This window comes from Laedolimicola ammoniilytica (genome assembly GCF_025567165.1).
In the GTDB taxonomy this organism is placed as follows: Bacteria; Bacillota; Clostridia; order Lachnospirales; family Lachnospiraceae; genus Laedolimicola; species Laedolimicola ammoniilytica.
On sequence record NZ_JAOQKC010000005.1, the window covers coordinates 1 to 114950 of the forward strand.

Annotated in this window: 120 protein-coding genes and 1 riboswitch (1 of these 121 running past the window's edge); of the genes, 57 read left to right on the forward strand and 63 right to left on the reverse strand. The window is 48.0% G+C overall.

Going from position 1 to position 114950, the window contains the following annotated elements; all coding sequences use genetic code 11:
* Positions 1-352: 352 nt before the first annotated feature.
* The 9 genes from OCV63_RS04770 to OCV63_RS04810 form a co-directional block, all read right to left on the reverse strand.
* Entirely contained in the window at positions 353-1693 is a 1341-nt protein-coding gene (locus tag OCV63_RS04770; protein ID WP_317245579.1) for a TIGR02452 family protein, read from the reverse strand.
* Positions 1694-1698: 5 nt separating this feature from the next.
* Complete coding sequence (locus OCV63_RS04775; protein ID WP_158362462.1) at positions 1699-2829, reverse strand: cysteine desulfurase family protein; 1131 nt, start codon at positions 2827-2829, stop codon at positions 1699-1701.
* Complete coding sequence (gene dndE / locus OCV63_RS04780) at positions 2813-3220, reverse strand: DNA sulfur modification protein DndE (RefSeq protein WP_158362464.1); 408 nt, start codon at positions 3218-3220, stop codon at positions 2813-2815. Before dndE ends, OCV63_RS04775 begins: the two co-directional genes overlap by 17 nt.
* 2 nt (positions 3221-3222) lie before the next feature.
* Positions 3223-5205 (reverse strand): DNA sulfur modification protein DndD, encoded by a 1983-nt coding sequence (dndD, locus tag OCV63_RS04785; RefSeq protein ID WP_158362466.1) that lies wholly within the window; start codon positions 5203-5205, stop codon positions 3223-3225.
* Positions 5206-5215: 10 nt separating this feature from the next.
* Positions 5216-6679 (reverse strand): DNA phosphorothioation system sulfurtransferase DndC, encoded by a 1464-nt coding sequence (gene dndC, locus OCV63_RS04790; RefSeq protein WP_158362620.1) that lies wholly within the window; start codon positions 6677-6679, stop codon positions 5216-5218.
* Positions 6657-7712 carry a DNA sulfur modification protein DndB gene (gene dndB / locus OCV63_RS04795; RefSeq protein ID WP_158362469.1) on the reverse strand — a complete coding sequence of 352 codons (1056 nt, stop codon included), beginning with the start codon at positions 7710-7712 and terminating at the stop codon, positions 6657-6659. Before dndB ends, dndC begins: the two co-directional genes overlap by 23 nt.
* Before the next feature lie 41 nt (positions 7713-7753).
* Positions 7754-8110 carry a YodL domain-containing protein gene (locus tag OCV63_RS04800; protein ID WP_262670649.1) on the reverse strand — a complete coding sequence of 119 codons (357 nt, stop codon included), beginning with the start codon at positions 8108-8110 and terminating at the stop codon, positions 7754-7756.
* A gap of 192 nt (positions 8111-8302) precedes the next feature.
* Positions 8303-9316, reverse strand: a complete 1014-nt coding sequence (locus tag OCV63_RS04805) for an HNH endonuclease signature motif containing protein (protein WP_158362473.1) — start codon at positions 9314-9316, stop codon at positions 8303-8305.
* 183 nt (positions 9317-9499) lie between these two features.
* Complete coding sequence (locus OCV63_RS04810) at positions 9500-11209, reverse strand: phosphoadenosine phosphosulfate reductase domain-containing protein (protein ID WP_158362475.1); 1710 nt, start codon at positions 11207-11209, stop codon at positions 9500-9502.
* A 366-nt stretch (positions 11210-11575) separates the two neighbouring features.
* On the opposite strand from OCV63_RS04810, the gene OCV63_RS04815 reads away from it, so the two are divergent.
* Positions 11576-13363: a DUF6788 family protein gene (locus OCV63_RS04815; protein WP_158362477.1), complete on the forward strand. Its 1788-nt coding sequence runs from the start codon at positions 11576-11578 to the stop codon at positions 13361-13363.
* Between the two features lie 162 nt (positions 13364-13525).
* Here OCV63_RS04815 and OCV63_RS04820 read toward each other — a convergent pair whose 3' ends face one another.
* The gene (locus OCV63_RS04820; protein WP_262670650.1) at positions 13526-14107 is read right to left on the reverse strand and encodes a hypothetical protein; all 582 of its coding nucleotides are present in this window, start codon (positions 14105-14107) and stop codon (positions 13526-13528) included.
* Between the two features lie 303 nt (positions 14108-14410).
* Between OCV63_RS04820 and OCV63_RS04825 the strand changes: the two genes are divergently transcribed.
* The 12 genes from OCV63_RS04825 (at position 14411) to OCV63_RS04880 (ending at position 29122) form a co-directional block, all read left to right on the forward strand.
* Positions 14411-15571 carry a hypothetical protein gene (locus tag OCV63_RS04825; protein WP_003499594.1) on the forward strand — a complete coding sequence of 387 codons (1161 nt, stop codon included), beginning with the start codon at positions 14411-14413 and terminating at the stop codon, positions 15569-15571.
* Positions 15568-16119 carry a hypothetical protein gene (locus OCV63_RS04830; RefSeq protein WP_003499596.1) on the forward strand — a complete coding sequence of 184 codons (552 nt, stop codon included), beginning with the start codon at positions 15568-15570 and terminating at the stop codon, positions 16117-16119. The genes OCV63_RS04825 and OCV63_RS04830 overlap by 4 nt, the downstream gene beginning before the upstream one ends.
* 250 nt (positions 16120-16369) lie before the next feature.
* The gene (locus tag OCV63_RS04835; protein WP_003499603.1) at positions 16370-16771 is read left to right on the forward strand and encodes a hypothetical protein; all 402 of its coding nucleotides are present in this window, start codon (positions 16370-16372) and stop codon (positions 16769-16771) included.
* A gap of 40 nt (positions 16772-16811) precedes the next feature.
* The gene (locus tag OCV63_RS04840) at positions 16812-17522 is read left to right on the forward strand and encodes a hypothetical protein (RefSeq protein ID WP_003499607.1); all 711 of its coding nucleotides are present in this window, start codon (positions 16812-16814) and stop codon (positions 17520-17522) included.
* Between the two features lie 13 nt (positions 17523-17535).
* Positions 17536-18531: a hypothetical protein gene (locus OCV63_RS04845; protein ID WP_003499609.1), complete on the forward strand. Its 996-nt coding sequence runs from the start codon at positions 17536-17538 to the stop codon at positions 18529-18531.
* Positions 18532-19908: a C39 family peptidase gene (locus tag OCV63_RS04850; RefSeq protein ID WP_003499611.1), complete on the forward strand. Its 1377-nt coding sequence runs from the start codon at positions 18532-18534 to the stop codon at positions 19906-19908.
* A gap of 33 nt (positions 19909-19941) precedes the next feature.
* A complete protein-coding gene (locus OCV63_RS04855) occupies positions 19942-22998 on the forward strand; it encodes a VirB4 family type IV secretion system protein (protein ID WP_003499613.1) in 3057 nt (1018 codons plus the stop codon).
* 193 nt (positions 22999-23191) lie between these two features.
* Positions 23192-23719: a DUF5697 family protein gene (locus OCV63_RS04860; protein WP_262670651.1), complete on the forward strand. Its 528-nt coding sequence runs from the start codon at positions 23192-23194 to the stop codon at positions 23717-23719.
* Positions 23720-24382 carry a DUF6100 family protein gene (locus OCV63_RS04865; protein ID WP_003499617.1) on the forward strand — a complete coding sequence of 221 codons (663 nt, stop codon included), beginning with the start codon at positions 23720-23722 and terminating at the stop codon, positions 24380-24382.
* A gap of 172 nt (positions 24383-24554) precedes the next feature.
* Positions 24555-25640 carry a hypothetical protein gene (locus OCV63_RS04870; protein ID WP_003499619.1) on the forward strand — a complete coding sequence of 362 codons (1086 nt, stop codon included), beginning with the start codon at positions 24555-24557 and terminating at the stop codon, positions 25638-25640.
* An 11-nt stretch (positions 25641-25651) separates the two neighbouring features.
* The gene (locus tag OCV63_RS04875; protein ID WP_465220805.1) at positions 25652-27592 is read left to right on the forward strand and encodes a VirD4-like conjugal transfer protein, CD1115 family; all 1941 of its coding nucleotides are present in this window, start codon (positions 25652-25654) and stop codon (positions 27590-27592) included.
* A 33-nt stretch (positions 27593-27625) separates the two neighbouring features.
* Positions 27626-29122 carry a S1 RNA-binding domain-containing protein gene (locus tag OCV63_RS04880; RefSeq protein WP_003499623.1) on the forward strand — a complete coding sequence of 499 codons (1497 nt, stop codon included), beginning with the start codon at positions 27626-27628 and terminating at the stop codon, positions 29120-29122.
* A gap of 88 nt (positions 29123-29210) precedes the next feature.
* Here the strand turns inward: OCV63_RS04880 and OCV63_RS04885 are convergent, their stop codons facing one another.
* Entirely contained in the window at positions 29211-30164 is a 954-nt protein-coding gene (locus tag OCV63_RS04885) for a nucleotidyl transferase AbiEii/AbiGii toxin family protein (RefSeq protein WP_003499625.1), read from the reverse strand.
* Complete coding sequence (locus tag OCV63_RS04890) at positions 30145-30813, reverse strand: DUF6088 family protein (protein ID WP_003499627.1); 669 nt, start codon at positions 30811-30813, stop codon at positions 30145-30147. The genes OCV63_RS04885 and OCV63_RS04890 overlap by 20 nt, the downstream gene beginning before the upstream one ends.
* Between OCV63_RS04890 and OCV63_RS04895 the strand changes: the two genes are divergently transcribed.
* From OCV63_RS04895 to OCV63_RS05095, 41 genes are all read left to right on the forward strand, one after another.
* Positions 30751-31362: an AAA family ATPase gene (locus OCV63_RS04895; protein WP_049941638.1), complete on the forward strand. Its 612-nt coding sequence runs from the start codon at positions 30751-30753 to the stop codon at positions 31360-31362. The two genes, OCV63_RS04890 and OCV63_RS04895, sit on opposite strands and share 63 nt — an antisense overlap.
* Positions 31363-31533: 171 nt before the next feature.
* On the forward strand, positions 31534-31959 hold the full coding sequence (locus tag OCV63_RS04900; protein ID WP_044911222.1) for a DUF4320 family protein: 426 nt from the start codon (positions 31534-31536) through the stop codon (positions 31957-31959).
* Positions 31960-31967: 8 nt separating this feature from the next.
* A complete protein-coding gene (locus OCV63_RS04905) occupies positions 31968-32468 on the forward strand; it encodes a hypothetical protein (protein WP_003499630.1) in 501 nt (166 codons plus the stop codon).
* A 74-nt stretch (positions 32469-32542) separates the two neighbouring features.
* The gene (locus tag OCV63_RS04910; RefSeq protein ID WP_003499631.1) at positions 32543-33112 is read left to right on the forward strand and encodes a DUF6550 family protein; all 570 of its coding nucleotides are present in this window, start codon (positions 32543-32545) and stop codon (positions 33110-33112) included.
* An 80-nt stretch (positions 33113-33192) separates the two neighbouring features.
* A complete protein-coding gene (locus OCV63_RS04915) occupies positions 33193-34890 on the forward strand; it encodes a DUF8193 domain-containing protein (RefSeq protein WP_044911223.1) in 1698 nt (565 codons plus the stop codon).
* Entirely contained in the window at positions 34865-35374 is a 510-nt protein-coding gene (locus tag OCV63_RS04920) for a prepilin peptidase (RefSeq protein WP_227589410.1), read from the forward strand. Before OCV63_RS04915 ends, OCV63_RS04920 begins: the two co-directional genes overlap by 26 nt.
* Before the next feature lie 12 nt (positions 35375-35386).
* Complete coding sequence (gene cpaB, locus OCV63_RS04925; protein WP_003499634.1) at positions 35387-36226, forward strand: Flp pilus assembly protein CpaB; 840 nt, start codon at positions 35387-35389, stop codon at positions 36224-36226.
* Between the two features lie 27 nt (positions 36227-36253).
* Complete coding sequence (locus OCV63_RS04930) at positions 36254-37048, forward strand: CpaE/TadZ family protein (RefSeq protein WP_003499635.1); 795 nt, start codon at positions 36254-36256, stop codon at positions 37046-37048.
* Positions 37041-38417, forward strand: coding sequence for a CpaF/VirB11 family protein (locus OCV63_RS04935; RefSeq protein WP_003499636.1), 1377 nt, complete (start codon positions 37041-37043; stop codon positions 38415-38417). The genes OCV63_RS04930 and OCV63_RS04935 overlap by 8 nt, the downstream gene beginning before the upstream one ends.
* Complete coding sequence (locus OCV63_RS04940; protein WP_003499637.1) at positions 38418-39350, forward strand: type II secretion system F family protein; 933 nt, start codon at positions 38418-38420, stop codon at positions 39348-39350.
* Positions 39347-40225, forward strand: a complete 879-nt coding sequence (locus tag OCV63_RS04945; RefSeq protein WP_050624192.1) for a hypothetical protein — start codon at positions 39347-39349, stop codon at positions 40223-40225. Before OCV63_RS04940 ends, OCV63_RS04945 begins: the two co-directional genes overlap by 4 nt.
* A gap of 185 nt (positions 40226-40410) precedes the next feature.
* Complete coding sequence (locus OCV63_RS04950; protein WP_006873413.1) at positions 40411-40557, forward strand: hypothetical protein; 147 nt, start codon at positions 40411-40413, stop codon at positions 40555-40557.
* Between the two features lie 61 nt (positions 40558-40618).
* Positions 40619-40840, forward strand: a complete 222-nt coding sequence (locus OCV63_RS04955) for a DUF6133 family protein (protein WP_003499639.1) — start codon at positions 40619-40621, stop codon at positions 40838-40840.
* Positions 40841-40923: 83 nt separating this feature from the next.
* Positions 40924-41271, forward strand: a complete 348-nt coding sequence (locus OCV63_RS04960; protein ID WP_003499640.1) for a hypothetical protein — start codon at positions 40924-40926, stop codon at positions 41269-41271.
* 56 nt (positions 41272-41327) lie between these two features.
* Positions 41328-41735 carry a zinc-finger-containing protein gene (locus tag OCV63_RS04965; RefSeq protein ID WP_243139228.1) on the forward strand — a complete coding sequence of 136 codons (408 nt, stop codon included), beginning with the start codon at positions 41328-41330 and terminating at the stop codon, positions 41733-41735.
* 16 nt (positions 41736-41751) lie between these two features.
* Positions 41752-42333, forward strand: a complete 582-nt coding sequence (locus OCV63_RS04970) for a sigma-70 family RNA polymerase sigma factor (RefSeq protein ID WP_050624190.1) — start codon at positions 41752-41754, stop codon at positions 42331-42333.
* Positions 42334-42393: 60 nt separating this feature from the next.
* Positions 42394-43089, forward strand: a complete 696-nt coding sequence (locus tag OCV63_RS04975) for a hypothetical protein (RefSeq protein ID WP_003499643.1) — start codon at positions 42394-42396, stop codon at positions 43087-43089.
* Positions 43090-43091: 2 nt separating this feature from the next.
* Positions 43092-43550: a hypothetical protein gene (locus OCV63_RS04980; RefSeq protein ID WP_308459193.1), complete on the forward strand. Its 459-nt coding sequence runs from the start codon at positions 43092-43094 to the stop codon at positions 43548-43550.
* 172 nt (positions 43551-43722) lie between these two features.
* The gene (locus tag OCV63_RS04985; RefSeq protein ID WP_158362481.1) at positions 43723-44331 is read left to right on the forward strand and encodes a hypothetical protein; all 609 of its coding nucleotides are present in this window, start codon (positions 43723-43725) and stop codon (positions 44329-44331) included.
* 293 nt (positions 44332-44624) lie between these two features.
* Positions 44625-45026: a single-stranded DNA-binding protein gene (locus OCV63_RS04990; protein WP_003499646.1), complete on the forward strand. Its 402-nt coding sequence runs from the start codon at positions 44625-44627 to the stop codon at positions 45024-45026.
* 116 nt (positions 45027-45142) lie between these two features.
* Positions 45143-45958, forward strand: a complete 816-nt coding sequence (locus OCV63_RS04995; protein WP_003499647.1) for a hypothetical protein — start codon at positions 45143-45145, stop codon at positions 45956-45958.
* Between the two features lie 45 nt (positions 45959-46003).
* Positions 46004-47077, forward strand: a complete 1074-nt coding sequence (locus tag OCV63_RS05000) for a DUF932 domain-containing protein (RefSeq protein WP_003499648.1) — start codon at positions 46004-46006, stop codon at positions 47075-47077.
* 37 nt (positions 47078-47114) lie between these two features.
* Entirely contained in the window at positions 47115-47948 is an 834-nt protein-coding gene (locus tag OCV63_RS05005; RefSeq protein ID WP_003499649.1) for a hypothetical protein, read from the forward strand.
* 103 nt (positions 47949-48051) lie between these two features.
* Positions 48052-48591 carry a hypothetical protein gene (locus OCV63_RS05010; RefSeq protein WP_003502011.1) on the forward strand — a complete coding sequence of 180 codons (540 nt, stop codon included), beginning with the start codon at positions 48052-48054 and terminating at the stop codon, positions 48589-48591.
* Between the two features lie 63 nt (positions 48592-48654).
* A complete protein-coding gene (locus tag OCV63_RS05015; protein WP_003502009.1) occupies positions 48655-48900 on the forward strand; it encodes a hypothetical protein in 246 nt (81 codons plus the stop codon).
* A gap of 104 nt (positions 48901-49004) precedes the next feature.
* Positions 49005-49688, forward strand: a complete 684-nt coding sequence (locus OCV63_RS05020; RefSeq protein WP_003502007.1) for a YkgJ family cysteine cluster protein — start codon at positions 49005-49007, stop codon at positions 49686-49688.
* Between the two features lie 35 nt (positions 49689-49723).
* Complete coding sequence (locus OCV63_RS05025) at positions 49724-50152, forward strand: DUF6809 family protein (protein WP_003502005.1); 429 nt, start codon at positions 49724-49726, stop codon at positions 50150-50152.
* Positions 50145-50630 (forward strand): hypothetical protein, encoded by a 486-nt coding sequence (locus OCV63_RS05030; RefSeq protein ID WP_118638062.1) that lies wholly within the window; start codon positions 50145-50147, stop codon positions 50628-50630. Before OCV63_RS05025 ends, OCV63_RS05030 begins: the two co-directional genes overlap by 8 nt.
* A gap of 175 nt (positions 50631-50805) precedes the next feature.
* A complete protein-coding gene (locus OCV63_RS05035; protein WP_003502000.1) occupies positions 50806-51345 on the forward strand; it encodes a hypothetical protein in 540 nt (179 codons plus the stop codon).
* The gene (locus OCV63_RS05040; protein ID WP_003501997.1) at positions 51342-51887 is read left to right on the forward strand and encodes a hypothetical protein; all 546 of its coding nucleotides are present in this window, start codon (positions 51342-51344) and stop codon (positions 51885-51887) included. Before OCV63_RS05035 ends, OCV63_RS05040 begins: the two co-directional genes overlap by 4 nt.
* On the forward strand, positions 51884-52984 hold the full coding sequence (locus OCV63_RS05045; RefSeq protein ID WP_003501995.1) for a DUF4313 domain-containing protein: 1101 nt from the start codon (positions 51884-51886) through the stop codon (positions 52982-52984). Before OCV63_RS05040 ends, OCV63_RS05045 begins: the two co-directional genes overlap by 4 nt.
* On the forward strand, positions 52981-53304 hold the full coding sequence (locus tag OCV63_RS05050) for a hypothetical protein (protein WP_003501992.1): 324 nt from the start codon (positions 52981-52983) through the stop codon (positions 53302-53304). The genes OCV63_RS05045 and OCV63_RS05050 overlap by 4 nt, the downstream gene beginning before the upstream one ends.
* 128 nt (positions 53305-53432) lie before the next feature.
* Positions 53433-54140, forward strand: coding sequence for a DUF4313 domain-containing protein (locus tag OCV63_RS05055; RefSeq protein ID WP_158362483.1), 708 nt, complete (start codon positions 53433-53435; stop codon positions 54138-54140).
* Positions 54141-54166: 26 nt separating this feature from the next.
* Positions 54167-54436, forward strand: coding sequence for a hypothetical protein (locus OCV63_RS05060; protein ID WP_262670652.1), 270 nt, complete (start codon positions 54167-54169; stop codon positions 54434-54436).
* A gap of 18 nt (positions 54437-54454) precedes the next feature.
* Entirely contained in the window at positions 54455-54823 is a 369-nt protein-coding gene (locus tag OCV63_RS05065; RefSeq protein ID WP_262670653.1) for a hypothetical protein, read from the forward strand.
* A gap of 386 nt (positions 54824-55209) precedes the next feature.
* Positions 55210-55309: riboswitch (TPP riboswitch) on the forward strand.
* A gap of 224 nt (positions 55310-55533) precedes the next feature.
* The gene (locus OCV63_RS05070) at positions 55534-56208 is read left to right on the forward strand and encodes a TenA family protein (RefSeq protein ID WP_003501986.1); all 675 of its coding nucleotides are present in this window, start codon (positions 55534-55536) and stop codon (positions 56206-56208) included.
* Complete coding sequence (thiD, locus tag OCV63_RS05075; RefSeq protein WP_003501984.1) at positions 56205-57008, forward strand: bifunctional hydroxymethylpyrimidine kinase/phosphomethylpyrimidine kinase; 804 nt, start codon at positions 56205-56207, stop codon at positions 57006-57008. Before OCV63_RS05070 ends, thiD begins: the two co-directional genes overlap by 4 nt.
* A gap of 11 nt (positions 57009-57019) precedes the next feature.
* Entirely contained in the window at positions 57020-57661 is a 642-nt protein-coding gene (gene thiE / locus OCV63_RS05080) for a thiamine phosphate synthase (protein WP_003501982.1), read from the forward strand.
* Positions 57651-58307: an HAD family hydrolase gene (locus OCV63_RS05085; RefSeq protein ID WP_003501979.1), complete on the forward strand. Its 657-nt coding sequence runs from the start codon at positions 57651-57653 to the stop codon at positions 58305-58307. Before thiE ends, OCV63_RS05085 begins: the two co-directional genes overlap by 11 nt.
* Before the next feature lie 2 nt (positions 58308-58309).
* Positions 58310-58795 (forward strand): NUDIX hydrolase, encoded by a 486-nt coding sequence (locus OCV63_RS05090; RefSeq protein ID WP_003501977.1) that lies wholly within the window; start codon positions 58310-58312, stop codon positions 58793-58795.
* A 209-nt stretch (positions 58796-59004) separates the two neighbouring features.
* Positions 59005-59430, forward strand: coding sequence for a winged helix-turn-helix domain-containing protein (locus OCV63_RS05095; protein WP_003501975.1), 426 nt, complete (start codon positions 59005-59007; stop codon positions 59428-59430).
* 53 nt (positions 59431-59483) lie between these two features.
* On the opposite strand, the gene OCV63_RS05100 is transcribed toward OCV63_RS05095, so the two are convergent.
* From OCV63_RS05100 to OCV63_RS05110, 3 genes are all read right to left on the reverse strand, one after another.
* Positions 59484-59666 carry a helix-turn-helix domain-containing protein gene (locus tag OCV63_RS05100; protein ID WP_003501974.1) on the reverse strand — a complete coding sequence of 61 codons (183 nt, stop codon included), beginning with the start codon at positions 59664-59666 and terminating at the stop codon, positions 59484-59486.
* A complete protein-coding gene (locus tag OCV63_RS05105; RefSeq protein WP_118523219.1) occupies positions 59663-60217 on the reverse strand; it encodes a sigma-70 family RNA polymerase sigma factor in 555 nt (184 codons plus the stop codon). The genes OCV63_RS05100 and OCV63_RS05105 overlap by 4 nt, the downstream gene beginning before the upstream one ends.
* Before the next feature lie 615 nt (positions 60218-60832).
* On the reverse strand, positions 60833-61477 hold the full coding sequence (locus OCV63_RS05110; RefSeq protein ID WP_118638064.1) for an SLOG family protein: 645 nt from the start codon (positions 61475-61477) through the stop codon (positions 60833-60835).
* Positions 61478-61513: 36 nt separating this feature from the next.
* Between OCV63_RS05110 and OCV63_RS05115 the strand changes: the two genes are divergently transcribed.
* A complete protein-coding gene (locus OCV63_RS05115; protein WP_118638066.1) occupies positions 61514-61843 on the forward strand; it encodes a helix-turn-helix domain-containing protein in 330 nt (109 codons plus the stop codon).
* Between the two features lie 30 nt (positions 61844-61873).
* Here the strand turns inward: OCV63_RS05115 and OCV63_RS05120 are convergent, their stop codons facing one another.
* The 39 genes from OCV63_RS05120 to OCV63_RS05310 all read right to left on the reverse strand — a co-directional run bounded on the left by OCV63_RS05120 (position 61874) and on the right by OCV63_RS05310 (position 105677).
* On the reverse strand, positions 61874-62326 hold the full coding sequence (locus tag OCV63_RS05120) for a hypothetical protein (RefSeq protein WP_243037021.1): 453 nt from the start codon (positions 62324-62326) through the stop codon (positions 61874-61876).
* Positions 62289-63203, reverse strand: a complete 915-nt coding sequence (locus tag OCV63_RS05125) for a ParM/StbA family protein (protein WP_118638070.1) — start codon at positions 63201-63203, stop codon at positions 62289-62291. The genes OCV63_RS05120 and OCV63_RS05125 overlap by 38 nt, the downstream gene beginning before the upstream one ends.
* 166 nt (positions 63204-63369) lie before the next feature.
* Positions 63370-63804: a winged helix-turn-helix domain-containing protein gene (locus tag OCV63_RS05130; RefSeq protein ID WP_029465871.1), complete on the reverse strand. Its 435-nt coding sequence runs from the start codon at positions 63802-63804 to the stop codon at positions 63370-63372.
* A gap of 55 nt (positions 63805-63859) precedes the next feature.
* Complete coding sequence (locus OCV63_RS05135) at positions 63860-64024, reverse strand: DUF6440 family protein (protein WP_117497604.1); 165 nt, start codon at positions 64022-64024, stop codon at positions 63860-63862.
* Positions 64025-64174: 150 nt separating this feature from the next.
* A complete protein-coding gene (locus OCV63_RS05140; RefSeq protein WP_243102642.1) occupies positions 64175-65857 on the reverse strand; it encodes an FtsX-like permease family protein in 1683 nt (560 codons plus the stop codon).
* Positions 65820-66128: a hypothetical protein gene (locus OCV63_RS05145; RefSeq protein ID WP_227595903.1), complete on the reverse strand. Its 309-nt coding sequence runs from the start codon at positions 66126-66128 to the stop codon at positions 65820-65822. Before OCV63_RS05145 ends, OCV63_RS05140 begins: the two co-directional genes overlap by 38 nt.
* Before the next feature lie 12 nt (positions 66129-66140).
* Complete coding sequence (locus OCV63_RS05150) at positions 66141-68378, reverse strand: FtsX-like permease family protein (protein ID WP_158362625.1); 2238 nt, start codon at positions 68376-68378, stop codon at positions 66141-66143.
* Positions 68368-69135 (reverse strand): ABC transporter ATP-binding protein, encoded by a 768-nt coding sequence (locus OCV63_RS05155; protein WP_118668496.1) that lies wholly within the window; start codon positions 69133-69135, stop codon positions 68368-68370. Before OCV63_RS05155 ends, OCV63_RS05150 begins: the two co-directional genes overlap by 11 nt.
* 101 nt (positions 69136-69236) lie before the next feature.
* Positions 69237-70250 carry a sensor histidine kinase gene (locus tag OCV63_RS05160; RefSeq protein WP_118668495.1) on the reverse strand — a complete coding sequence of 338 codons (1014 nt, stop codon included), beginning with the start codon at positions 70248-70250 and terminating at the stop codon, positions 69237-69239.
* A complete protein-coding gene (locus OCV63_RS05165; protein WP_118668494.1) occupies positions 70247-70915 on the reverse strand; it encodes a response regulator transcription factor in 669 nt (222 codons plus the stop codon). The genes OCV63_RS05160 and OCV63_RS05165 overlap by 4 nt, the downstream gene beginning before the upstream one ends.
* Before the next feature lie 135 nt (positions 70916-71050).
* Complete coding sequence (locus OCV63_RS05170) at positions 71051-71467, reverse strand: 2-thiouracil desulfurase family protein (RefSeq protein ID WP_077138745.1); 417 nt, start codon at positions 71465-71467, stop codon at positions 71051-71053.
* A 121-nt stretch (positions 71468-71588) separates the two neighbouring features.
* Positions 71589-71765, reverse strand: coding sequence for a hypothetical protein (locus OCV63_RS05175; protein ID WP_002578900.1), 177 nt, complete (start codon positions 71763-71765; stop codon positions 71589-71591).
* A gap of 24 nt (positions 71766-71789) precedes the next feature.
* Positions 71790-72209: a nuclear transport factor 2 family protein gene (locus OCV63_RS05180; RefSeq protein ID WP_004841005.1), complete on the reverse strand. Its 420-nt coding sequence runs from the start codon at positions 72207-72209 to the stop codon at positions 71790-71792.
* A 12-nt stretch (positions 72210-72221) separates the two neighbouring features.
* Positions 72222-72809 (reverse strand): DUF2812 domain-containing protein, encoded by a 588-nt coding sequence (locus OCV63_RS05185; protein WP_002578898.1) that lies wholly within the window; start codon positions 72807-72809, stop codon positions 72222-72224.
* Complete coding sequence (locus tag OCV63_RS05190; RefSeq protein WP_002578897.1) at positions 72806-73129, reverse strand: PadR family transcriptional regulator; 324 nt, start codon at positions 73127-73129, stop codon at positions 72806-72808. Before OCV63_RS05190 ends, OCV63_RS05185 begins: the two co-directional genes overlap by 4 nt.
* 132 nt (positions 73130-73261) lie before the next feature.
* Complete coding sequence (locus OCV63_RS05195) at positions 73262-75646, reverse strand: FtsX-like permease family protein (protein ID WP_050624151.1); 2385 nt, start codon at positions 75644-75646, stop codon at positions 73262-73264.
* Positions 75647-75723: 77 nt separating this feature from the next.
* The gene (locus OCV63_RS05200; protein ID WP_158362485.1) at positions 75724-78108 is read right to left on the reverse strand and encodes an ABC transporter permease; all 2385 of its coding nucleotides are present in this window, start codon (positions 78106-78108) and stop codon (positions 75724-75726) included.
* A gap of 14 nt (positions 78109-78122) precedes the next feature.
* Positions 78123-78788 carry an ABC transporter ATP-binding protein gene (locus OCV63_RS05205; protein WP_003501940.1) on the reverse strand — a complete coding sequence of 222 codons (666 nt, stop codon included), beginning with the start codon at positions 78786-78788 and terminating at the stop codon, positions 78123-78125.
* A 293-nt stretch (positions 78789-79081) separates the two neighbouring features.
* Positions 79082-79498, reverse strand: a complete 417-nt coding sequence (locus OCV63_RS05210) for a hypothetical protein (RefSeq protein WP_077138744.1) — start codon at positions 79496-79498, stop codon at positions 79082-79084.
* A 138-nt stretch (positions 79499-79636) separates the two neighbouring features.
* Positions 79637-80425, reverse strand: coding sequence for an ABC transporter permease (locus OCV63_RS05215; protein WP_227595908.1), 789 nt, complete (start codon positions 80423-80425; stop codon positions 79637-79639).
* Complete coding sequence (locus OCV63_RS05220; RefSeq protein ID WP_227595910.1) at positions 80410-82293, reverse strand: ABC transporter permease; 1884 nt, start codon at positions 82291-82293, stop codon at positions 80410-80412. The genes OCV63_RS05215 and OCV63_RS05220 overlap by 16 nt, the downstream gene beginning before the upstream one ends.
* A gap of 109 nt (positions 82294-82402) precedes the next feature.
* Positions 82403-84823 carry an ABC transporter permease gene (locus OCV63_RS05225; protein WP_158362487.1) on the reverse strand — a complete coding sequence of 807 codons (2421 nt, stop codon included), beginning with the start codon at positions 84821-84823 and terminating at the stop codon, positions 82403-82405.
* 101 nt (positions 84824-84924) lie between these two features.
* Positions 84925-85185, reverse strand: coding sequence for a hypothetical protein (locus OCV63_RS05230; protein ID WP_118555899.1), 261 nt, complete (start codon positions 85183-85185; stop codon positions 84925-84927).
* A gap of 130 nt (positions 85186-85315) precedes the next feature.
* Entirely contained in the window at positions 85316-86347 is a 1032-nt protein-coding gene (locus OCV63_RS05235) for a sensor histidine kinase (protein ID WP_118555897.1), read from the reverse strand.
* Entirely contained in the window at positions 86344-87033 is a 690-nt protein-coding gene (locus OCV63_RS05240; RefSeq protein ID WP_039959333.1) for a response regulator transcription factor, read from the reverse strand. The genes OCV63_RS05235 and OCV63_RS05240 overlap by 4 nt, the downstream gene beginning before the upstream one ends.
* Positions 87034-87258: 225 nt before the next feature.
* Positions 87259-87888, reverse strand: coding sequence for a hypothetical protein (locus tag OCV63_RS05245; protein ID WP_118501961.1), 630 nt, complete (start codon positions 87886-87888; stop codon positions 87259-87261).
* Positions 87881-90355, reverse strand: coding sequence for a hypothetical protein (locus tag OCV63_RS05250; protein ID WP_118730672.1), 2475 nt, complete (start codon positions 90353-90355; stop codon positions 87881-87883). Before OCV63_RS05250 ends, OCV63_RS05245 begins: the two co-directional genes overlap by 8 nt.
* Complete coding sequence (locus OCV63_RS05255; protein WP_118730671.1) at positions 90352-92469, reverse strand: hypothetical protein; 2118 nt, start codon at positions 92467-92469, stop codon at positions 90352-90354. Before OCV63_RS05255 ends, OCV63_RS05250 begins: the two co-directional genes overlap by 4 nt.
* A 110-nt stretch (positions 92470-92579) precedes the next feature.
* Complete coding sequence (gene ligA, locus OCV63_RS05260; protein WP_118501956.1) at positions 92580-94604, reverse strand: NAD-dependent DNA ligase LigA; 2025 nt, start codon at positions 94602-94604, stop codon at positions 92580-92582.
* Positions 94604-94927: a hypothetical protein gene (locus OCV63_RS05265; protein ID WP_118501955.1), complete on the reverse strand. Its 324-nt coding sequence runs from the start codon at positions 94925-94927 to the stop codon at positions 94604-94606. Before OCV63_RS05265 ends, ligA begins: the two co-directional genes overlap by 1 nt.
* Positions 94924-95181 carry a hypothetical protein gene (locus tag OCV63_RS05270; protein ID WP_118501954.1) on the reverse strand — a complete coding sequence of 86 codons (258 nt, stop codon included), beginning with the start codon at positions 95179-95181 and terminating at the stop codon, positions 94924-94926. The genes OCV63_RS05265 and OCV63_RS05270 overlap by 4 nt, the downstream gene beginning before the upstream one ends.
* A 64-nt stretch (positions 95182-95245) precedes the next feature.
* Complete coding sequence (locus tag OCV63_RS05275; protein WP_118730669.1) at positions 95246-97432, reverse strand: PcfJ domain-containing protein; 2187 nt, start codon at positions 97430-97432, stop codon at positions 95246-95248.
* Between the two features lies 1 nt (position 97433).
* Positions 97434-97976, reverse strand: a complete 543-nt coding sequence (locus tag OCV63_RS05280) for a DUF7666 domain-containing protein (RefSeq protein WP_003501924.1) — start codon at positions 97974-97976, stop codon at positions 97434-97436.
* A 25-nt stretch (positions 97977-98001) separates the two neighbouring features.
* A complete protein-coding gene (locus OCV63_RS05285) occupies positions 98002-98922 on the reverse strand; it encodes a PcfK-like family protein (protein ID WP_118555887.1) in 921 nt (306 codons plus the stop codon).
* A 71-nt stretch (positions 98923-98993) separates the two neighbouring features.
* A complete protein-coding gene (locus tag OCV63_RS05290; RefSeq protein ID WP_003501922.1) occupies positions 98994-99242 on the reverse strand; it encodes a hypothetical protein in 249 nt (82 codons plus the stop codon).
* 15 nt (positions 99243-99257) lie between these two features.
* Positions 99258-101051: a YodL domain-containing protein gene (locus OCV63_RS05295; protein ID WP_003501921.1), complete on the reverse strand. Its 1794-nt coding sequence runs from the start codon at positions 101049-101051 to the stop codon at positions 99258-99260.
* Between the two features lie 42 nt (positions 101052-101093).
* On the reverse strand, positions 101094-102251 hold the full coding sequence (locus tag OCV63_RS05300; protein WP_003501919.1) for a hypothetical protein: 1158 nt from the start codon (positions 102249-102251) through the stop codon (positions 101094-101096).
* Positions 102252-102320: 69 nt separating this feature from the next.
* Entirely contained in the window at positions 102321-104594 is a 2274-nt protein-coding gene (gene recD2, locus OCV63_RS05305) for an SF1B family DNA helicase RecD2 (RefSeq protein WP_003501918.1), read from the reverse strand.
* A gap of 15 nt (positions 104595-104609) precedes the next feature.
* The gene (locus OCV63_RS05310; RefSeq protein ID WP_003501916.1) at positions 104610-105677 is read right to left on the reverse strand and encodes a YqaJ viral recombinase family nuclease; all 1068 of its coding nucleotides are present in this window, start codon (positions 105675-105677) and stop codon (positions 104610-104612) included.
* Between the two features lie 913 nt (positions 105678-106590).
* On the opposite strand from OCV63_RS05310, the gene OCV63_RS05315 reads away from it, so the two are divergent.
* Positions 106591-106791 (forward strand): hypothetical protein, encoded by a 201-nt coding sequence (locus OCV63_RS05315; RefSeq protein ID WP_003501914.1) that lies wholly within the window; start codon positions 106591-106593, stop codon positions 106789-106791.
* A 52-nt stretch (positions 106792-106843) separates the two neighbouring features.
* Entirely contained in the window at positions 106844-108076 is a 1233-nt protein-coding gene (locus OCV63_RS05320) for a site-specific integrase (RefSeq protein ID WP_006874387.1), read from the forward strand.
* A gap of 128 nt (positions 108077-108204) precedes the next feature.
* Here OCV63_RS05320 and lysS read toward each other — a convergent pair whose 3' ends face one another.
* The 9 genes from lysS to argF all read right to left on the reverse strand — a co-directional run.
* The gene (gene lysS, locus OCV63_RS05325) at positions 108205-110157 is read right to left on the reverse strand and encodes a lysine--tRNA ligase (RefSeq protein WP_158362489.1); all 1953 of its coding nucleotides are present in this window, start codon (positions 110155-110157) and stop codon (positions 108205-108207) included.
* 92 nt (positions 110158-110249) lie between these two features.
* Entirely contained in the window at positions 110250-110732 is a 483-nt protein-coding gene (greA, locus tag OCV63_RS05330) for a transcription elongation factor GreA (RefSeq protein ID WP_158362491.1), read from the reverse strand.
* A gap of 179 nt (positions 110733-110911) precedes the next feature.
* Positions 110912-111871, reverse strand: a complete 960-nt coding sequence (gene dusB, locus OCV63_RS05335; protein WP_158362493.1) for a tRNA dihydrouridine synthase DusB — start codon at positions 111869-111871, stop codon at positions 110912-110914.
* 48 nt (positions 111872-111919) lie between these two features.
* A complete protein-coding gene (locus OCV63_RS05340) occupies positions 111920-112192 on the reverse strand; it encodes a hypothetical protein (protein WP_158362495.1) in 273 nt (90 codons plus the stop codon).
* Positions 112185-112976 carry a prolipoprotein diacylglyceryl transferase gene (locus OCV63_RS05345; RefSeq protein WP_158362497.1) on the reverse strand — a complete coding sequence of 264 codons (792 nt, stop codon included), beginning with the start codon at positions 112974-112976 and terminating at the stop codon, positions 112185-112187. Before OCV63_RS05345 ends, OCV63_RS05340 begins: the two co-directional genes overlap by 8 nt.
* Positions 112969-113307, reverse strand: coding sequence for a DUF6145 family protein (locus OCV63_RS05350; protein ID WP_158362499.1), 339 nt, complete (start codon positions 113305-113307; stop codon positions 112969-112971). The genes OCV63_RS05345 and OCV63_RS05350 overlap by 8 nt, the downstream gene beginning before the upstream one ends.
* Positions 113308-113319: 12 nt before the next feature.
* Positions 113320-114300 (reverse strand): biotin--[acetyl-CoA-carboxylase] ligase, encoded by a 981-nt coding sequence (locus tag OCV63_RS05355; RefSeq protein ID WP_158362627.1) that lies wholly within the window; start codon positions 114298-114300, stop codon positions 113320-113322.
* Positions 114300-114584: a DUF6637 family protein gene (locus OCV63_RS05360; RefSeq protein ID WP_158362501.1), complete on the reverse strand. Its 285-nt coding sequence runs from the start codon at positions 114582-114584 to the stop codon at positions 114300-114302. The genes OCV63_RS05355 and OCV63_RS05360 overlap by 1 nt, the downstream gene beginning before the upstream one ends.
* A gap of 2 nt (positions 114585-114586) precedes the next feature.
* Positions 114587-114950: the 3' end of an ornithine carbamoyltransferase gene (gene argF, locus OCV63_RS05365; RefSeq protein ID WP_158362503.1), read on the reverse strand. The gene runs 626 nt beyond the window's last position; 364 of the gene's 990 nt are visible here — the last part of the coding sequence; the start codon falls outside the window, past its right edge — the gene reads right to left on this strand; its stop codon occupies positions 114587-114589.

Genomic DNA, 114950 nt, shown 5'->3' on the forward strand with positions numbered 1-114950 from the left:
AAATGCCCGTAGAGCCGATAAAATAAGGCTTTGCGGACATTTAGGAAGATATAAAAAGATAGTCAAAAAGACATATATAATTTATTATAACACTCATATCTTGCCTAGAAATACAGTTTTAAATGCGAAATTTCGCATATTATACACTATTATCCGCAATATATCAGGGTACCGAAAAATGAAATTGTGAATTCCACTCCCGTTTGTTCTGCGGCTTCTTTTTCGTACTAGGCGCGGGCTTCAGGGTCTTTTACTTGCAATAAAGTTCTATAATGTGACCACGAAAGTAAAGCGGCTGATTGTCTACACGCTGTGTCGACAATTCCCCCGTGACCATTAAAGTCGGAGCATTTCACCGTTCCATTTTCTTCAAAAGCTCTATCGTCTTTTGATCTCTTTCCCCCATAAAAAATTCATCCAGAATCCGCCCAAATATCGGCTGTTCCGGTTCTGCCTGTTCAAACAGAGTCATACAGGATTTCAACTTCATATCATCCGGCCAGCCGAATATCGCTGCCGCGTCCCGGCTTTCCAGTTCCAGCAATGCCTGACATAATTCCAGCATATGCGCTCCGAGAACCGGATCCTTTAAATAAGCTTTCGCCTCTTCCAGATTCGCGATAGCGTAAAACTGGGAAGTAGGACTCATTCCCAAGCCTGCTATCTGTGGAAAAATATACCACATCCAGTGCGTTCGTTTGTATCCGGCCTTTACTTCCGCAAGGGCCTTCTGATAATTTTTTGCATGCGCTTCGGAAAATCTGGTTAAATCAAAGGTTTTCTTTGAGCTGAATACTTTACTGAAAGTATCATAGTTCGAAGTATCCTGTTTACCGCAAAATACAGCATACTCAATTGTCTCAAAATAACCCTCATACTCACTCTGAATAGTTTTCCACGCTTCCGCCACAATCTCCGGCGGATTGCAAAATGCTCCACACCCAAATGCTCCCAGAATCAATGTGTCTGCCCCATTGGCTGCCGCTATCTTCATAATCCGCTCCATTCTGTGTAAATGAAGCTCATACAACTGCTCTTTTCCGATATCCGCTGCCACGTCGCCAGCATATGGATTCATCGAATTACCGGGAATTGCCCTGAGATTTGGGGCTGCGCAGGTAATTACATCTACCTGATACCAATCCCTTTCCTGCATCATCTCCGGATGAACGGTATCGCTTTTAAACACCACCACACCCGGGGTATAAATACAGTCATCATTATAAAGCGGAGCTTTTGCCCGCCTATGCGGAAGATAAAACCTCCGCCACATATCCTCGGTATCCAGGCACGGATACAGGGTACTGCATCGGCACAATCCCTCTTCCTGTGCCGAACTTCCACGCGTCACCCCACCACCAGGATTTGTCGCCGAGGCAAAATTAAGTACACACGCCTTTTTTCCTTCCCTTGCATAACGGGAAGCGGCTTCAAAGCTTCTTTTTCCGGAAACAAGCGTTTTACAGTTCCTTTTTGGATTGGCCGGTATCGTTATTTCGTCCTTTTCCCAATATAGTTTTTGATTGGCGAGGGCTTTTTCGAGGGCTTTCTTTAGATTTTCGGTTTCTTTTATGAAGGTTATGGAGTCGTTGAATATATCTATATTTATGGTTCTTTTATTTGACATGGATGGTTTCCTCTCCCTTCTTCGTAGTGCCGAATTTCCCTTAATTATTCCCATCATCCCGATCATTTATTTTATAATACAGAATTAACATACTGAACAAGAGATGTAAAATCTGCCTGGACATTTGCGTCCCAGGAAATACGGATTGCTTCGCTGACCCTTTTCTCATCAAGCCCCATAGCCTTTAATACATAGCTCGGAGCATGGCTTCCGGAGTTGCAGGCTGAGCCGTTTGAGAAAGCATATTCCTCTTTCAATGCCACAAAATAGCCTTCCGCATCAACCCCGGGAAAACTGATATTAATTGTCGTGGGAATGCAATACTGCGGATCGCCGTTTATCACATAATGTAAAGAAGCAATCGCAGCCAGAAACGCTTCCTTAATTTCCCCGCATTTTCTCATATGCGCTGCGGCTTCCTCATCACAGAGCTTCGCCGCCAGCCCAAATCCCGCAGCCAGCGCAACCGGCGTTGTTCCCGGCCTGAAACCGCGCTCCTGCTGCCCTCCGAACAGAATCGGCTTTACCGGAGGACGTCGGTATGTTTGATCACGCCTCAGAATCAGTGCGCCAATTCCCTGTGGCCCGCCCAATTTATGTGCCGTTATACTCAGCATATTATATTTTGTATTTCTCAACGTATCGTTTAATTTGCCAAACCCCTGGGTAGCGTCAATATGGAAATACGTTTTTGTTCCGGCCAGAGCCTCTCCCACCTCTTCCACAGGCTGAATAATCCCTGTTTCACTGTTTACATGCATCATGGATACCAGAAGCGTTTTCTCACTGACCCGTTCAAGAATCTGACTTGCTTTCACCCGCCCCGACTCATCCGGATACACAAAATCCACCTGACAGCCTCTGCTCTGCAGATATTTCATTGCTTCCAGAACAGATTTATGCTCTATGGCCGTGGTAATGAAATGGTTTCGACCAGTCTCCAGCGCATATTCCAGCAGCCCTACAATGGCCATATTATTACTTTCCGTCGAACCGCTTGTAAAAATAATGTCGGTACTATCCACCTTCAATATATCCGCAATGGTTTTTCTGGATTCTGCTACAATTTCTTTGGCCCCCGTTCCGAAAATGTGGGTTCGGCTGTCCGCATTGCCATAATGCATGCGATAAACTTCCACCATCCGGTCCAAAACTCTGGGATCCACCGGAGCGGAAGCATTATAATCAAGATATACTGCCATATACTTCCTCCTCTTCCGCTACAGCCGATTTCAGAAGGTCTGCACAATTTTTCAGAACATCCTTCGCACTATAATGATTGATACCTCTGTTTAAATGAAGCCGAAAATACTTTGCCAGTGTTTTTTCATCGTCCCCAAAGCCATCATTGATGCATCTCTGTCGGATAATTGCCTCGTAAATTTCCGAATACTCACCCGCAAAAGTGGACCAATCCATTTCCACATTGCTGTCTGACAAGGGCTCTATTCCACCGGGCGGCGTGGGCTCCGCCAGGGACCAGCAAAGTGCCCAGCGGCAGATGATATTCCAATTCTGGATACCGGTTTTCGCCTTGATCCGAATGAGTCTGTCCTTTTCCGGCTGGGAAAGCTTAAAGTGTTTTACTATCATAATCAAATCTCCTCAAAATATCCCTTCACAATGGAGGTACACTGCTCTTTCTCACTGTAAAGAAGCGTATAATAATCCAAAACGTTTTCCCGCACCATATCCAGGTATCTGCCGTAGATTTCCTCGTCCGTAGAAAGAACCAGGACCTGTGAACTCGCTGCAGGGAGATATTTTGTAACAAAATTCGCTCTATGGGAAGAATCCAGCCTGGCCATGGGCGTATCAATGATAACAGGCGCTTTGTAGCCGGATGACAGGGCCAAAGCCCATACGATAGCTACTGCAAACATCTGCTGCTCTCCTGCAGATAACTGATTTTTCAATACTTCTCTGCCATCCACACCAATAATGGTAACATCCAGCGTCTCCGCATTGATGTCGACTCTCTTTGCCAGCGAATCCTTTTCGACCAGGGCCTGAAAGCATTCTGTAGCCGTATCAGAAAGCCGCTCCACCTTCTCACATTGAAGACGTTTTTTAAACTCGGTAAGTGTCTCGATAGACATCGCTGCATATTGGATAATACGCATATTGTCGTCATTCGCATTTTCCTTCTCCGCCATTCCCTTAATGAGACGAATGCGCTTTCCGACAAGAAGCTCTCTCTGACGCTTCATACTTTCAACCAAATCCAGTTTCTTCTGATATTCCGCATCCGCCACTGCTTTTTCCTGTTCTATGCTTTTCAATGTCTCAAATAACTGCATCGCAAGCGTCTTATCGTCTGCTTCATCAAGATGCGCGTCAAGGCTCATATACTCCGCTTCCTGCGCCTCCGAAGACGTTATCAAATCAGATATTCTCTGAGACAGGGAAGGGAAAAACTCTGAAATAAGCTTCTCATAAAGCATCAGACTGGCCGGAGACATACTGATCCGATTCTCATTTACAGCCTCTTTTACATGAACTATAAATTCATCGCTGATAATTTTTTTAACAATATCCAGTATATCTAACGGTAAATTGCTTGCGTCTAACCTCTTTAAAACCCTCTGATAACTGTCATTTACAATCGTATCTGTATGCCGTCTCACATCATCCTTTAACTGCTCCTGTTCCTCGTTATAAGACTGAAGAACCAGGTCTTTGCAGAGGGCTAACGGTGTGGCCGCACTGGATGTAAGTTGAAGAATTTCCTGCTGAATCTGTTCTGCCAGAGCGGAAATTCGATTCATCTCAGCTTTAATCGAATCGCGGTTTCTGCTCAAATCTCCACCGGAAGACCAGAATTCATTTTCCTTCGTCTCAATCTGAATCGCAAGCTTCTGACACTGTAGCTCCAGTTTATTTATTTCGCGCTGTGCCTCCTCCAGACGTTGATCGATGTCCGCAATTTCTTTTTCAACCGCCTGATACTCCTGGTTTAATTCACTTGTTTCAAATATTTTCAGATCCTCTTTTTTTCTCCGGATTACCTCATCTACGTGCGCAATTGTTTTTTCAATTGTAGAAACACCAATCGCTGATTTAATGGAACTTTTTATCTGTTCAAAAGAACTGTCATCTGCCAGCTGCGTAATTTTTTCGTTGTTAAAAAAGAAAAATCTTGCTATACCGAAAGGCAATATTTCCTCAATATAATAACTCCAATTTTCACCGAGATATTTATCTAACCTTCCGTTTTTTTCAACCTCTGTCTGCTGCTCGATTTTTTTCCCTTTGAGTCTCCAGCTTCTCTTCACGCGAATGACTGTATTATCCTCAAGCACAAGCGTCACTGAGACATAGGTTTCCTCATCTGTGGCCTGTATGTTTATATGATCTGCTAAAAGCTTATCATATGACCTTTCTTTTTCCTGAATATACTTAAGCGCCTGTTTTCCATACAGAGCAATCAGGATCGCATCATGAAAAGTCGTCTTTCCCCGGCCATTGAGTCCTCCAATCAACGTGATATTACGTTCACCGCATTTATCCGTGAGGATCATCTCGTGGGTACCCTTGTAGATACCGAAATTATGTAATCCAACCTTCGTAAAATACACTCCGCTCACCTCACTCTACAAACTCTCTGTCATTCTCTTCCATGGCTTCCGTAAGCCTGTCCGCCCGGGCGGAAGCTATCTCCTGCGCCTCTTCTTCATTTTTATAGAACGCTTTCTTGATCTCTTTTTCCAGGTTATTGATGACGTTTCTCTTATTGGATATGGCGGCTGCTTTTGCTTCCACGTCAAGCAGGGCTTTCAACATCTGCGGCAGCAATTCCTCTTCGCCATACATGTCGTCACATACCTCTTTCAGGATTTTGGCCTCCGCAGCACCAAAATATTTATTTTTTCCTATACTTCCATCCTGATAGGGTTTGCCGGTTTCCTCTTCATAGATTTTGGGTAAATTGTCTTCAAATTCATGAAATTCATCCAGCCATATCTGACGGATAAGTTTTAATTCCTCCATGGTAATCAGCGGAACTTCTTTAATTGAGTCCGGGCCGATCTCATGAACCAGTTTTTCAACCTGAAGTAATCTGCGTAAAAAATCTTCCCGCGTCTCCTGCGTATACGGACCATGCACAAGTCTGTCATTATACCAGGTAAGGTGGCCGTCGCGGCGCCTAAAATCACGGCGTCTGCGATCGGTTTCCCAATCACCCGCTATATAATTTCGGAAATCCAGCATTGGCAGCATCCACGATTTTTCCTCATCGTTTTGAATCATGGCCGCCATGGATTTGTCTTCCGCTACCATCGTGCATACCCAGCAGCCAAAACGGCTGTTTCCACAGGAAGGTGTAGACGTGTCAATTACAAGCGGACACTCTCCGTCTGCGGAAGCTCCACTGTACATAGCCAACAGATCTTTATTTGAGTGCCCCCAGGGATTCTCGTATTGCATTAAAAACTGCCATACATTATCATTCTGCCAGTTCTCAATCGGTGTAAACACGTAGGAATTCGGAAATGAGCCATTGGGACTGAGGTTCTCCCGATAGCGTTTTTTCTCATATCCTTCCATAACGGCTTTACGCGTTGCGCTCTCCGCCTTTCTGGAGCCCAATACTAATATCGCTTCGCTCTCCGCGTCCAGCACCTCTTTGATAAATCGGTTGGAAGCATCAATTTTTAATCTATCTGTACACCAACGAAAATCTCTTCTGGGATATGGGTACCCTCTTCCAATCAAATTTACCCAGAATGTATTCGTGGTAGTGGGTGTAAGCCTGTGCGGAATAATCGGCAATTCTGCCGCCTTGGCCCGTTCTTTCATTTTTCTCAAAGACTCCGTAGCCCAAATCGCCACAACCGGAGATTCCACTAAAGTATCGGTGCTGATTACATGAACTGTCTTTTTCAGTTTATCCGCCGGCAATTCCGAAAGCGCCATCCAGACCAGCTGGACTACCGCCGTGGAATCTTTGCCGCCACTGTATCCGCAGATCCAGGGAATCATATCTTCCAGATATAAGCCCTTTATTGTTTCGATCACTTCTCTGATATCATCTCTGGTCAGATTCGCCATTGTTTTCACCAATCTCTTCCATCATTATTTTTTCTATGTAAGCAGATAATGCCTTTTGGGTCGATCTGTTCGCGGCCACTCTGCCATTTACAAAAACCAGATCGTTCCAAACGGGGTTCTCCTTTTTCCAGTCTACCTTTTCCAGATTCCGGACTTGCTTTTTCCACTCCTGCGGGTAGGTGAGTATGATTTTGTTACCGCCATGTCCGATAGCTGCCAGCGTAATACTCAGGGAACAGATACTGCCGCTTCTGACATCCGACGACTTTTTCTCCTGCCGCATTACCGCAAGCCATTCCGGCATCTGTAGAGCCACTTCATTCCAAAATTCAATAGCCAATTTTGTCTTTTCAGGCGTATCCGATTTTATATTTTTCAACAGTTCAATGGTAGCTGTACTGATAGCGCTTAATGTAAACAGTGCTTTTGACCTGTTCGATACGGTGGTTTTTTCTTTTTCCGTCCATCCTGCAAATACCGCCACTTCTCTGACAACCTCTTTTGCAATGATGGACGACTCTTCCCGGGAATTAAATAATATGTTAATTGACTTTGTGGGCCGGATTGCGTAACGGTTCAGATCAGAAAACATCTGCTGGGAAGCTTTCAGTCCTTTATCATGATAGAACACCACGGAAATGTGTTCATCCTTCAACGCCGGATTTACTTTAATCGCTTCCGCTATGGCCGCCCGCCTGTGTTGGCCGTCGTTTATCAAAAATCTTGCATTCATGGGAATGGATATCTGTCCTATCATAGCATTTCCATCTATCGGCTCAAAAATCATGTCCCCATCAACCGACACGGTTAATGAAGAAAACACATACGAGTCCGGATTATTGATGATATAGTCCCTTATTTCCGGAATACGCGCTTTGTTCAATACCCTCTGAGCTTTTATTTCCGCCGGTAATTCTTCGTCGGAAAACTGAAAAATTTTCGGAATGATTTCCAACGGAACCATCGCTGTAAAATATTCTCTTTTTGCTTGTATGCCTTTCACTGCCGGAAAAACAAAAGACGCATTATTCATTCTTCTTCCTCTCTAGTTTGCTGATATCTATGAAACAACGTTTAAAATGTATCCAGGCATTTCAAGCCAACCGGCTCCACATAATACAGATCTCTTTCATTTCCGCGGTATATTTCGATCACGTCTCCGACAGAAACGCTGTTATTGCGGACTGAATTCTTTCTTTCGATTACCGTCTCAATTCCTGGCTCCAACAAACCGTCTTTTTTCAATACACCACGTTCTTTTAACATATAATCGCTTTTGGCCAGTTGAATGGCATATTCCGAAAGCGTCTCCAGGGAGCAATATCTTTGAATCGCATATATTGGCTCCTCTTTCAACTTATATTGCTTATAAATAGGTTGAATCAGCGCCGAATAGTATGAAAAACAACGTTCTTTAAATTCATCATCCATATGCATCCCTCACATTTCTGCTTAGTGTTTGTATTATACCTCCGTTTGGAAGTCTTGTAAATTATTTTGTTTGTCTTTTAAGTATACATTTCAACAAACTAACTGGGAAACATCTATACATAAAGAAAGCTGCCGTAGAATCACCTGTTTTAATGATTATACAGCAGCCTAAACTCAGCCTCTCCCGCAGCTCTATGTCATTATCTCTTCCCGTTCTCTGATTCCGCTCATCTTAGCATAACTCCACATTCTGTCCAGCAGTCCGTCATAATATCCATCGAATTCAACGCGTATCGACGAACTCAATGTGCTTCTGTTCATAATCGAAGCATTCCTCGAGTCTATTTTTACTACATATTCTCTTCCAACTAAATTACCGCTTTTCTTTAAATTACATTTTGGACAGGCCAGTACGAAATTCCACAAATTATCATTCTTCACAAATGTCCATGGAATAAAATGATCCACATGAACATTTTTATTTAACCGTTTTCCGCAATAAAAGCAGGTATTTTCCTGAAATTCGTTGTATAAAATATCCCTGTACATGGATAAATCTTTGCGTTGAGGCGTAGCCATATCCAGTTTTTCTAACACTCTTATCAGCGCATCATCGTCATTGACTTTTTCCAGAAATCTCGCCCAGGCATAATAGTTAAGCTTTTCAATCTCCATTTTATACTTGGCCATGAAACGACACGCGCCCTCGCTTAAAAAGATACCATCACCACGTAAGCTAAACGCATAGAGCTTTCCTTCAAAATCATTATATAAAGCTCCGACCACACACTTCTTGCACTCCGCCGTAACTTCCTTTATGATTGCACTTCGGTTCTTATCACATAGCGCCTGGAATCCTACATTTTCCGGTATTTCACAATTTTCCACCGCTGCTTTGATTATCAGTTCAATCTTGGAATATTCCGACTTACCATTGTATGACATTTGTTTTAGCTTATATTTATTAACAAGATTCCAGTAATTCTCGGCAAATTTTGAAAATATCTTTTCATAAGACAGGAAAAACTGGTCTCCGTCATCATGCACGTCATATATTTGATCACAGATAGATTTTATAAGGCCAAACTTATATGTATTTGTTTTCCGACAGGCATCTGAAAAAACGAAATTAAATAGCGACCAGTATTCGTCATCGCTAACTTCTAATTCCGTTAAAATACCCTCTTTTAGATTCCATCCTGGCATATTTGTCACCGCCTATGCTTTAGCTGATTTTATTATCTTATAACAGTTAAATATCTACTTTACTAAAATTCTTATTTCTATTCTATGTTAAATCTTTCAATTAATATTCTCGTCTGATTTCATTGCTAACAGTACATTCATGCCCTTTTAATTTATACTTACGTTTTGTCATAATCTCCTCACTCAGCGCTTGATTGTCATTACCTTACGCATATAACATCCACCATCATAATGCGCAATACAATGACCGCATCTTACACATTTATCATCTTTGATTTTATATGAAACCAATCCTGACCTGTCTGTTTTGATCGCAATCGCACTATATTTACATGCACTTTCACATCCCAGGCATCCCATGCACATCTGATATTTTGTAATTTGATTTTTCACCTTATCTTCTACTGCTTTCATGCTCTTGCTATGTCCAGCGGTCTTGCTCAAAATGCTAACTTTTAAAGTAGTCTGTCCTAGTTTTCCCTGAAGCTTTAATTGAAGATTTCCGTTACGATCAACTACAAAAACTTCTCCCAATCTTTCATTTCCAAGACTCTTATTGATATATCCAAACGGCTTGAACAATTCATAAAGTTCTTCACTTATCGGTCGTTGCAATTCAAAGTTTAAAGCATTTTCTTGAAGAGCACACGGTTTAAATGTCAAAACAGAAGTCTGAGAATACTCAAGGCCATTCCCTCCCTGACGTGCCTTCCAATTTCCTTCATCTACATACACTTCCGGATCTGGTTTCCCAATCTTTTTTGCAAACTCCACCAGTAATGTGTGCCATTTTTCATATTGTTCCGGCATATATATTTGGGACAGAAAGCCAGACCAGTCACTGTTATTTGGACAACACCAGCAGCCGACTCTTGTATACCCCAGCCGATATGCGCTGTTAAAATCTATTCCCGTTGTCAATAGATACAACCACACATCAAAATCTGTCCAGTCTATGATCGGAGAAACTGTTTTTTGAGTTGCAATTTTAGGGCTATCCGATTCTCGATCATATTTATTTCGTGAACTAGACTCACTTCTACGTATGCCATAAAAAGTAAGAATTTTCTTTTTTCCTTTAAACAACGTCTGAATTCTTCTCTGGATAGCACCTGTTTTAAAAATAGTACAGCACCATCTCATAACTCTGGATGGCGGTCCAAGTTGTTCGCAAAGCTCCTCAAAATTTTTATCCTTATTTTTCGCTGTATCAACCAGCGTCTTGGGATGTTCCTTTCTGAAACGCTTAACATATTCTTTAGATTCTGGAAATTCCAATGTAGTATCGCCATATAAGTGCAAGATTTCCTGTGTTCCCAACGCTCGCATGACAAGTTCGGAAACCACCGTACTATCTTTACCTCCACTAAAAGATACAAACATTTCTGTCAAAGCTGCATTTTCTGCCTTAGTACGAATATATTCCATTGCTTCCTTTGAAATATAATCGTAACGTTTCTGGTTTGCTGTCACAAATTTTTTGATATTGGCCTCAAACACATCATACGAATTTTCAGAAGATAATTGTGTTAATTGTTTACGGATTTCTTTTGCATCTAGTTTTTTTGTCTGACTAACTGTAAATTTAATTTTTTTACCATCTGCATAATAGTGGTTGCCTGAAGCATTCCAGACAGACGCATCTTTATATTTAAACGGTTCTCCAATCATAATTTCAAGCAGAAGTCGTTCTTCCGGAAATACTGGTCTTAAATCGCCGCCTATTCTATGCGCTTTTTTTGCACAAATTGGGCAGATTTCTTCAAACAATGGGATATTACAGTCATCACACCAATAAATAGTTGAGCTTTCTAATTCTGTGCGTTCCTTGCAAATCGGACATTCTGACCGTTCTGTATTTACATTGCATTTCCTACAAATATACTTTATCATTTTTTCTCTTTCAATAAATGTAATTTTTACTTTTAAGGTGTTCAAATATTACCTTTATTATATCTCATTTCTATATAAGGGGCAAAAGGATCTTGCATTTTACATCAAAAAGGCCAGAGTACTTTTGCATGAAAAGCAGCCAACCTATTTTTCATAGACTAACTGCTTAAATCTCCGGTTCCATATTTAATTTTAATATTCCGAAGCATCTTCTGTCTGACTTAACTGTTTATGATCATCACGCCCACTATACATAATCCACACCACAAATGTCAAAAATGATTACGCCCTATTATACCCTTGATTTCACGGGTATAATAGGGTATAATTCTGTGTAGAATATTATCGATGAATAGGAGGTGCACTATGGAATTATTCGAAATGCAGGAACGGGCAGCGGAGTTGGAGCAACAAATTTCTGCTTTGCCTGCCGGTTCTATTACGAAGAAAACCGTTAATGGGAAGGAATACTTCTACCATCGTTGGACGGAAAACAAGAAGCGGCGGGAGAAGTATATTTCTGCAGATGAATTGGCGGATTTCCGTGCGCAGATCGAGCGGCGGAAGGCGTTAGAGCAGGAGCTGAAGGCACTGAAGAGGCAACTTCCCCAAACAAAAGCCGTAGATACTTCTACCTTTACAACCAACATCCGCATCGGTGATGCGCTGCGTTCCTTTGCGGCACCTGTCCGCGGCTATCGCAAACGCGAGTGCTTCCGGCAGCTGCACGATTTTGTCTACAGTGAGCCACGGGACAAGGTATTTATTCTCTACGGCCTGCGCCGGACGGGAAAAACTACCATGATCCGACAGATTTTTGCGGAGATGAGCGACGCAGAACTAACGAAAGCGGCGTTCATTCAGATTACCGCAAGAGATACGCTGGCAAATGTGAACCGTGACCTCAAAGCGTTGGAAGCGCAAGGTTTTCGTTATGTGTTCCTCGATGAAGTAACGCTGATGGAAGATTTCATTGAGGGCGCAGCGCTGTTCTCTGACGTGTTTGCAGCCTGCGGTATGAAGATCACGCTCTCCGGCACAGACTCGCTGGGCTTCCTCTTTGCCGAGGACGAGCAACTCTATGACCGCTGCATCCTGCTGCACACCACCTTCATCCCTTACAGGGAGTTTGAATCCGTCCTCGGCATCCATGGCATCGACGAGTATATCCGCTACGGCGGCACTATGAGCCTCGGCGGCGTCCACTACAACGAAACCTCCACATTTGCCAGCAAGGAAAGTGCCGACGAATATGTGGACACAGCCATCGCACGCAACATCCAGCATTCACTGCGCTGCTATCAGTATGAGGGACATTTCCGCCATCTGCGAGACTTGTATGATAAAAATGAACTGACCAGTGCCATCAACCGCGTGGTGGAGGATATCAACCACCGCTTCACGCTGGAGGTGCTGACGCAGAATTGGAAGTCTCATGATCTTGGCATTTCCGCCAGCAATTTGCGCCGTGACCGCGAAAATCCCACAGACATCCTTGACCGCATTGACCTTGCAACTGTCACAGATAGTCTGCGAAAGCTACTGGAGATCCGCAACAAGACAGAACAGACCATAAAACTGGACGATGTTCATGCGGCAGAGATCAAAGAGTATCTGGATCTGCTGGATCTGACACAGAAAATTGATGTGCTGCACCTGCCGGATGTCAGCACGGTGTCCAGCCGCACAGTGATTGCACAACCAGGTCTGCGTTATGCGCAGGCGGATGCGCTAATCCGCAGTCTGCTGCTGGATGAGACGTTCAGTGCATTGTCTCTGGCAGAGCGCACCGTCGCGCAGGAGCGCATTTTGACCGAGATCAAAGGTCGGATGCTGGAGGACATCGTCCTGCTGGAAACCAAGCTGTCGAACCCCAAAAAGCAGGTATTTGTCCTGCAATTCCCCGTGGGCGAATTTGATATGGTGGTGTTTGACCCGGAAGCAGGTTCCTGCCGGATTTTCGAGATCAAGCACAGCGAGGAAGCCGTCCCACAGCAGTATCGCCATCTGATCGATGTGGAAAAATGCGCACAGACGGAGCACCGTTATGGCCCGATCACCGGAAAGTTTGTCCTTTATCGTGGAGAAAGCCAAGTGATAGATAGCATTCAGTATCAGAATGTGGAAGAATATCTGCAGAGCCTTGCATCATAACGATGCAATAGGGACTCGTACAGCCTCCGGTTAAAACCAACCGGAGGCTGTCGATTTGCCCCCCTGTTGAGCAACTTTTTTCTCAAAAACAAAGGAGACCAGAACCCTCTCGCTCTAATCTCCTTTAATCTCTATCAATCCTATACTAAATTTTATTGATTCCTAGTACAGCTTCGCTCCCGCCGGAATATGATTATCCACCATCAGCAGATGCAGTTCTTCGTCCTCAGAATTCTTCAGATTATTCACTGCTGAAAGCAGCATTCCGCAGGACTCAATGCCCATCATCTTACGTGGCGGCAGGTTGGTGATCGCAATCAGGGTCTTGCCAACCAGCTCTTCCGGCTCATAGTAAGCGTGGATTCCGCTGAGGATTGTACGGTCTGTCCCTGTTCCGTCATCCAATGTGAACTGAAGAAGCTTCTTGCTCTTCGGTACTGCAATACACTCTTTTACCTTAACGGCACGGAAATCAGACTTGCTGAAGGTGTCGAAGTCTACCTGCTCCTCGAACAGCGGCTCTACCTTTACGTTAGAGAAGTCGATCTTCTCGTTCGGAGTGAAGAAGCCGTTGTTGTCGCCAGCGGGCGCTGCTTCTGAAGTCTCACCGTCTGCGGACTTGGATGCGGCTCCGCCCAGGGTCTTCATGGTCGGGAGCAAAATTCGGCTCCCTTCATCCTGTTCCATGCCGCTCTGTAAGGGTTCAAAACCCGCACAATACTCGATTCGTGAAATTTTTTTCATTCGTCTCGTGTCCTCTTGTGCCATCCTTTTCGCTTCAAAAGTTGTAGAAAAGTTGTAGAAAGTTGTAGTGCGCCTGTTATGGCATATCGCTGGCATAGAAATGGCAAAAATTTGCTGCGTTACTCAGGATGCTATATCTAACATGATCTCTACACAAAGAACGGCTTGATCGTTTAACCGCAGACGCATACATTATTATATAATAACCTTCAATTCAATCTAAGTCAACGATTTTATCGAAACATTTTATTACTTTTATTGCCCCACCTTTAATACATAATACATAATAAAGAGGAGACTGTCATGCCAGAATACCAACTTCAAATTAAACAAGTGGTAGATTACCCACGATGCCGGATTTATCGTGAGTTCATCCACAAACTGATCAACGACCGGAGCATCCGCATAAACGGAGGCTCCGGCCTTTTTCATTTTACTGTACTTTGCAGCTATGCAAACTTCCGCACCTCATATCGCCGTATTGACGGGATCAGTTATACAGTCTCGCCCGGCGAATGGGTGTGCACCGTCAAGGAACTGTCTTGCTGGTTCCGCACCCGCTTTCATCGGCAGGCGCTGTCCATGCTGGATACCCTTCAGAAGCAGCACTTGATTTCCTATACACTGCTGGGCCGTGGCAATGTAGTAAAATATAAAATCCTCCACTGGGCCCGCCACAATTCCGCACTGGAGTACAATGCCCCATGCCAAAAGGATACCGGTTTTTTCTTCCTGCCAGTCTCTGTTGCCCTGGAACTGGTCAGCTCTGCCCGCTGCTCTGAAATGGACATCGTTCTGGATCTGTGGGTATCCGCTGTCTACAACGATACGCAGGTGCAGGGGTCAGAGGTCGGCCCGGTAGCCTACTTTCGCAATGGTACAGGAAACCCGTTGGTCAGTTATACCGAACTCTCCTGCCGCTGGGGGCTGTCACGCGCTACCGTATGCCGGATACTGAAAAAGCTGGACGGTCTTGGGTATATCTCTATCATGTCGTTTCCCGGCCGGCATGGAAGCGTGATCTACCTGCAGAACTACCTATCCACCATGTTTGAGATTTCCGATGTTTTAATCGACAAGGAGGAAGTTGCCATGACCTTAAACATTCATCTGGAGCTTCCGGAAACTGCTGAAACCGAAGAGAGCCATTCCATCTCTGAGCATGAGATCATTGTTTCGGATGCACTTTCCAGCGTTTCAAAATCGCACATTGAAACGATACTCCGCAAGATGGCTGACATCCTATCTACGCAAGGGATTTCCTGCTTTTCTTGCCCGCTCTCCCGCTATAAGTTATATCCCTTATCGGACGACTGCTGGGAAGAGTTGATTCCGCGTGCGCGAGGGAAATCCACAGCCCACTTTGGTCTGACCATCCTCTGCGGCACAAACACTTCAATCGCCACTTTTGAACTTACACTCACTCCCTTTGAGGAGCACGAAAATAGGAGGAACTTGAAATGAGAAAATTTGTTGAACCTGATGTTGCTGATAATCCCCTGTACCATGATACCTGGAAACTGCTGAAAAAATACCGGGATGTTGTGTGGAGTCTGGAGCTTTCTGTCCAGCATGTCCGCACCAAGTTTGAGATCGAGTATGGCACCTCCATCGAGGATTTTCTGGATTCAGTCTATCTGGCCGGCGCCGATCTGGCCGGAAGTGACATTGAGCATCATGCCAAGTGCATTGAACGCAGCCACAAAATGCTTAAGCTGCTGGATTCCGCAGTCGAATTGCTGCGTACCAAGCACAAAAACGGTGAGGCATATTACTGGCTGCTGTACTACTCCTTCCTCTCGCCCCAGCAGCTCAAAAATGTTGAGGAAATCATCGAGACCCTGCGGCCGCACATTCGTGACATCAGTTTCAGAACCTACTACCGCAAACGCCGGGAAGCTATTGAAGCCCTCAGTTCCGTCCTTTGGGGCTATACCTCCAAGGACAGTTTAGACATGCTGGAACAGTTCTTGCCAGAGACAAAATCACCTTCCGGACAATCGGGCAAATAATTGGCACATTTCGGGAACAAAATTGGCATGGTTCTGCTCTTTCAGTGCAAATACCGATGTGTTAAACTGAATATGCTCAAACTTGCACCCAAAACCGAACAGGACAGTAACGGCACCTTTCATCAGGGTGCTTTTTTGCTGCCCAGATGGCCGCCCGACCATTTGAAAGCCCACATTTGTTTTGACAGGTGTGGGTTTTTCTGTTCCCTATTGAGCATCAAAAAATCATTCAGAATTGGAGGATCGCAAATTGAAGAAAACGAAAACCCCTCAAACTCCGCAGCTTCAGGAGCCGGATACCCAGTCCAAGCGCAGGCTTTCGCTGCCCAAAGTGGCTTACAGCGCCTTCCTGTGTGTGATGATGTCCATGATGTTCTGTCAGCCGGCTTATGCGGCAACAGATGTATGGACCAAGGCCAAAGAGATCATGCAGGATGTATACACCCAAATCCTTGCCATCTCCACTATCGCCGCCATCGTCACTGCTTCGGTAGCCTTGCTGCTCATGAACTTCTCCCGTTCCGGACGGACGGTGGATGAAAGCCGCGCCTGGCTCAAACGAATCTGTATCACCTGGGCTATCCTCAATGGCTTGGGCTTTATCATGGCGTATGTGACGCCGCTCTTTAGTGGCGGACAATGGACAGGCTGATTGACCGTCTGATTGCTCGCCGGAAAGGAGGCTTGCATTTATGGGCATTTTAGACGGCATAGTGGAATGGATCGCAGAACAGGTAATGGCCGGTCTTGATCTGGTGACCACATCGGTTTTGGGTGCGCTGGGCTGTGATATGGCTGTATTTCTGCGTTATTTTCCCGCAGCAGAGACTATGTACTCTGTTTTCGTGGCTCTGGCAATCGGGATCATCCTGCTCAACTGGGTCTGGCAGTTATTCAAAAACTTCGGTCTTGGCGCAGGTGTGGAAGCAGAAGACCCGGTAAAGCTGAGTATCCGTTCCGTTATTTTTATCCTGCTGACGCTCTTTTCAGATGAGATCGTCAATATTGTTCTTACCATCGGCGGCACCCCCTACCACTGGATCATGGAGTCCGACCTTCCTGCATTAAGCTTTGCAGACTTCAATTCCGTGATGCTGGTCATCATCGGTGTGTGTGCCAATGGGGCTGTGGCGCTGATTACCTTGATTTTGGTTCTCATCCTGGCCTGGAACTACCTAAAACTTCTATTCGAGGCAGCCGAACGGTATGTGCTGCTCGGTGTACTGGTCTACACGGCTCCTGTGGCTTTTTCTATGGGCGCCAGCCAGACCACAGCAAACATCTGGAAATCCTGGTGCCGGATGCTTGGCGGCCAAATTTTCCTATTGGTCATGAACGCCTGGTGCCTGCGCCTGTTCACAAGCATGGTGGGGTCCTTCCTTGCGAACCCGCTTTCGTTGTAAGGAGGTCTTATCCTTGAAGAAACTCAAAAAATTTTTGTTTGCGGCCTTTACAGTCGCAATTCTCTCCTGCCTGTTCTGCCAGCCGGCTTTTGCCGCTATCTCCGAAAGCGATGTGCAAACTCAGGTAGACGCTGTGGGAAAAGAAGCCGTTTCCGGCAATGTGTTTATCTGGTTTCTCTGTGCTATCGGCTTTCTCAAAGTCGGCCAGAAAATCGATTCCTTCCTCTCCAGTCTTGGTGTCAATGTAGGACATACCGGCGGCAGCATGCTGGCTGAGGCTATGATCGCTGCCAGAGGCATCGGCGGCATCAAGAACTTTTCCAGTCACCACTTTGGCGGCGGGAGAAACAGCAGTTCCACCAATGTCAACGCAAACGGTAGTAAAGGCAGCGGCGGCTTTGGAGCAGGGTTTGCCAGCGGCGGTCTTGCTGGAGTGGTGAGCCGAAAAGTCACAAACAGCGCCATCAAAACAGCCACCACAACTCCCGGCTCCAAGCCTTCCGGTCTTGGCAGTCTTTTAGGCGATGCTGCAGCCGGAGGGATCGGCGGCCATATGTACGCTTCTTCCGTTAGTAAGGGCGGCAATTTTGCCAACAATGTAATCGGCAGCGTAGCCACGGGCAGTATCAGCCAGATGGGTTCCATTTCCGGTGAAAAAGCCGCCGAAGCCCTGCACTCTTACATGGGATATGCGGCACTGGAATCCGGAGCTGAAAATGTTCCGACCTTCCAAAATGTCGAAATTGGCGGCGGCCGCATCACCGGCACAGAAGTGACTGCGGAACATCCCGAAGGCATCTCCTTTGGTATGTACCACGCAGACCAATATGTTGCCCCGGAAGGCCAGTACACCACCATTCATGCCGTGGATGGCACAGCATGGTATAAACAGTACGCTGTGGATGCTGTTGACAAATCGCCCTATATGGCTCCTGACGGTTCTATCGCTTTCAACGAGTCCATTGTCAAAAAGCTGCCTCCATCCCCGAAGAGAAAGGACAAGATATAAATGCCAGAAGATCAAAAAAGCAGTTTTTCCGAAGCTGTGGAGACCGGCGCCTCCGCAGCGCATACCATCTGCGGCGCAATCAAAACCGGAAAAGCTATTTCCTCCGCTGCCAAAGGCGCTGCCGCAGGCGGTCCTTACGGTGCAGTTGCAGGCGCAGTGTGGGCAGGTCGGAAGCATATCGGAAAAATCATTGTGGCAGTCATTGCCCTGCTTATGCTGCCGGTATTATTTGTTCTCATGCTCCCTGGTCTTATTTTCGGTGGACTGACCAATGCCTTTTCGCCATCTGACCCCGAAATTCCGATTTTGAATAGCGAAACAGCGATTATTGAGAACGCCAACGAGATCACCTTTACCCTCAACGGCATCTTGGGTGAGGCACTGGATGATGTACTTGCCCGGATCGAAGCTGACTTTGCGGCATCGGGAGCCGACCATATGGAGGTCAAAAATGCCTATTCCGGCGGTCCTATTTATAACGCCAACCTGTTTATCTCTCAGTATTGTGCGGCCAAAGACAAGGATTTTGAAAGCATTTCTCTGAATGACCTTGCCGCCACCCTGCGGGAAAACAAGCAGCATCTATATTCCTACACCAGCAAGCAAGAGATTCGTGAGAGCACCGTGACTGATCCGGAGACTGGGGAAGAAACAACGGTGTCCGAAACATGGATGGTCTATACTGTCCGTTACAACGGTGAGTCCTATTTTTCTGATGTTGTATTCCAGCTTACCGATGACCAAAAGGAGCTTGCATCTGATTACGCTTCCAACCTAAGCCTGTTCTTGGGCGATGGTCTGCTGCAGAATCTGGAAGCGTGGACCGGAAACAGCATCACCGCTCTGGGCGATGTTACTTTCACCGACGGGATCACACCTGTTGTTTACTACAATCAACTGGATGAACGCTATGCCGGTAAAGCATATGGTACGGACAATATTGGCGGTTATGGCTGCGGCCCTACCGCTATGGCAATCGTGGTGTCCTCTCTGACAGACGATATGGTTGACCCTGTGGAGATGGCCGAGTGGTCTTACAACAACGGCTACTGGTGTAAAAGCAGTGGTTCTTACCATGCGCTGATACCTGCCGCCGCTGGGGAATGGGGGCTTCCGGTTTCCGGCTGTACCACTGCGGAACCACAGCGCATCACAGACGCACTGGCTAATGGTAAACTGGTAGTAGCAATCATGTCTGAAGGCCACTTTACCTCTTCCGGTCACTTCATTGTCCTGCGTGGCGTAAAAGACGGCAAGATCATGGTGGCTGACCCTGCCAGTTACACACGGAGCGAACAGCTCTGGGATCTGTCCATTATCTTAAATGAGGCCAGCCGGCGCGCTGGAGCTGGCGGTCCGTTCTGGATTATCGGCTGATGTGCCCGCCCGGCTTCGGAAACGAGGTTAATCATGAATCATAAAATCGACCGAGATACCTACATAATACCACCGAATTTCATCGAGTCAGGCACCTTCTTTGGTGGTATGTTCAAAGCCCGCAATGTGATTGAAGCCGGCATCCTGGCATTTGCCATTGGTGTGCCGGTTTTTTCATTGCTTCCTCTTGGCCTGACTGCCCGTATCATCGCTTTGTGCCTGACCGCACTGCCAGCAGCATTGGTGGCGCTTATCGGAATTTCCGGTGAGAGCCTTTCCTCTTTTCTGCTGATTTTCATAAAGTACCTGCGAAACCGCCGCATTGTAGGCGGTAACAGCGCAGAAGATGCGGTTCCTGCGGCAGAGCATGGCGGCAAGCATATTAAAAAGAAGGCACACAAGCCCGATAAGGCTCCCAGGCGGTCACGGTGCTCCGGCAGAGAGGGTTTCCCAGCGGAGTTTGATGAAGTTCGTAGCTACGAAATCCGCCAAAAACTCCGTCCTGTGAAAAAGCAGAAGCCTGCCAAGGAGAAGAAAGCCGCCAAGCAAAAAAAGAAGGTCTCCAAGGAGCGCAAAGTAAAACGCCCTATCCGCACTCAGGAGCCGAAGCCCGCCTGCCTTAACCCGGTAGCAGATTATCTGCCGATTTCCAAAATTGAAAACGGCATCATCTACACGAAGGACCACCGCTATGTCAAGGTCGTCGAGGTAGTACCCATCAATTTTATGCTGCGCAGTGCCCAGGAACAGCGGAACATCATCTATTCCTTTGTATCCTACTTGAAAATCAGCCCCATCAAGCTGCAAATCAAGGTACTGACACGCCGGGCAGAGATCAACCGCCATCTGGATACCGTTCGGAAGGAGATGGAACAGGAGACCAATGAACAGTGTCTGCTCATGCAGGAAGACTACCTCCAGTTCGTTCAGCAGATTGGTTCCCGTGAGGCAATTACCCGACGTTTCTTCCTGATTTTTGAATATGAGCCGTGGAGCAACACCAAGCGCTCTGATGAAGAAGGCGAGGCAATCAATGCCCTGCAAAGTGCAGTCCATACTGCTACCAACTACCTCCGTCAGTGCGGTAACGAGGTCATCGTTCCGAAAAACTGGGATGAGTTTACCGTAGATGTCCTCTATAACCTGCTCTGTAGAAATGAAAGTGCTGTAAAGCCACTCTCCGTCCGGGCACAGGAGGTTGTGGCTGAGTACCTTGCCAAAGGGCGCGACAGTGAGATCGACCATATCCCTGCCACCGAATTCTGTGCGCCAAAAAGCATTGACTTCACGCATGGTCACCATATCTGCATTGACGGTCTGTATTATGCTTATTTGCTGGTGCCCTCTGATGGCTACAAAACGCAGGTTCCAGCCGGCTGGCTCAGTCTTATCGTCAATGCCGGTGACGGGATCGATATGGATATGTTCCTCTCCCGTCAGCCCAAAGAAACCATCATCCAGAAAGTCGGACAGCAGCTACGTATCAACCGTTCCAAAATCAAGGACGCCAGCGACACCAACACCGACTTTGATGACATTGATGGTGCTATCCGAAGCGGGTACTTTCTCAAAGAGGGCCTTGCCAACAACGAGGACTTCTACTACTTGAATCTGCTGATTACCATTACTGCCTCCAACGAGGAAGACTTGGAATGGAAGGTCAGCGAAATGAAAAAGCTCCTGCTCTCACAAGACATGAACGCCTGCACCTGCCATTTTCGGGAGGAACAGGCGTTTTTATCTGCCCTGCCATTGGTGGCAATGGAAAAGAAACTGTATGAGCGGGGTAAGCGCAACCTGCTGACAGGCGGTGCGGCAAGCTGTTATCCCTTTACATCCTATGAGATGTGTGATGATAACGGTATCCTGCTGGGTGTCAACAAGTACAACAGTTCCCTTATTATCGTGGACATCTTCAATTCTGCGGTCTATAAGAACGCCAATATGTCGATCCTTGGCACGAGCGGAGCCGGCAAAACCTTTACCATGCAGTTGATGGCGCTGCGAATGAGGCGGAAAAATATCCCCATTTTCATTGTTGCGCCCCTAAAAGGCCATGAATTCCATCGCGCCTGCTCCAATGTGGGCGGCTCCTTTATCCAGATTTCACCGGCCAGTCCCCACTGCATCAATGTCATGGAGATTCGGCGGGTAGACCGCTCGGTGAATGAACTTCTGGACGGTCCAGGCATCCAGTTATCTGAACTTGCAGCAAAGATCCAGCAGCTCCACATATTTTTCAGTCTGCTGATCCCCGATATGTCTCACGAGGAACGACAGCTTTTGGACGAAGCCCTTGTTCGTACCTATAACACAAAAGGCATCACTCATGATAATGCCTCTTTGGAAGACCCTGCAAAGCCCGGCCAGTACCGTGAGATGCCGGTGCTTGGTGACCTGTACGAAATTTTGAAAACCTCCAAGGAAACGATGCGCATGGCCCACATCCTAAATCGTCTGGTAAACGGAAGCGCCAGCACCTTCAATAAGCAGACCAATGTTCGGCTCGACAACAAGTACACTGTTTTGGATATTTCCTCCCTCACCGGAGACCTGCTCACCGTAGGTATGTTTGTGGCGCTGGACTTTGTTTGGGACAGAGCCAAAGCCGACCGTACAGAAGAAAAAGCCATCTTCATCGATGAGTGTTGGCAGCTTCTATCCGGCGCCGGTGCTGCTGGTGTAAGATTGGCCGGCGATTTTCTTTTGGAAATTGCCAAAACCATACGCGGTTACGGCGGCGCCTCGATTTTTGCAAGCCAGGATCTTGCCGATTTCTTTGACCTTGACGGCGGCAGATTTGGTAAGGGCATCATCAACAACTCCAAGACCAAGATCATTCTGAATCTGGAGGACGACGAAGCCCAGCGGGTACAGGAAGCCCTGCACCTGTCCGATGCTGAAACAATGGAGATCACTCACTTTGAAAGAGGTCACGGTCTGATTTCTACCAATAACAACAATATTATGGTGGAGTTCAAAGCCAGCCCTCTGGAAAAGGATCTGATCACTACCGACCGCCGCGAGCTGCGTGAAATCGTAGAGCGAAAACGCCGTGAACAATCCACATCTGCCGAACAGCAGATATAACAATTTGAAAAGCGAGGTGATTCCCATGTGCAACTTTCCTTCCAGACGCCGCTATGCGTCTGCTTTGCGTCTGTATTACGCCTAAAAACCAGTTTTGCCAGCCAGATCATCTTTTTGGCTTACACTGACTGGCTTTCCTTCCTATTTAATGCGTCTTGAATACGCCTATATTACGCCATTGGAGGTGATACCCATGAAGACCAGGGCTGAAATCTATGGAAATGAAGCTGCGGCTCTGCTGCGGATCGTCACGATGTATCCCGGTCTCAATATGCAGCAGCTTCTTTGCTTTCACCCTGACAAAGAAGAAATCATCAAGACCCTGCTCTCCCATCTGCAAAAGCAGGGCCGTATTTTTCAAACTGATACAGGCGGTTACTTTCCGTCTGGTTGGGCAGCAAAATCAGACAACTCTCTGATACGGGCTGCCTGGGTACTCTTGGATTTTATCGGGCAGGTGGAATACCATGCTCCCGGTGATTTTCCGGCCAAGCTTATCTTCTTTGCAAACGGTGAACTATACGAAATCGTCTACGCAGCTTCCGGCCAGGAGGCCCTGATCAACCATGCGCTTCGGGATGACCGCAGCGGTGGACGCCGCATCATTTTGGTCGATAATCCGGAAGACATTCGCCGCATTGACTGCCCTGACATTTCCGGTTTCTGCACCGTGGATGCAGCGGGCCAGGTGCATTACTTTAAGAAAACAGGAGGAACTTGATTGGAACGAAAAATCATCTCACACCGGATTGGAAGCATTCTTGATGATATATCCCGTTTGAGCAATGCTCTTTACGCGATGGATACCACGGATATTCAGCGCTATCCGGACAACTATGAAGTCTTATCCACTGACGCCGCCCTACGGGCAGAGAAAATTGCCTGCAGGCTGCGGCATTTGATATATTCCAGCACCACCATCCACAAAGGCGATTACCTGACATCCGCCGGTATTGTACACGGAATTGAGGTTGTCTATGAGGACGGTGTACTGGAGGTCACCCTGCCCGGGCTGCTCCCAAAACGCAAGCAGAGACAAAACACTGAGTTTCTGCTCGACCCGTTCTACTTCTCATTGGAGCAATACGCCAAAGAGCATCCCATGCCCCACTTCAGCGATTGTGTGGTGTGCTTTACGCAGGTTTATGACCAGTGCCTTCCCACCCGGCGTATCCGTGACTACGACAATCTGGAAGAAAAGCAGCTTCTGGATGTCCTCTCCACCTTCGTCATGGCTGACGATACCGGCCTGCTCTGCGATGCCTACAACACCGCTGCGCTGGGCGAAAAGGACTGTACCAGAATCAGTGTCATGGAAAAAAAGCGGTTTCCCGCCTGGCTTGCTGAGCATGAAAACACCCTAAAATCCATCTCGGATTTTTGAGCATTTTCAGCCATTGCTTGTCCGACCTGCCGCAACATCGTATTTCGCCCCGGATTTCGGGGCTTTTTTCTGTCGTTACACCACGGATTTTTACCGAAGTTCCTTGCAGTCTCGGTAAAAGCCACACACCACAAGGAGGTGATCACTTGGGAAATTCCCACAGCCAGACACGATGGCGTACAGGCTTCTCTCTCTGACTGCCATCTCCGGCGAGTTCCCCACAGACCAGCTTAACAGACTTCCCGGCAGTCCATATTATCTGGAGTCTGTTGTCACTGCACTGAAAAAAGACGGGCTGCTGCGTACCTATTACCGGGATAAACTGCGCGGCTACCGTCTGGGGCCGCGAGCCAAAGCCACTCTGCTGGAAAGCCGGCCGGACAGGTTTGCCAGCTACCTGACAGGAGATACCGACACCAACCGTTTGAAATGCGAAATTGACCGAAGACTCCGGCTACACCGCCTGGCAGAAACCTATGTGACCATGGATAATGCGGGTGTATGTGTGTATCGGGATGAAAAACCGGCAATTTTTGCGCCGGAGGGTTACGCTGGTGGCATGATTGTCTATCCTGCTTTTTTCAGTTCCAGAGAAGTGAAAGAAATGGGGATCGACACCACGAAGATCCGCAGTTCCCGCTCCACCGGAATACTCCTTGCGCCCTCCGGCATCTTCGTGACCTACAACAGCAGTAGCGCCCTGATGAAATGGCGCTACAAATCGGAAATGCGGGTCAAAGCATTGATCTGGAGTGTAATCTGCCAACAACGCCTGTCCTCACAGTTTCGCCATGAGGATGTTCATGGACTGATTCTGGGCAACAGCATGGATCTGGCTTATCAGATTTTGACCAGCACCGGAGGTCGCAAACATGATTTCTTCATGCTGGATGGCAGCTATGAGCATTTTCTTTATCTTACCAACGACCATCAGGGGGAGGTGACACTGGCACTATTGTGCGACCCTGGGAAAACTGCGGAGCTGGACCGTATTCTGCTCCAAGGTCTTACGGCGAGGCAACCCGGGCTGGCTATTGAGCATGACGGCATTTCACCAGATGGCTCACCAGTCCTGTTTGGCTATTTCTGCGATCTGCCCCGTATCGCACGCTTTAACACCTCTCTCGAACTATCCGAGCGCCCGGGCACACTGATCTGCTTTGACTTCCAGGCAGAGGTACTTCGCAGTTACTGCGGTTCCCGAGTGCGCTTCCAGACCATTGACTTCACAAAATTCGAGGGGAGATTGTTCCCATAAACAAGAAAAAACTGATCGTGAGCCTGATTGCAGCGCCCTTTGCCATTCTTGCAATCCTATACGCAGGCGGCTTTCTGGCACAGCTTTTGGGTAACTATGCAACCTGGAAACAGGGCGGCGGCATTCCCGGCGATGGTACTTCACCGCTGGCCGCTTCGCCCGACTTCCTTCTCTGCCTTTCCTCTGTGCTCCGACCGCCTTATGGCGTGTATGGCATTTTGATCTGCATTGGCTTGTTAGCAGTGCTGCTCATCATGGTCATGCGCATGGGATATGGTGATGCCGACGAGTATGATGAAGACCGTAATTTCTCCTACTCCGCCAAAGGCACTTATGGCACCTCCGGCTGGATGTCCCGCAAAGAGATGTCCGGCGTACTGGATCTGGTGCCCGACCTGCGCAAGCACAAGGGTATTGTACTGGGTATGCTGGATGGCAAAGCAGTCTGCATACCGGAAGATACCAGAATCAACGGCAATCTGGCAGTCTACGGCGCCAGTGGCTCCATGAAAACCCGTTCGTTTTGTATGAATCGTATTCTTCAGGCCACTGTCCGAGGCGAAAATGGCGCCGGAGAATCGCTGATCATCTGCGATCCCAAATCGGAATTGTACGAGAAGTCAAGCGAATTTCTCCGCAGCCGGGGCTATTGTGTCAAGGTATTCAACCTCGTTTCGCCTGAAAACTCAGATTCCTGGTGTTGCCTTGCCGAAGTTGAGGGACAGGAACTAATGGCTCAGCTTTTTGTAGATGTCATCATCAAGAACACCACGAACAACGGCAAGAGCGACCATTTCTGGGATGCCTGCGAGATGAATCTGCTCAAGGCCTTGGTACTGTATGTGGATCAAGGCTATGCGGAAGAAAACCGCAACATTGGCGAAGTCTACCGGCTGCTGACCCTCAATGGGGAATCCCAACTTGACACATTGCTCGAAGCGCTTCCTTCCACTCATCCTGCCAAAGCACCCTACAGCCTGTTCAAGCAGGCCAGCGACACAGTGCGAAGCGGCGTGATTATCGGTCTGGGCAGCCGCCTCCAGGTATTCCAGTCTGAACTGATCAAGAAAATTACCGCTAAGAATGAGATCGATCTGGAGCTTCCGGGTCAGCAGCCTTGTGCCTACTTCCTCGTTACCAGCGACCAGGACAGTACCTTTGATTTTCTGGCCTCGCTGTTTCTATCTTTCTGCTTCATCAAACTGGTGCGATATGCAGACCACAACTGCGAGGGTGGCAAACTGCCTGTGCCTGTCCATATCCTTGGGGAAGAACTGACAGCGTGCGGCACGATCCCCGACCTCTCCCGCCGGCTCAGCGTAATACGCTCCCGGAATATCTCCATGTCCTGTGTATTCCAAAATCTCGCAGGATTGCAGAACAGATACCCGCAGAATTTGTGGCAGGAGATCATTGGAAACTGTGACGCGCAGTTGTTTTTGGGCTGTACAGACCAGCTTACTGCCGAATTTATTTCTGCCAGGACAGGGCTTGCCTCCGTAGCAGTATCCAGTAAGTCCAAACAGCTGGGCACCTGGCGTATCTCCAACTATACACCGGAGTTTCGTGAAACCTCCGGTGTTGGAAAACGCCCTGTACTTACTCCTGATGAAGTCCTGCGACTCCCGCTGGATCAGGCACTCATCATCATCCGCGGCAAGAAGGTTCTGCAGGTAGACAAAATGGATTACTCCAAACATCCGGAAGCCAAGTATCTGCGTTCCTGCAAAGCATCTGCCCATGTGCCGGAATGGCGCCGCTTGGAAGAAGAAGCCGCCAAAACACCGCAGCCCGCGCCGAAACCGGCTCCGGCAGCAAAGAAACCGGCAAAGCGCAAAGCCACCAAACCGGCATCCCCCACAGATAAATCACCCAAAGAGGCTCCGGCTCCCAAATCTGCCGGTACGCCGGAAGGCATTATTACCACAGACAAGGATTCCATCCTGTCTTAAACAAAACTATCAAATTCATAGGAGGTTTAATCTATGGCAACCAAGAAAAAAGAACTTCTGGAACAGGACGCTCCTGTTACCGAAACCGTTATGTCGGAAAGCGAAACTCTGCTGGTCGATACCGCTCAACCTGAATCCCTTCCTGCTGACGCTGGCGATGGTCTGGATTTGAACGAACTGCTGGGGCTGATGGATCAGCCCCAGCAGGACACCTCTGGCGAAGATATGAATGAAGATCCCCTTCCTGAACTCACCGAGGAGGAAATGTTCGGGGATGCGCCTGCTGAAACAGACGATCAAAGCGCTGCTCCCACTGATATGCCGGAAGACTCTGATGTGCAGCCGCCTGATGTTTACGAAGATAACGCCGACGCTTTGCAGGAACCCCCTGCATCTCCAAAGCCCAAGCGTACCAGCCGGAAGAAGAAAGAAGCTGCTGCTCCTGAAGAACCTGTCTCAGAGGAAGTTCCTACCGAAACAACAGTGTCGGCGGATACAGCCGAAACCCTTTCTATTGCGGAGGAACCTGCTGTGGAGCCTGACGTTCCTGCTGTGGAAGAAGTTGCCGCTCCTGCACCCATTCCCTCTCCTCCCCGGCGCCAGCCCCGCCCCCAGCGCGGCGAGGCTCCCGTCCTTACCATCCGCAACCGGGATGATGTCGAGACTGCCGAAGACCGAGATGATGTAATCTGGCATGAGATCCATAATGCCTACCGTACCCGCAAGATCATCACCGGCAAGCTGGGCGGCATTGAACAGCTGGACAACCGCAAGACAGTGGCAGTTGTGGATTACAAGGGGTTCCGTGTCATTATCCCTATCAAGGAAATGATGATCAATCTGGGCCGCAGCCCTTCCGGCCAGGAATATACCGACCTTATGCTGCGCCAAAATAAGATCCTTGGCAACATGCTGGGTGCTGACATTGACTTCATCGTGCGTGGTATCGACTCCAAAACTCGCAGCGTAGTTGCCAGCCGCAAGGAGGCCATGCTGCGCAAACGCCAGATTTTCTATCTGGATACGGATGCTGCCGGTATGTACCGTGTCTATGAGGGCCGCATCGTCCAGGCGCGTGTGATTGCAGTGGCTGAAAAGGTTGTGCGCGTGGAAGTTTTCGGCGTTGAAACCTCCATCCTTGCCCGTGACCTTGCCTGGGACTGGATCGGTGACGCCCATGAGCGTTTTTCCGTAGGCGATGAGGTTCTGGTCCGTATTCTCAGCGTGCGGCGCAACAGTCTGGAGGACTTGGGCATCAAGGCTGACATCAAGAGTATTTCCGAGAATACCGACAGGGACAACCTGCAGAAGTGCCGTATCCAGGGCAAGTATGCCGGTCGTGTCACAGATGTCCACAAGGGCGTTGTCTATGTGCGCCTCTCCAACGGTGTCAATGCGGTAGCTCACTCCTGCTATGACTACCGGATGCCCGGCAAAAAGGACGATGTATCTTTTGCCGTCACCCGTCTGGATATGGAGCGGGGTGTGGCCGTAGGTATTATCACCCGGATCATCCGTCAGAACCTGTAAGCAAAGCAATGCCAGAGGAGCAGATAAACCGCTGCTCCCCTGGCTAATTTTTGTCCACAGTTTTTATGACACCAGTGTCATACTGCACTTACTCAAGCGCAAGCAATACCTCTCCAAGTTTCTTCCACTGCTCTACCACAAAACCAAAAGACAATGCATCTTCTTCCGCAAAAACATAGTTGCGCTGCATATTCTGATAGTCCTTACGAAGTGCCTCATTATCAGAAAACCCTCTGAGCAACTGAAAATCAGAAAACTTCTTTTCCGCCAGATCACTGCCTGTTCTTCGGGTCTCTTCCAGTCTTTTATACCCCAGCATCTCAAGGAATGTCTGCTGATTTTGAATCATTTCCTGAATCTGCTCTAAATCAAACATGACGCTGACATCGTAAAGATGTTTTGCCACATCAAAATACATCTTACGCTCATAATAGAATTCAGCAGCAAAAATCTTGTCGGCAAAAATCCTCTCTAACCGAATTGTGTTAATCATGAAAGGGGCAACATTATATTGTGACTGAAGAATATTTCGCTGTTCTTCGGTAGCATAAGTGTAAAGTATCGGTTCAATTTCAAGCGGTGTAAAAGGCTCGCTGACGGTAAAGGATGTACCTTCTACTTTGACATACCCAAACCGTTGGAGCGGATCATCCGAGTCAACGCCTACAAGCGGAGTATAATCATAGACAGTTGTGATACTACCTTTCCGATCATCTTCGAGATCCTTTCTGGATGTGCGTGGTAGGGCCTGATATTTCTTTGTTGCCATCTCCAGCCGTTTCTTAGCCTGGCTGTTACTGCAATTATCGATGCACACCGTCAAGTCAATATCCTCTGAAAACCGGCGGATACTTTTCTGTGCTTTATACAAGGCCGTTCCGCCTTTAAAATAGGCTGGCAGCGTTACCTGTTTCCCTGCTAACTCCCTCAACAGTAGTGTAACATAATAGTCCTTCTCCAAAATATCAGCCCTAATGCTGCTAGCCTCATGGATTAAATTGATAATATTCAAAAAAGCAAATTTATCCTCGTGCAATTTCATAACTACCCTCCAACAAAATGTCTATGGTCCGAAGCAAAGTTTTTTGCCCATAATATTTTCTGGCCATCAGAATCAACATCTCAGTTTTCAATGTGAATTCCTCAACAGTAGCTCTTACCACATCAATCGGCTTTGCAGTATCTACTGGTGCCATATCCAGTTCTCTGATTGCATCCAAAATTTGCAAATACCGAAAATTGTCAGAATTAACTACGATAGGCGGTTTCCGAATCTCAATCTGCATTCCTTCCGGAACTCGTTTTGTATGCAGGTTGGTTGCAATGCATCTCCTTCTTGGCATTTGAGAAACAAGACCAATGCGATTTAATGCCGACAATCCTGTTTCATATCCAATTATCTCGTTTTCTTTCCGAAGTAATTGCTTACAAAAAAGTGTTTCTTTATCCGGAGTATAATATCCAAATGCTGTTTTCACCCTCCTGCAGTAAATCCCTTTGGTTAGACGCATAATCTGCCCCTCTTTTTCAAGCCGGGCCATATTTACATTGACTGTCTTTTTTACCATCGCCGCATCAAGTAAAAGTCGCTCCGCCACATACTGTGCGACCTGTTCGGTTGTAATTGTTTGATCTGGCTCCAGAGCAGTCAGATACTGCATGATCAAATCTCGGTACTTTATCTTTTCCATACAGATCTCCTTTCTGTTGCACTTGTTATTATAATACTCAATTTTTCTTTATTTTATGTATTCATAATAACACTTTTTCTTGTTGCAGTCAATGGGAGAAAAAAACAGATATACTCCAAGTCCAGTTTCTCATTTTCAGTTACATCTTCCTACACACTGAACATGGCAGAGGAATCTGATGGCACCAACAGTTATTTCAAACTGATTGGCATAGTAAAAGAGGTGCTGGATGAAGGAACACCCCTTGTAGTAGACGAACTGGACGCTCATCTGCATCCCCTCCTGACAAAGCATCTAGTCTCACTTTTTAACAGCGTGGAATTCAATCCAAATGGGGCCCAGTTGATTTTCACATCACACAATACCAATCTTCTTGACTTGGATGTGCTGAGGAGAGATCAGATCTGGTTTGCCGAAAAAGATGAACTGACCGCTGCTACCGATCTGTTCTCTCTCCAAGCTTTTTCTATTCGTAAAGATACCAAGCTGGAAAAAGGCTATTTGATTGGACATTATGGTGCGATTCCTTTTATTAAGGGTGGGCTGTAATTGGCAGAAAATTGTCTCTACATTGGCACAGTCCTGCCCTTTCGCCGTAAATCCATATCTGTTATACTTGGTACAGTCAAAACTTTGCATAGCAGCCGCTCCGGTTTGGAGCGGCTGTTTTCAATTTAAGTAAAGGTGGTGGTTTCTATTCTCTTTCAAAAAGCCCGGAAGATGCTGAACAACGAACGGGGCGAGGCCAACTATTTCAGTACGGTGGTCTTTATCTTCATTGCCGTCCTGCTTCTTGCCTTCATTATTGACCTGTTCAGCATCATTTCCACCAAGCAGGAACTTGACCATGCCGCCGATCAGATGGTCAAACAGATCCAGCTTTCCGGCGGCGTCAACGGCGAGACCGATGAGCTGTTTGAATTTTTGAGTTCTCAGATCGAAGGAGCCGAAAATATTTCCTACTCCATTGACGCTACCTACACATCACCCAGGCCATCCGGTATGACAAATGCCATCCAGTTGGGCACCCCCTTCTTCATTACTATCGAGGGAGATGCCAAACTGGGTGGGTTCTGGAATTTTGACCTGGTAAACATCACAGTGGTTGCCCGTGGCAGCGGCGTCAGTGAGCACTACTGGAAGTGAGGTGACCTATGAAACGCATATTCCTGCGGCTGAAACAGTCGCTGCGAAACGAACGGGGCGAGATCACCTTTTTCGCCTGCTTTTTTGTGGTAGGTATCGTGATGCTGATCTCCTTCCTGCTCCTGTACGCTTCCATCCGGATCACCTGCATCAACATCCGCAATGGCGCTAAAATGGAGTTAAATAACCTCAGCGGCACAATTTATGCAGACACCTACCGCTCCCAGCGTGAAACCAACTTTGAAGAGTACCTAAATACCCTTTACTCCAGCAATGATTATACCGACATGCTGGAGGCTACAGTAGCAGGCGGCCTGGACTCCAAGATTCCGCTTTCAACGGAGGATTACAAGGTTTCCGACATCAGCCTGGAGTTCAATGTAGAGGATGGACGGGTTGAGTACATCTTTTACTGTGATGTGGAGTTCTATGTGCAGATGTTCGGTCACAGTTATCCGGCTATCACCCAACGGGTGGAGCTGACAGGCTACCACAACACAAAATTCTAACAATACTGTTGAAAGCCCGGCACATTCTACCGTATAGGCTTTATATAACAGCAAAAAAGGAGTGTATGTAAAATATGAAGAAGTTTTTCCAATCCAAAGGCTTTATTGTTTCCTCGCTGGCTCTCCTCTGCGTCTCTATTCTGGGTGTCTGCTGGTTCGTAAGCCGCGACCGTACCGGAGATTTTAGACCGGATGAATCTCCACCCAGCAGCGTCACCGGCGATTGGTCAGATGGCGGCACACAGACAGATGGTGATAATGGAGCAGATGCTTATGCCCCCGGCCAGTCCACAGACGCCAAAGAAGAATATCCCAAAGTAACCTCCCAAACGGAGGATGAGGTTGTGATCGACTTCACTGACACCGAAAAGCCTAAAGAAACACCTCCTCCGGTGCCGGAAGGTAAGACCGAAATCAAAGATCCTGGTCAGGAGCATACCGTCAATCCTGACCCGTCAGTTCCGGAGGTCACTGCCCCACCCGCCGAGCAAACGCCGCCCAGCAATGACCCGGTTCCCGGCTCCAGCAACGGAAATGGAGCTGTATACGATCCAGTGTTTGGCTGGGTTGTTCCCGGCAATGTACAGCAGTCCACCGGTGACAGCGATGGGGATCTGAACAAACAGGTCGGCAATATGGGCTGATTTACTACAACTGAATATGACACTACTTGGCCGTCACAGGATTGTGGCGGCCTTCCTATTTTCAAAAGGAATGGAGCGTGATGTATTTGAAACGACTTCTCGCCTTCCTATGCTGCTTTACCCTTGTTTTCTGTCTATTCCCCTCCTCTGCCTTTGCATCGGGCGGAAATGGAAACATAGATGGCGGCGGTGGCAGCATGGGTCAGGGCACAAGCAGCAACTTCTGGAACTCAGGCAACGATGGCGTTCGCATTACTGTTGTTGACGCATCCAGTGGAACTGCCGTATCTTCGCCGCTGGACTTTTCAAACCGGACGCAGAAAACCAGTCTTCTCCATTTTGGTAAAGTCAACAAGCTGCAATATCTGGGCGGCACCGGCCTCTCCCTTCAGTCCGGCGTTGCCTATTCCTGCATTAGACCTACACAGTCTATGCCCACCATCGTCAGCAGCAAGGGGCAGAGCAACATCGAAGCCATCAAACGGTATTTCTGTTCTGAATATGCGTGCATGATGGTCGCTCAGGCAGCCGGCGTCGATTATGAACGGATGATTGCCGGCGAGTACAAGCTTCTGATTGAACCCATTGCCTACTTCACTCACAACGGTCAGTATTACTGCATGACAGCTACTGAGGCCGGCCTGTATGATCAGATGTCCGGCGGCAATCTGCGGAAAACCATGACCTCGCTTACCCATAAAAATCTGCCGCTGTCAATGTTCCTGGAATTCAGCGACCTTGGCATCTCCGTCTGGACAGGCAACACCACTGGAAAGCAGAACAATTCCGACATCATCAGCACCCTTGGCGTTGGTATCGTCTGGTTTGATGAAGCTCCGCCGGAAGGAGAAATTGAGGCCCCTGATGTCGAATACCGAGTGGACACGGATGTGATCACCGCCGTCACACTACGGACGGACCAAGATCTGACGCCGGATAATCCGGCATCGGTTACCTTCCATATCCTCGGCACCACCTACCGGGTCAATGATATAGTGATCCCCGCCGGTGACAGTCAGGTAGTCTGGGTCAAATGGCATACTCCCTCCACACCCCAGACCATAACCATTACAGTATCTGTCAGCGGCGCCTATACCGCCCAGGATACCTTTGTCGCAAAGATCGTGGACCTGAATGAACACATTCCGCCTGACCCTGTGGCAACCGACACGAATCCCGGCTACTCTGTGCCGCCCCTGCCCAATGAAACGCAGAAGCTCACTGCCAACTGGGGCGTCTGGAGCTGCTACTGGGTGCCTGTATGGGTATGGTGCGACCACGGTGAAGATGGCGGTCACTGGGTCGATGAAGGATATTGGGAATACGAATATACGGGCTACTCCGCTTCCATCAGCGGCGAGATGTCTCTAATGCCAGATGATATTGTACCCACAGCATCCGGCAAGACGATGAAAAGCGGGTACGGCGTTAAAACCGAAGTGCGGGCAACGCTGTCAACAGATGCCCCGACCAGCCACATTACTTATCCCCAAACTGCCTTTTCCGTATTTCCTGAGTTCCAGTATCAGACCTATCTGCGGCTTCTGCAGCGTTCCGGCGGCCAAAGTGCAAAATTCATCTTTAAGCCCAACGAGTTTTCCACCTATGACCGGACAGTGCATTTCACACCGCTGTGGTTCCCCGATGCCACCGACTACACCATCTATACACAGGTGTGGGATACCTGGACTCCTGACGGTATGTTATCCATCAACCTAAATGACTATGTTTCGATCCAAGGGAGCCTTTATGATGACTGGTATACCAATCGAGAATAACCTCTGGACAGCTTACCTGCTTACCATATTTTTTGTGGTGGCCGGCTTTGCTGTCTACGATGTGCTTTACAGACGGGTGCCTGACCGGGCACTCGTCTTTTTTATCCCCTTAGCTGCCCTGGCGCCGGTCCTTCAAGGGTATTTCCTGTTAAATCATGGACTTCCGCCGCTCTTTCTCTGGCCGGTCGCTACCCATGCTCTGGTAGGTGCCCTGCTCGGCTTTTGTATTCCATTGGCAGCTGCACTGGCAACAAACGGCACTGGTCTGGGCGGCGGGGATATCAAGTTCTGCGGGATATTAGGGCTGGTCTACGGTCCTTCCGGCATGGCGCTGGTCTTTCTGACTGCAGCTGTTACCGCAATGCCTGTGATCTTTCTTCTCAGGCGGCTTTACCGAACCGGGCAGCCCCTTGCTATCCCGTTCCTGCCATTTCTCGCCTGCGGCTGCTGTACAGCGACCTTGGCCCAACTATTTTTAAGATAGGAGACAACGCTTATGAAACTCAATAACCGATTCATCTTCGGTATCCTTTCTCTGCTGCTGGCGGCGGTTATCGCCTTTGTGGCACTTCCAACCATCGCCCGTCAGACCAATGGAAAGGAGGAAATCGTCCGCATTACCCAGCCGGTATTGAAAGGCGAACAAATCTCGTCAGAAAATGCCGAGGTGGTTGAGGTAGGCGGCTATAACCTCCCCTCCAACATCGCCCATCAGCTCTCTGATGTAAATGGTCTTTACGCTACCGCCGACTTGGCTGTGGGTGACTATATCCTTACCAGCAAGATCAGCTCTGTACCGGTTTCGTCCGATGTGGCGCTCAACAGCATCCCTTCCGGTAAGGTCGCTATCTCGCTGACCGTTAAAACACTTGCTTCCGGCCTCTCTGACAAGCTTCAGCCCGGTGACATCATCCGTATTTACCACTTTCTTGATACGGCGGCCGAAGTACCGGAACTGCGTTTTGTCAAAGTATTGTCCGTCACAGACTCAGACGGCATCAATGTGGATAATGCCAAGGAGCCCACGGAGGATGAAGAAAAGCAGCAGTCAGCCACCATCACTGTGCTGGCAAGCCCTGAACAGGCGAAGATCATTACCGGTCTTGAAAATGACGGCGTAGCTCATGTGGCTCTTATCTCCCGCAACAATGACAAACTGGCAGATGAGCTGCTTGCCGAGCAGGATAAGACTCTGCAGGAAATCTACTTCCCCGAAACTTTGATTGAGGAAGAAGCTGCAGATGCGGAAAATTCTGATGTTGAAAGTGAACCCCAGGAAACGGAAACTGCAGAGTCTGCACAATCCACTAATGAAACTGCACCCTCGGCAGAATAATCAAATCAAGGAAGGAGGATCTTCGTTATGGGTAAAGTTATCACCGTCTGGGGAAGCCCCGGCAGCGGCAAATCCATGTTCTGCTGTATTCTGGCCAAAGCCCTGACCCGGGACAAGCGGAAAGCCATCATTATCAATGCCGATATGAATGTCCCTATGCTGCCGGTCTGGCTACCGGAGCAGATCATCCAGACCAATACCTCTATCGGCCAGGTTTTGAGCAGTGTGGAGATTGATACATCTCTGGTCGCCAGTCATGTGACAGTGCTGAAAAACTATCCCTTCATTGGGATGATGGGCTATGCGGCAGGAGAAAACCCGCTGAGCTACCCAGAGGTCAAATATACCATGGTACTGCAGCTCATTCATGCTGCCGCCAAACTGGTAGATTTCGTCATTCTGGACTGCAGCACCAGCATGACCAATGTGTTCACTCCCGCCGCCATTGAAGCCGGCGATGTGGTCATCCGTATCCTCACCCCGGACCTAAAGGGCATCAACTACCTGAAAGCCCATCAACCTCTGCTTGTGGACGAGCGCTTCCGGTTTTCTGAGCATATGACATTCGCCGGTCTGGCCCGTCCCTTCCACGCCTTGGATGAAATGGGCTATATCATTGGCGGGTTTGACGGCCTGCTTCCCTACAGTAAGGAGATCGACCGCTGTGCTACCGAAGGCGGTATGTTCAAGGCTATCACCTACTGTAACCCCAAATACACTGCTTCACTGAACAAGGTACTGGAAATTCTGGAGCAAATGGAACTGGCCGAACAGTCAGAGGATGATGCAGCGTATGAATGTGAGGAGGATGCCGATGAGTAATTTGAATGATATATTCTTCACACCGGCCGCCAATCAGGAGCTGACCTATGACCAGGTACTGGAGGATGTACAGCGGTATTTTGCCGAAAACCATGCCTCCACCATTGCTGAAGCTGGGGAAGGCAATGCAGAGCGTGCCACAAGCCTGCTGAAAGAACTGATGGAACACTACATTGTCAAACGCAAATATGCCCTTGACGGGCTCTCTACAAAAGAACTGTGTTCCAAGCTCTATGAAGACATGGCCGGCTACTCCTTTTTGAAGAAATGGATCTATAAGCCTGGTGTTGAGGAGGTCAACATCAACGCCTACAACGACATTGAAGTGATCGAATCCAGTGGGCGCAGTATCAAGATCTCTGATAAATTCAGTTCGCCCCAGCACGCCATCGATGTGATCCGCCGAATGCTCAACGCCTGCGGCATGGTCATTGATGATACTATGCCCAGCATTGTGGGATTTCTGGACAAAAACATCCGTATTTCAGTGGACAAAACTCCCATTGTGGATGCAGATGTAGGCGTCAATGCCTCCATCCGTATTGTCAACCAGCAGACCGTCAGTGAAGAAAAACTGCTGAACTCCGGCAGTGCCACCGCTGAAATGCTTCACTTTCTGACTGCCTGTATACGATATGGGGTGTCCGTCTGCATTGCCGGCTCCACCGGCTCCGGCAAGACCACGATCATGGCCTGGCTGCTGTCCAATGTGCCCAATAACCGGCGCCTTATTACCATTGAAGAAGGCAGCCGCGAATTTGATCTGGTCAAGCGGGATGCACAGGGCAATATCCTCAATTCCGTGGTACATCTGCTGACCCGCCCCAGCGAGAACCCTGCGCTGAACATCAATCAGGATTTTCTTCTGGAGCGGGTGCTGCGTAAGCATCCGGATGTCATCGGTGTAGGTGAAATGCGGTCAGCGGCAGAAAGCCTGTCCGCAGCCGAAAGTTCCCGCACCGGCCATACCGTATGTACCACCATCCACTCCAATTCCTGCAACAGTACTTACCGCAGGATGATGACCCTTGCCAAACGCAAGTACAACATGGATGACTCCATCCTCATGCAGATCATGGTAGAGGCGTATCCCATCATCGTCTTTACCAAGCAGCTGGAGGACCGTTCCCGTAAGATCATGGAAATCATCGAGGGCGAGGACTACCAGGACGGGCGGTTGATCGCCCATTCCCTATACAAATATGAAGTGGAGGACAATGTAACTGATGACCGTGGTGAAACCCGTGTGGTGGGGCACCATAAAAAAATCGGCTTGATCTCCGATTCCTTGAAGAAAAGGCTGTTGGACAATGGCATTTCCAACAAGGAATTGGAAGAATTCATGCAGCCGCCAAAGGAGGTGGGTTAATTGCAATGGATCTATCTTATCTGTTTTATCCTGCTCAGTGCTGGGCTTTTGGCTCTGTTTGGTGTGAAGCCGGGTGATTTTATTGACGCCCTCTTCCGCTCCCAGCGAAAATCCGCCACCTTGTCTGATGAACTGAATGTTCTTCTGGGCACACCAGCCAAGGGTTTTTTTAATCAGGATTACGAACTGAAACAGATCTTGAAGGGTACCGGACGGGCGGACCGCTATGAGGCAATAAAACGACTGTCCCTGATTCTGTTCGCTGTGGGGGCTGTGCTGGCTCTTTTGATTGGGAATGTGTACATGGTGCCCATTCTGGGTATCGGTTTTTCCCTTATACCGATCTGGTATCTGCGCAGCACTGCCGCCAGCTATAAAAAGCATCTGAATGAAGAACTGGAAACCGCTATTTCCATCATCACGACTTCCTACCTGCGCACCGAGGATCTGATCCGTTCTGTCAAGGAAAACCTGCCCTATATCAATGAGCCGGTAAAAGCCAACTTTGAAGCCTTCGTTTATGAAGCGGAATTGATCAATGCCAACATCACCAGTGCTATCAACAGCCTGAAGATGAAGATTCCCAACCGGGTCTTCCATGAATGGTGCGGTACCCTCATCCAATGCCAGTCCGACCGCAGTATGAAGAATACCCTGCCTACCATCAACCAGAAATTCTCCGATGTGCGTGTGGTGCAGTCGGAACTGGAGGCAATGATGCAAGGACCGCGGCGTGAAGCCATCACCATGATATTTCTGGTTATCGCCAATGTGCCGATGCTCTATTTCTTGAATGAGGATTGGTTCCACACCCTTATCTTCACCACACCGGGCAAAATTGCACTGGCAATCTGTGCAGCCATCATCCTGTTTGCGCTGACCCAGATTATGAAACTGAGCAAGCCCATCGAATATGGAGGTGATAGCGTATGACCTTTCTGGCGCTCATCGCCATCATCTTCTTCGGTTTTGCTGTCTACAACCTGACCTGTGCCTTTGTGGACATCCCGACCAAGAAGACCTCACAAATGATGATGCTCTCCCGCAAACAGCAGGGCACCAAAAATGAAAAGCTGCTTGATGTCTATGTGACAAAAATCGCCGGTTGGATCGCCCCTTATTTGCGGCTGGACCGGCTCAAGCGCAATAAGGTGCAACGCGCTCTGGACATTGCAGGTCTGCAGCTTACCCCGGAGGTCTATACAGCCAGAGCCTGGGTAACTGCAGGGGCAGTTGGCCTGTGTGCCATCCCCATGGCATTTCTTATTCCGCTGCTGGTACCTATTTTGATTGGCCTTGCGGTAGCGCTGTGGTTTTCAACCTACTATGCAGCCTTTGATTTTGTTAAAAAGCGCCGCAAACTGATCGAGGGAGAGATCCCCCGATTTGCTTTGACCGTCGGCCAGAGCCTTGAAAATGACAGGGATGTACTTAAAATTCTGACTTCCTACCGCCGTGTGGCTGGGAAAGACTTCGGCGCCGAGCTGGATCAGACCATTGCTGATATGAAGACCGGCAACTATGAAAATGCCCTCATTCGATTTGAAACCCGCATTGGCAGCCCCATGCTGTCCGATGTGATCCGTGGCCTGATTGGTGTCCTGCGCGGCGATGATCAGCGGATGTACTTCAAAATGATTACTTTCGATATGCGCCAGATCGAGCAGAACAATCTGAAGAAGGAAGCTGCCAAACGTCCCAAAAAGATTCAGCGTTACTCTATGATGATGCTGATTTGCATTATGATTATCTATCTGGTGGTGCTCTGTACCGAGGTTATGAGTTCGCTCGGGGCGTTCTTTGGCTAATTGGTATCCGACCCGGTACTTCCGGGCGTTTTCATACCTGCTCCTCATATGGAAGACAAATACACAGGGAGGTGAGCGTTTGTACCCAAGCGATTTTCCATAGCGACAGGCACATTATTTCCATTGGTCCTAACTGAGCCGGTCTGTTTCATCAGCCCGGCTTCATTTTTTACAGGAGAATGCCTATGCCCAAAAAGAAATTTTATCCGCCGAATGATACCGGCACCAAAAAACGCCGATTTCGTTGCTTGCTGTTCCAGCGGCCTAAAGCATATCCGAACCGGCCCCGTTCCAACAAAAACAATCTGATCAAGCCTATCCGCCGCGCTTAACAGACGGTGGACTTGATATACCTACCCAACCACAAATCAAACACATAACAGGAGGTTAACCATGAGAAAATTCACGACCCGTATCTATACCAAAGCCAACTATCTGCTCAACCGCGGCCGTATGGCATTGTCCAATCAGCGCGGCGATTTTTACATTTCGGATGCCGTCAAGATCATTATCGCCGTAGTTTTGGGTGCGCTGCTCCTGGCGGCTCTGACCCTCATCTTCAACGATACGGTCATCCCCCGCATCACTGAAGAGATTGAAAGTCTGTTCTCCTAAGCACCAAATCAGGGGCCAGTTTGCAGAACTTCTGCAGCTGGCCCCTTTTTTATTTGCAGATAACGACTAATGGAGGTGAAAGCATGAATCAAAAACCGTGTCAGTTCTATTCCTTTCTGCAGGCAGTCCGGGGTAACTGGCGCAACGCCCTGTTCATCCGCTGCAGCGGTTCACTTTGTCCAATGATCCGGCAGGCATCCTGTGAGGGGTTCCTGATGGCAGCAGACGCAGGCTGTCAGCCGATCTTTCTGTCCGTCCAGACAGTGCGGAAGCTGAGTGGAGAAGCAGTGGACCCCGAAGAATGCTCTGCAATTCTGGAGTGCCGCTCGTTCCGGACTGCTTATACCAAGTTTCTGGAATGGCATACCTCTTCGGACCATGTATGTCCGTTTTTACAGCTATGCCCAGACCGGGATACCTACTTCGGATGATTCTGCCTGTTAAGACGCAATGCCGCCGTCATCGGCGCGTAATGGAGGTGATTTTATTGAAACAAAAGCAAATCAAATGTCCTTATTGTCATGCTCACGCTTCTCTTCGGCCTGCAAGCCTTGTGTATGGATCTACTCCACAGACCAGAGGAAAATTCCTGTATGTCTGCGACAGATGGCCGGCCTGCAATGCCTATGTCAGTGCTCATGAGCGCACATTGCTCCCCATGGGGACACTGGCGAATGGCGATCTGCGCCACAAACGCATTCTGGCCCATCGTGCCCTAAAAAAACTGCAGCAGGACTGCCATATGGAAAAATGGGAGGTCTATATCTGGCTGCAAGCCAAACTGGGGCTTGATGCACACCAGACCCACATCGGCCAGTTTTCCGAATATATGTGTGAGCAAGTCATTTCCCTCTGTCAGCAGGCTCCGGCGTACACATCCGGGCGTGCTGCCTGAACGGAGGTGAAGCCTGATGAAGCAAAACTTTAAGCTTACCAAAGACCAGCAGACACTGGTAGAAAAAAACCTATCCATCGTTCACTGGGTCATTGTCAACAACATCCATGTAAATCCCGGCATCTGTGGTCTGGAGTACGGAGATCTGTTTCAGGAAGGATGCCTGTGGCTCTGCAAGGCCGCTTTTACCTACAATGCCGGACAGGCGCAGTTTTCAACCTACGCCAAAAAGGTTGTGAAAAATGGACTCCTCTCCTACTGCCGAAAAATCTGTAGTCAGGGGCGGCACATCAGTCGGCTGATCATCGGAGAACAGGGCGAGCTGGCCGCAGATGGAGAGCAGGTAGACCAGCCGGATGACCATTTTGACTCCCACCTTTCTCGTCTGGAGACCCTTGATCTGCTGGAAGCCAGCAAACAGAACTATCAGGGCGTTGCCAGACTTGGCATCGAAGCACTGGCGCTGAAGGTTCAGGGAATGCGCATTACAGACATCGCCGCCCTCTATCAAGTCCCTCCTTCCCATGTGGGCGCCTGGATCTCCCGCTCCCTGGAAAAACTTCGCAATGACCCTGACTTTTTAACCTGCCTGCTTTGATCTGTTGAAAATCAGCATCAATAACAGTAAGGGATATGTATAAAAAGGAGGTATCGAAATATGGCAATCAAAACCCTATACACTGCGGTCGGCCGGTTTGAACGAAGGACAAACGGCTGCAACCGCAGTTGTCCAATCATCCTGTTAGGCGGTCAGGAGTACATGGCCGATATGCAGGAAATGGTGATTTGGAGCATGCTCAACTGGAGAATCCTGCGCTGGGATGACATCGCACAAGAATACGAAAAGCTAGCCACCGCATCCGGTTACTGTACCGAGCGTTCTTGGGAAGACTGTACAAACCGACTGCTTACCCGCGGTCTTCTGGTATCCGGCAGCGGTGAAACAGAATACGATGCTCTGTATGACCTGCTTGGTTCGCTCAGCATTATCCCAACCAGCGGACCGTTCTTCCTCCGGCTCGCCTCTTTTGTCAAGCTGACGCTGCTGGCACATGTTCCGGTATCCGCTGCGCGGAAACTGTTCCAGAAAGATAAACGCACCAAATACGAAGTTCTGGTCATGCGCCTTGCCGGCCAAGCCCTGCTCTCCACTGCAGAGATCATCAAGTGCATAGATAAAAATATTTCCCGCCTCCCCAATGAATGTGCGCTTTTGGATTCCCTCTACGGAGATGAAACGACCACCAGTGACAACATTGCCAGCATGGTCAAAATCAGCCAGAGCAGCAAGCCAGTGACATTAGCCGTTGCCAATCTTTATCTGCGGCAGCAGATTATCTTTGAGAGGGTATGAGCATGATGAAACAATGGACTCTTTTTCCCACCGTATTGCAGCGAAAGTTTCTGCTCACTCTGCTGGCCGGAATCGCCAGTGCGGGAATCAGCGTCATCATCTGCGTGGCGACTAAAGATCATATCCTGCTGGCATTGGGGATTGTCGTACTCTGCGCCTGTCTTATATCCTGTCGATGGATCTGGGCGACTGCAGCACATAAGAACTACGAGGTAGTGGAAGGCATCTGCGCCGGTATCAGTACACCTATGCTCCGCCACTACCGCAAAGTACATCTGATAGACAGCCATGGTATAGAGATCACACTGCTTCTCAGTAAATCGGCCCGGCTTAAAATAGGCGCACCCTACCGATTTTACTTTCAGAAAGGGGCGCGGCCTGCCGTGGGAAATGACTATCTGGACGCAGCCCTTTCAACGAACAGCTTTTTGGGCTATGAAGCAATCAGCGAGCCGGAGTAACATCCCGATCCGTCCTCTGAATCCTAAAAATGCGAGGTGGTTTTGAGCCACCTCGCTTTCTTAAAGGGCATTTTGCAAATCACAATGACCAACGCCTGATTTCCTTATATTTTGCAGAATACATTCCTTCTGTCCCTATTTATTGGGTAGATCAAGGAAAGGAGGGTTTCCTATGTATAAGCCCCATACCATCGAACAATATAAAGTCTATCGCTTTCTGGAAGAAAACTTTGCGCTGGAGCATTTCCTGCTCGCTCCTTTGTCGCGCTTCGGACTGATGCTGGCGGACAAAACCGGTGAAAAAATCGCGTTTGCCTTTCTCAATGACTGTGTACAGGAAATACCTATACCAGCTCCAGCTGCTCCAGAAACAGTAATCGCTTTTCTAAAGCAATTCCGCAGCCTTACGCCCCGCCCAGTCGTCCATGACTTTGAAGCGCTGACCCGCTGGTGGCTGGACAATCCCAACCCGCTTACCTACCAGCAGGCACTTGGTATGTCCGATGATCTCTACCACCATTTTCTGTCCCATCCTTTGATCAGTGAAGATGACGCCCTTCGGCTGGCACGCAAAGGACTCGTTACCGAATCGGAATATGATGACCTGCAGCTATGGTATTTCAACGGCCATACAATGTCCTGCTGGTTTGGTCCTCTGGGAGTAGATGGCACCGGAAGCCTATACGGCCTGACCTTTGACTATCAAACGGCATCCCCAACAAAGACTCAGTTCTACCTATTGGATGACTACTACCGCGTTATGAACCATCTTACAGAGTAAAACCTTTTCAACTACTACATATCGTACTTGTCGCTGGCTATAAATCTATATATAGTGTTTTACATCTTGACAGGCACAAGATGCAGTGCTATACTGTATCTGTAATTGATTTTTGTGCGTATCCCATTTGGGAATACAGGTCTTTTTGATCTGTACCGTAGGCCAAAAGCCTGCATTGCACACGCTGTTAAGTTTGTATGCAAGTGTCAGTGATTTTTTGCGCCCTTTTAGGGTCGAAAAACTGCTGGCACTTTTTTATATAGATAATAATGCCAATGGCAGAAAGGAGTGTTATGGCACAGATTTTTGTGTTCGGGCGCGTCATGAACGACCTCGTACCCAAAGAAAGCCAGTCCAAACAAAGCTATGTATGCTTTGATCTGATGGAACGCACCAAAAACTGGACGCAGTTCTATCAGGTGTGGGCCTGGGATGCAGATGTCACCCGGCTCATGCAATTCAAGGTCAAAAAAGGCAGTATGATCTGGCTTGCCGGCTCACAGCGGCTGGTAGATGTTCGCATGAAGGACGGCAAATTGGAAAAGAAACTGAAGGTCAGTCTAAATGACTTCGGTTTTCTCCCCAAACAGCCCGCCGCGGCGAACAGACAAGAGAATGACCCGGACATTACGGCGGAACCCGCACTGCCTCCCGCGGAGGTATTGGACGGTGACCGTGAATCCCTGCCGGAGTAGTTTACTTCGGCTCCTAAGAGGGACCGTATCAAGTTTTTCAGAATGAAACTGAAAGCTTGGTGCGGTCCCTCTTTTTTTGTTTTCCAACAAATTCAGAAAAAAGGATGGTATCAAACATGAATAATGACAGAGGACTTTTGAGTGGCAGCATCACGATCCTGATTGGTGCGGTCATCGCAATTATGGCTCTCGTGCGCAGGCCCTGGCAGATCTGGCTGCTGCTGGGCGTTTTCACTCTCTGGGGACTGTGGGTAGTTTTGATCCTGCTTCTCCCCTATATGCAGCAGGCCCAACGGCGTCGCCAGCGTCAACAGCGCACCAGACAGCTCCATGCAGAAGGCATCCAAACACGAAGTTTTGAGATTCCTGACTTGGGCGGCACCAACTCCGATGACCTTCTGGTGCGCCACACCAACCATCGTATTCTGGCATATCTGCGCTCCGCTTATCCGCAAGCCACCTTCGAGTGGTGTGAAAAGCAGCCGGAGCAGCTGATCCGCAATGGCGGTACCGGCCGAATCCGTGTGTTTGGCATTGACGAGTTTGATCACGCCGATGTGACACTGGATCAGAACGCCAATATCAAATGCGATATGGTCAAAATCGTTCCGCTGTCCAAGGTCGGCGGAGAAACTAACGAGGATGATGCAACACCTCCGAACAGGCAGCCTGTTGATCCCCGTATCTGGTATGAAACGCAAGGACGCTCTGTACTGGAAGCACTGATCTCCGACCTTAATTCCCGTGGGCACAGTAAACTGACGCTTCGGGAAGACGGTGATATCTGCATTGAGCAGGGCGAAGATGCTGTTTCTCAGGAGCATCTGAACAACTTTCCCCAGAAGGTCTACTGGCCCCGTCTGGCAGAGGTTCTGGAAAGCAATGGTCTGGCCGCTGAAGTCACTGCCCAGGGCATTCAGGTGTCCTGGTAATGCTTCTGCTGCCAAGGAACACAGAGAAAGGAGTGAACTTGACGAATGAAATCAGGACTTACCATCGTGGAAATGGCACAGCAGATTGAACGCCAATCCAAACTCAAGCAAGACTATTTGCTTGATACCCGTCGGCTTCAAGTAGAACCTTTTGGTTCTCAACTTTATCTCCACACCTTTGATGACCACGATGACCCACTGGTGGAGCCACTGGAGATCAACCAGATCGCCCATCGGCAGATCGGCACACATCTGAAGATTCCGGCTGCTTACTATGACCGTATGCTTTCCGATTATCCGGAACTGCTGGCGGAGAATGTGAATTCCTGGTTCCAGCGGGAACCGACCCAGCGTATGGTCCGCACCCTGGATGGCACTGTACGGGCGTTTTTGAGCAACCGCTATCGCCGCATTGACAACCTGGACATTGCAGAAATCGTCCTTCCTGTCATTCAGCAAATGGAGGACGCCTATTTTGAAAGCTGCCAGATCACGGACAGCCGTATGTACATCAAGGTAGTCAACAAGCGGCTTGAAGCCGAAGTTGTACCCGGTGACATCGTGCAGTCCGGCGTTATCATCAGCAATAGTGAGGTTGGACTGGGTTCCGTCAACATCCAGCCTTTGGTCTATCGGCTGGTATGCAGTAACGGCATGGTTGTCAACGATGCCCAGACTCGCCGTACTCACATCGGACGGGTCAATGAGGCAGACGAAAACTTCCAACTGTTCTCACAGGAGACATTGGCCGCTGATGACCACGCATTTGCCATGAAGATCAAGGATACCGTGATGGCCGCCGTGGATGAAACACGGTTTACACGGGTAGTCGGCATGATGCGTGAAGCCACAACCGTCCAGATGAATACCACTGATATTCCCAGTGTTGTCCGTCTGGCAAGCAAGGATTTCAATATCACCGAGGAAGAAAGCACCGGCGTTCTGCAGCGTCTGATTGAAGGCAAGGATCTGACCCTCTATGGGCTATCCAATGCCGTAACACGCTTTAGTCAGGATGTGGACAGCTATGACCGCGCCACTGCCCTGGAGGGGATCGGATACAATATCCTGTCCATGCCCCGGCAGCAGTGGAACCGTATCAATCAGATGGCCGCCTGACCATCTGCAACCATCACATTTTTAAGGAGGAACCACTATGTATAATCAGAACAGCGATTTGATGAAACAGGAAAAATTCATGCTCCCCACTATGATCGAAAGCGATTTCAGCGCCGAGGAACTGGCCGAGGACGCCGATGGTCTGCAGATGAGCTTTCCGCGTGTCAAGATTCCCGCCGGCGGCACACTCCAGTTCGAGATGCCGTCCGATGATCCGGACAATCCTGACTATGAAAAGACTCTGGTAGGCGTCATTCTGCATAGCCACGCCACCTGCGCCTACTGGCCGGCCGGCAGCGAGTACGATGACGATACCACGCCGCTTTGTTCTTCTGCGGATGGCAAGATCGGCATCGGTACACCCGGCGGTGCCTGCGCCACCTGCGCAATGAACCGCTTTGGTTCTGCACCTGATGGCAGCAAGGGAAAAGCCTGCAAAAATATGCGTATACTCTACCTGCTCCGCAGTGGAGAGTACATGCCTCTGCAGATAAATCTGCCCCCCACCAGCATCAAACCTTTCAAAGACTTTTTGAATCGAGCTTTTATGTTCCGCTGCCGCGCCACCTGCGGAAGCATCGTGCAGATTGGTCTCAAGCGTGAGAACAACGGCACCAATGACTACAGTGTTGCTACCTTCAAACTGCTGCAGGATTTCCAGGGCGAGGAACTGGCTCAGATCCGGGCTTACGCCAACAGTTTTAAGGAGCAGATCAAACTCCTGCTCCAACAGCGTACCGAAATCACTGAGGAGCAGCGCGACACCGGCTGCGATTATGTAATCGAGCCTGGCGCCATGACCAACGAGCCGGCAGACGGTCACTATACTGTCAGCCAGATCAATGGTGACTGCGAGCAGCTGCCCGCATAAGTATCTTGATGTGACCTGCGCCACATGACACATGAACAAAGGGATGCCTTCGGTTGAACACACCGGAGGTATCCCTCTTTTTTTATTTAAGGAGGAAAATACAATGTTATGTGAAGTACCATTAACCAAAGAACAACAGGCATTTGCCACCGCCCATCATAGCCTGGTCTATAAGTTTCTGAACGAAAACCGGTTGCCAGAAGATGAATTTTACGATGTAGTCATTTTCGGCTATCTGAAAGCCGTTCGGGATTACTTTTCTGATCTCACCGCACAACAGTTCACTTTTTCCACCATCGCTAATCGGAGAATGAAATTCTGCTTATTCGATTACTTCCGTACCCAGGAGCGCCGCAAGCGCAATATGGAGGTTCTCAGTATTCATGTCGGATTATATCCTGATGGTGCACCTTTAGAAGATACCATTCCTGCCCATGACCCAATCATGCAGCAGTTGGAAATGGATCTTCTGCTCCACGAACTGGCCGGCAGAGTATCCAAGCAGCAAATGGATATTGTGCATCTGAAACAGGGCGGCTATGGTATCCGTGAGATTGCCCGCACCCAGAAGGTTCCTATGCGGCGCATTAAAGAGCTTCTGGCCGAAGTCCATGATGTGCTGTTGGACATTTGCTATGGGTAAACCCATTACAGATACGAAATACCCTTACATCCACATTTTCAAAAAGATTGGAGGTCAAACCGAATGAAGAAAGAAAAGAAACAGATCGTTTTGAATGGTTCTCTGCTACGTCCACTGTCTGTTGGGCGGGGTGCGCTTCTGCACGCCGGAGGAAACATCTACCACACTTCGCGTGTGGTGGCGATTCTGGAGGAGTCGGAGGATTGCGTCCGTTTTGAAACGCAGAACTCCCACTACCATCTGTCCATGTCCCCTTTTCCGCTGGCGGCTGTCAGTCCGCTCCCTGTGAGATTGGCCGCATGTGCGTGAAGGGACTGTAAATGGATTGGAACAGCCGGCTCCCGCTGACTATTCCACAAGTTCTGGCCGTGGCGGATACCATTCCGTCACGGCTCTTTTTATGGAGGAACAAAATGAACGAAGAAATCATGAATGAAATTCAACCAGTCCGCCCCAAAGACCAGTTTACCTTTTCCTGCCGTCAATGCGGGGCGTGCTGCCGCAATATCGAAGGCTGTGTAATGGTGGAGAGTCTGGACGCCTACCGCCTGGCTCGCTATCTCCGAACAAAAGGTGAGCCCATTGAAGGAATAGAGGATTTCCTGTTCCGCTACTGCGAACCGGAACCACTGACCGAAGAAGGCTTCCCTATCTATATGCTCAAGACAAAAGCCCCAAACGGCCCCTGTATCTTCCTTATGGATGGGCGCTGTTCCGTCTACCCTGCCCGTACCCGTACCTGCCGTATCTATCCTCTTACCGTAGGTCCAGGGGAGCGTGGCCGTGATTTTGAATACTGCCTGTGTCTGGACCGGCACCGGAGCCACTTTACCGGCAGCCGGGTATCCGTCAAGGACTGGTTGTATCAGAATTTTAAGAGGGAAGACAAAGAATATGTAAAGCGGGAATATGAGATCGCCACCGAACTGGGCAAACTGATGCGCGCCATTGACCCTGACATGCGGCAGGGCATTGTATTCAAGGTGATCTACTACCGCTATTACAATTTTGATTTAGACCAGCCTTTTCAACCTCAGTATGAGCAGAATAACCGGCACCTGTTAGCAGACCTGCACCGGATTGCCAGGGAACAGTAAAAGGCAAATGGCTTTTAGAAAGGGGGCCTCATTTTATGAATTTACACGAAACAGCAATGGGGCAAAGATTTTTTAATGTTCAGCTCCCTGCACTGATCAACACACTCAAAGATATTGCGGCGGCGCTTTCCCGCCCTGCACCATCTGCTATATCCTTTCCGGCAGACCCACGCTTTCTCACTTCGCTCTATTATGGCGAATATGAAGCAGATGTGTTCAAGCTTGATAAACGCCTCACACCTTTTAATCAGGCAGTACAACAGAAAGAAAAAGCTCTGCTCCCGCTGCTCTCCAACGAGGCATCCATCGCTTTTGAACAGTATCAGACTGCGGTACAATGCCGCAATTCTGCTGTATTGGAGCAGGCATACGCCTCTGGTTACCGTACCGCTGTGCAGATGTTTGCGGCAGGCTTAGGCCCACAGCCGCCAATACCGGAACATGAGGAGGATAGCAATGGATGAGAACAGACTGCCCGAACTGCCCCAGGAAGCTTTTCGGCCAATGATCGCACAATCAGTCCAACTGGAACAGTTTTTGGGGGAAGAACTGATTTTTTGCTTTCGGGATCTTGATGGCGTCCATACCTTTACTACCTGCTATGGCGATATCTACAAAACAGTCAACGCACTGCGGGATTATGTCCGGCTTCTGGAATCGGTGTGCGATCAGTGGGAGCTGACTGGATTCCATCGTGCTACCTATGAGTACCATGCAGAAAAGCTACGTAAAATTGCGGACAAGCTGCAAGCTGGTATCGGCTACGACTATGACAAAGCCGTGGAACGATGCAAAAGAAAACGAGCCCAAAAGTCCCACAGCAGCGATGTCGGGGAAGATGCCCTTCTGCTGACGGTACGGGCTGCCGACAAGTCCACTGACAATGAAAAGGAGGCTGCGCCTTATGAGGAAGATACCCCTTGGGAACCTGAACTCGAATAACCCTATAAAAACATCTGTTAAAAAGTATCATGCAAACGTTGCCCGGCAATCTTCCAGAGAACGGAACCGATTGCTGGCCTGCAAGAGCTTTGCGTTTACCCACGCCAATGTGCATGAGCACTGCCGCCACTTCCGGCGCGGATAACCGCCCGGAAGTTACCCACGGAGGATGCCTATGGAACGAGATGAACTACGCACCACTTTAGTGAACCATCTGGAAACCCTGCGGCGCAATCTGCAGGTCGTATCCATGGAGGTGCTGAAAACCAAGTACAAAAAACCATTTGATGCCTTGCGGCAAGACATCTGTAAAGCCGCTACCGCCTATACCCGCTTTCTGGTATTTGACGGTATGCGGATCAAACACAAATACTTTGATGAGGCCGTACCCTATATAGATGCAGCTGTGAAGCAAACCAAGCGGCTCAAACAGATCTCAGATGCTGCCTTTCAGCGCCAGGATATTGACGAGATCGAATCCCTCGCCCTTGCCCTGCGCAAAGAGATAGAAGCAGCTCTGCAGCCCTTCTATATGGGACATATGTGCCTTTATGTGACGCCGGAATGCTTTGACGACCCGCCCAAGACGCCGGAAGTCTACAACGATGCAACCGCCTGCGTCTGGCGGGATGGTACATGGCAGCTTCTGGAGGATACCAGCAACGGGTTCCTACTCTTTGTTCAATCCAAATCCAAGGAGGAAGCTGCCGCATGAAAAATACATCTCAGCAATATCTAAACAGCGAAGCACACGGTTATCTCATGGAGGCCAAAGCCTGCAAGCTTTTGCTCAAAGACTTGGAGCGCATCCGCGCCAAGCTCAAGCGGCACATCGAAAAGGAAGCCGCAGACCGCGAGGCAGAATTTGAAGCAGCTATGCAATACCATAGCGAAAGCGACATCCAGGAAGCCTACGGCTGGGAATTCATCAGCGAACAGCAATATGAGCGCTATCTGGAATTGTTTCGTCAGGGACGCAAAGCACTTGACGAACACAGCCCCACTGTTACAGAACTGGCTCTCTCCATCCTGAACCGCATCTTTCTGGATATTGATAGGGACTGCCGCCAATGCGAGTTTGAAGCCCTGTCACCGGAAGAACAGCTTGCCGAGTTGAAGCGTGCTGAAGAATCCAGACAGGCATGGAAGCAGTATATCGCCAGTCTGAAAGAAATGGTCGGCTCTATGACTGGAAAGACCAATGACCACACTGCGTCAAAAAATGCAGCAACTATACACAAGGAGGATGCAAAATGAAAATTCGCGAAGATCGTTCTCATATGAATATTGATACCAGATGGTTTGAAAAAGGCTATGCCAAAGAAGATGTCCACTCCCTGCGCCTGCAGTCCCTATGCACCGAAGCAGAGGCCGCAGCCAACAAACAGTTTTATGACAGTCACACCTGCGAAGAATGGGAACAATATATCCGTCAGGCAAGTTTGGAGAGCAGCGCAGCAATGAAACCCGTCATGGAAGCCATCGCACAGGACTTTGTCTGCTACCAGTATGACGAAAATATCCCTGTGTCCTATGGCAGCGACCGATGGGATCTGTACTTCTGGTGTAATCCCTTTAGCGGCGCCGCAGACGCATCCGAACGGGATTTCTCGTACTTCACACTGACCTTTAACGAGCGTCAAACGCTGGAGAAACGGAAAAAAGTCTGTCAACAGGTACTGGATCTCCTATGCTCACGCTTTCAGGAGCATCCCAATCTCAATGTAGCCGTACAGTATTCCATATGGTTTGACCATCCAAAGATCCACGATGCGGTGGAGCGCGCAAAGCCCCGTCTGCATGGCCTGCGCTGTATTCAGGACCAAAAGGAAGGAAAGCTGCTCCTGCAGGACGGTGCCCTGCTCTTCAAGCCAAAATACGCAAAGAAATATACCCGCACGCTGAGCCAGAGCCAGATTTTGTCCCTTAGTTGGGAACTGGGCGTAGAGGATGGAGAGCCTGATACTGATACTGATGCTGCACCTGTTACCTTGCCTTACAAGAAATTTGGTGCCACGCACCCCATCCAGCTGCAGGTGACTTCCTACCTGAATGGAAACCTTGCCATACAAATGGTGACATGGGAAAGCGGTGACCCGGAACCCTGGGCGACTCTCACCGTCAACCTGCCCGGTCAGCGGCAAAAAGACCATGCCTTTATCGACACCAATGCCGATTCGGAATTTCCCACCTGGCTCATCCGACATGGTCTGGCTATCCCCACCGGCCGCACCATGCAGAGCGGGTTCTGCACCTATCCCGAATATCGTTTTCGTGCCAACCGGCTGCAGGAACTGGATCCGGAAGGGTATGCAGGCTACCTGAAAAACTTTGAAAGGCGGTGCAGTGCATGAAATATAAGGCAGTTTATGATGTACTGAATGAAAGGCGGCAGACAACCCCCGGTTTCTGTTACCATGACCGCAGCGGCTGGCGTGCTTACCCCCAGACCTATATGACCATGCAGCGCCCTTTATGGATTATCGCTGAAGATGCTGCCACGGGCAGGCGTCTGTGGATCACCCAGGAGGGCACCCGATTTAGCATTTCCATTCGAAGGATGGATGAACAGCGGAATAACTATGGCCCTACCTATCGCATTACTTGTGAAAACAGGACAAAGCTGGCTCAGGTTCTGCGCTATCAGTTCGAGTCAAAGATTTTGGCTGTGTAGCTGACGATGACCAGAGAGGAACTGCATTCCTCTCCCTGCTCCGGTTTCCTTGTCCGGAACACACACCAACAAGCACCGGCAATCTGCATTTTTGCAGGCGGCCGGTACTTCTTTGGAGGAAAACGCTTATGAATACTCTCGCATTTACGCTGGGCGAACACCGAGCCCAGCTTACTTTGAAAATCAGTACATATCCCAACGGCAATCTCGCCATCAAGCTTTATGAAAAGGATCATGGCATCCTGATTTTGTGGGAAACCCTTACCACCAACTTAACCGGAATCCGGCCCGACCACTGCGCTTTCATCAATATAAAAGCCGCAGACGAACTTTTTCCGGCCTGGCTGTCAGACAATCACCTTGCGGAACCCACTGGACAAATTCTTGAATCGGATGGCTGTCTTTACCCTGAATACCTGTTTTATGGCAAAGAACTGGATGCCCTGGATCATGAGGGGCACACCCTCTACATCCGGCATCAGAAAGGCGAACTGGGGTGCCACTTTGAGCGGCTGTATATTGCCCTGCGCAGACTGGCGCGGGAAATCAACGGGTTCAGCTACACCGATTACAGCGGCTGGCGGTGTCTGGATGGGAGTTCCTCCACCCTGCCCCTCTGGATTGAGGCATCTGATCCTTCTCATGGCCGCAAATTCATCTTCACACAGAAAGGTCCCGCACTCCAGACTATCATCCGCTATGCCGATGGTACGGAGAAGCAGTGCATCTATCGGCGCAAAGAGGACATGGCAGGCGATCTGATGACCATGTTCCAGGATGAGCTGCGTGTTTACCCTCCCTGGTCTGAAGACCGAAGGAAACGGTACGAATATTAAACACGATAAAATAGGAGGACATCATCATGAAGATCCGTATCTATCCCAAATCCCTGTTGGAAACCATGTGGCAGCAGGACAAACTGCTGTTTACCCCAGAGGCGGAGCAACCACCCCTGTGTCTTCGGTGTGGTCAGCCGCTGGATTGCAGGCTGGTCATCAACGCCCTGAGCCGCTATGCAGATGTCCATATCTGCGAGGCGTGCGGTATGGATGAAGCCCTGCGTGATGCCAACCGTTGCCCACTCCCTCTAACAGAATGGGCAGCTGTCAAAAACGGTTTGAGCCAGCAGTAGACCGACTTTGAAAATCCGTTGCTGACTACTTCCTGCACCTTTGAAGATCTGTTTCAGCAGGGCTCCCGTCCTGCCAGCGAGATAGCCTATTCCCGTTCTGATTATGACGGATGGAAATGGTGGACCACCTGGCATCAGTGCCAAAAGGATACGCCTGTTCTGGAAGTTGCCCGTGAAATTGATGCTTTCCAGAATGCGCTGTTCCAACTGCCGGAGTTTCTGAATTTGGATACCCTGACACGGTTCTGCCGAGGGTACGCCCAGCCCACCAGCGAGCCCACCGAATTCAATTTGTATTCGGAAACTGCCCACTTTTATATCTGGCTGCGGTTAGTCACCCGGCATCGAGATTATAATGCCTATGTGCATTACTATCTGAAAGGTTAAAAATTTACAACGCACCGGATACAGTATGCCTATCGGCTCTGTATTCGGTGCGTTTTTCTCTCTTTATATACCGCACCATAATCATATCCAAAATATTTATGAAAAATTAGATGCCACAAATTCTATTGAGGGATAAAACAAAGCTATTATTTTAGGATACATTAGCCCCTTACTGTAACCCAGTGATAAAAAACGTCGGCGAAAAGGTGTCAAATCCTCCACATCTGTCTCTCCTTTTTTGTCCGTTTTCCCGCATTTAGAACCTCGTTTTGAGGGGAACAGGATAACTTTATCTAGCCGACCATGCGGAAAAACCTTTGATTTCCGTGGACTTTTACCGTCCTAAATGCGTAGACTTGACTTTTGGGGACTTTCTAACTATAATGATATTCAAGCAGGGGGACTACCTTGTAGTTGAGAAGGTTAAAACCTGACCCTTTGAACCTGTTGGCTAATACCAACGCAGGGAGCTAAAGAATACAGATTCGTATTTTTTGGACATTCTCTGTTTTGGGAATGTCCTTTTTTAATTGAATAAGATATGATATGTGTTTGCGAGGGAACTGAACAAGTTGAAAAAGGTAAGACCTGACCTCTGGACCTGTCGGCTAATACCGGCGTAGGGAAGCAATTTCTTACGCTCGTATTGCGTCTGAAAGAGCTTCTAATTGTTTTAGAGGCTCTATTTTTTTATCTTAGGAGGATCAAACATGGCATTTATGAAAGACATCTTAACCCACAACATTCCCATTTGGGAAGAATGTGCAGCTACCCCATTTGTGCAGGAAGTGCAAACTGGAAAGCTACCTCTTGAAAAATTCAAAAGATATATGATTCAGGATAGTATCTATCTGAAAAACTATGCCCGTATATACGGCAAGGCAATTTTTCATGCTGATACATTAAGAGAAATTCAGCTTTACTATTCCATGCTGAATTTTGTAAATGATACGGAATCAGAAGTGCGCCTGGATTATCTAAAGCAATTTTGCATGACGGATAATGATATTGAACTGATCGCTCCTCTGCCTGAAAATCAAAATTACATTGATTTCATGTTTGAGATTGCGTCACATGGAAAGAATGAAGAAATTTTAATGGCGGTTCTTCCCTGTATGCTAAGTTACAGCTATATATTCCGAAAATTGGCGGCTGTTCCTACAAGCAGACAGTCAAGATATTGGGACTTTATCAAAGATTATGCGGATGAACAATATGCAGAAAGCTGCAAAGAATGGTCTGCTTTTGCAGAGCATAAATGTGCCGGGTTATCAGTAGCAAATAAAAAGTATCTGGCTGATATTTTTGAAAAAGCAAGTTTGTTAGAGCTTGCTTTTTGGAAGATGGCCTATCGGAACGAGAGAATGGAGGAAAATGCAAAATGAAAAAAGTATTGTCCATTGCCGGATCAGATTGCAGCGGAGGTGCAGGTATTCAGGCTGATTTGAAAACTTTTTCTGCTCACGGCGTATTTGGAATGAGTGTTATTGTTTCTGTTGTTGCAGAGAACACCAGCCGCGTTATCGACATCCAAGATATTACCCCGGATATGATTGCAAAACAGATTGATGCCGTGTTTGAAGATATTGAAGTGAACGCAGTAAAGATTGGTATGCTTTCTACGCCAGAATGTATGAAAGCAGTGGCAATGAAACTATTACAATATAAGCCACAAAATATTGTAATCGACCCGGTTATGTATGCCAAAAATGGCTGCCCATTGATGAATCCTGCGGCGGTTTCCACCTTGATAGACACTGTAATTCCACTGGCCGATGTGCTTACTCCAAATATTCCAGAGGCAGAGAAAATAGCGGATATGCAGATTTCCACAGTTTCAGATATGGAGGCTGCCGCAAGAAAAATATATGCCATGGGTTGTAAGGCGATTGTTGTCAAGGGCGGACATCATATAGGAAATGCCGTTGATGTCCTATTTGATGGAGAAAATTTCCACCACTTTGAAACAGCCCGCATTGATACGAAAAATACTCATGGGACAGGCTGTACCTTTTCTTCTGCAATCGCTTCCCAGCTTGCAAAGGGAAAAAGTATTCCGCTTGCTGTCGAAGCGGCAAAGGCTTATGTCACAACGGCAATCGAACACTCCCTTGCGATTGGAAAAGGCTGTGGCCCGACGCACCATTTCTACGAATTGTATCAGCATGGTTTATCTAAAGAATAGGCAGGTGCAAAATGAACTTTGATTATACACTTTATCTTGTTACTGATCGTCAACTAATGAGCTGCGATAGCCTGACAGAAGCGGTGGAACAGGCAATTTTAGGAGGCTGCACAATGATACAACTCCGAGAAAAAGAATTGCCTTCATTGGAATTTTATAATCAGGCGGTTGCCGTGAAACAGGTTACGGAGAGATACCATATTCCCCTTATCATAAACGACCGGATAGATATTGCAATGGCTGTGCAGGCTGCGGGAGTACATATTGGACAACATGATTTACCTGCGGCTACCGTCCGCAAAGTAATTGGGGAAAATATGCTGTTGGGGGTATCTGCTTCTTCCATTGCAGAAGCAATACAAGCACAGCAGGATGGTGCGGATTATTTGGGAGTTGGCGCAATGTTCCCTACTGGAACTAAAACCGACGCTGAATCTGTATCAATGGAGGAATTACAGAAAATCCGCACAGCCGTTTCTTTGCCGATAGTTGTTATTGGCGGTATCAATAAAGGAAATGCAGGGCGTTTCAAGCCCATGGGAATTGACGGACTGGCTGTTGTATCTGCCATCATAGCGCAGTCCGATATAAAAGCTGCTGCTGCGGAACTGAAAGATTTATTTTGCGGAAAGGAAAAGAAACATGGATTTTAATGCGGCAATCTTTGATTTAGATGGAACAATTCTGGATTCAATGGATGTATGGGAGCATATAGATATTCAGTTTTTGAAAAAGAGAAATCTTCCTGTCCCAGATAATTATGTAACTGAAATATGTGCAAGGAGTTTTGAGGAAGCCGCACAATATACCATTGATCTTTTTGGATTGCAGGAAACGGTAGAGGGAATTATTGAGGAATGGAATAATATGGCGGTCGAGGAATACAGGAACCATGTCGGTCTGCTGCCCTATGCCCTTGATTATCTTCTGCGCTTAAAAGAACATGGAATAAAACTTGCAGTTGCTACGGGGTTGCCGGAAAATCTCTATATTCCATGCTTAAAGAACAATTCTATTTTAGAATTATTTGACGCTCTATGTTCAACAGATGAGGTTCAGCGGGGAAAAGAATATTCGGATGTCTTTGAATTGGCCGCAAGAAAATTAGGGGTTGCACCTGAACACTGTATTGTGTTTGATGATGTGCTTCCAGCAATTAAAAGCGCAAAGGCAGCCCGTATGTTAGCAGGTGGGATTTATGATAAGTATTCCGCAGATCAGCGTACAGAAATAGAAAGGATTGCGGATATTTACTTACTTGATTTCCGGCAAGCACCGATCCCACACAAAGAGGTATGAAAATGGAAAAATGGGATTTATATAATGCAAAACGGGAAAAGTCTGGAATAGCAGTGTGCCGTGGAGAAATCATACCCAAAGGGCTGTATCATTTATCTGTGAGTGTATGGATTGTCAACCAGCAGGGGCAGTATCTTTTATCACAGCGGCATCCGAAAAAGCAATACCCTCTTTATTGGGAATGTACGGGTGGTTCTGTACTTTCCGGGGAAACCAGTTTGCAAGGAGCAATCCGAGAGGTAAAAGAAGAATTAGGAATACTGCTTACTCCCGGAAGTGAAAAATTGATTTATCAGACCAGACGGGAAAATGTGCAGGATTTTTACGATGTTTGGCTATTTCATAAGGATATAAAGATTGAAGAAATGCGTTTACAGGAAACAGAAGTTGTGGATGTTCAATGGGTAAATCCAGATAAGTTATTTAAGATGTTTCGCCTGAAACAACTGCACCCTCTGATTACCTATGTGGAACAACTAATAGGCTGAAAAATGCCAGATGTTAAGGTACCAAAGTCTCTGTTGTCTAACACGCTTTTATTGCACAAGAAATCAAATAGGATCCATGTTATTTAGTTCCATATGAAATCAAACAAATTGTGGAAATCACTTATATAAATTATCCTTGCATTTTATATTCTATATTTCCATGAAGTTTGGTTGTCTCAAAGTGTGTAAGGAGAAAGGATGTGAGCAAAATGGGTAAACTTCTGATTCTGTCCATTCCTGATCATGAAGAACATATAATCAACAAAATTATGGAGCTTATTGCGGATGAGCCAGAGTTTATCCACCTTGCACCATCTCCACCGCAGTCTGCACTTTCCTTCCCTGGTCTTGAAATTCGGCTAAAGGAACAAACCGTATATTGCAACGGTACCCTCATCGCTTTGACTTACCATGAATTTGCAGTCCTTACATATCTGGCTCGTCATCCTGGCTGGGTATTCTCAGCCAGCCAGATTTATGAGGCCGTATGGGATAAAGACGGTGAACACTGCGGTACTGCAGTTGCCAGCGTCATCGGTCAGATCCGTCGCAAGCTGACGCCAGACACGCCGAAGGGCGGTTATATCCGCACCGTACTGGGCAGTGGGTATAAATTTAACAGTTCTCCTTTTTAAGTCAGTAAGAAAGGCTCCGAGGCCGTAATGATCTCGGAGCCTTTCTCATTGACTTAAATCCTAAACAGGCTGATTGCCTTCAGTAAAATAATGCTCAATTCCTGGTATAAATCTTCATCAAGTACGCCATCAATAATGGCATACTTGAGTAGCAATGGCCGGTACATCTGTAAGATTGCCGTAATGGCATCCTCGTTGCCAGCCTTGGCGCTGAGAAGCAGACATTCAAAATTCATTTTTTGTCACCTCCTTCAATGCACTTTCTGATTTTCTGAATCGTCCTGTAGTAAAGTGCCGCTGCCCCTTTATAGGACAGCCCAAACTTTAGTCCCAGCGTCTCAAAATCTTCTTCCTCCAGCGTTCGAGCCAGAAATATCTGGCGTTCCCGTTCATTGAGTTTCTGCAACGCCTCCAGAAGCACTCCATTCTCAATGACATCCATAAGCGGCAATCTGTCCAAGACCACTTCCTCTGAGCTGGGTTCGGATTCATAGACCGCTTCTACAGCACTCTCTATACTGTTGCGCTTATAGAGCTGGATCAAATAATCTTTTCTGCGGCGTTTGACCGCCGAAACTAAATATGCTGTAAACCTGAATTGCAGGTCATCTTCTGCCTGCCCATTGTTCCGTTGCCACATGGCTTTACCTCCAAAAGTCTCAAGAATTCCGATGGATTTCCTGAGCTTCTGGTGGTGACCTGCACCGGACCAAATCTGGCTGAGATAAAGAAAAACAGCCAGCTTTGTACCAATGGACAAAACCAGCTGTTCCTTGAATTTCTGCATCGAGCAGTTCAATAGATGCCGTCCGGGCAGGTGGAGGTTTATCTTTATGTAGAGAAAACTCTCTTGTCCTACCTCGACGATATACCCCTATTGAGAGCCGTTCATGAAAAGCCGTGTGTCCTGGAGTTATGAAAGCAATGAACTGCTCGATGTTGTGGAATCCTTTCTCCATAACATCGTTACTCCCTGTCCGCAGTTATGCGGACGGCACACAGGCGGCCTGCATCATCCCCTTTCTTTCGCGATATGGCAGCGCAACGCTGCCGCCCTGCTGATAATTGTTAAATTGTGAAATAATACTTTTTTCAAATGCTATTCCAGCTATTCTATTAAATTAAAACAAAAGGCGGCCTCCATCCTTATTGTCAGGATAAAGACCGCCTTCTTCTTCCGATTTTCATTGGGTATCGTACTGATCTCATACCCCCACCTCCGCTTATCGAATTTTCATTGATTTTTGGGATTACTGCCATAATTACAGTGTAACTGACAGTTTTCGGAAACTTTTGGAGTAGCGTTGGAATCACCTTCGAGAAAAGAGAAAATCGTTCGACATTATATGACAAAACAGGCTCCAAAACGGTCACACCTCTTTCCTGTTTTGGAGCTGTTCCTTTATTTTTTCCATAAAATTGCATCTTCCGTCGTTACCTGTGCCGTATCTGGATGGATATAAATGATTTGGAGTCCTTTCTTTTTTGCATAGTTGACAGTCTGCTGGGTTCCAGACCGCATATTGTGTGTATTGTCATAGACAGCCACCATATATCCGGCCTGCTCCACCATATAGTAATTGCGTTTCTTATAATTGTCACTTGATGGCATTTCACCCAAGATTAAGACCTTCGCAGCATATTTGCGAATAAACCCCATCCTCTTTCGATGCCAGTCATCCCAGCCTGCATCATAACCCTCAAAAGGGAGAGCCAGACACAATTCCACATCTTGATACATTGTCTGTTCTTTCATTCGCAGCAGGATCTCTGCTGCCCACATATCAGCTCCCATTGCTCCCCCAACCCAAAAGCATCGTACTCCCTGATTATAAAGCCGTATAAGCTGCTCCTGCAGACATTTTTTGATCCGCTGACAACGCTTGTCCTTTTCGTTATATTTGAACTTAAAACGGGTCGGTCTGTGGCCTGTAATCACACACGAAAAACTGTTCATATGGTTCTCCTTTCCCAGCATACTTCTTTGTCTATTATACTTGCCATAGACGAGATAAATCAACCATGACCGCTTAATAATCCATGTCATAGAGGATAAAATGTAACTATAGCATGGAGGTGACGCATGGATAATCTACTGAAAGATATGGGCAAACGGATCTTCGACCGGAGGAAACAACTGAATATGACCCAGGAAACTCTGGCAGAGTTGGCTCATGTCACACCACAGACCATCTCCACCGCAGAACTGGGTCAAAAGGCTATGAGACCTGAAACGATCCTTAAAGTCTGTGATGCACTCAACATCAGCACCGAGTATTTGTTGCGAGGCGTCATCACAGAAACAGATTCCTCCCTTCTTATGGAGAAGATTTCCACACTAACACCCAAACAATACAGGCATTTTGAAGATATTTTAGACAGTTTTATCGCGGCCATACAGGAAGAGGCATAGGAGCATCACTGGCTCCCATGCCTCTTTTGATTATCCCCGGCTGCGGAACGCAGATAAAGTACTGGCAATCAGGCTGCGTGTCCTATCGTCCATTTCCGGATCATCGTCCACTTCCTGTGCAGTCGAAAGCATCACAGGCGCTGCAGGCTTCTCCACCAATCTGGCTGTAGGAATCTGCTCTTCTGCTTTTTCCTGTCCCATACCTTCCTGCCGCAAAATCTCTTTGACGATAGCCACCACCGCTTCTTTGCTGATGATTGAAGCATTTAGCGGCTGCGGCTCTTGCCCAAAGTGCTCATTATAGTAGACCACTGCATTTGCCACATACTGTGCTTTTGTACGTGGACTCTGCAGCTCCAGTAATCCAATGGCAGTCTCGTGTATGGGATCTCCCTCATTGAATCGCAGCGTAAACCGCCCTCGTTCTTTTTTCTCGCCCATACCATCACCTGCCTGCTGTTTCAATCCGGTACAGATACTCATAGCCATCCGCATTTGCATTGATTTTCGGTACGAAGAATGGTGTTCCCACCTTGCCCGAAGTTTCGATCTGTCGCTTCAAAAGAATGGCGCCACCGCCTACAAATACTACCTTGCAGTATTGCAAATCCAACATCCTCTCTCGCAGCGTGCTGAACAGATCATTGATAAATTCCTGTGCCATCTGCTCTGTCAGCCGTATAGCTGCGTCTGGATATTGGGTCTTCTTCCCCATCAGGATAGCGTCCACATCTCCTTCATCCAACAGCAGGTCCAGCTCCGAATTCACCTTGGAACGCACCTTATTGTACAACAGGATCACACCATTTTCTAACGAATCGCAGGAGGTAAGGTCAATCTCTCCGTTTTTCATCAGCAGATAGTCGGCAGTAAACCCGCCAATATCCAAGATTACCGCTTTGGGCTCCTCCACAAGCGTGTGAAGCATGGTGGCCGCTGCTGCGTAAGCCTGGGGAAAGCAGGCCACATCTTCAATATAGATGGAGTACGGCTTGCCCTGCACCTCAAATTCTACCATTCCCCGCTGCCCAAAGTATTGTGTAAACCGCTCCACCTGGGCGCCAAAGTGTGCCGGCGGCAACCCTACCGCCAGTTGGATACGCTGCACCTCTGAGGAATATGCCCCCCTCGCTTCAATCTCACCAGCCAAAGCAAATAGGGTCAGGATAAAGAAGCGATCATCCTCCGTTTTATCTTTCCGATAAGGAATCCGCTCAGTAGACAGCGTATAGTAGGTATTCTGATACCTCAGTACATTCTGTCCAAAGGGACGGGTGACACTCTGCTTCAGACCGGACACAAAGGGGTTGCAATGAACCGTTTTAATTTGTTTGTTGCCATGATCAACGCCAATAAGCATATGTAATACCTCCTTTTTACTTTATACATATCCTTTACGCCTATATGACGCCTATTCTCAACAATCACACACTATTTTTATGAAAACAAAAAGCAGGAGACCCATCATAAGGGTTTCCCGCTTTGGACTGCTTCATAATATCGCAGCTAATATATATTTGATTGTTCTATTCTGCCATACCCTGCGGAACTTCAAATTTGTATCCGCTCCCCAAAACAGTACGGATATAACCCGCTTTCGGCATATCCGGAGTCAGTTTTCTGCGGATCTGACCAATGACGCTGGCAACGGCTGTTCCGCAGTTTTCACCATCCTCACCCCACACTTCTTCATAGATCTGCCCGGCAGAAAATACCCAGGATGGGTGGTTTGCTAAGTATACCAATGTCGCAAATTCCCGATGGGTCATAGAAATCAACTCGCCGTTTCGGTGTACAGTTCTCTCCTTCAGGCGAAGCTCCAATCCCGGAAAAACAAGAGTATTACAAGGGTGAGATGACACAATATGGTCAAATCCCGGCTCGGCTGCAATAATCTCCATAATTCTGCTAAGTATATATTCTTCATGGTCTGTTACCGACAATACAAAGATTTTTCCCATATGTCCCTCCCTTATTCATAATTAGAATGCTGATACCCTGCAACCAATATAAAGTTTACTTGTTTATTTCAGTAATAACGACTGTTCCGTTTTTATCCAGCAAAGGGGTAATCCCCGTATCATGGACAAGGTAGTTTACACCTGTTTCGGTGTCTACAACAATACTCAAGGAAGTTCCCTGTGTATAGATTGTTTCAAAGCGCTTTTCTTTGTTTGCCATAGTAATCCACTCCTTTGCATGGTGTAAGGTATCAGCATTTCTAATTTATTACTCTATGATAAAGGCCAAATGTTGCAGAAATCTCCTAACCTCTTTCTTTTTCGGCAAGAAAACAGGCGGAATTGCTTCATTTTTGTAGCAATTCAATTTTTATCTCATTTCCGGTCGAAGAATAACCCGTTTGAATAAGAACATTGTTGCACCAAAATAGGTCAGGTAGATTGCACAGAATAGCAGGATCGTCACCAGACCATAAAGAGGTACAAGTCCCTGCTGCAAGATTGCCTCTCCGAAAAAGAACTGTGCCCCTGTGATCAGTAAAACCGTCAGCAAAAGAGGGAATAGCAGTGGGATCAAAAAGACTGTGGACAGTTCCCTGCGGATCAGGGAAGCCTGCCTGTGGCTCGGTACACCCAAACGGTCAATGACTGCATAATTCTTCTGGTTTTTGTCTATGGCAGAAAGCTGCTCAAATGCAAGAACCGAGCAGGATAGAATGATGAAAATAATGCTTAAATACAATCCGCAGAACGAAATAGCTGTAAATCCCGTCAGCGAATTGGCAACGCCCCACGCCTTTACTGTAACACCCATCGTTACTTTTTCCGGAAGCTGTTGACCGGACTGCAATTCCGGCTGCCATTTCCCACTGTTCAGGAATTGCTTCAAGTCGCTTTTCAATTCCGGGTATCCGCCATCTTCCAGTTTCATCGCCAGACGGATTTTTTCTCCGACGAATTGTGAAGCTGCTTCATCCGGCAGAACAAGTACATATCCCTTCGTTCCGGCCATTTGATACTGCTCCATCGGCTCCGTCAGGATCGGCGTTTCCGCAGCAGACAAGGTCCGACCATTGAATGTGATCTCCGGCTGCTGCGCCAAGCCCTGTCGGATTCCGTCCATATAGTTCCATGTATCGCAATGAACCAAAAATTCGTTGTTGCTCATGGAAACAGGAGAAAGCCCCAGGATTTCACGCAAATGGTTATAGTCGGACAAGGACAAGGCTTCGATCGGTTTTTCAGGAACCGCATACAGATAATAACTCACAGAATCCTCGACTCCACAATGCTCCTCTGTAAAGGAAACGATGGAATCCATGTTGGATTTTTCCAAAGGTGCATCAATCGCCACGCCTGCATCATAGGGATAATAGGCTTTCATGTTGGCTTTGTAGCCTGCTCCCATGGTAAGCCCCACAAACATGGTTGCCAGAGATATGGTTAAAAGAATCGCCACCACAGCCATTGTCCGGCCAGCAGAATGGATGCGCCGCCCAATCTGCCCCAGGAAGAACAGATTTTCTTCTTTGTACTTATGGCGCAGATTTTGTTTTGCAAATCGGTGCAGCAAAAGCGGAATCTGGCGATGCAGCTCGTAAACCCCCACCAGAATGAGCAGGCAGGCTCCGCCAAGGTACAAAAATGCTTCATTGGTTTGTGTCTGAAGCATCCGCCCAAGCAAAATCACGCCTGCAACCATTGCGGCTATTGAAAGCAATACTACCAGAAGACTACGACTGCATGATTTAAAACGGTATTCTTCATTCTTGCGGTTATCATACAGCAAATCGATTACTTTCTGATGCCGGATAATCTTTGCTGCTCGGAGCATCCCAAAACCATACATCAAGGCAAAAAACAAAAATGTTACTGCCCATGCCTGGAGAGAAAAGGAAACCTGATAGGTATGCGGCACCTCAAAGATATTTTTTACCACCTGATTCAGCAAACCGGAAAGCCCTGTGCCAACCAAAGAACCAAGCAGAAAGGCTCCTGTACCGATGATACTGTTTTCAGCAAGGAACAAATTCCGTACTGTCTTTGCTTCCATGCCAATCAGTTCGTAGGTTGCAAACTCCTTCCAGCATAAAGCGGATCGCATAACCGATCACAAACGAGGACAGAAAAGCAACCAGAGCTGACATAAGCAAAATTCCAGTAGTCAGCATCGACATATTTTCTGCCATAGCAAGAACATCTGATGAAAAGCCCAATGCCAAAAATGAGTACATCAATGCCGCAGTCAAGGTAAGCGTCACAAAGTAAATGATATAATCCCGCAGGCTTCTGCAGATATTTTGAATTGCTAACTTCCAGTACATATCTTCCTCCCATCACCTTACACTATCGGAGTTGCTGCGAATTGAACGCTGGAACAGCAGCCATGTACTGAGAAAATAGCAACTCAGCAGCAAAGCGAAAATCCCGACAATGATACCTATTTGCCGCATCAAGGCTCCGCAGCCAATATAAGCTGAGATTTCAGCAGAAACACTTTGAAGAAAATAGCCAATCACAATCATTGCTAAAACGATTGCCGCTGTGATCGGCATTCCAAACCAAACACCAAGCTGTTTTAGAACCAAAGTATGCAGGTCCTTCTCTTCCACTCCCATTTTTCGCAGAACCGAAAATCTGTAGTTGTTTTTTTCTGCATCTAGGAGCTGCTGAAGAGCCAGCACGGTAAGACACATCACCATCAGCACAATTGCACCATAGATCAAGGACGCTTTTAGGATAAAGTTAAGGGCGATTATACGGTTCACTTCCGTAGTATGGACAGTTGTACTGTATCCTGCCAGATTGTCTTTATCAGGATCTTCTGGATAAGAACGCCCAAGAAGCTGTTCCAGCATTTCTGCCGTTTTGAAGGGAAGCGGATATTGGGTCATCACAAATCGGTTGCTCTGTACCGGAAGCAAGACTTGCGCTATCTCGTCAGGTATGATATACACCACATCTGTATAAAGATTATAGATAGATTCCCCCACAGGCTCCTGAAACACGGCGTTCTCACTGAGTTTCAGGGTGCCTGCGTCAGTTTCCAGTAAGGTATGCTTAGCGATGTAGTTTTCAATATCCTTGTCCTCTGCCGCACGATGCCAGTGGGTAGCAAATTCATCCGTTTGTAAGGTAATAGGTTCATATCCCAACATTTTCCGAACAGCGTTATAATCCTTCAGTGCAATTGCCAAGGGAGGAAAATCGTACTTTACCCGCTGGTGAAAGTCGCTTTTTTGGGGAAGATATTCCGAAAAAGTCAAATCGTCCTTTATCGCTATGTTGTTTTGTTCTATAAACGCAGTAATTTCCCCATAGTCTGTATCCGGAAGATTTTCCACTTCATAAACATCGTTGTAGCGGCTTGAAATTTGAATATCATAGACTGCCCGACTATCCAAATAGCCCAGACTCCATCCTGTCAAAACTGGCGCAATGACAAACAAGCAGATAGAAAAAGTCAGGGTCACACAAATTATCGTCATCGTTTTCGTATTGGTAGCCAGCTTAGAGGAAAGCTGTCCAAACAGAAATAAACTCGTATTGTGATATTTGCGGGACACTTTAGACTCCTTCCAGTATAGGAGCGCCGCATTCGATAAATAAATGACTGCGGAAATGATAAACAAAATATCCGCAACCCCAAACAGCAAATATTGATTCAGAGTTGGGGCGTCAAATCCAAGGAAGTAGGCTTTTTCCAGTTCTGCGATGGAAAAAATCGGGATAGCGGTCAATACAGCACCAGCCAGAAGCCCGCAAAGATATCGGGAAAATCCTATTTTTCTGTGTAAAACAGCACCTGCGATTGCCCAAAGCAGCGTCAGTGCAGGGAAAAGGACATTCCCCCAATACATGAGCTTTACAGGAAGCGGATGTCTGGGATCGAAGTAAAAATGATATTTTACAGCACCTACCTCCAGCATCCACAGCAGCATAATGCCATAGAAAATACAGATCATCGGCATCCATCTGCTTTTATGAAGCGGTTTTTCATTCTGACGGTTTGCCGTCATAAGTTCAATAATCCTGCTTTTGTTGAGAATTCTGACATTCCCGACTTCAACCAGAATCTGACAAACAACAAAGAAGCCCACGGTCAGCAGCACAGTATCTGGAAAAAAAGACCAAGAAAAAGCGTAGGGTTCCCCAAAAGAAGCAAGCAGCACAGCCGTAATGACCTGAGAAACGATCATCCCCAGAAGGATTCCCACCGACACAGAGAATATGAGCAGGAAAAAAGTCTCTCCAAAAAAGAGCAGTCCTATGGTTTTTTGCTCCATTCCCAAGGTTGCCTCAACTGCAAACTCCGATTGTTTTTTTCTCAGCATGAAACGATTGACATAGTGGATCAGGAACAAAAGAAGCAGACTAATCCCGCAAATTGCCAGTTTCATACCTCCAGCCAGCAGGGAAATATTATATTCCGCACCAATGGTCGGATGATAATGGGTGCTGCTGATAGATAAAAACGCATAGAACAGGGTGACACAGAGTGTCATGGTCACAATATAAATCAAATAGTCCTTCACAGACCGCTTTGCATTTTTGAAAATGAGTTTAGCGTACATCACTCATGCCCCCTCCCATCATGGTGAGGACATCCAGGATTTTTTCAAAGAAAGTCCTGCGGGAATCACCACCCTTACGGATTTCCGTAAAGATCGCCCCGTCCCTCATAAAGAGAATACGATTGGCATAGCTTGCCGAGAAAGCGTCGTGTGTCACCATCAGGATTGTGGCTCCGAGATCTTCGTTGATACTCTGGATCGTAGAAAGCAGCATCTGGGACGAATGACTATCTAATGCGCCGGTAGGCTCGTCCGCCAAAATCAGCTTAGGCTGATTGATAATGGCTCTGGCACAGGCGCACCGCTGCTTCTGGCCGCCGGACACCTGATATGGGTACTTATCCAGAATATCCATGATATTCAGCTTTCCGGCCATTTCCCGCACCCGTCCATCAATCTCGCCTGCTGGAACCTTGTTGATGGTCAGCGCCAGGGCTATGTTTTCCGAAATGGTCAGCGTGTCCAGCAGGTTAAAATCCTGGAACACAAATCCAAGATTTTCCCGGCGAAACCGGGCAATCTGTTTTTCATTGATTTCCGTCACATCGGTTCCATCCAGATAGATATGTCCCGCACTGACGGTATCAATGGTGGAAATACAGTTGAGCAGGGTGGTCTTGCCGGAACCGGATGCTCCCATGATTCCTACAAATTCCCCCTCCTGAACGGAAAAGCTGATGTCCTGAATTGCTTTTGTAACATTCCCACTATTTCCGTAATATTTTTGGATATGATCCAGTTTCAAAATTTCTTTCATTGTTATCACCTCTGATCTCTATTGTAAAATAAGAGCGGCTTCGTTTGTATCAAGTTTTCTTACAAAGTTCTAACAAAAATGTAAGAAGTGCAGAACGGTTCTCAGCTCTGCACTTCATGAATCAAACAGTTAATATGAAAAGAAAGGGAAATTGCTGTGCCATGTTCCGACGACTCCGCCGTAATGCCAATGCCCAGCTTTTCACAAAGCCGTTTGCATAGGTACAGGCCAATGCCTGTGGACTGCTGGACCATACGACCATTCTGACCGGTAAATCCCTTTTCAAAGATACGGGGCAGATCGGACGCAGCAATCCCAATTCCATCGTCCTCCACGACAAGAACAACCTGATCCTGCCGTTTATGAGTAGAAATGCGGAGAACCGGCTGTTCCGTACGATACTTGACCGCATTGGCAATCAGTTGGTTCAGAATAAAGCGCACCCACTTTTCATCTGAATAAACCGTGTCCTGCATTTCCTCCACCTCCAGACGCATACCACTTTGGAGCAGCAGATATTTATTATCTGCAATCGCCTGATGCACCACTTGGGACAGTGCCATTTCCCGGACAGAATAATCTTTCTCTGTATGCTCACTGCGGGCATAATAAAGAGCCTGTTCGGTAAAGCGATTGGTCTTTTCCAGTTCCAGCAGAAGTTCTTTTGTCCAGTCCATCCGATGGTTTTCACATAGAAGTTTCATGGCAGTAATGGGCGTTTTGATTTCGTGAATCCATTGTTCAATGTATTCCTTGTACTCCAGGCGTTCCCGCTCGACCTCCCCGATCTGCTCCAACATGGATTTTCCAGCCATTTTCAAAAGCTGATAGTAAACCTGATCCTCAGCCTGCTCCGGCAGCTCCATCACTTCGGAAATAAGGTATCTCTCAGAGAGCTGCTCTGCCATATCCAGAAGTTTTTTCATCTGCCGCTTTCGTTTCCAGTAAGTGAGGACAAGTCCCATCAGCAAAACCAATGCCCATACAATCAGGATCAATACTACTGCGGAAACCGAATTGCCGCACACCAGCAAAAATACAGTGAGTGCAGCCATACAAACAAGGTTCGTCAGCAGAAATGGCAGCCTGTTTTTCCAATATCGTCTGCTGTTCATATCGTGTACCCCTGTCGGTGCTTTGTCTTGATAAAATCCGTCAGACCGATGCCCGCCAGTTTTTCCCGGATGCGGTTGATATTGACGCTCAAAGCATTGTCATCCACATATAGCTGATTGTCCCACAAATACTCAATCATATCTCCACGAGAACAGATTTTCCCTCCGTTCTTGAACAGGTAATAGAGAATTTTCAATTCGTTCTTAGTAAGTTCTACGCTCTGTCCATGATAGTCCAAACTGCTGGATTCCAGATGCAGCACCGCATCTCCATAGGCGATCTGTTCCCGTTGCTGTGCGGGATAGGCTTTCTTCAGCAGAGAAGCAATTTTCGCAAGCAGGATTGCTGTGTTATAGGGCTTCGTGATAAAAGCGTCTCCGCCCAGCATGATGCTATTCAGTTCATCCATATCCGTGTTGCAGCTTGTCACAAAAATAATCGGCACCTCGGAAAATGTGCGAACCTCGGTGCAGAGAGAAAAGCCATTGGTTCCCGGTAGCTTGATGTCCAGTAAAATCAAGTGTGGCTGTTCGGCTTTGATCCGATCAATCACATCAGAAAAATCTTCCGGAGCCGCCGCTTCATAGCCATTGCTTTGCAGCAGCGTTTTCAATTCATTCCGTATCAACGGATCATCTTCTATTATCAATATTTTTTCTTTCATATCAGCCTCCGTGAAAAAATAATATTCTATGATATAGTCGCTCATGCTCCCATTGACATTTGCATCAGGCGAATATAAAAATGCAGCCTTAATGCGTTAGGAACCTTATCCCTCAACAAATGAAAAATGGTAAACTTATATTTCTTCAACATCAATGACATGATATCCTTTTTGTTTTAATGCCTTTGCAAACAAACCCATTCCAGAAACTAACTTTCCAGTGAAGCTACCATCATATATCTGATTAACACCACAGGTAGGGCTTCTGGATTGTAATATAACTAAATCAATCTCTTCATTCTGAATTTTCGATAATGCAACTGCCACTGCCTTATTATATTCTAAACTAACATCATTTCCGTTTTCATCAACTACTCTCCCATTCACAATTTCTGCGCAGGGTCTGGGAGTTTCCATTCCTGCTAATACTTCCGGGCAGATAGAAATCACTTCTTTATCTTTTAAAAAATGGATAGCTGCTGAATTTTTGTTGTTTTTCCCATTATATTTACAGTTCTCTCCCATAATACAGGCACTGACCAATACTTTCATATTTGTCACCTCAAAGCCCAATGGCTTGCTCGAACAGTCCACAATAAAGTCCTTTAACGAATAGTCGAGATTACCAGTCTGTCAACGCACCATAGACGACAGTTCAAAAGCAAACTATGTGTTAAAGCAAACTACCCTTTAACCCTTTTTTGAAAACCAGTACAGCTCTTTCGGTTCCCCAAAAAGACATCGTAACAAGTCGATAGCTTTCCTTTTCCATTTCTTCTATTTTTGCATTGATTTTCTCTGTTACATTTTCCACGGTAATTCCTTCTACTAATTCTGTCCGATACATCATATTTTACCTCCATAAGCACTCAATTCAAAACCAATTCGCTTTTTCTGCTTTGAATTGAGGGGTATCGCCTTCCTGGTATGGATTATAGGTATTGCGATTACACCCAAATTCTTTTAATGCCTTTATTTTATTATCCTCTGTCCATTCAACCAGCGAGATTCCATCAAATTCCTCTATACTTCCATTGTTCATTTCATTTTTGAAATACCACTCCACAATCGTTTGATCTCCCTTATGAAAAAATTGCTTGATTTCCCAAATGACCACCTTGCCACGGGTATTCCATTCCTGAAACCAATGCTTTACTGTTTTTCGGTTGTTATACTGGGGACTCCAGCTTTCTGTATAGATTACATCTTCTGTAAAAATATCATCAATGCCCATATCCTGCTGATTGAGCCACATATCAAACCATAATCGGATTGTTTTTTCTCGTTCATTCATGATATAAACACCTCACCATTCTTTTGTCTTACCTTCGCGTTTGTTCTGCATAACCTGGGTTTGATATACGAGAACAGGAATCAGAGAAACCAGGGCAAGCACACCAAAAACTACCGAACATTTTGCAACCGCAAATATTGCGAACATGAGCAATATCAGCAACCACGGATTACGCAGATTTCTGTAATAGTTTTCCTTGTCCTCATAAGAAGTATGAAGTTCAAACGGCTTACCGTCATTATCTTTTTCTACGATCAACAGTTCCCGATTAAAGGTGGTGGCATTTGTTGCTATGCGTCCGCCTTTTTCAGCCCATGGCCGTAGGCGTACTTTACCAACAGAGTAGTTCAGGTTGATGTTTTTATAAAATACTTTGTAACCCATCCCCTCTAAAAACTCATGATAATCGGATGCGTTGGCCTTCGATTTTTGCCCGATAAACTCCACGCAGTATTTTACCTGATCCGGTTTACACTCCTCAAATTCATACAACATTTTTTCCGCCCGAATCAGACGATAGCCCTTTTCAGACATTTTATTCAGCCAATGTTCCTGGGCAGTCAACAAACCGCCAAAGAAACGATAATACTTTTTGCTCATACCGCACCTCCAATAATTCCATTAGCCACGCCTACAAGTTCATTGAGCCTTATCAGCTCCTTTTCTGCAATTTCTTTTCCTTGCGTTGTAATGAGATATTCTTTTTTCCGTCCCGCACTATCTCCAAAAGGTGCAATCCAGCCTTTTTCCTGCAACGAGTTCAACGCACCATATAAAGTACCTGCCCCCAGCGTGAGCCGCCCTTTTGTATTGTCTTCAATAAATTGCATAACAGCATATCCATGTTTCGGGGTATAAAGGGAGAGCAAAATAAAGAATGTCACCTCTGTGAGCGCACCGCCTTTCGCATTGTCTCGCATAACACCTGCCTCCTTATTACGGTTACTGTAATAAATATATCACTAACCGTAATAGAAGTCAATAATGATCCAAAATATAACAGCAAACTTAAAAAGCGGGGCAGCACACGCCGCCCCGCCGATCCTATATGCTTATTCCATCGCTCGCATTTCTTCCACAAGCGATTGATTTTTCTGCCTGCGCATTGTCCAGAAGGACAGGATGACCTCCAGGCCAAACAGCACCAGAACGAACAGCCCCATTTGCAGGAAGGGGAAGGAATATGGCATGATCGCTCCATGGAAAGTCATTTCGCTGAATTTTCGAGCAGCTATCATTGCAATCGGGAGGCCGACTGCCAGAGTTGCCAGCGCAGCAGAAAACGCATAGCAAATTCCCTCATAGATGGTCATTTGACAGAGCTGCTTTCTGGTCAGACCGATGGCGCGAAAGACGCTGTTTTCCCTCTTTCTGGACATCTGATTGGAGAGGGTGGTGTTGATGAGATTGACCACGCCAAAGAGGAACACCAGCCAGGACAGCGCCTGAAAACCTCCAAAAACGACCCTGTTTTCCATTTCCTCATAATCCTTATGTATCCCAATGGTATCCAAGTCAAGATCCGGATTGGAAGAAATGATCGCACTCAGACTGTTTTCAATCTGCTCCGCCTTTTGGGGATCGCTGACAATGCTCCAGGAATAATCAAAACAATCGATCATAGGCATTGCTTCCTGAAATAGCTCTTTGGTTGCAACAATGCAGGTGCTGTCCAATGCCAGAGGACCATGACCATTTTTAAGCCCATCGTTTATGAGCAGACCGGAAACAGTGACAGGAATCTCTTGATCCCCTATGGTAAGTTTGATAACTGACCCCACATCTACACCGATCATATCTTCTGCATAATCCATATCAAGTGCAATACTATGGGAATCTTGAGGTAAAGTTCCGGACACAAGCGCCGCTTCCATTTGATCCCTGTTTCGGTCACTCAACAGATCACACATTCCGCCGGAAGAACTTTCCTCATTTTCAAACCGCACATGAACCGCCTGACGATTTTCTATCACATCTGTTACGCCATCCACGGCCAGCACCTCCTGCCGAAGCGCTTCATTCAAAGGATTTCCTTTTGACATCACCTCATATTCTGTTTTTTCAGAATGGATATAGATTTTATAATCCCCATCCGGAAAATACTGTCTTGCGATCCGCTCCGGCGAACGAACCAAAAGAATAGAAGCTGTCACCAAAAGGATCACCCCGCCCAGACTCAGGGAAGCCACGATACTGATCGTCTTTTTGCGGTCACGCCTGAAATTTGCAATTCCCATGGAGAGGGGATTTAACCGCATATTCTTCTTATGTGTGTGGGCCTTTCCGCTCTGATTGCCGGTAAAGCGGACTGCTTCAATCGGGGAGATACTGGCGGCAATCTTTACCGGTCTGCGGATCGCAATGGATACCATAAACCAGCCAAGCAGTGCAGTCAAAACAATCGCGGCTGCATAAAATAGCAGATTAAACCCACGGGGAAACAGTGCAAACCCGGCTGCACATCCCAGCAAAATACCGATACCAATGCCAGCCCATCCTAAGAAACGGCCTTCTTTTTTGACAATACGGCGGATCTGTTTTGGCGTTGTGCCGATGGTCCGCAGTTGTCCATAGCTTTGGATTTTATCATTGATAGAAATTCGGAAGATACTTTGTATCACAACATACCCTCCGATGATGACCAGAACTGCAATTCCGGCAACCAGCGCCAGCATACTGACATTCACAGGCTGCTTATAGAACTTCATATAGCTGAGGTTCATGATCGGCATTTCCAGCTGATATTCCTTGGCAATCTCCCTGCTGCGGGCAGTCAGCTCTGTTTCATCCATTTGCTGCTCATTCTTAAAATGCACATAGGCTCGATAATCAGCGGGGTCATAGCCGCTCCATCCTTTCAGGGCTTCTTTGGAAAGAAGGATGGAAGATCCATTTACCTCTTTTTCCTTATAGCCTTCCATAATGCCAGTCACCGTGTATTCTCCGTGAAAGCTCTCGCTGCTTAGCATAACCTTTTCGCCAATCCCGGCGTCTGCAGCATAGTTGGAAAGGAAATAACGGCTCACCACCACCTCATCCTCCTTTTGGGGCAGTCGGCCTTCCAGCAGCTTCATCTGGTCACGGGCAATATACATCGTTTCCTCATCACAATAGATATAGGAGGCATTGTATCCCTGCTCCGCAGGTTCCACAGCCAGCATATAATACTCTCCTACCCTTGAGAAGTCATCCAGCCCCTTCAGGGTGGACACATCTTCCTCAGTAATCCTGGTATAGACCGCCTCATAAGTATCCTCCACATGATTTTTCTCTATCTGCCGGGTAGACAAAGCCATCACAATCGAAAAACAGATCAGACAGGATGCCAGCGCAACGGCGATCACCACCATCAAATTCCGGCGTTTTTCGCTTTTCAAACTTTTTCTTGCCAGTTTCCTGACAATATTTCCTGTATCATTTTCAAATGGTACTGTCATTTTGATCATCTCCTTTAAGTCTTATATTTCTGCTGTCAGCAAAGCGGCGGCTTCACATCGGAAGCCGCCGCTTCTGGTTAGTCCATGGTCTTGATCCGCTCTACAAGGGAAAGCCGTTTAGAGTAACGGACAGCAACCACAGAGAAAATTCCGGTCACGACCAAAAGTGCCAGAACAAAAACAACCGTTTCCATCAAAGGGAATTGATAGGACAGTTCCCCAAAAATATTAAAGCTGCTGATCACATAGTCAAAAATCCAGCCCAGGATTCCGCCAATGCCAACTGACAAAAATACCGTAACCCCTGCGTACCACAGGCATTCTGCGATCAGCATACGGGAAACCTGCTTTCCGGTCATTCCCACAGACTGCAAAATCCCAAGCTCCTGCTGCCTTGCCAGCAGATTGGTCATCAGGGTGTTGACCAGATTTACCATGGAGAACACAAACAGGAACGCCAGCAGCAGATAAACACCGCGGGTCATCATCTTTAGCTGCGATTCCAGGGATGCCGCATGGTCTGCTCTGGAAAAGACCGTCAGCACCGGATTTTCCAGCAGGCTGAAAATAGACGCCCTGAGCGCATCCGAGTCCTCCGAGGTATGGACATTCCAAACGGCCTCCCTGTTCTCAATATCCGGGTAGAGTTGATCGGCCAGTTCTTCTGTAAGGGTAAACAGGCCCCATGCGCCGGTGCCTGATGTTACTGACGGTTTCGCAATCCCCATGACCGTTACTTCTATGGCCTTACCGTCCATGGATTCAAAGGTCAGCACATCCCCGACCGCAGGCGTATAGCCATAAAACATACTTAAAAGATGATCTTCCGAATCAGTCACGATCACACCGTTGTTTGCGGCAAGCTCCTCATAATCTACGCTGCCCTGTTCCAGATTTTCCTCCGGCAGCCATTGTTCCATCTGCTCTCTGTCAAATACAGGGAACTTTAATGCAACACTTTCCTGGGGGAATTTCACCGTTGCGGATGTTACTTCATGGCTGGTGATAGATTCCACACCATCTATGGCAAGAAGCTCCTGACGAAGTTCTTCTGTCAATGGATTTTCACGCGCGATGGCAGGCAATCCTTCCGCGCCTCCCGAATCCATCCAGCTGACCTCATAGTTGCAGTGATCTCCCATGGCTTCTATCGCCATCTTTTCGGGACTGATGGAGTTGAGTACCGTAGCGGCTGTTACCAGAAACACACCCGTCAATCCCAGAGATACCAGAGTGATGACCGTCTTTTTCCTGCTCCGCCTAAAGTTCATCTGTGCCATGGAGAACGGCGTAATGCGGTGGTTTTTCTGATCCTTCCGGTCTGTTGCCGTTTCATAACCACTGGAGCGGACCGCTTCGATTGGGGATACCCTCGCCGCCATGCGGACAGGCGCATGAATGGACAGAAATACCGTCAGGGCGCAGGCTGCTGCGGTCGCAGCCAGATAGGGCAGATTGCCCATCCAGCTCCAATGTGCCGGGAAAATAGCAAACCCGATAGCCCCTCCAACCAAAAGCCCCAGTGGGATACCGCAAAGAGATAACAGCAATCCCTCCCGCCGCACGATCCGCCGGATCTGTTTTGGTGTTGTGCCGATCACTTTCAGGCGTCCATATTCCCGCATTTTGCCCTTTACGGAAATGAAAAAGATACTGTAAATGACCACGGCACAGGCAACCAGCAAAAGGATTGCCACGGGAATGTAATATTTCATCACACCGGACTTAAAGCCCTGCATATCGAAATAGTTGGAACTGTAAAAAATCTGATCCTCTGAGACATCGTTGGCAGAAAGGAATGCTGCAATATCCGCCTTGAGCTGCTCCAGCTCCATACTATCAGCACCAGTATAACGAAGCCGAAATTCAAACAGCGGCTCTCCCTGCGCCATCTCCTCCACAAATGCTTCAGATACATAAAGCTGGAACATACGGGAGTCATTCTCCACATCCATGATACCGCTGACGGTGTAGGTCTGCTTTCCGTTTCCAAGATTCACTTCTATGGTCTGCCCGACTTCTGCGGGGATTTCAAAATAATCAAGAAATGCCCGTTCTACCAGAATTTCATTGGCAGCCTGCGGAAGTGTCCCAGTAAAGGAAGGCTTCTTACCCAATTCCATCCAGTTGGCATCCGCATACTCCACAGTCAGAACTCTGTCACCATAGCGGGCAGAACCGTAATTCTGGGAAAGGCCCCAGCGTTCCACTTCCGGGCAGTCTTTCAGTCTTTCAATCGTATCACGGTCACAATTCACCACAACCGCCTGATACTGTCCCCGAATGTCCGCCTCCAGTTTTCTGTCACTTCCCGCTCCTGCACAAAAAATCGCTGCCATCAAAGCGGCTGCCAGAGCGATCGTTACGATCACAAACAGGTTGCGCCGCTTATCTGTCTGAATGCTTCGTGACGCCAATTTTTTAATGACCGGCCCTGTATCATTTTCAAAAGGCAATGTCATGTCTGCCACCTCCTTTATCCAACGATTTTGCCATCCTCAATCCGCACGATACGGTCTGCAAGCTGGGCAATGGCATCATTATGTGTGATCATCACCAGCGTCTGGTTAAATTCACGACTCGTTCTCTGCAAAAGCCCCAACACATCGGCGCTGGTCCTGCTGTCCAGGTTTCCAGTGGGTTCATCGGCAAGGACGATAGCGGGCTTTGACACCAGAGCGCGGGCGATAGCCACACGCTGCTGCTGGCCGCCGGAGAGGTTGTTTGGCATATTCTTCAGCTTATCCTCCAGTCCCAGCATGGACACCACATCCGCCATGAATTTCTGATCCACCGTATCCCCATCCAGTTCCACGGGCAAAACGATGTTCTCATGAACATTTAGGATCGGCACCAGATTGTAGTTCTGGAAAATAAAGCCGATATTGCGACGGCGGAATATGGTAAGCTGCTCGTCGTTCATCTTCGCCAGCTCCTTATCCCGCACCATCACGCTGCCGGAGGTGGGGGTATCCAAACCGCCCATCATGTGAAGCAGGGTGGACTTACCGGAGCCGGAAGTGCCGACCACCGCCACAAATTCGCCCTCCTCCACAGAGAAGTTCACGCCATCCAGGGCGCGGGTAATGTTCGGCTCTGTGCCGTAGTATTTTTTAAGATCAGTTGTCTGCAAAATTTTCATAACAGTTACCTGCCTTTCTTAATTTGTTGAGTATAGAGTAAAGAGCAAATGTTGCAGAATTGTCCTAAATGGCATGAAAATCTATGGTGAATTGCTTCAATTTTAGGACAATTCATATTCTTATTGAACAAGCAACTTTTTTATTGCATTGCTTCATGTATACGCTTGCTTTTGTTGATAAGATCATTATAAAACCCAAATGTCCGAGAAATGTTACAACGCTCGGACATTTCAAAAAAATTTACAGCGGGCATCCAGAAATAACTGTCCGCCGAAACATACTACACGATTTTTTAGATAGATTGATTGTGAAATAATTTCAATCCAATCACCACATTTATCATAAATTCCACAATGAGAATTATACTAATGGCAACATTAAAATTACATAAGTTATATAACCCGATATAGATTTCACAAGTAAGAAATACAACTTGCAGACACAAATTTAGGTATGCCACTAAATACTCGTTAGTTCTATTCCACAATCTAAACAGGAACCTTGTAAAAATAGGTTTTCCAGCAAAAGCAAAAAGCACTGACAATACCGGTACTAAAAATATATAGTAAGAATCTACTGCATTTCTGGGGGATGTACCTGCCCATTGAATTGCTATATTATCAGGAACAACGAAAAATAAAACAATAGATAAAATAACATTGATTATTAAAATGATTGTTGTTGCTTTGCAAAAATTGATTTTTTTCATGGTGTTTTCTCCTGTTATAAGTGTGCCTTAATTTGTTGAGTAAAGAGTAAAGGGCAAATGTTGCAGAATTGTCCTAAATGGCATGAAAATCCATGGTGAATTGCTTCAATTTTAGGACAATTCATTTTGCAGTAAGACTCACACATTTTCATCCTTTAAGGCTTCTACAATAATGTCCCTGCGGATTCTTCTGGAAGCCGCCCTGTAAATCCCACTGATGACCATTAGTACCAGAACAATATAGGCTGCCAGCCCTAATAACGGAAATACCTGAATGAACTCCATAAAAGTCACATCCTGCATCCACATCAAAACTGCGACAATCAAAAACAGAATCGGCAATCCAATGACCAAAGGTTTTCCTCCAAGGAAGAACCCTTCTATATGCAGTAAACGGTCAAGACCTTTTCTATCCAACCCCACAGAACGCAGCATGGCAAATTCCTTTCTTCTCTGATACAGACTGTTCAGGATCGCCACTGCTGCCGATGAGATTCCAATGATACCAAATAGTGCAGTCAGACTGTAAACGATCAGCATGGTCGCATCGGTCAGCCGTTCTCTGTCCAAAGCGCGCTGTGTCTTGCTGGAGGTATAGAAATCACTCGTCCCCAGATAAGTACCACAGATCTGCTCTGCCTGCGCCTGTACTTCGGCATCCAGCCCATCTTCCACGAGAAGATTCATGTAAGTCCTGTAATTGTAAACTGCACGATCTTCTCCGAAATTCTGGATAATCTCATAGTATTGATCCATCGGCACCAGAATGGGCAATGTATAAAAGGCCATATTACGCCCAATCTCCGGCATTTCAGAAAGTGCAGATGATACCGTCACATCAAAACGGTAATCCCCCTGAATGGAGTCCAGAAACTTCTCTGTTACTTCTAAAGATTGACCTTCTTTGAGTTTTAGATATGGAACCATATCTTTTTTGGCTTCATAACCTCTGGAGTCAGGATTTTCACAACAGAATTGACAATGAGCGCAGCACCCTGTTCAGAATAAGTCACCCCTGACTGCATGAGATAATCTTCATAGGCATCCTGTTCCAAACCGATCAATACACATGGGATACGGTAACAGCCATCGCGCTTTGCTACATACTCGCCAGCCGCTTTTGTGTCAAATCCTCCAGAGGAAAGAAATTCTTCCGACAGCTCACTTTCTGAAACCCAGAGCGCACAGTTCGCCATTGTATAGGTGGCCTGTTCCTCTATGTGAGGCAGCTGCTTCAATTCCTCCATAAGCGCTGGCTCTATTTTCTGACCAGACTCCATTGTAAGATTGACATTAAAGTGGCTGTCCTGTTCTGCTTTTGTATTGTTAATATCTGAAACGGAAAAAACAGCCAGAAAACTGAACATCAAAAGCATACACAGACTCAGCGTTACCGTACAGGTACGAAACAGCCTCTTATTAGCCGTCATGGAGTTTGCAGAAATATTTCCAAGAAATCCAAAGCACTTTTTCAGGATCGGATGCTTTGCTGATTTTTTCAAAGAAGGATTGCTCCAACTTTCTTTGACCGCTTCAATCGGGCGAAGTTTTCCCATCTGCCGGGCAGGACCAGATGCAGCCAGGCAAACCGTCAGGAACGAAAGAATCATGGAAACCACTGCGACCCACGGGGAAAAGGAAGCGGTTATCCGGCTCCCTGTCACTTCCTGCGTCAGGTCAGAGTATGCTGCCAATACGCCATAGGAAAAAAGGTATCCAAGTCCCACGGAAACCAGAATGGGAAGCACAGACAACCAGCGCGCCTCATATACGATCATCATGTGGATCTGCCTTGGAGTCATTCCAATGGATTTTAAGATTCCCAGCTCCTTTACCTTGCGTTTCGCAGAAATAGAAAAAGCGCCCCGAATGATATAGGCAAATACCGCCATAGATGCTGCCATGACCAAACCGAGCGCAAGCGCAAGTTTGGGAAGGTCACTGCTTAGGAAATGTCCCGGCGCATAAATTCCATACATCCCAAGCAGGGCTGTGTGGTAACGGAAGGGATAGTCACCAAATTCATCCGGCTGCAAGCCAATGTCCTCTGCTATCTGCGGGATGATTTCATAGACTTTTCGCGGCTGCGTCACTTGAAGATAAGCAACGATCCCCGTGTCCTCCGATAATGCGGTCGTGTCCAGCCACCCATACGCAGGGTAGCCATTGTATGCGCTGGAAACAGTCATATCAATCTCACCAACGATGGTGTACTGCACTTTTCCTGTTTTCACAAATTCTTCCCCGCTTTGAATGGGGGAAAGAAAATCCACAGTTGTATTTCCTTTCCTGCGTTCGCCCAAATCCAGGTTCAGCCGGTCTCCAATCTCAACAGATGGATTCTGCTCAAAAAAGCTTTTTCCAACCACAATCTCTCCCGGCGCCTGGGGAACCCGTCCGCGCAGGATCAGATTCTTTTCCCGCATACCGCCCCAATAGGCTCCATCACAGTTTTGGATCAAAAGATAGGGCAGGCCGGATGCAGCTGGCAATAAGGCGGTCTGATTATCTCCTTTTACCATGATGGTCTGGACATTTTCGTTATTCTGAATCAAATCCAGCTGGCCGGCATGAATCTCCAAAAGCTGTGCATCCCAATCACCGTAGGCTGCGATCTCCTGCTGCACACTTTGATTCCAATAGCTTTGGACGAATGTGCATAACGAACACAAAAAAGTTGATGCGATCAATATGGCTACCATGATAGAAATGGATGTACGCCGGTTTGCTTTCATATTCTGTTTCGCCAGCCGCTTTACAATCCGGCTGGTATCATTTTCAAATGGTAATGTCATAGTCCTTCACTCCTTTCACTATCATCCTAACCCCCAAATGTTGCAGAAACATCCCAAAAGCTCAACAGTTTAAGGGTGAATTGCTTCCACTTTAGGATATTTCTATTGCTTAATCTATCTCTCTCAACTGCTGCACAATAGACTTTTTCTCCAAAAGATGGATCAGAGCGGCAGCAATTAAAACAGGAAGCAAAATTGCCACTATCATATATCCAGCAAAATGTACTGCTGGGAAATGCCACACCCAAGTATCGTCGCCAACATAATTCAGATAGCGAACAATTCCATAACCGACCGCAGTTCCAATTAGGACAGCGATACAAATGTTCCAAAAAGCCAGCAAAATGCCTTCACACTGTACTGTCTGCCGTAACTGCTTTTTCGCCATACCAACAGAGCGCAGAACAGAAAATTCGTGTTTGCGGGAGAGTGTCGTAGCAATCAGTGTATTTACCAGATTGATAACTGCAAACAGCATGATGAATCCACACAGCCCCCATATCACAAGGCTGGTGCGTTGATACATAGCCTCGCTGTCTTGATAGTAGTCATAGAGAGATTCCATTGTTACCATCGGTGTGGTATCAAGCAGATCATTCATAGTTTTCCGAAGGGCTGGCTCTTGTAAAAGGTCATCCATACGAACCAGCAACTGACTGTTGAAGTTAAAGCCAGATGGCATCATTTGATTCATTAGTTCTTCTGGCAGTAGGAAAAATCCTGTTTTTCCAAAAAGTTTACCTCCACCATCATCTTCAAAGATACCATCGCTGATTTCTCCAGCAATTCTAAACTCTGTCTCCTGCTCCCGTATCCCATCAAACCAGCGGAACTTCACCGTATCTCCAACATGAAATGTCCAGTCGTAGATGTAGTCTGCATATTCATTTCGCAACACCAGAATCTCATGGTTTTCAGACATAGTTGAATAATCAGCCGTGCCAGTCACCAAATATTTTTCCAAGAGGGCCTGCTGATCTGGTGTGAATGGGGTAATATTTTCTTTTTTAGTCACTCCGTTGTATTCAAATTTTGCCTCTAATGTTTTATATTCCGAAACTTCTGCAACCCCCTCCATCTGCGCAATGGTCTGTATCAAATCTTCATTCAAAGGATTCTTTAACTGGACTCCAGTTTGTCCATGCGGGTCATTCTTGATCGCATTTCGGGAAAGCTCAACTTCAAATTCTCCATATTCTAAAAGCCCATGTCTTGTAAGGCGCTCCATATCCAGAGAAGAAAGGAGTGTTGTTCCGCCCATAAACATGATTCCTGCAATACCTAACGAAAGAACAGTTACAATCCACTTTTTCCGGTTGCGGGAACTTCCCATAATAGCCAGTGAAAAAGGGGTGATTTTCCGATGTAGTTTCTTTGAAACAGCAGGAAAACTCTCATATCCGGTGTTTTTTGCTGCCTCGATCGGTGAAATGCTGCCTGCAATTTTTGCAGGCTTGCTCATAGCCAGCCATATCATGCCATAGACAAGAAGGAAAATTACAATACTGGTTATTGCGGTATTACCCCAGCTCCATCCGTTTGGCTTGAACAGAAAAGCTGCAATCCCACCGATTACCAGCCCTAAAGCTGTACCATAAACACAGAAAATCCTACCTTGTACCCGAAGAATTTTCTTAATCTGTTTTGCAGTTGTTCCCATTGTACGCAACTGCCCAAATTCCCGCACCTGATTATGCACATAAATATAAAAAATACTGTAAATCACCAAATAACTAACAAAAAGTACAGCAAAAGAAAAGATCATAACAATCTGAATATCTTCCCAATTCGGCTCCAGAGAGGAAAGAAAACCATCGTTCGGATCAGAATTTTGCGCTGGAATACCATAGTCAGCTTCAATCTGCTTGGTCATGGCTTCAAATACCTGCTTGGACATTTCATCCGCATGAGCAAATTGAACAGCCAGCGCTGTTACAGAATGCTGGAATTGGCTTCCCGCTTCTGTATATTGTTTGGAACAGAAAAGGGAGTAGACCCGTTCTGTGGAACCACTGTCTGTAAGGCCTACCACAGTAAAGTTTTCCGTATTTCCATCATAAAACGGGATTGTGATTGTTACCCCCAACTCCACCGGAAGCCCCAGTTGCTCCAAATATGCCTTATCCACAGCTACATCATAAAGGTCTATGGGATACTGTCCTTCCACAATTTCATCCATAACGATTTGGCTGTTATTTTGCTCGATATAGACAGGGATCACCAGATAGTTTTCAATCTGCGTATTGGCCGCCTGCATATATATCTTTGAATCCGAAATTCTTTCATCATGCCGCAGGGTCTGCATCTGTTCATCGTTCAGATTGTGATATAACATCTGACTTGACACAAGCAATTCTCGTTTTGCTTCGGTTTCCATCCCAATCACAGACAAAGCAAAGCCAGACAGCAAGGCAACTGCCAACGCGATGGTCAAAACAGATAAAAATGTTTTAACCCGGCTTTGACTGATACTGTGCTTGGCATACTTTTTGACAATCCGGCTAGTATCATTTTCAAATGGTAATGTCATAGTCATTCACTCCTTTCGCTGTCATCCTAACCCCCAAATGTTGCAGAAATATCCCAAAGGCTCAACAGTTTAAGGGTGAATTGCTTCAATTTTAGGACAATTCATTTTCGTGTGTCTTTTTTATAAAGCCGGATAGATATAAGCAAAACCATTGCTAACTGAATTACAACAAAAAATAGCGTCAGCCAAACGCTCTCATAATAAGAAATATCTGTCCAGAAGACCACCAGATCTACCAGAGCCACCACACCAGCCGACCATCTGATTTCTCTTGGAAAGAAGTGCCGGAGCAGCAGAACAACAACGACCGGCGGGATCAGCAAGCAAGCTGCATTGATGAGTAATGTCTTTGTGATTTCCATAAGGCCACCTCCAATTTCATAATGTTGCTGTCAGCATAAATCCCAAATGTTGCAGAATTGTCCTAAAATCCATTGCCCTCTAAAAATTTTTCAAAAAAAAGGCAGCCTGCCAAAACAGACTGCCTCAGAATTATTTTATGGGCAGGAACACGGAAAAAGTTGATCCTTCCCCAACTTTAGACTCAACGGTAATATAGCCCCCCTGCATGGTAATGATCTCACGGGCAAGGTATAAGCCGATTCCGACCCCATCTATATCATGCACCGCTTCATCCCGATAGAAGCGTTTGAAGATCGTGCCCTGAGAATGCTCCGGGATGCCTCTGCCTGTATCTGTCACATCTATCCTCAAATACATTTCCCAATCCCGTACCCTCACCTGGATGCTGCCACCGGCAGAGGTGTACTTTACCGCATTATCCAGAATGTTAAACAATGCTTCGGAAGTCCAGCGGCTGTCATGGGATATTGTCAGATCAGATGGGCAGTCCACCGACAGGCTGATCTCTTTTTGTTCCATCGGAGCCAGAACACCATTGATGGCGCTCACCAGCGTATCCCCGATCACAGCATCCTGTTTCTCCAGCGTAATGACACCCGTTTCCAGGCGGGAGGTTTTCACCATTCCCTGAATGAGAAAATCCAGTTTATCCAGCTGTGTGCCTGTGGCCTGCAAAAACTCCTTACGCTTTTCTTCTGTCAATGGCCTTGTCAGCATCGTATCGTTGATCAGCTTCAAATTTGCGATGGGGGTTTTGGTCTGGTGGGAAATATCTGATACCAGGGATTGCAGTTCTTCCTTTTCTCCCTCTGCCGTATGTCTGGTTTTCTGCATCACATTATAGAGCCGTTCCAGACGATGGCTAATCCGAGACAGCAGTGTTTCCGCTTCATAGTCTACCTGGGGCCAGTCTGTACTGTCCATCATGTGATCCAATGTCTGGCACAAACCATCGGTGAACAGAGAAAGTTTCTTTTGAAAATAGTGCAGAAAAACCATGCCCCAAATGTAAAATGCAGCTGTCAAAATAATGCCGCAGATGACAACACGCACATCTTTCGTCAATAGGAAAAAAATCAACAGCAGCAAAGCGGCAGTGAGCAGAGTCCCCGCCACAATTTTTCTCAAAAATGCCCTGACAGATAAATTTTGCAGCTTCATCGAGGCTCACCGCCGATCCACTGATAGCCCATGCCGTAAGCTGTCTTAATATATTTCCGCTCGTCTGTTTCGATTTTTTTACGGATACGGCTGATGATCGTCGTCAGAGTATGCTCATCCACAAAATCCCCATCAATGTCCCACAGCTTCTCTAAAATCTGCCGCTTGGTCAGAATAATCCGGGGGTTCTTTACGAACAGGAACAGGGTGCGGTATTCCTTCGGTGTAAAGTCCAGGGATTCTCCGGCAAGGGACGCACTTTGTTCGGAGAAGTCAATTTTCAGAAAGCCATCATCAAACAGATCATGCCGGGGTGTCCGCAGTTCCAGATTTGCAAAAACCGCCGCTACTTTTTTGCAAAGCACCGTCACAGAAAAGGGCTTGGTCACATAATCTGCGCCGCCGACTTCATAGCCCTTGAGCATATCGCTCTCCTTATCATTGGCTGTGATAAAGATGATATAGGTATGCTGACCGCGATTCCGGATTTCTTCACACAAATCCAGTCCGCTGCCATCGGGCAGGTTAATATCCAACAGTGCCACATCAAATTCATTTTCCCGCAGCTTTCTTACCGCGCTGTCAAAATTAAAAACCGAAATGACCTCATATCCGTCAGAGGTCAGATTATATGCCAGGGTCCGATTCAAAAGCTGATCGTCCTCTACAATTAAAATCTTCTTCAAAGCCTTCACTTCCTTTCCCAATTTTCCGATCATACTGATATTCTAAACATCAAATGTTGCAGAAATGTCCCAATCCGATATTTTTCTTTTTAATTATAGGATAGCCTACTTTTCAGCACAAGAATAAAAATATGAATTTCAATGTCATGTTGGACAACAAGAACACCGCCGCAAACTATACGATTGCGGCGGTGTTGACTATGTATAAAATCTTCCTATAGATTTTTATGTATGTATCCCGTATTTCGCCGTTTGGATGTTCTCTTCGCCATGCAGGATTACTCCACCGCAAGTCTTTGCGCCCTGTACCATGTAGCCCTCAAAAAAGAAGCTGTAAGGCAGGTAATCATCCGTCAGGACGATGCGCTCATAGTTGTACCAGTTAAAGTGCTGGTCCAGAAACTTCCCCAGTTTGTGCCGAAGGATAGGATTTTCCACTACGGCCTTGAGATTTTTCCGGCTGTGAAACTCTAGCTTTGGCCGGTTCTGTTCCGGAATGGACAGCAGCCGCCACCGTGTTCCATCAACGGTTTCTTCCTCACCTGCCGCATATGCGCGAAACGGCTCATAGGGCAGCCTGATCCGTTCGGTATAGCCGGAAACGCTGTCTCTGCCAGCATCCTTCAGCCATGTGAAGGAAAACTCCAGCACTTTGACACCGTCTACGGCATCACACAGCCGCAGTTCTGCATAGGAATGAATATCTTTGGCGATCAAATACTTCTTCTCCTCCAGCCGCTGCAGTTCCTTTTTCAAAATAATAAATTGCTGCGGCGAACAGCCATTTCTGGAGCGGGTCTTGAGGGAAATACTATCCCGATCCACATAAACCGTTGCCATTGTCCTATTATTCATAATCCACCTCGTTTCTGTTATTTGCCCCTGTATGATGCATGGCAGTCTGTGTGACCAGGAATGGATGCTCTACATACTCCTCTTTTGCTGAGGTATATGCCGCTCCGCCCAGAGAGTCCAGATACTGCCATCCGTTTTTGGATTTTGAGATGTACACATAGAACGGTGCAAGCACATACTCATCCCGTTCATAGCAACCAAGATACTTTCTTGCAAGTACCGCCACAACACCCAACTCTGCCGCTTTCTGTGTTGTCAGGGAAACTGCCAGTTTCATTACTTCCTCTTTTTCAATATCATTGAGTCTGGAAGTATAAACACTCTCCAGGAATAACACAGCCTTCTCACCTGCGGCAGACTTTCCGGTAGCCGTGTTCTCCTGCGACAAATCAGCAAAAGAAAAATCGATGGCAGGTGGTTTTTGAAATGCACCTTTTGTCAGACGGAGGCAGGCGCGAGCCACCACTGTTTCATCCTTTTTCACAAGAATAATCTTCTTGTTAGAGTCAAAGGCGGCTAACAGGCACTCTCTCTGGCTTCCAGTACGGTAAGACAGGCAGGTACCATGAGGAAGCTCCCCAAGCCGCAGAGTGTGGTAAAAATCATCCACCTCTTCTGCCAGAAATGCACCTCGGGCCAAAGAAAGATTTTTCTTCCAGAGGCTCTCCTGCATCTCGCTGACAGGGTAGCGGATCTCACGCTGCAGGTCACCGGCAAAATATTTGAGTTTATAGAACTGGCCCATCAATTCAGCCTGTACGATCCGTCGCAGCGCTTCAACAGCCAACTCCTGCCCGTCCAGTTCCCCATAGAGAGCGCGTACCATAGCCGCGTCACCCCGCAGTAAAAACTCCGTGACAGTCTCCCTGTTCTGCTCCACAAAATCATCCGAGAAGACCAGCTTGTCTTTTAGTTCCAGCCAGTCTGCATCTGTTGTCAGAATATCTTTGCGTACCTGCTTCCAATCCGTCCTTTCCAAAAGAGCCGTCATATTGTTGAGGGCAAATACCGCATCCGGCTCCGCAGTGAAAGCCGGTATGAATGTCTGCAGCTTCGTATAGTGTTGTAACAGTTCCATGGCAGTCCTCCGGGTCAGTCCACGGATATGTCCAAATGAACTCCGGTACCATTCGCTAAATGGCCTTTCCAACAGACATTTTCCAAGCTGCTCCAGCTCTGTATCTCCTGTATACTGGCTGACCAGCTCCCGCTTTATCAGCTGCCGAAGTGTCAGCAAACGCTGATCCACAGGAAGAGGTGTCAGCATGGTGTATAGCCGAACGTAAACCTCTTTCTGATGCCAGAGCTGATACATTTCCTCGAAGGTGTACTGCTGCCCTTCTTCCAGAAGCGTAAAAAAGCTGTCATTGCGGTTCACAGAATCGCTGGCTTTCAAATTCTTCAGCGTCAGAGAATTGATGTTGCAATGCTCACAAAAGCCTGGCTCAAACAAAAGTGAGTATCTCCCCAAGGACAGGAACACTTCACTGTTCTGATCCACCAAATCCAGAAAATGCTTTTTTCTATGCTCCACTGCATAAATGAGAATTGAAAACTGGAATTGTCGGATTGCATTAAAATCCAAATGGAGCCTGCCGGCATACAGAGCATTCAAATAACTCAGTTGGTTGCATAAAATTTCTTTCCTTCGTTCCTTGCTTAAAGGATGTGGCTGGGAGATAAACCAGTTGAGGTCGTATTGTCCGGCATGGTTGTCCAGCCAGAGGTCAAAAAAAGCAGACAAATCCTCTGCATCATATTCAAATACAGCCAACAGCCGGCGGAATTTTCCCACATCGGTCATTTTCATCCACCGGAGATCTTTCAGGCGCTCTACTGACAGAAACAGCCGCACACCTTGCCGATAAAGCAAGATGCAGACTCTCTGGAGCGGACGATTCTGTTCCAACAGTTCCAGAGCTTTCCGCTCATTTTGATGCCAGCAAAACAGATACGAACCAAGAAACGGCTGCCGCATCATATCCCGCTGGTGCTCCGTCAGCATGGAAAGTCCCTTCCACTCCGCAATGGGAAAAGTCTGCAGGTTATCCAATATGACCTGCTCCTCTTCTTCATACATCACAAAGGGAAAATAGTATTTCAGGTATTCAAACCGCAGGGAAGGCAACAGTTCCAATTCCATGACTGCCAGCACCTGCTCTTGGGGATACGCTGTCAGTCTCTCTCCATACCCGTCTGCCGACTCTAAGACCGAAGCAATTTCTTCATCACCAATCTCCTGCCTGCACAACGCACCATAGAGTGCTGCAAAGTTCGGCACCCGAACCAGTTCTTCCTGTATCCGCTTTGTCTTTCGGATGTGCAGCCGTTCCTGTAATTGAAGTGTCTCCACCTGTCCACATGCCTGCGCTATGGCATCCTCTGAAAAGCTGCCTGTAAGCGCCGGGAGCAATCCGTCATCTTTCATTCTGGTCAATAGGGTCAGATGTTTTAATGTATTTCTCATGCTGCTTCACCTCCGATCAGTGTCAGTACCATATTCAAAATCTCATGCCTTGGCCGGGGTTCAGACTTTACCAGTTCACCACACAGTTCAAAAAAGGCATGTGCGCCTTTGGCTTCCATCGTCCGTACACAACCGACAGGCCATTCCACCAGCTTGTCAAACGCCATATTCAGCACCTCGTTCTTCTCGTCCTGATGATAATATCCCCCAATGAATTTAACCAGAGATTCGGCGCTGCCGTTATAAAGCTGCTGCAGCTTTTCCCGTTTCTGTATGGTTCGTTTTTCCTGCTCCAGTCGTTTTTCCTGCTCCTTTCTCTCAGCTTCGACTCTGCGCTCATCCTCCAACTCTTCCTTGGAATAGAATGTTTCCTTCAGCCGGTTGATTTCATAGCCGTTATACTCGCTGTGGAGAAAAAACTGCCGCAACACCGCTGCCAGCGCTTTTTTATCATAAAGGCGTTGGATCTCCGGTGCTTTTAAGGCACTTAAAACGAAGTCCTCATATTTTTCCGGCTCAGTTTGGAAAAATGAAAGCTCCACCCAGTCATAAAGCTGTCGCTGCTGCTCTGCAGTTAGGAATGGCCGGCTGATGTATGTTTTATATTCTCTTCTGCTGTAATACCCCTCACTTCTGACAAAGCATTCGTGAAAGTAAAACCGCTCACCAAAAATCGTTTGAAGATGGGGAAAAGTATACTCAGCCAGCAACCTCTCTACAAACCGGAAACATCTCCAGCTCGAAATTCTTAGGGCATACTCCCGCAGCAGTTTCAGTTGTGGCGCGTATTCGCCACCATCCCTGTGCTGCTCAAAAAACTCCCATAAATCGATTTCTTTCCTTTCCACCAGAAAGGCAAACGCCCGCCCACTGTTCTTATGGCAACTTCTGAAATATTCTCCATAATCGGCTCCGGTTAGTTCTTGGTATCTGGAAAGCCACTGTTTCAAAGGGATCGCCTGCCTGGAATGCAGCATTTGCAAGGTAAACAACTCCATATAGTTATCCCGCTCCAGTTCCTTCGCGAGATCATCGTACTGAGGATCAAACACATCAAATCGGTACGGAAAATCTTTCTGTATCGTTTGATTCATCCATAACAGTGTTTTCGGCGCTGTGGGGTTCAAACCATATTGAACCGCTTCCCAGAGTCCCTGAAATCCTTCGTACTTGACCGTAAAGCTGTCATAGAACCGAAACAGCCAGCCAAGATACTCATAAAATTCTTCCGAAAGATCCTTTGGAGCATTCAGAAGCATCCGCCCACACGCCGCTGCGATTTTCTCGGCAGTGATGCTCTTGGAACTCAACCGATCCGGCAGCCTGTCCGCCCATACAGCGAGAGAGTTTGCCAAAATGATTTCATCGCAGCGATACCCTGCTTTAGTCAAAACCGAAAATTCGCGGCTGTCGGGCTTCACATTCATATACGGCAGTTTCATCAGCGTGCGCAGCACCAGGTCGGCTTTCCCGCGGTATTTCTTTGCCTGCTCTGCATAGAACCGGATGAACCATTCCAGCACACCAAAATCATATACCAGAGAAAGTGTTCGATTTTGTGTAAACAGGCGGCTCAGCTGGGTATGCATCGCCTCATAGCCGCGTTCCGTATCATCAAATAGCGACAGTACAAACAGGGCTTCTTCCGTTCTCATATACTCTCTTTCTGCCAGTTTCTCCAACAGGGCATGGCGCTGTGCCGCATCTGTTTCCAAAAGATACAGAGCGCCCTGCAGGTACACATCTTCTCCGGCAGACCGTCGCAATTTCTGGAGGAATGCTCCACGCTGGTTACCCACAAACATATTGTCAGACTGGATCGCACAGGTATTTCCCAGCGCCAGGGCCAGAGCGCGGAACACCTGGACATCATCGCCCAGTTTTTCCTCAAACCGCTCCAACACCTCGCCAGGGTAACGCAAATGGTATGGTTCAAAATAGCCGGACACATCCGTTTCCACCTGCCATATCTGCATCGCCCTTGTTTGTCGGTAAGTCCTTCTCGCCGTATCGTCCTGAGAAGTCTGTACTACCAATTCGGCAAAGGAATGGTAAAGCTCCAAATCAATAGCCCTCTGATATACCCGGTAAACCGGTATCCTGTCGATATGCATTAAAATCCCTCCTACTTGAAATCTTCCATAAAAGATATGGGGAGAGAGCCCTGTTTCGGCTCTCTCCCCATTGATTAACTGACAGCACACCGATGGTATGCTATATTATCTTACTCAGCACCAGCCATACTGAAAAACTCCGCAGGCGACAGCACTGTAACGCCCAAATCCCTGGCCTTGGATAACTTGCTGCCGGCATTTTCGCCGCAGACCAGATAATCCGTCTTCTTGGACACCGAGCTGCCGGCATGGGCGCCCAGTGATTCGATCAGGTCATTGATTCCGTCCCGGGTGTAGGGTTCCACCTTGCCGGTAACTACGATAGTCTTTCCTACAAAGGGATTATCCTGCACCCTGTCTTCGCTGTGTTCTGCCACAGCAGGCTTTTGAATATTCATCATAGTCTGTAACTCCTCCCAAATACAGAAATTATCTTCTACACAGAACCAGTCGTGGATATTGTTATGCAATGTCTCCCCGAAATCCGGAAGCTGCCGAAAATCATAGCCTCCATAGACCGCATCCCGAAACTCATCCAAATCATAGTGGAACACACGACCCAATACCTTGCTGGCAGTGTTGCCGATCATAGGGATGTCCATAGAAATCAGATACCGTTCAAAGGTGGTATTCCGGCTCTGCTGGATAGCGTCCCAAAGGCGCTGCCAGGACTTTTCACCAAACCCATCCATGCGGACGATTTCAGCCCGGTAGCGGTCCAGACGGTAAATGTCCAGATAACTATGGATAAATCCCTGACCAATGAATTTTTCCAGTGTAGCCTCCGACAGCCCTTCAATGTCCATCGCCTTCTGGCTGACAAAATGAACGAACTTCTTCAGCCGGCGTGTTTCACAGTCAGGATTATCGCAGTACAGCGTCTTGATGATGCGATCCTCGCTCTTTTCGCCCTTTCCGCTTGATTCATGGATGCGGGTAGGCTGTCCGCAGCAGGGGCAAACATGGGGAATCGTATCCGCCATAGAGAAACCGCCTCTGTCCAAATTTTCCTCCACATGAGGGATGATCATATTTCGCTTGCTTACCAGAATCCGGTTTCCAGCCATCAGTTCCAGATCCTCAATAAAGGACAAGTTGTGCAGACTGGCCCGGCTGACCTCGCAGCCATCGATTTCCACCGGTGTAAACACAGCTACCGGAGCAATCTCTCCAGTTCTGCCCGGTGTCCATTCAATGTACTGCAGCAGGCTCTCATGCAGGTCATCTTCAAATTTATAGGCCAGACCGTCCTTATAGTGATGTCCGGTGTGGCCGCAGCTCTGGGCATAGGCGATGTCGTTAAACGAAACCACGATACCGTCAATGGGGATATCTTTGTCAGTGGCATATTGCCTCAGCTGATAAATACCGGCTTCCACATTTTCCAATGTCAGTTTCTGCTTTGTGACCAGATACTTGCAGGGCTGGAACCCCAGCGCACGCAATTCCCGCAGCTTATCTGATTTCCGGGTCAGGTGCGGAAAGCCCTCCAGCACACCAAACGGCATGAAAACCAGCCGACGCTCCTGGCATGTCTTGGCATCCATCAGACGGATGGAACCAGCAGCCAGATTGCGGCCGTTTTTATAGGGCTTACCGCTGCTGTCCTGCAGGCTGGTCTTCAGTTCCTCAAAATCACTGGGTCTGATAAAGCCCTCACCCGTCACAACCAGTCTCTCTTTGTAGGTAATGTGGGAAGGAATACCGCTGATGGCTCGGGTGTTATGGGTAATGATCTCCCCTTCGTCACCATCGCCACGGGTAGCCGCCTCCAGAAGTTCTCCATTCTCATAGGTCAGCTTTACAGTCAGGCCATCCAGTTTGAGCATCAGCATCACCTGCTGCTCACCCATGAAATTCAGAAGAACCATACTGCTCTTAGTCTTATCCAAAGACAACAGCGGGATCTCATGTCTGGTTTTCTCCAGTCTGCTTACCGCAGGATAGCCTACTGTCTGGGTTGGCGAATTTGCCATTTGGATTCCCGTTTCCTGTTCCAGCTCTTTCAACTCGTCAAAGAGTCTGTCATAGACCTCATCTGACACACTGGGCGCATTGCGGTTATAATACTCATCCCGATAACGGTTGAGCCGGTCATTCAATTCTCTCTGCTTTTCAAAAATATTCCGTTCCATTATGCTGCCTCCTTTTCAAGTACCCGGAAGGACATAACCAGTTCTTCTTCCGTATGCTTCTGTTCACTGTCGAAAACACTGCAAACACCGTCTGTAAACTGCCAGTGGGCGGCTCTGCCCCACCAAAGGATTGGGCCGCGGCCGCCGTTCCCTCTGTTGGCAGACGCATCTGGCTGATTCGCTACGGTACTATAAAAGCCCTGCGTGTTTACCAGCGTAATGTTCCGTATCTGTCCAATACATTCCGGTCGGCAGTGATCCAATATCTCCAACTGCGTCCCTTCCCGAAGTGTCCTGCGCAGCTGATTCAGGTTTTTGATCATGCGCTTTTCTCCTTTCCCCGCCCCACAGGGCAATCCTGCTGTGCGGTATGCAGCCCATTTCTGCCGGCTGCATACCTGCCAAAATTCAATTCATGGACAATACGCTGAATGGCGTCATCATCGTCCCACGCTGCGTGAAGCGTATTCCGCTCTGGTCCGGCTCCCACATGGACACATACCTTTTCACTGCCAACCTGCAGCAGCACATCCTGTCGCCTGGCGCAAACCACTGCCAGATTTCCAATTTGTTTCATGCTCTGCTCCTTCCTTGTTCATCAATAGCCGGACACCCAAAGGATGCCCGGCCATTCTCATTTGTCACGCTGCAGCAGCCAGCGCCGGAGACTGGATGCTATCCGTGTTCTCCATCAGATCTGCCATCAGCACATCCACCAAAAGTTTTCCTGCCAAATGGCCGGTATGGATGATGACCCGATCCTTCTTCAACTGGATAAACTCCTTCTCACGAAGGACACGGCTCTCTGCAGCCAGCGCCTTGTCGCTTTCTGTCAGCCTGGCGGTAACCACCCGCTGCCACTTCTGCAGGAACTCTGTTGCCTGCTCAATGTCCTTCTTCTGCCGGTCATATTCCGTCCGTTTCTGCCGCACTGTTCCATCCGGCTCCACTTCCAGCGTGTAATAGGCATGGAAAGGATCATCCGTTTTACGCAGAAACATCACAAAGCTTTCTCGCCGCTCAATCCGATCCCAGTAGCGGTCGCTGCTTCCTACACAGTGATGGAGCGCACGCCCCTCGGTAATAATATCCAGAATACCGCTTGGCACCACTACCATATAATCCGCATCGGCGTACTCATATTTCGTTTTGATTTCCTGACAGATGGCATTAACATGGGGGAATTTCTCCTCCATCTCCTCGGCCTGCAGTTCAATATCCTTCTCCTGGCATTTGAGCACCAGATCATCATGGCGCCGCCGCAGCTTTCTGGTGCGATATACGATCTCATCATAAACATCCATGTGCAGTTTCTTTGCCATGGAAAGATAATCCTCCCATGTACGCAGTACCTCATGGCTGTTTCGCCGGAAAGATGGCATCTGACGCCGCACATAGTTATAGACCTGCACCATGCTCATGCGGTCGGCAATGAACTGGACATCCCTGGGCTTAATATCCTGCTGATACATCCACAAAAGGACATTATCCGGGATTTCCCTGCCGGTGCCCTTTTCATATTGCAGCCACCGCAGCAGATCACAGCCTCCATTATGGAGCCGAAGGCGCTGAAACCTTCTGCTGTCAAGTCCCAAGGCTTTGATCAGGCTCCCTGTACTACGGTTTTTGATAAGTTCACTGACCGTTCCGCAGGAACTGAAACATTCTCTGGTAAGCTTCGGCAGGCTCGCCTTGCTGATCTGTTCCATTTGCGGTATCCGTTCGAGCACAGCCAGATATTTTTCCGGATCAACGCTTTTCTGCTTCCGAATCCAGTTGACCAGCCCTGTGCATCGAAGTTCCTTCTGTTCCAGAGTTGGCAGCGTTTTGCCATAGACCCGTCCATTATGCGAACCAGACCAGTTGTAAGAACAGGGGGATCCGGAAATCCAACGCATATTGCGCTGCTTATACAACCCCCAATAGTAGGTTCTTGGCTTCCTTTCCTTGTCATAAATCGTGCGCCGGATTTCCTGGCAATAAAGTCTGGAGTTTGGAAGGCTTTCTTTTCTGTATGTCCGGTCAGCCTGAAATTCACGAACTACAAAGCCAACTTTGCATCGCTGGATCAGGTAGGCAAAATGTTTTTCTGTCTGCATATACCCCGCTCGTCCATAGGCTTTGAATACCACCGAATGGCGGCAACAACTACAGCGGCCTTTTTGATTGTGATGTGGATGTACCTTGATCGGTACTTCCTTTTCGCAGTAGGTACAATAACCTGTTTTGGCGCCGCCCTTTTTGTAGTGGTAGTAAATGTAATTTTGCCGGATGGCAACCTTATCCACCCATCGACTCCAGTCCTTCGGAAGTTCCGGCACCTGTTCCATATCTTTATCCCATGGATCAGTTTCCCGCCGGTGCCGCTGTTCGAGCTGTTCATCGCGCACATCCCGCTGAAACTGCAGGATGGCCTCTACCGCTTTTTTATCAATGTTCAGATATGTCTGTATAGATGTCTCATCTTCCTCGCTGATCCAGTAGGCTTTGGTATACCAGTATTGCCGCTTCCAGTCCAGTCTGTCCAACTTGGATTCGCACCATTTCTGTATCAGGCTGTTATAGGTAATAAACTGCCGCTTTTCTTTATCCAGATACACTTCATAGGCCGGATTACTCCCATCCAAGCGAAGATGCTCTGGGAAAAAGAAAGCCACCTTCAATATTCCATCCTGTTTGATACATCTCAGATAGGTATAATACTCACAGACTTCCCGAACATATCCGTAGTCAGTTTTTTCCTTTCTTGGCAGGTCTGAAGTCGCGATTTTCTTCATTTCATCCGTCGCTGTCAGATTGGGAAGTGCCATCAGGGCTCTTTTTTTCATCTCAATTCACCATCCTCTTTGTCAAATCTACGCCATACCACACATCAGGCAGTAATGTAACGCCGTCAATCCGGCCCACTGCAACCTGTACGATACTTTCCGAATCCGGAGCTTCCTTCGCAAAAGCAAGGATGTCTCCCAGTCTTCCGGTAGCAACGGGGTCTTTGCCCCGTACCACCGCATAACCGCAGTTCGCCATTGCCCGGTTGGCTGCCACATGGGAGCTCCACACCCTGCGCGGATGATCTACCATGTATGCCAAACCATGTAAAAACAACTCCTCTTTGGTTAGCCGCTTAATCACAGTCAGCTCCGTACAGGCGATTTTGGAGTCATGCTCATCTTCATCGATGTCGCCGCCGGCGTTGACGATATAATATTCCGAATGCTCCAGGCTGGAATAATAACTAAGGCAGTCAAGCGGGTCCTCCGCGCAGTGAAATCCATTTTCCCTGCAATTTGCTTTTTCAGTCGTATTGAGCCCCATCACAAACTGATAGCCACGGCATATCAGCCCGGGGCGAAAGCCCTTATAAGCAATCATTCTGCATTTTTCCTCCTTTGCCGGTTCAGCCTGCCTTTGCCATACCAAAATCCAGCAGCGACATCTGCCCATCCTGAGAAGGCTTTTTTTCCTCCTGCTTGGGTGCCGACTTGGGTTCCGTCTTTTTCTTCTCTGCCGCCTTCTTGGGTTTGTTCTTTGCAGAGGACTTCCCAGCATACGGCTTGGGAACAAACTTTTCCTCATCCTCATGGTCTTCCTTGGCATCAGGGTCACGGAAATAATCTTCCGCCCACTGATAGCACAGATCATCCGGCACATCGCAGCCATACGCCTGCTGTCCGGGACCAGGGCGGGTTCCGCTTGCTTTTAGTTCATCCTGTACATAATCCCAGGCTTTCCGGTTGATGTACTGGAAACAGCGAATCATGTTCTTTTTCGGATGCATTGTCAGACGGGCAAACGCCGTATCTTCCATACAGAGCATCTGAATATGCTCGGACACACACTCCTTCATATTGCGCCGCGTCAGTTTTTCCACATCAGTACTTACCCGCTGGGTAGAGGCCGCGATTACTTCTTCATCACTCATCGCTTCCAGACGGGCGATCTGCTCCTGCTCTGCGGCTTTCTTCGCCTGCTGTTTGGCGTCAAATTCCGCTTTGCGCTGGGCTTCAGCCGCCTCATGCTCCGCACGCTTTTTTTCTTCATCTTCTGCGGCGGGCGGTTGTGCCGAATTCCCCTCCTCAGCAGACTTCTCTTCCCCAGCAGGCGCTACTTCATCCGTAGGTTCCTCCTCTGCATCAGCCAAAGCAGTCTCACCGGCACAAACCGAAGCCGCCGATACTGGGACAGTGTCTGTACCTACAGGCGGCACAGGCAAAGATTCCATCTCCTCCAGCTCAAAGGCTTCATCATCCTCAAAGGCTGCAGACGAATCGAACATACCGTTTTGCTGCTCCATTGCTATTTCTGAAAAAACACCCATTGTAAAATCTCCTTTCGCAAAAAAGGCATGGAGCAGGCCGTTATGATCCTTTCCATGCCATTGTGTGTTGCTCACAGCACATATAAAAGTGTGCTGAAGCTGTCAAAACAGTAGCAGACCACGCCAGTATACTGCCTTGACCATTCCTTGATTTTGTCCTGCACCTCCTGCGCAACCTTTTGATTGCTCATATTCCATGGCGGAGGTACCGTTACGGTAAAGTAGCCATTCTCCAGACAACTTCTGACATCTGCCGGAAGGCCGGAACACTGCTCATACAGTGCTGCGATCTGACTTTTCTTCTTTTCTGCAATACGCATCTGACCCCTATCCCTTCATTCCTGTTTTTGAGCAGGCTCCGGAAGTCTTTTACACAAGAATGGGGAGAAGCGTACCGGTGCAAAATCCCGGCAGTCATTCACATAGAAGTATGTGCGTTTGCCTTGGCAGTCCAGTTCCACCACATCAGATGGAGCCAACGGACGACCTCTGTAATCTTCCGGCAAATGTTCATTGTAGTCCAGGAACAGACGCCCCAGCACTTCCATGTCATTCTGACCCTTTGGGCAACAGACCTCTGCGCTCCATACCGTCTGATAGGCGGCGGCAGGCGGCTGTTCATATCCAGCCTTACGCAGTGCATCCAGTTGCTTGAACGCGAAAGGTACCGTCTGTGTCTCACCCAGGCAAAGCTGGTAAATGCAAAATCTCCGGAAAACTCTCTGGCTGTCCAGAATATCCTTCAGCGCCTGATTGCCTTGAGCAAGAAATATCTGATACTCTTCCTTTGTCAGCCCCAGATACTCTGTCAGGTCCAAATCTTTCTCCGCTCTGGTGTGCCAAAGCTCGACGCAGCCATCTATATAGGTAAAATCACACTTACCGCACAGATATTGCTGCTTAAAATTCATTCTCTGCACCTCCTTTTCCTTCTGTTCTTTCTCCCGAAGGGCAAGCTGCCAATCATCAAACCCTTTATAATTCGGATTCCAGGTCAGCCGACGACATGCCATTCCATTTTTTCGGGCCATCAGATAGATCTTAGATGCCCCATTAGAGGTCATTTGGTTACTGTACTTATCCATATCATGAGCCTCAATGATCTCCTCAGTGCCATTCTGTGCCAACAGTGCAAACAGCGTATCCAACTGGCTGGTGTTGTTTGCACCGGCAATCGCCACAAAAGTCCGGTTTGTCAGGCAGTGTGAGATGTCTGCTTTCAGCAGTCCTTCAATGACATAGACCACCCGGGCAGATGGATCTCCTATAAAATGTACCGGACTCCCGGATGTAACACCCATATTTTTGGACGAGGACGAAAACCAGATGTATTTGGCTCCTGCCTTATCCGGCGGATCATCTTTTTGCTTGAGCGGAATATCCAAAAGGATCTGCAGGCCGTGTATCATACCGTCGTATCCCACAGCCGGAATCAAAATCCCTGCGTTTTTTCGGTAGAAGTTCATGGTCCAGCGCCCGCTGTCATCCAGATAAAAGCCGGGCACTCCCTCCACCTTGCATCCCTGTTTCATCAGCCGCTCGGTAATGGAGCGGCAAAGGAATGGGGGTGGAGTGCTCTTGAACCCGATCCTATCAATCTGTTCATCCGACAGTCCCCGTTTTGGGGAGTGCAGATGGTTGCGGTGGGCAGGCTGAAGAGGCAGCATAGCGAGCAGCAGCGAAAGCGTTTGATGGATTTCCTGTCCGCTGGCCCGTTCTGCTTGCTGCACTGTTTTTAGTTCGCCCCTCCTCTCATATCCGGCAAGGTCGGTCTGAGTCCCCGAAACCGGGGACCCAGTACCAGCCTGCTGGTTTCCTGCCATCTCATATCCAGAGTTCGGCCGTTCCCTGTGAAAATCGTTGCACAGGGCTTCTCCTATCTCCCAATACGCATCGGATGTAGTCGTATTGTTTAGCCGCGCATAAAGCGCAAGCATACCGCCATGCTCATCACAATAATTGCACCGCCAGACATTTTTGACGAAATTCACATTCATCTTGCCGCGGCGGTCACCACAAAACGGGCAATCCACATATACACTGTTTGCCTGTCGGCGTCTGATTCGCAGATGTAGAAGTTCCACTACATCCATAATACCGAACGGAAAATCTCCTGGATATGAGTCCATCTGTTCTCCCTCCCTTCTTGGCCCCATAGATGGGGCTGCTTATCATCCGGCTTTCTGTGCGGCCATACCATCGAGCATGATCTGCGCCGCAGCACGAACGATATTGTTGGTACTCTTGTTACCAGGGGTGAGATAGAATTTCAGACTCACCGGACGCTCCTTGGCAACTGTTGCCATGGTTTTTCCTTTGCTCAGACCGCTATCCACCACCACATTCTGCGCTTCTTCAAAGGTCATTACCTTCAAGATATCTTCTACCGGAGTGCTCTCCGTATAAGAAGGCGCCAGGGGCTGATTAGGTGCTTCCTGCTGAACAACAGGCGCCACAGGCAGTTCTTCCGGTTCATCCGATTGGAATACGGGTGCGGCCGGCTGCTCAGACACATCATCCTGTTTTGGACTGCTATCCAATGTAACCTCACGGTTGGGTACCGGCAGCTCCATATTGGGAGCATTCTCCTCTACCTTGCCGACAGGCAGCGTATCCATATTCTCCTTCTCTTCTGCAGCCATCTGCTGGACAGTGGGCTGTACCGGAGAAACCGGGGGCTGTTCATTCTGAACCGGCTTTGCCGCAGGTTTCTGGATAGAGGTCGGACGCGCAGGCGCATTACGGCGCTCTACGACGCTCTGAGGCGCTCTTTCCAGTCGGGCATGAACTTCCCCGCCAGATTGCCGCAACGCCGCTCCAGAGGCTTCTACGGGCCTCTGTGCCGCATCCGGCATTGGCTGCTGGATAGGAGCCGCCCCGGAAAGCGGAATACTACTTCCAAACACCTTGCCCGTACTGTCAACAGCAACATCGGCAAACTGCAAACCGAAACCGGCATCCGACAGCGCAGCACTCAATGCCTCATCCTGGGCAGCCTGCACATAATCGGTACCTTCTTCCGCACTGTGCTGCGAGATGTAACTGCTGATAGGCTCTGCATCACTGCGGTCCAGATAAACTCTGGCCTCCATAATCGCAAGCTGTTCCGTGATCCTCAGGGTAGTCAGTTTCATGCGGCCCTGGGGGTGGCGCAGACGGAACCACAGTTTCTGATAGGGCAACTCCAACTGCAGCATTTCCTCATTGGTCTTTCTGGACACCTTATGGCGCAGAAATTTGAGCGGATCAAAGCCAGGTACCTTGTTCAGTTCTGCCACTGCCGGAATTGTTTTGTACATCATAGGCATCGGATTACTTTTTTCATTCATGTTGGAAACTCCTTTCTGACATAAAAATAGGAGACGCCAAGTGCCATTTCTGCACCTGACCTCTCTTTTTTAACTTGCGTTCTTTAATTGCTCTTCCAACGCAGCCGGAATGGGGATGCCGGCTTTCTTTGCGTAGGCTTTGAAATACATCTGGATGCGCATACCCAGTAGCGTATTTCGCTTGCCGATCTCATTACGATGGATTGCCATAAACAATACCTGTTTCTGCCCAATCAGCACCACCCGCTTTTTGGCACGCGTGATTCCGGTGTAGAGCAGATTACGGTACATCATGATGGTGTGCGCTTTGAGCAGCGGCATAATGACGGTCTCATACTCAGAGCCCATAGCCTTGTGGATTGTAGTGGCATACGCCAGATCCACATTGCTCAAATCATCTACGCCGTATTCCAGTGTTCTGCCAGCGCCAAAATCCATGCCGATTTTTTTACCCTGGTCAGTGTCCTTAATATACCGGATGAAGCCCAGATCTCCATTAGAGACCTTTTCTGTGTTCTTGGTCTGCATGATGCGGTCATTGACCCGGAAGATCCTGGGGCCAAACTTGATTTCTTCCTCCGCAGAGCGGAATGGGTTGACCAATTCACGAATGGTTTCATTCAGCTGTTCCGACGACGCGGCGCCTTCTGAACGGAAAGGTGAAAGAATCTGCACATTCTCAATGCCACTCTCCTGTATCTCCAAACAATACCGTTCTGTAATCTTTTCAGCGGTGTCTTCCTGACTATCACCAGACACGAAAACAAAATCCGGTCCATAAAACAGTTTGGTATTGCCCTCGTTGATAAATTTGGCGTTATAGGCAATCAGACTGTCCTTCGACTGACGGAAAATCTGATCCAGCACCGTTACCGGGACGATTTGGGTCTCGATGATCTCACGGAAAACATTTCCGGCTCCTACGCTGGGAAGCTGATCTGGGTCGCCTACCAGCACGATTCTGGCATTTGCCTTCATGCGCTCAAAGAATTTCTCGGCAAGCCACATATCCACCATGGAAAACTCATCCACAATGATTAAATCGGCCGACAGTGGCTCTGACTTTCTGTTCCGGCTACCCTCATCCTCTTCACTGGTCAGTCCCAGACCACTGTGTAATGTCCGGGCATCCTCAAAGCCGGTGCTCTCCGACATCCTGCGGCTTGCCCGACCGGTAGGCGCCATAAGAGCAATTTTGCCATCAGGGTGCAGCCGCCGGTAAACCTCAAGTATCGTCCGCAGCACTGTTGTTTTACCAGTACCAGGAGAACCCGTAATCACTGACAAGCCATGCCTAAATGCTGCATAGACCGCAGCCTCCTGCTGTGCAGACAGGCGCAGCCCCATTTCAACCTTGACCTGTTCCAGCACCGGCGCAATATGCTCTACTGGCATCTGGGCGACCAGACGCTGGGCGATCCGGCGCGCCGTTTCGTCCTCTTGGGCAAACACTCTGGGAAGATAGATATTATCCTTCACAGAAACGATTGCTCCATTCAGGATCATTTCCTGCATCATATCCCTGACTTCCTGCTGATGCAGGCGAAGCTCCGGTACAGGTATCTTCTCATTGAGCAGCTTCAGCGCTGATTTCTCCAGTTCTTCAGAACTGATGTACAGATGGCCTCGTTTACTCTTGCCTTCATCTAACGCACAAAAGACAGCCCCTTTGATACGCATAGGGTCATGGAGATCACCCCCGCTCTTTTGTACGATTGCATCTACCCGCCGAAATCCAAAGCCGGAGATCTGGCAAAGCTCAAATGGGCTCTTTTCCAAAATCTCTACGCTGGTTGGGCCGAAATATTGATATATTTTCAATGCTGTCTTGGGAGTAATCTTAAATGGCGCCAGCAAAGTCATAATTCCTTGGAGCATACGGTTTTCTGCATAAGAGGCTCTGATGTCCTCCAATTTATTTTCCGTAATACCCCGGATCTCCAACAGCCGCTCCGGCTGGTGTTCCAGAATATCCAGTGTGGCCACACCGAACCGCTCCACAATGTCTGCGGCAGTTTTAGGACCAATCCCTTTGATAAGCCCGGAGGCAAGATAGCCCTCTACGCCGTTTTTTGTTCTGGGCACAATTTCACGCCACTGCTCCACCTGGAGTTGGACACCATACTTGCCCTTTGTCCATTCACCATCCAGTTCCAGCTCTACCGCATCTGTCCGTGGAATCTCATACCCCACAGCTGTAAAGCGGATCAAATGGTCTTTGTACCGTCTGTTTGACCTGGCCTCGGCAGGCACGCTCTGGTCTGCGGTCTTTACACTGACGATACAAAACTTATTGGCAGGATTATAAAAAATCGTCCCGTCGTAGGTTCCAATACAATTCATCCTTTTTTCACCTCACTAAGCGGCCTCCATAATTGAGGCTCTAACGCTGAACCGTCTGGATTCGGATACTGTAACAAACTGCTCGTAAATATCCGGATGCTCCAGTTTCAACCGAAGCAGGTTATCCTTGTCGATGATGGACTTGCGAACAGGGGTATAGGTAACCGTATAGTTCACGCCCTCCTGCTCACAGATCGCAGTACAGCTGGTACCCATTTCCGCAATCAACAGGGCCTTCAGACGCTGAATATCCTTGTCGATTTCTTTGGAGTACACCTCTGCATTTTTCTTTTCATCCAGAAGACGCAAATACTGCATGAGTTTTGCAGTCATATCCAGGTCGAGTGCAACGGCCGGAGCATTTTTATCTGCCGGACCAAAGTGTTTGCGTGCGCTCTCAATGATCAAGGCCCCACTTTCTGTATAGGGCGGCGGCACATGGCGCTGCACATGGTTTTCCCAGAAATACTGCTCCAAAAAGACCATCTCAGCCTCGTACTCGAAATCACGTTTGACCTCCCGGATAATAACTTCTTCCTCGTTGTTACCATACAGGCAGCAAAAGAAACATCGGTCAAGATCCGTTACCGCCATATAATGACGCCCCTGAGATTCATAGTAGACTGGAACCGTCTCCTTCCCATTCATCCACCAGTTATCTCTGGCATTATAGTTTGTGGTCTTGATCTCAAGGATTGCTGTGGTGCCATCCGGCAGTTCCACAAAGTAGTCCACATCAGCCAGCATCCAAGGATACTGTGGGTGCTGGAACATCTTTTTGATCTGGTAGACCCGATATCCAGTTTTCCGCTCGAATATCTTTGCTACCAGAGGCTCCAGCAAATGCCCCATTTCCATGGCAACCCAGTTGCCCTCATCATCTTCCACTGACGCTATGTTCAGTTTGTCGTAGTACAGATCCCTGGCTGTCCGGAATGGAGAAGTGCCAAAAATCGCCGATACATCGCTGCCGCCGATTCCACGGCGCCGGTAATCCAGCCAGTCTTCTTCTGAAAGATCTGCCGTTTCTACCAGCACCAGCGGTTCATACCGCTTTCGTTCAGCACTATTGCTGCCAGACATATCAAATCCCCCTTCGTGATCTTCGGGGCAAAATAACCGCCCTCGTCATTGGTGCAACATTTCGTAGCCGGAGCGAAGATACTGCCTGTCTCTTCATCTTCCAGTCCGTGGAGTGTGCCGACTTGACCCGCCGACCATTCTGCTTTCTTTTCTGCTTCACATTCATGTACATGACCTGCCTTTCTCAGTTTTGATTTATCCTTAAAGCCCTTTCAGGCTTACAGGCAATAAAAAAGCGAGAATGACAGACGGCATAAAGCCTGGTGTCCATAGTTGCCTATGAACCGGTGTCATTCTCGCAATGGTGGGTAAATCCCGTAAAATAAAAAAGCCAGTAATATACCGGCCTGAAAAGGCGCAGTGATACTACTGACACAAGTACAAACTTAACAGCGTGTGCAATGCAGTCATTACTCCGCAACACAAGCCCTAAAGCCTGTGTACCCTGACGGGCAACGCACAAAAATCAATTACATTGCAATTTTAACACAATATATAGTGTTTGTCAATTCCAACATTCTATATATTGATTTTTGGATTTTCTTTAAATTTTCTTTCCTCTTTGCAGAAGTTCTTTCTTCCCAGCCTATTTATAGGATGTATCGGATCATTTGGTAATACCGGATGATCCCTACGCTCTTTTAGTACCTTGACAAGTTCATAACCTCTATGGGGAGTTATACAGGAATTCTGGACAGTGTGCGATGACCACAGAAGCGCGCCCATAATCGAAATGCTGCACAGCAGCAGCCTGAAATACACGGCAGAACCGTTCTGGCGTAGGAAATGGCCCCATTAGAGTTCTTTTGTTTTTCAATACCTCCTGACCTCAAGACCGTTTTCATTGTTTTTGTTGAAAACCTTCTTCTACAAATCGTAAGGGATCATTGTAATCGAAAAAAGGAGGACGATTATGGAGAAAAGAAAACCGAATGACCTACCGCCGGAGCAGTGCTTGGCTGTTGATACCGATACCCTTTGCAAACTGTTGTGCTGTGGAAGACACACTGCGGTACAGATTGGGGATCTTGCCAATGCACGCATTACCATGAACACCCGTGTCCTATGGAGTGTCCAGCGTATCAAAGAATATCTTTATGATATTTCCGGCTAAATAACCATGCCAGTAAGGCGCACTACACTTTTATAATCAGGAGGTACCAGTAATGGCAAAAGTGAGAAAAGACAACAAAGGACGAAATCTTCGGCCCGGAGAAACACAACGGGCAGATGGCAGCTATATGTATGTCTACAAATTAGGCACTAAAAAGAAATATCTTTACGACTCCGATCTCGCAAGTCTTCGTGTCAAAGAAAAGCAGATCAACAAAGATAAGGATGATGGCATCCGTACTCAGGAAGCCATGAAGCTTACCCTGAATGATATGTTCAAGGTCTACATGAATAACAACATCAAACTGAAGCCCTCCACCAGAGCAAATTATCTTTACCTGTGGGACTTCTATGTGAAAGAAGAGCCTTTCGCTAACATGCCTCTGCCACAAATCCACAGAAGTGATATTCTCGCGTTTTATACCAAACTGCTGAAACACGGTTTTGCTATCAACTCACTGGAGAGCATCAACACCATTGTTCACCCTACGCTTGAAATGGCCGTGGACGACGATTACATCCGCAAAAATCCCAGCAAGGGCATTTACCGCAAGCTCAAGACGGACGGCAGCGCTCCAAAGCCTAAACGGCGGATCGCACTCACTAAAACGCAACAGCAGAATTTCCTGCGTTTTATTGCCAAGTCCCCTACATACAGCCATTGGCTCCCCATCATGACTGTGCTCCTTGGAACAGGAATGCGTGTAGCAGAATGTACCGGCATTACCAAAAGCGATATTAACTTGAGCGAAAACACAATCTCGGTCAACCACAACTTAATCTACCGGGTCATTGACGGAAAAGCCGGATTTCACATTACCACTCCCAAAACTGAGAGCGGTACACGAATTATCCCTATCCTCTATCCAGAGGTGGCCGAGCAGCTTCGCCTCCAGATTGAAACCATCGACGCATTGTATCCAGACGATCAACTGGTGTTAGGAGGAGTTCACGGTTTTGTTTTCCGCAACCGAACCGGCTCATTCATGAGCGCCCACAATATCAATCGGGCGATTGAGAGAATCAGCGTAACTTACAACATGGAGGAAATGGATCAGGCTGAACTGGAAGACCGTGAACCGGATCTGCTCCCTCATTTTAGTGTTCACAACTTGCGGCACACCTTCTGTACCCGGCTCTGCGAAAGCACCAACGATGTTAAATTCATTCAGCAAGTCATGGGGCATGCCGATTTCTCTACTACAATGGACATCTACACCCATATCACACAAGAGAATATGCAGGAGAAGGCAAAAAACATTAGTGTGAACATGAAGCTGATGTAAAAAGAAAGGCGAATCTGCATTTTATAAGCAGATCCGCCTTTCATATTGCTTCATCCGGTTTCGTAGGGTCTCGCGCAAAAGTTGTAGAAAAGTTGTAGTAACGCGATTTTTTGTAGTAAATGACCTCTTTAGTACAGCTTTGCTCCTGCCGGAATACTGTCATCCAGCATCAAAAGATTTAAGCCTTCCCGTCCGTCATACTCGTACACTGCGGAAATCAGCATACCCTCGGAATCAATACCCATCATCTTTCTCGGCGGCAGGTTTGTGATTGCCACACAGGTCTTACCAACCAGCTCTTCCGGCTCGTAATACTCGTGAATACCGCTTAAAATGGTGCGTTTCCGGTCTGTTCCGTCATTCAGTGTGAATTTCAGGAGCTTCTTGGACTTCGGCACTGCCTCACAGGCTTCGATCTTAACCACTCTGAAATCAGACTTGCTGAATGTCTCAAAGTCTACATCATCTGCAAACAAAGGCTCGATTTTCACCTTGGAAAGATCAATCTGTACGCTTGGCGCGGACACGGTTGCAGCCTCTGCAGAACCATTTACCGCTGCTTTTTCGGCTTTGTTTTCAGCCCGCTTTGGTTCCAGGGTCTTCATTGTCGGGAACAGCAGTACGTCGCGGATAGCTGCGGAGTCTGTCAGCAGCATGCACATACGGTCGATACCGAAGCCGATTCCGCCTGTGGGCGGCATACCGATCTCCAGAGCGTTCATGAAGTCCTCGTCAGTGGTGTTCGCCTCGTCGTCGCCCTGCGCCAGCAGCTCCTCCTGAGCCTTGAAACGCTCGCGCTGGTCAATCGGGTCGTTCAGCTCGGAGTAAGCGTTGGCCATCTCCCAGCCGTTCATGAAGAACTCGAATCGCTCTACGTATTCCGGATTCTCCGGCTTCTTCTTGGTCAGCGGAGAAATCTCAATCGGATGATCCATAACGAAGGTCGGCTGAAGCAGATGCTCCTCTACGAATTCCTCGAAGAACAGATTCAGGATATCACCCTTCTTATGGCGCTCCTCGAACTCTACATTGTGCTCCTTCGCTGCGGCGCGGGCCGCCTCCAGGGTATGAATCTCGTTCCAGTCTACACCGGAATATTTCTTGACAGCATCTACCATGGTGATACGCTCAAAGGGCTTACTCAGATCCATCTCAATGCCATTGTATACAATCTTTGTGGTTCCCAGCACGTCCTGAGCCACGGTACGGTACAGGTTCTCGGTCAGATCCATCATGCCGTGGTAATCGGTGTACGCCTGATAGAGCTCCATCAAAGTGAACTCCGGATTGTGACGGGTGTCGCAGCCCTCGTTACGGAATACACGGCCGATCTCATATACACGCTCCAGACCGCCCACGATCAGACGCTTCAGGTACAGCTCCAGAGAAATACGAAGCTTGAAATCCTCATCCAGCGCATTGGAATGTGTGATGAAGGGACGCGCTGCCGCGCCGCCTGCATTGGCCACCAGAAGCGGAGTCTCCACCTCCATGAAGCCCTGTCCGTCCAGATAACGGCGGATGCTGCTGATAATTCTGGAACGTTTGATAAAGGTATCCTTCACTTCGCTGTTCATGATCAGGTCGGTGTAACGCTGACGATAACGTACGTCGGTGTTGGTCAGTCCATGGAACTTCTCCGGAAGAATCTGAAGGCTCTTGCTGAGCAGTGTCACATTGGTCACATGGATAGAGATCTCGCCGGTCTTGGTGCGGAACACTTCGCCGGTGATGCCGATGATATCGCCGATATCATATTTTTTGAAATCCTTATACTCTTCCTCGCCCACGTTGTCTCTGGCCACGTAGCACTGGATATTGCCCTTCAGATCCTGCACGTTGCAGAAGGAAGCCTTACCCATGACACGCTTGGACATCATACGTCCGGCGATGGTTACGGTCTTGCCCTCCAGAGCGTCAAAATCGTCCTTGACCTCCTGGCTGTGATGTGTCACGTCAAATTTTGTAATCTGGAACGGATCCTTTCCGCGCTCCTGCAGATCTGCCAGCTTCTCACGACGTACCTTTAAGAGCTGATTGATATCCTGCTCCTGTCCATTCTGATTCTTCTGTTCTCCCATTCCTTTACTCCTCTCGTATAACGATTACTTGGGTTACTGTTCACTGCGTTCCCAGTAACACGCTTTGCGGGATAATGCCTGTAAACAATAACTTACTTGGATCTCTGGATCTCAAGTACCTTGTATTCAATCTCTCCTGCCTGAGTCTCGACCTTGATGGTGTCGCCTACACGCGCGCCGATCAGGGCTTTTCCTACCGGAGACTCATTGGAGATCTTGCCGTTCAGGCTGTTTGCCTCGGAGGAGCCTACCAGCTTGAACTCTTCTTCCTCATCGTATTCCACATCCAGAACCTTCACTACGCAGCCTACGCTGATCTTGTCCAAATCCACCTCGTCCTCTACGACGACCTCTGCGTTCTTCAGGATCTTCTCGATCTGCTCGATTCTGGCCTCGATGTCACGCTGTTCGTCCTTGGCTGCGTCGTACTCGGCGTTCTCAGACAGGTCGCCCTGCTCTCTTGCTTCTTTGATCTTCTGTGCGATCTCTTTTCTCTGCACTACCTTCAGATCCTGGAGCTCGTCCTCCAGCTTTTTCAGTCCCTCATAAGTCAGTAAGTTTTTCTTCTCGCTCATTTTTACATCCTTCCTGGTTCTTATCTATTCCATTATATCTTTTTTGGTCGCATTTATTCCTGTCAATGTTCTGGGAAATGGGACAGGCGACACTTCCCCACTTTCAGAATATCCACGATATTATACACTTTAAAGCCTGCAATGTCAAATGTTTGCGTGCCTTTTTCACTGGATTTTTCCTACATTTCCTGCAAAAGCTCTTCCATCTCAGTCAGGCTTTCCACGCTGTTGATCCTTCCCCGGAGCTTCGCGGAACCGGGCAGGCCTGTGGTGTACCAGGAAATGTGTTTCCGCATCTCCCGGATACCCGTATAATCGCCCTTGCATTCCACCTGCATCCGCGCGTGACGGAGCATCATAGCCTTGACTTCTTCTTTCGACGGCTTATCCAGGAGCTTCCCGTTCTCCAGATATTCCACCACCCGGCGGAAGAGCCAGGGATTGCCTCTGGCGGCCCGGCCTATCATGACGCCGTCGCAGCCGGTCGCGTCAAGCAAAGCTTTCGCTTTCTCCGGGCTGTCCACGTCCCCATTTCCGATAACGGGAATCGATACGGCCTCCTTCACCTGCCGGATAATCTCCCAGTCCGCGGTTCCTGAATAGAACTGCTCCCGGGTGCGACCATGGACCGCCACCGCCGCCGCGCCGCTGGCCTCGGCGATCTTCGCGATTTCCACCGCGTTCACATGATCGTCGTCGAAGCCCTTCCGGAACTTCACAGTCAGGGGCTTTTGGATAGCCCTGGACACCTTTGTGATAATCTCCTCGATGAGCTTCGGATTCTTCATCAGCGCCGAGCCTTCGCCGTTTCCCACAATCTTCGGCACCGGACAGCCCATGTTGATGTCCAGAATGTCGAAGGGCCGATCTTCGATCTGCGCGGCGATCTCCGCCATCAGATCCGGCTCGGAACCGAAGAGCTGCAGGGACACCGGGTGCTCCCGCGGGTCTGTCTCCATCAGCTTCTCCGTATTGCGGTTGCGATAGGCGATAGCCTTGGCGCTGACCATCTCCATGCACACCAGGCCCGCGCCCTGCTCGCTGCATAACAAGCGAAATGGCAGGTCGCTTACCCCTGCCATCGGCGCCAGTATCACCGGATTCGGAAGCTCCACGCTTCCTATCATTAATTTTCCCATTTAAAAATTCCTTTTATACAGTAGAATTCTGCCCAGAGGGCTTCTGTCTTATGCTCGCCGCTTATTCTCGCGTCTGTGCTTATTCTTGCGGGTATAAGCTGCTTCCTGCTTCCGAAGCTTCCAGAAGAACACGGCGCTGGCTGCCAGGCAGATGACAATGGCCGCTATCCACAGCACATAAACTACCTGCATCACCGGCAGTCCTGCCACGAAGCTCTCTTCCGGGAATTCTCCCAGATACCAGTGCCAATCCGCCGCAATCAACGTCAGCAGCACGCCCATATACAGAAAGGTTTGGGCCCGCTTCTCACTCTTATTCATCCTGTTTTTTCTCCTCATCGGAGACAGCTGCCTTCTTTTTGCTCAATACAAAGAAGAACACCGCTCCAAATATGAACATAAATATCGCGATAAACTGGGAGGTAGACAGTACGCCTACGCTTCCCCGCTCCAGGTCGCCCCGGAAATACTCCAGCACGAACCGACCTGCGCTGTAGAGCATAAAGAACAGTCCGGTCACCTGTCCGTCATTTTTCTTCCATTTTTTTACAAAATACAGTAAGATGAAAAAATGAAGAAAATCCAGCACACTGGAAATAATCTGTGTCGGAACCAGCGGTACGCCGTTGGGGGCGTACGCGGATTCATGAAAGGTAATCGCAAAAGCGCCGCTGGTCTCATGTCCGTAGCAGCAGCCCGCCAGCAGGCAGCCGATACGACCAAAGCCCTGGGCCAGCGCCACCGAGGGAAGCGCCAGGTCAAGATAGGCCAGCAGCTTCATTTTCCAGATTCTGCAATACAGGACGATGCCGATAAAACCGCCAATCAGTGCGCCGTAGATGACAAAGCCCTCCAGCAAATCCCGGTATAAAAGGCTCAGATCCGCAAAGATCTGAGGCAGAATCGTGATAAAATACAGGATTTTACCGCCCAGGATGCCGCCAATGACCGCCCAGAGGGTCATACCGAAGACCCGCTCCTCATCAAGCCCGATTTTCCGAGCCCGATACTCCGCCAGGCAATAGGCTGAGAAGATGCCGATGGCAATCATCAGGCCGTACCCGTATACCGTAAAGGGTCCGATTTTCAAAAGTTCGTTATGCATGTTCTGTCTCCTCGTTTAAAAAGAATACACGGTAAAACAGTTCCAGAGAAGCCAGAAGCTCTTCCTTGTCCCTCCGCAATTCCTTGATCTGCAGGCTGCTTCCGATCTCGTCGAAGAAGAAATCGTCCTCATGACTGGATACCCGGAATACCAGCGTGCCGTCCGGCTCGAATTCCAGAAGCAGGATGCCGCCCACCTGGTTCACGAAGAGCACGCACATGATTTTCAGCTCGTCCTTAATGGCTGTGGGAAGCGCCGCAAACTGCTCGTTAAAAAAGTATTTTTCCTCGTAGGAGTTGGCTCCGCAGAGAACTATATTTTCCTGTTCCATAATCTCTCCCATTTATACGTATCCGTACACGCCGCGCACGGACACCTCTCCGGCATAAATCTCTTCCACATGGCCGTCCTCCCGGCGTACCAGAAGCTCGCCCTGGTTATTGATACCGAGAGCCAGACCTGTGTACTCGTTTTCGGGCTCCAGCACCCGGACCTCCTGGTTCTGGTTCACCAGCAGCCGGTTGTATTCGTCTGTCAGGAGGCTCAGATCCTCCGTCTCTTCAAAGAGCCCGTAATATTTTTCAAAATATTTCATACACAGGGCAATCAGCTCTGCGCGCCGGAAGTTACGACCTGTCGTCAGCCGCAGCGATGTAGCCTGGTTTAATTCTTCTGGAAATTTCTGGGTGTTCACATTGATACCCGTGCCGATGACCACGTAATGGATACAGTCCATCTCCGCACTCATTTCCGTCAGGGTGCCGGAGACTTTTTTTCCCTTCAAAACCACATCGTTGGGCCACTTGATTCCGGCTAGGCTGTCATCCATCAGCTCATTGATGGCGTCAGCCACTGCCATGCCCATGACCAGCGTCAGCATGGACGCGTGCTCCGGACGGATACCTGGCCGCAGCAAAAGACTCATATAAATGGCCTCTCCCGGCGGGGAATCCCAAGCCCGTCCACGACGGCCACGCCCCTTCGTCTGCTGATCGGAACAAACCAGCGTACCGTGAGGCGCGCCCTTCTCTGCCAGCAGCTTTGCCTGAATATTCGTCGAATCCGTATCGTCAAAGCAGACCAGATTCTGCCCCATCTGCTCCGTATGAAGATAGCTTCGGATTTCCGCCTCCGTCATGGCGTCCGGCGCCGTCAGGAGACAGTAACCCCTGTTCGGTACGCTGTCAATCTCATAGCCCTCTTCCTTTAATTTACTGACTGCCTTCCAGACAGCCGTACGGGACACGGACAGCTGCCCACACAGCTCCTGGCCCGACACATAATCGCCGCTTTCCTTCAGCGCCGCTAAAACCTCGTCTTTTATCATAGAAACCACATCCAGATGATATTGAAAATCAGTGCCACGACCATCAGACCCGCAAAAATTGAGCAGATGTAGCCGCTCACCTTTTTATTTTTCGCCAGCTCCATTATGCCCGTCACCGCCGACATGGCCGCTCCCAGCAGAAAGCACAAGGGAATCAGGAGTTCCCCTTTTCCTCCGAACAGAATCAGAATTGCCAGAATCAGCACCGCGCAGGCCAAGACCATAGAAATCATTTTCCAGTAATAATAAGGATCCCTGCTCACATGGCTTGCTTTTCTCATGCTTAAGCCCCCAGTGTAGCCGCCATCACTGCCTTGATGGTATGCATCCGGTTCTCCGCCTCGTCAAAGACTACAGACTGGGCGGACTCGAATACCTCGTCGGTACACTCCATCTCGGTAATGCCGAATTTCTCCTGAATCTGCTTGCCGATCTTAGTCTTCAGATCGTGGAACGCCGGCAGGCAGTGGGTAAAGATGGCCTGAGGCCCTGCATTATCCATGACCTTCTTATTGACCTGATAGGGCATCAACTCGCGGATACGGCTCTCCCATACCTCGTCGGGCTCGCCCATGGATACCCATACATCGGTGTAAATGACATCCGCGCCCCTGGTGCCGCTCATCACGTCCTCGGTCAGGGTAATG

Excerpts from the sequence above, each read along its gene's own strand:
- cpaB (WP_003499634.1), top strand. The coding sequence starts at position 35,387 with ATGAAACTCAATAACCGATTCATCTTCGGTATCCTTTCTCTGCTGCTG.
- OCV63_RS04950 (WP_006873413.1), top strand. The coding sequence starts at position 40,411 with ATGCCCAAAAAGAAATTTTATCCGCCGAATGATACCGGCACCAAAAAA.
- OCV63_RS04920 (WP_227589410.1), top strand. The coding sequence starts at position 34,865 with ATGACTGGTATACCAATCGAGAATAACCTCTGGACAGCTTACCTGCTT.
- OCV63_RS05000 (WP_003499648.1), top strand. The coding sequence starts at position 46,004 with ATGAAATCAGGACTTACCATCGTGGAAATGGCACAGCAGATTGAACGC.
- ligA (WP_118501956.1), bottom strand. The coding sequence starts at position 94,604 with ATGGAACGGAATATTTTTGAAAAGCAGAGAGAATTGAATGACCGGCTC.
- OCV63_RS05265 (WP_118501955.1), bottom strand. The coding sequence starts at position 94,927 with ATGATCAAAAACCTGAATCAGCTGCGCAGGACACTTCGGGAAGGGACG.
- OCV63_RS05035 (WP_003502000.1), top strand. The coding sequence starts at position 50,806 with ATGGAACGAGATGAACTACGCACCACTTTAGTGAACCATCTGGAAACC.
- OCV63_RS05195 (WP_050624151.1), bottom strand. The coding sequence starts at position 75,646 with ATGACAGTACCATTTGAAAATGATACAGGAAATATTGTCAGGAAACTG.
- OCV63_RS05110 (WP_118638064.1), bottom strand. The coding sequence starts at position 61,477 with ATGACATGGATTATTAAGCGGTCATGGTTGATTTATCTCGTCTATGGC.
- OCV63_RS04970 (WP_050624190.1), top strand. The coding sequence starts at position 41,752 with ATGAAGCAAAACTTTAAGCTTACCAAAGACCAGCAGACACTGGTAGAA.
- OCV63_RS05230 (WP_118555899.1), bottom strand. The coding sequence starts at position 85,185 with ATGGAAATCACAAAGACATTACTCATCAATGCAGCTTGCTTGCTGATC.
- OCV63_RS05010 (WP_003502011.1), top strand. The coding sequence starts at position 48,052 with ATGTTATGTGAAGTACCATTAACCAAAGAACAACAGGCATTTGCCACC.
- OCV63_RS04775 (WP_158362462.1), bottom strand. The coding sequence starts at position 2,829 with ATGGCAGTATATCTTGATTATAATGCTTCCGCTCCGGTGGATCCCAGA.
- OCV63_RS04890 (WP_003499627.1), bottom strand. The coding sequence starts at position 30,813 with ATGGAAAAGATAAAGTACCGAGATTTGATCATGCAGTATCTGACTGCT.
- OCV63_RS04945 (WP_050624192.1), top strand. The coding sequence starts at position 39,347 with ATGACCTTTCTGGCGCTCATCGCCATCATCTTCTTCGGTTTTGCTGTC.
- OCV63_RS04985 (WP_158362481.1), top strand. The coding sequence starts at position 43,723 with ATGTATAAGCCCCATACCATCGAACAATATAAAGTCTATCGCTTTCTG.
- OCV63_RS05170 (WP_077138745.1), bottom strand. The coding sequence starts at position 71,467 with ATGAAAGTATTGGTCAGTGCCTGTATTATGGGAGAGAACTGTAAATAT.
- OCV63_RS05180 (WP_004841005.1), bottom strand. The coding sequence starts at position 72,209 with ATGAATGAACGAGAAAAAACAATCCGATTATGGTTTGATATGTGGCTC.
- OCV63_RS05115 (WP_118638066.1), top strand. The coding sequence starts at position 61,514 with ATGGATAATCTACTGAAAGATATGGGCAAACGGATCTTCGACCGGAGG.
- OCV63_RS04910 (WP_003499631.1), top strand. The coding sequence starts at position 32,543 with ATGAAGAAGTTTTTCCAATCCAAAGGCTTTATTGTTTCCTCGCTGGCT.
- OCV63_RS05165 (WP_118668494.1), bottom strand. The coding sequence starts at position 70,915 with ATGAAAGAAAAAATATTGATAATAGAAGATGATCCGTTGATACGGAAT.
- OCV63_RS05245 (WP_118501961.1), bottom strand. The coding sequence starts at position 87,888 with ATGAATAATAGGACAATGGCAACGGTTTATGTGGATCGGGATAGTATT.
- dusB (WP_158362493.1), bottom strand. The coding sequence starts at position 111,871 with ATGGGAAAATTAATGATAGGAAGCGTGGAGCTTCCGAATCCGGTGATA.
- OCV63_RS04820 (WP_262670650.1), bottom strand. The coding sequence starts at position 14,107 with ATGAAAAAAATTTCACGAATCGAGTATTGTGCGGGTTTTGAACCCTTA.
- OCV63_RS05040 (WP_003501997.1), top strand. The coding sequence starts at position 51,342 with ATGAAAAATACATCTCAGCAATATCTAAACAGCGAAGCACACGGTTAT.
- OCV63_RS05255 (WP_118730671.1), bottom strand. The coding sequence starts at position 92,469 with ATGCATATCGACAGGATACCGGTTTACCGGGTATATCAGAGGGCTATT.
- OCV63_RS05235 (WP_118555897.1), bottom strand. The coding sequence starts at position 86,347 with ATGAAGCTGCAAAATTTATCTGTCAGGGCATTTTTGAGAAAAATTGTG.
- OCV63_RS05125 (WP_118638070.1), bottom strand. The coding sequence starts at position 63,203 with ATGCTTATTGGCGTTGATCATGGCAACAAACAAATTAAAACGGTTCAT.
- OCV63_RS05155 (WP_118668496.1), bottom strand. The coding sequence starts at position 69,135 with ATGAAAGAAATTTTGAAACTGGATCATATCCAAAAATATTACGGAAAT.
- OCV63_RS05005 (WP_003499649.1), top strand. The coding sequence starts at position 47,115 with ATGTATAATCAGAACAGCGATTTGATGAAACAGGAAAAATTCATGCTC.
- OCV63_RS04770 (WP_317245579.1), bottom strand. The coding sequence starts at position 1,693 with ATGATCGGGATGATGGGAATAATTAAGGGAAATTCGGCACTACGAAGA.
- OCV63_RS04960 (WP_003499640.1), top strand. The coding sequence starts at position 40,924 with ATGAATCAAAAACCGTGTCAGTTCTATTCCTTTCTGCAGGCAGTCCGG.
- OCV63_RS04995 (WP_003499647.1), top strand. The coding sequence starts at position 45,143 with ATGAATAATGACAGAGGACTTTTGAGTGGCAGCATCACGATCCTGATT.
- OCV63_RS04880 (WP_003499623.1), top strand. The coding sequence starts at position 27,626 with ATGGCAACCAAGAAAAAAGAACTTCTGGAACAGGACGCTCCTGTTACC.
- OCV63_RS05160 (WP_118668495.1), bottom strand. The coding sequence starts at position 70,250 with ATGAACAGCAGACGATATTGGAAAAACAGGCTGCCATTTCTGCTGACG.
- OCV63_RS04885 (WP_003499625.1), bottom strand. The coding sequence starts at position 30,164 with ATGAAATTGCACGAGGATAAATTTGCTTTTTTGAATATTATCAATTTA.
- OCV63_RS04860 (WP_262670651.1), top strand. The coding sequence starts at position 23,192 with ATGAAGACCAGGGCTGAAATCTATGGAAATGAAGCTGCGGCTCTGCTG.
- OCV63_RS04990 (WP_003499646.1), top strand. The coding sequence starts at position 44,625 with ATGGCACAGATTTTTGTGTTCGGGCGCGTCATGAACGACCTCGTACCC.
- OCV63_RS04815 (WP_158362477.1), top strand. The coding sequence starts at position 11,576 with ATGGAATTATTCGAAATGCAGGAACGGGCAGCGGAGTTGGAGCAACAA.
- OCV63_RS05085 (WP_003501979.1), top strand. The coding sequence starts at position 57,651 with ATGGATTTTAATGCGGCAATCTTTGATTTAGATGGAACAATTCTGGAT.
- OCV63_RS05055 (WP_158362483.1), top strand. The coding sequence starts at position 53,433 with ATGAATACTCTCGCATTTACGCTGGGCGAACACCGAGCCCAGCTTACT.
- OCV63_RS05120 (WP_243037021.1), bottom strand. The coding sequence starts at position 62,326 with ATGAGTATCTGTACCGGATTGAAACAGCAGGCAGGTGATGGTATGGGC.
- OCV63_RS04810 (WP_158362475.1), bottom strand. The coding sequence starts at position 11,209 with ATGATAAAGTATATTTGTAGGAAATGCAATGTAAATACAGAACGGTCA.
- OCV63_RS04800 (WP_262670649.1), bottom strand. The coding sequence starts at position 8,110 with ATGGATGATGAATTTAAAGAACGTTGTTTTTCATACTATTCGGCGCTG.
- OCV63_RS05140 (WP_243102642.1), bottom strand. The coding sequence starts at position 65,857 with ATGGAAGCAAAGACAGTACGGAATTTGTTCCTTGCTGAAAACAGTATC.
- OCV63_RS04840 (WP_003499607.1), top strand. The coding sequence starts at position 16,812 with ATGGGCATTTTAGACGGCATAGTGGAATGGATCGCAGAACAGGTAATG.
- OCV63_RS05360 (WP_158362501.1), bottom strand. The coding sequence starts at position 114,584 with ATGAGAAAAGCAAGCCATGTGAGCAGGGATCCTTATTATTACTGGAAA.
- OCV63_RS05145 (WP_227595903.1), bottom strand. The coding sequence starts at position 66,128 with ATGTACTGGAAGTTAGCAATTCAAAATATCTGCAGAAGCCTGCGGGAT.
- thiE (WP_003501982.1), top strand. The coding sequence starts at position 57,020 with ATGAACTTTGATTATACACTTTATCTTGTTACTGATCGTCAACTAATG.
- OCV63_RS05345 (WP_158362497.1), bottom strand. The coding sequence starts at position 112,976 with ATGCATAACGAACTTTTGAAAATCGGACCCTTTACGGTATACGGGTAC.
- OCV63_RS05070 (WP_003501986.1), top strand. The coding sequence starts at position 55,534 with ATGGCATTTATGAAAGACATCTTAACCCACAACATTCCCATTTGGGAA.
- OCV63_RS04900 (WP_044911222.1), top strand. The coding sequence starts at position 31,534 with ATGCTGAACAACGAACGGGGCGAGGCCAACTATTTCAGTACGGTGGTC.
- OCV63_RS05280 (WP_003501924.1), bottom strand. The coding sequence starts at position 97,976 with ATGATTGCTTATAAGGGCTTTCGCCCCGGGCTGATATGCCGTGGCTAT.
- OCV63_RS04975 (WP_003499643.1), top strand. The coding sequence starts at position 42,394 with ATGGCAATCAAAACCCTATACACTGCGGTCGGCCGGTTTGAACGAAGG.
- OCV63_RS05295 (WP_003501921.1), bottom strand. The coding sequence starts at position 101,051 with ATGGACTCATATCCAGGAGATTTTCCGTTCGGTATTATGGATGTAGTG.
- OCV63_RS05090 (WP_003501977.1), top strand. The coding sequence starts at position 58,310 with ATGGAAAAATGGGATTTATATAATGCAAAACGGGAAAAGTCTGGAATA.
- dndB (WP_158362469.1), bottom strand. The coding sequence starts at position 7,712 with ATGAATAATGCGTCTTTTGTTTTTCCGGCAGTGAAAGGCATACAAGCA.
- dndE (WP_158362464.1), bottom strand. The coding sequence starts at position 3,220 with ATGATAGTAAAACACTTTAAGCTTTCCCAGCCGGAAAAGGACAGACTC.
- OCV63_RS05150 (WP_158362625.1), bottom strand. The coding sequence starts at position 68,378 with ATGTACGCTAAACTCATTTTCAAAAATGCAAAGCGGTCTGTGAAGGAC.
- OCV63_RS05175 (WP_002578900.1), bottom strand. The coding sequence starts at position 71,765 with ATGATGTATCGGACAGAATTAGTAGAAGGAATTACCGTGGAAAATGTA.
- OCV63_RS05200 (WP_158362485.1), bottom strand. The coding sequence starts at position 78,108 with ATGACATTGCCTTTTGAAAATGATACAGGGCCGGTCATTAAAAAATTG.
- OCV63_RS04830 (WP_003499596.1), top strand. The coding sequence starts at position 15,568 with ATGAGAAAATTTGTTGAACCTGATGTTGCTGATAATCCCCTGTACCAT.
- OCV63_RS04825 (WP_003499594.1), top strand. The coding sequence starts at position 14,411 with ATGCCAGAATACCAACTTCAAATTAAACAAGTGGTAGATTACCCACGA.
- OCV63_RS05310 (WP_003501916.1), bottom strand. The coding sequence starts at position 105,677 with ATGTCTGGCAGCAATAGTGCTGAACGAAAGCGGTATGAACCGCTGGTG.
- OCV63_RS05030 (WP_118638062.1), top strand. The coding sequence starts at position 50,145 with ATGGATGAGAACAGACTGCCCGAACTGCCCCAGGAAGCTTTTCGGCCA.
- OCV63_RS05045 (WP_003501995.1), top strand. The coding sequence starts at position 51,884 with ATGAAAATTCGCGAAGATCGTTCTCATATGAATATTGATACCAGATGG.
- OCV63_RS04870 (WP_003499619.1), top strand. The coding sequence starts at position 24,555 with ATGGCGTACAGGCTTCTCTCTCTGACTGCCATCTCCGGCGAGTTCCCC.
- OCV63_RS05300 (WP_003501919.1), bottom strand. The coding sequence starts at position 102,251 with ATGAATGAAAAAAGTAATCCGATGCCTATGATGTACAAAACAATTCCG.
- OCV63_RS05275 (WP_118730669.1), bottom strand. The coding sequence starts at position 97,432 with ATGAAAAAAAGAGCCCTGATGGCACTTCCCAATCTGACAGCGACGGAT.
- dndC (WP_158362620.1), bottom strand. The coding sequence starts at position 6,679 with ATGGCGAATCTGACCAGAGATGATATCAGAGAAGTGATCGAAACAATA.
- greA (WP_158362491.1), bottom strand. The coding sequence starts at position 110,732 with ATGAGCGAGAAGAAAAACTTACTGACTTATGAGGGACTGAAAAAGCTG.
- OCV63_RS05190 (WP_002578897.1), bottom strand. The coding sequence starts at position 73,129 with ATGCGAGACAATGCGAAAGGCGGTGCGCTCACAGAGGTGACATTCTTT.
- OCV63_RS05015 (WP_003502009.1), top strand. The coding sequence starts at position 48,655 with ATGAAGAAAGAAAAGAAACAGATCGTTTTGAATGGTTCTCTGCTACGT.
- OCV63_RS05205 (WP_003501940.1), bottom strand. The coding sequence starts at position 78,788 with ATGAAAATTTTGCAGACAACTGATCTTAAAAAATACTACGGCACAGAG.
- OCV63_RS05225 (WP_158362487.1), bottom strand. The coding sequence starts at position 84,823 with ATGACATTACCATTTGAAAATGATACTAGCCGGATTGTCAAAAAGTAT.
- OCV63_RS05270 (WP_118501954.1), bottom strand. The coding sequence starts at position 95,181 with ATGAAACAAATTGGAAATCTGGCAGTGGTTTGCGCCAGGCGACAGGAT.
- OCV63_RS05340 (WP_158362495.1), bottom strand. The coding sequence starts at position 112,192 with ATGAATAAGAGTGAGAAGCGGGCCCAAACCTTTCTGTATATGGGCGTG.
- OCV63_RS05130 (WP_029465871.1), bottom strand. The coding sequence starts at position 63,804 with ATGGGAAAAATCTTTGTATTGTCGGTAACAGACCATGAAGAATATATA.
- OCV63_RS04905 (WP_003499630.1), top strand. The coding sequence starts at position 31,968 with ATGAAACGCATATTCCTGCGGCTGAAACAGTCGCTGCGAAACGAACGG.
- OCV63_RS04955 (WP_003499639.1), top strand. The coding sequence starts at position 40,619 with ATGAGAAAATTCACGACCCGTATCTATACCAAAGCCAACTATCTGCTC.
- thiD (WP_003501984.1), top strand. The coding sequence starts at position 56,205 with ATGAAAAAAGTATTGTCCATTGCCGGATCAGATTGCAGCGGAGGTGCA.
- OCV63_RS05350 (WP_158362499.1), bottom strand. The coding sequence starts at position 113,307 with ATGGAACAGGAAAATATAGTTCTCTGCGGAGCCAACTCCTACGAGGAA.
- OCV63_RS04930 (WP_003499635.1), top strand. The coding sequence starts at position 36,254 with ATGGGTAAAGTTATCACCGTCTGGGGAAGCCCCGGCAGCGGCAAATCC.
- OCV63_RS05220 (WP_227595910.1), bottom strand. The coding sequence starts at position 82,293 with ATGACATTACCATTTGAAAATGATACCAGCCGGATTGTAAAGCGGCTG.
- OCV63_RS05185 (WP_002578898.1), bottom strand. The coding sequence starts at position 72,809 with ATGAGCAAAAAGTATTATCGTTTCTTTGGCGGTTTGTTGACTGCCCAG.
- OCV63_RS05210 (WP_077138744.1), bottom strand. The coding sequence starts at position 79,498 with ATGAAAAAAATCAATTTTTGCAAAGCAACAACAATCATTTTAATAATC.
- OCV63_RS05100 (WP_003501974.1), bottom strand. The coding sequence starts at position 59,666 with ATGAATTTTGAATGTCTGCTTCTCAGCGCCAAGGCTGGCAACGAGGAT.
- OCV63_RS05050 (WP_003501992.1), top strand. The coding sequence starts at position 52,981 with ATGAAATATAAGGCAGTTTATGATGTACTGAATGAAAGGCGGCAGACA.
- lysS (WP_158362489.1), bottom strand. The coding sequence starts at position 110,157 with ATGGGAGAACAGAAGAATCAGAATGGACAGGAGCAGGATATCAATCAG.
- OCV63_RS04915 (WP_044911223.1), top strand. The coding sequence starts at position 33,193 with ATGTATTTGAAACGACTTCTCGCCTTCCTATGCTGCTTTACCCTTGTT.
- OCV63_RS05135 (WP_117497604.1), bottom strand. The coding sequence starts at position 64,024 with ATGGCAAACAAAGAAAAGCGCTTTGAAACAATCTATACACAGGGAACT.
- OCV63_RS04980 (WP_308459193.1), top strand. The coding sequence starts at position 43,092 with ATGATGAAACAATGGACTCTTTTTCCCACCGTATTGCAGCGAAAGTTT.
- OCV63_RS04935 (WP_003499636.1), top strand. The coding sequence starts at position 37,041 with ATGAGTAATTTGAATGATATATTCTTCACACCGGCCGCCAATCAGGAG.
- OCV63_RS05060 (WP_262670652.1), top strand. The coding sequence starts at position 54,167 with ATGAAGATCCGTATCTATCCCAAATCCCTGTTGGAAACCATGTGGCAG.
- OCV63_RS05215 (WP_227595908.1), bottom strand. The coding sequence starts at position 80,425 with ATGGTTCCATATCTAAAACTCAAAGAAGGTCAATCTTTAGAAGTAACA.
- OCV63_RS05105 (WP_118523219.1), bottom strand. The coding sequence starts at position 60,217 with ATGCAGAAATTCAAGGAACAGCTGGTTTTGTCCATTGGTACAAAGCTG.
- OCV63_RS05250 (WP_118730672.1), bottom strand. The coding sequence starts at position 90,355 with ATGAGAAATACATTAAAACATCTGACCCTATTGACCAGAATGAAAGAT.
- OCV63_RS05285 (WP_118555887.1), bottom strand. The coding sequence starts at position 98,922 with ATGGGTGTTTTTTCAGAAATAGCAATGGAGCAGCAAAACGGTATGTTC.
- OCV63_RS05315 (WP_003501914.1), top strand. The coding sequence starts at position 106,591 with ATGGAGAAAAGAAAACCGAATGACCTACCGCCGGAGCAGTGCTTGGCT.
- OCV63_RS04855 (WP_003499613.1), top strand. The coding sequence starts at position 19,942 with ATGAATCATAAAATCGACCGAGATACCTACATAATACCACCGAATTTC.
- recD2 (WP_003501918.1), bottom strand. The coding sequence starts at position 104,594 with ATGAATTGTATTGGAACCTACGACGGGACGATTTTTTATAATCCTGCC.
- OCV63_RS04850 (WP_003499611.1), top strand. The coding sequence starts at position 18,532 with ATGCCAGAAGATCAAAAAAGCAGTTTTTCCGAAGCTGTGGAGACCGGC.
- OCV63_RS05025 (WP_003502005.1), top strand. The coding sequence starts at position 49,724 with ATGAATTTACACGAAACAGCAATGGGGCAAAGATTTTTTAATGTTCAG.
- OCV63_RS04805 (WP_158362473.1), bottom strand. The coding sequence starts at position 9,316 with ATGCCAGGATGGAATCTAAAAGAGGGTATTTTAACGGAATTAGAAGTT.
- OCV63_RS05320 (WP_006874387.1), top strand. The coding sequence starts at position 106,844 with ATGGCAAAAGTGAGAAAAGACAACAAAGGACGAAATCTTCGGCCCGGA.
- OCV63_RS05290 (WP_003501922.1), bottom strand. The coding sequence starts at position 99,242 with ATGCGTATTGCAGAAAAGAAGAAAAGTCAGATCGCAGCACTGTATGAG.
- OCV63_RS05020 (WP_003502007.1), top strand. The coding sequence starts at position 49,005 with ATGAACGAAGAAATCATGAATGAAATTCAACCAGTCCGCCCCAAAGAC.
- OCV63_RS05095 (WP_003501975.1), top strand. The coding sequence starts at position 59,005 with ATGGGTAAACTTCTGATTCTGTCCATTCCTGATCATGAAGAACATATA.